This window comes from Sinomonas sp. B1-1 (assembly GCF_050474465.1).
Lineage (GTDB): Bacteria > Actinomycetota > Actinomycetes > Actinomycetales > Micrococcaceae > Sinomonas > Sinomonas flava.
Genome location: NZ_JBCHVF010000002.1, coordinates 1 through 112,341, shown reverse-complemented (window position 1 = coordinate 112,341; position 112,341 = coordinate 1). Strand labels below are relative to the sequence as shown.

At 72.2% G+C, this 112,341-nt stretch carries 103 protein-coding genes (1 of these 103 only partly in view); 77 read left to right on the top strand and 26 right to left on the bottom strand.

All coding sequences use genetic code 11. From position 1 onward, the window contains the following. The 6 genes from ACQ5BE_RS05195 to ACQ5BE_RS05170 form a co-directional block, all read left to right on the top strand. On the top strand, positions 1 to 29 hold the 3' end of the coding sequence (locus tag ACQ5BE_RS05195) for a helix-turn-helix transcriptional regulator (RefSeq protein WP_430295906.1). It extends 712 nt beyond the left edge of the window; the window shows 29 of its 741 coding nt (coding positions 713-741); the start codon falls outside the window, past its left edge; its stop codon occupies positions 27 to 29. Beyond that, positions 26 to 1,321 carry a hypothetical protein gene (locus ACQ5BE_RS05190; RefSeq protein ID WP_430295904.1) on the top strand — a complete coding sequence of 432 codons (1,296 nt, stop codon included), beginning with the start codon at positions 26 to 28 and terminating at the stop codon, positions 1,319 to 1,321. Before ACQ5BE_RS05195 ends, ACQ5BE_RS05190 begins: the two co-directional genes overlap by 4 nt. Further along, positions 1,318 to 3,972, top strand: coding sequence for a multicopper oxidase domain-containing protein (locus ACQ5BE_RS05185; RefSeq protein ID WP_430295902.1), 2,655 nt, complete (start codon positions 1,318 to 1,320; stop codon positions 3,970 to 3,972). The genes ACQ5BE_RS05190 and ACQ5BE_RS05185 overlap by 4 nt, the downstream gene beginning before the upstream one ends. A 346-nt stretch (positions 3,973 to 4,318) precedes the next feature. Then, positions 4,319 to 6,121 carry a proline--tRNA ligase gene (locus tag ACQ5BE_RS05180; protein ID WP_430295900.1) on the top strand — a complete coding sequence of 601 codons (1,803 nt, stop codon included), beginning with the start codon at positions 4,319 to 4,321 and terminating at the stop codon, positions 6,119 to 6,121. 12 nt (positions 6,122 to 6,133) lie between these two features. Beyond that, a complete protein-coding gene (locus ACQ5BE_RS05175) occupies positions 6,134 to 6,928 on the top strand; it encodes a sulfite exporter TauE/SafE family protein (protein ID WP_208712189.1) in 795 nt (264 codons plus the stop codon). A 43-nt stretch (positions 6,929 to 6,971) separates the two neighbouring features. After that, positions 6,972 to 8,369: a pyridoxal phosphate-dependent decarboxylase family protein gene (locus ACQ5BE_RS05170; RefSeq protein WP_430295898.1), complete on the top strand. Its 1,398-nt coding sequence runs from the start codon at positions 6,972 to 6,974 to the stop codon at positions 8,367 to 8,369. A gap of 42 nt (positions 8,370 to 8,411) precedes the next feature. Here the strand turns inward: ACQ5BE_RS05170 and ACQ5BE_RS05165 are convergent, their stop codons facing one another. Next, the gene (locus tag ACQ5BE_RS05165) at positions 8,412 to 9,137 is read right to left on the bottom strand and encodes a VIT1/CCC1 transporter family protein (protein ID WP_430295896.1); all 726 of its coding nucleotides are present in this window, start codon (positions 9,135 to 9,137) and stop codon (positions 8,412 to 8,414) included. Between the two features lie 53 nt (positions 9,138 to 9,190). Then, the gene (locus tag ACQ5BE_RS05160) at positions 9,191 to 10,318 is read right to left on the bottom strand and encodes a DUF4439 domain-containing protein (protein WP_430295894.1); all 1,128 of its coding nucleotides are present in this window, start codon (positions 10,316 to 10,318) and stop codon (positions 9,191 to 9,193) included. 98 nt (positions 10,319 to 10,416) lie between these two features. Between ACQ5BE_RS05160 and rimP the strand changes: the two genes are divergently transcribed. From rimP to rbfA, 5 genes are all read left to right on the top strand, one after another. Continuing rightward, entirely contained in the window at positions 10,417 to 11,046 is a 630-nt protein-coding gene (gene rimP / locus ACQ5BE_RS05155) for a ribosome maturation factor RimP (RefSeq protein ID WP_430295892.1), read from the top strand. After that, positions 11,046 to 12,014, top strand: a complete 969-nt coding sequence (nusA, locus tag ACQ5BE_RS05150) for a transcription termination factor NusA (RefSeq protein WP_430295890.1) — start codon at positions 11,046 to 11,048, stop codon at positions 12,012 to 12,014. The genes rimP and nusA overlap by 1 nt, the downstream gene beginning before the upstream one ends. Positions 12,015 to 12,166: 152 nt before the next feature. Next, entirely contained in the window at positions 12,167 to 12,514 is a 348-nt protein-coding gene (locus ACQ5BE_RS05145; protein WP_430295888.1) for a YlxR family protein, read from the top strand. 156 nt (positions 12,515 to 12,670) lie between these two features. Continuing rightward, entirely contained in the window at positions 12,671 to 15,568 is a 2,898-nt protein-coding gene (gene infB, locus ACQ5BE_RS05140) for a translation initiation factor IF-2 (RefSeq protein WP_430295886.1), read from the top strand. Between the two features lie 96 nt (positions 15,569 to 15,664). After that, on the top strand, positions 15,665 to 16,144 hold the full coding sequence (gene rbfA / locus ACQ5BE_RS05135; protein ID WP_430295884.1) for a 30S ribosome-binding factor RbfA: 480 nt from the start codon (positions 15,665 to 15,667) through the stop codon (positions 16,142 to 16,144). 71 nt (positions 16,145 to 16,215) lie between these two features. Here rbfA and ACQ5BE_RS05130 read toward each other — a convergent pair whose 3' ends face one another. Then, entirely contained in the window at positions 16,216 to 17,298 is a 1,083-nt protein-coding gene (locus ACQ5BE_RS05130) for a ScyD/ScyE family protein (protein WP_430295882.1), read from the bottom strand. Positions 17,299 to 17,614: 316 nt separating this feature from the next. On the opposite strand from ACQ5BE_RS05130, the gene ACQ5BE_RS05125 reads away from it, so the two are divergent. The 9 genes from ACQ5BE_RS05125 to ACQ5BE_RS05085 all read left to right on the top strand — a co-directional run bounded on the left by ACQ5BE_RS05125 (position 17,615) and on the right by ACQ5BE_RS05085 (position 25,906). Continuing rightward, positions 17,615 to 18,184 carry an ABC transporter substrate-binding protein gene (locus ACQ5BE_RS05125; protein WP_430295880.1) on the top strand — a complete coding sequence of 190 codons (570 nt, stop codon included), beginning with the start codon at positions 17,615 to 17,617 and terminating at the stop codon, positions 18,182 to 18,184. 96 nt (positions 18,185 to 18,280) lie between these two features. Then, entirely contained in the window at positions 18,281 to 18,787 is a 507-nt protein-coding gene (locus ACQ5BE_RS05120; RefSeq protein ID WP_430295878.1) for a nucleoside deaminase, read from the top strand. Between the two features lie 36 nt (positions 18,788 to 18,823). Beyond that, the gene (gene truB, locus ACQ5BE_RS05115) at positions 18,824 to 19,711 is read left to right on the top strand and encodes a tRNA pseudouridine(55) synthase TruB (RefSeq protein ID WP_430295876.1); all 888 of its coding nucleotides are present in this window, start codon (positions 18,824 to 18,826) and stop codon (positions 19,709 to 19,711) included. Beyond that, positions 19,708 to 20,082 carry a hypothetical protein gene (locus ACQ5BE_RS05110; protein WP_430295874.1) on the top strand — a complete coding sequence of 125 codons (375 nt, stop codon included), beginning with the start codon at positions 19,708 to 19,710 and terminating at the stop codon, positions 20,080 to 20,082. The genes truB and ACQ5BE_RS05110 overlap by 4 nt, the downstream gene beginning before the upstream one ends. Next, the gene (locus tag ACQ5BE_RS05105; RefSeq protein ID WP_430295872.1) at positions 20,079 to 20,564 is read left to right on the top strand and encodes a hypothetical protein; all 486 of its coding nucleotides are present in this window, start codon (positions 20,079 to 20,081) and stop codon (positions 20,562 to 20,564) included. Before ACQ5BE_RS05110 ends, ACQ5BE_RS05105 begins: the two co-directional genes overlap by 4 nt. A gap of 37 nt (positions 20,565 to 20,601) precedes the next feature. Next, positions 20,602 to 21,606: a bifunctional riboflavin kinase/FAD synthetase gene (locus ACQ5BE_RS05100; RefSeq protein WP_430295870.1), complete on the top strand. Its 1,005-nt coding sequence runs from the start codon at positions 20,602 to 20,604 to the stop codon at positions 21,604 to 21,606. Between the two features lie 191 nt (positions 21,607 to 21,797). Beyond that, a complete protein-coding gene (rpsO, locus tag ACQ5BE_RS05095; protein ID WP_066497233.1) occupies positions 21,798 to 22,067 on the top strand; it encodes a 30S ribosomal protein S15 in 270 nt (89 codons plus the stop codon). A gap of 220 nt (positions 22,068 to 22,287) precedes the next feature. Further along, the gene (locus ACQ5BE_RS05090; protein WP_430295868.1) at positions 22,288 to 24,540 is read left to right on the top strand and encodes a polyribonucleotide nucleotidyltransferase; all 2,253 of its coding nucleotides are present in this window, start codon (positions 22,288 to 22,290) and stop codon (positions 24,538 to 24,540) included. Between the two features lie 4 nt (positions 24,541 to 24,544). After that, positions 24,545 to 25,906, top strand: a complete 1,362-nt coding sequence (locus ACQ5BE_RS05085) for a M16 family metallopeptidase (protein ID WP_430295866.1) — start codon at positions 24,545 to 24,547, stop codon at positions 25,904 to 25,906. 82 nt (positions 25,907 to 25,988) lie between these two features. Here the strand turns inward: ACQ5BE_RS05085 and ACQ5BE_RS05080 are convergent, their stop codons facing one another. From ACQ5BE_RS05080 to moaA, 5 genes are all read right to left on the bottom strand, one after another. Beyond that, the gene (locus ACQ5BE_RS05080; protein WP_430295864.1) at positions 25,989 to 26,864 is read right to left on the bottom strand and encodes an ABC transporter permease; all 876 of its coding nucleotides are present in this window, start codon (positions 26,862 to 26,864) and stop codon (positions 25,989 to 25,991) included. After that, on the bottom strand, positions 26,851 to 27,849 hold the full coding sequence (locus ACQ5BE_RS05075) for an ABC transporter ATP-binding protein (RefSeq protein ID WP_430295862.1): 999 nt from the start codon (positions 27,847 to 27,849) through the stop codon (positions 26,851 to 26,853). Before ACQ5BE_RS05075 ends, ACQ5BE_RS05080 begins: the two co-directional genes overlap by 14 nt. Continuing rightward, positions 27,846 to 28,907: a LolA family protein gene (locus ACQ5BE_RS05070; RefSeq protein WP_430295860.1), complete on the bottom strand. Its 1,062-nt coding sequence runs from the start codon at positions 28,905 to 28,907 to the stop codon at positions 27,846 to 27,848. Before ACQ5BE_RS05070 ends, ACQ5BE_RS05075 begins: the two co-directional genes overlap by 4 nt. Positions 28,908 to 29,012: 105 nt before the next feature. Beyond that, positions 29,013 to 29,303: a MoaD/ThiS family protein gene (locus ACQ5BE_RS05065; protein ID WP_430296274.1), complete on the bottom strand. Its 291-nt coding sequence runs from the start codon at positions 29,301 to 29,303 to the stop codon at positions 29,013 to 29,015. Between the two features lie 75 nt (positions 29,304 to 29,378). Then, positions 29,379 to 30,515 (bottom strand): GTP 3',8-cyclase MoaA, encoded by a 1,137-nt coding sequence (gene moaA / locus ACQ5BE_RS05060; RefSeq protein ID WP_430295858.1) that lies wholly within the window; start codon positions 30,513 to 30,515, stop codon positions 29,379 to 29,381. 83 nt (positions 30,516 to 30,598) lie between these two features. Between moaA and ACQ5BE_RS05055 the strand changes: the two genes are divergently transcribed. The 7 genes from ACQ5BE_RS05055 to ACQ5BE_RS05025 all read left to right on the top strand — a co-directional run bounded on the left by ACQ5BE_RS05055 (position 30,599) and on the right by ACQ5BE_RS05025 (position 36,455). Continuing rightward, entirely contained in the window at positions 30,599 to 32,251 is a 1,653-nt protein-coding gene (locus ACQ5BE_RS05055; protein WP_430295856.1) for a molybdopterin-dependent oxidoreductase, read from the top strand. Continuing rightward, positions 32,248 to 33,615 carry a molybdopterin molybdotransferase MoeA gene (locus ACQ5BE_RS05050; RefSeq protein WP_430295854.1) on the top strand — a complete coding sequence of 456 codons (1,368 nt, stop codon included), beginning with the start codon at positions 32,248 to 32,250 and terminating at the stop codon, positions 33,613 to 33,615. The genes ACQ5BE_RS05055 and ACQ5BE_RS05050 overlap by 4 nt, the downstream gene beginning before the upstream one ends. Next, positions 33,603 to 34,166, top strand: coding sequence for a cyclic pyranopterin monophosphate synthase MoaC (gene moaC, locus ACQ5BE_RS05045; protein ID WP_430295852.1), 564 nt, complete (start codon positions 33,603 to 33,605; stop codon positions 34,164 to 34,166). Before ACQ5BE_RS05050 ends, moaC begins: the two co-directional genes overlap by 13 nt. Beyond that, on the top strand, positions 34,163 to 34,672 hold the full coding sequence (locus ACQ5BE_RS05040) for a MogA/MoaB family molybdenum cofactor biosynthesis protein (RefSeq protein WP_344301068.1): 510 nt from the start codon (positions 34,163 to 34,165) through the stop codon (positions 34,670 to 34,672). The genes moaC and ACQ5BE_RS05040 overlap by 4 nt, the downstream gene beginning before the upstream one ends. Beyond that, positions 34,662 to 35,135 (top strand): molybdenum cofactor biosynthesis protein MoaE, encoded by a 474-nt coding sequence (locus ACQ5BE_RS05035; RefSeq protein ID WP_430295850.1) that lies wholly within the window; start codon positions 34,662 to 34,664, stop codon positions 35,133 to 35,135. The genes ACQ5BE_RS05040 and ACQ5BE_RS05035 overlap by 11 nt, the downstream gene beginning before the upstream one ends. Positions 35,136 to 35,220: 85 nt before the next feature. Beyond that, positions 35,221 to 35,979 carry a 4-hydroxy-tetrahydrodipicolinate reductase gene (gene dapB / locus ACQ5BE_RS05030; protein ID WP_413250566.1) on the top strand — a complete coding sequence of 253 codons (759 nt, stop codon included), beginning with the start codon at positions 35,221 to 35,223 and terminating at the stop codon, positions 35,977 to 35,979. Further along, a complete protein-coding gene (locus ACQ5BE_RS05025; RefSeq protein WP_430295848.1) occupies positions 35,976 to 36,455 on the top strand; it encodes a tetratricopeptide repeat protein in 480 nt (159 codons plus the stop codon). The genes dapB and ACQ5BE_RS05025 overlap by 4 nt, the downstream gene beginning before the upstream one ends. On the opposite strand, the gene ACQ5BE_RS05020 is transcribed toward ACQ5BE_RS05025, so the two are convergent. Beyond that, positions 36,452 to 37,723 (bottom strand): heparan-alpha-glucosaminide N-acetyltransferase domain-containing protein, encoded by a 1,272-nt coding sequence (locus ACQ5BE_RS05020; RefSeq protein ID WP_430295846.1) that lies wholly within the window; start codon positions 37,721 to 37,723, stop codon positions 36,452 to 36,454. The genes ACQ5BE_RS05025 and ACQ5BE_RS05020 overlap by 4 nt on opposite strands. A gap of 259 nt (positions 37,724 to 37,982) precedes the next feature. Between ACQ5BE_RS05020 and ACQ5BE_RS05015 the strand changes: the two genes are divergently transcribed. From ACQ5BE_RS05015 to ACQ5BE_RS04985, 7 genes are all read left to right on the top strand, one after another. After that, a complete protein-coding gene (locus ACQ5BE_RS05015; RefSeq protein ID WP_430295844.1) occupies positions 37,983 to 38,738 on the top strand; it encodes a carbon-nitrogen hydrolase family protein in 756 nt (251 codons plus the stop codon). 48 nt (positions 38,739 to 38,786) lie between these two features. Beyond that, positions 38,787 to 39,695: a 4-hydroxy-tetrahydrodipicolinate synthase gene (gene dapA, locus ACQ5BE_RS05010; protein ID WP_430295842.1), complete on the top strand. Its 909-nt coding sequence runs from the start codon at positions 38,787 to 38,789 to the stop codon at positions 39,693 to 39,695. Between the two features lie 13 nt (positions 39,696 to 39,708). Then, positions 39,709 to 41,400 (top strand): ribonuclease J, encoded by a 1,692-nt coding sequence (locus ACQ5BE_RS05005; RefSeq protein ID WP_430295840.1) that lies wholly within the window; start codon positions 39,709 to 39,711, stop codon positions 41,398 to 41,400. A gap of 94 nt (positions 41,401 to 41,494) precedes the next feature. Continuing rightward, a complete protein-coding gene (locus ACQ5BE_RS05000) occupies positions 41,495 to 44,401 on the top strand; it encodes a DNA translocase FtsK (RefSeq protein ID WP_430295838.1) in 2,907 nt (968 codons plus the stop codon). 9 nt (positions 44,402 to 44,410) lie between these two features. Continuing rightward, positions 44,411 to 45,007: a CDP-diacylglycerol--glycerol-3-phosphate 3-phosphatidyltransferase gene (pgsA, locus tag ACQ5BE_RS04995; RefSeq protein ID WP_430295836.1), complete on the top strand. Its 597-nt coding sequence runs from the start codon at positions 44,411 to 44,413 to the stop codon at positions 45,005 to 45,007. Between the two features lie 17 nt (positions 45,008 to 45,024). Further along, positions 45,025 to 45,498: a CinA family protein gene (locus ACQ5BE_RS04990; RefSeq protein ID WP_430295834.1), complete on the top strand. Its 474-nt coding sequence runs from the start codon at positions 45,025 to 45,027 to the stop codon at positions 45,496 to 45,498. 183 nt (positions 45,499 to 45,681) lie between these two features. Further along, a complete protein-coding gene (locus tag ACQ5BE_RS04985) occupies positions 45,682 to 46,107 on the top strand; it encodes a helix-turn-helix domain-containing protein (RefSeq protein WP_208712223.1) in 426 nt (141 codons plus the stop codon). Between the two features lie 78 nt (positions 46,108 to 46,185). On the opposite strand, the gene ACQ5BE_RS04980 is transcribed toward ACQ5BE_RS04985, so the two are convergent. After that, complete coding sequence (locus ACQ5BE_RS04980) at positions 46,186 to 46,644, bottom strand: MarR family winged helix-turn-helix transcriptional regulator (protein ID WP_344301058.1); 459 nt, start codon at positions 46,642 to 46,644, stop codon at positions 46,186 to 46,188. Between the two features lie 57 nt (positions 46,645 to 46,701). On the opposite strand from ACQ5BE_RS04980, the gene ACQ5BE_RS04975 reads away from it, so the two are divergent. The 7 genes from ACQ5BE_RS04975 (at position 46,702) to dapF (ending at position 53,655) form a co-directional block, all read left to right on the top strand. Further along, on the top strand, positions 46,702 to 46,923 hold the full coding sequence (locus ACQ5BE_RS04975; RefSeq protein WP_344301057.1) for a DUF3046 domain-containing protein: 222 nt from the start codon (positions 46,702 to 46,704) through the stop codon (positions 46,921 to 46,923). A 237-nt stretch (positions 46,924 to 47,160) separates the two neighbouring features. Beyond that, on the top strand, positions 47,161 to 48,207 hold the full coding sequence (gene recA, locus ACQ5BE_RS04970) for a recombinase RecA (protein ID WP_344301055.1): 1,047 nt from the start codon (positions 47,161 to 47,163) through the stop codon (positions 48,205 to 48,207). Positions 48,208 to 48,256: 49 nt separating this feature from the next. Continuing rightward, entirely contained in the window at positions 48,257 to 48,733 is a 477-nt protein-coding gene (locus ACQ5BE_RS04965) for a regulatory protein RecX (RefSeq protein WP_430295832.1), read from the top strand. 144 nt (positions 48,734 to 48,877) lie between these two features. Further along, the gene (locus ACQ5BE_RS04960) at positions 48,878 to 50,134 is read left to right on the top strand and encodes a hypothetical protein (RefSeq protein WP_430295830.1); all 1,257 of its coding nucleotides are present in this window, start codon (positions 48,878 to 48,880) and stop codon (positions 50,132 to 50,134) included. 39 nt (positions 50,135 to 50,173) lie between these two features. Next, positions 50,174 to 51,709: a tRNA (N6-isopentenyl adenosine(37)-C2)-methylthiotransferase MiaB gene (gene miaB, locus ACQ5BE_RS04955; protein WP_430295828.1), complete on the top strand. Its 1,536-nt coding sequence runs from the start codon at positions 50,174 to 50,176 to the stop codon at positions 51,707 to 51,709. A gap of 3 nt (positions 51,710 to 51,712) precedes the next feature. Further along, complete coding sequence (gene miaA / locus ACQ5BE_RS04950) at positions 51,713 to 52,705, top strand: tRNA (adenosine(37)-N6)-dimethylallyltransferase MiaA (RefSeq protein ID WP_430295827.1); 993 nt, start codon at positions 51,713 to 51,715, stop codon at positions 52,703 to 52,705. Then, positions 52,702 to 53,655, top strand: coding sequence for a diaminopimelate epimerase (dapF, locus tag ACQ5BE_RS04945; protein ID WP_430295825.1), 954 nt, complete (start codon positions 52,702 to 52,704; stop codon positions 53,653 to 53,655). Before miaA ends, dapF begins: the two co-directional genes overlap by 4 nt. A 7-nt stretch (positions 53,656 to 53,662) precedes the next feature. On the opposite strand, the gene ACQ5BE_RS04940 is transcribed toward dapF, so the two are convergent. From ACQ5BE_RS04940 to ACQ5BE_RS04930, 3 genes are read right to left on the bottom strand one after another with little or no spacing between them, the layout of a single operon-like run. Next, positions 53,663 to 54,181, bottom strand: a complete 519-nt coding sequence (locus ACQ5BE_RS04940; protein ID WP_430295823.1) for a DUF488 family protein — start codon at positions 54,179 to 54,181, stop codon at positions 53,663 to 53,665. Positions 54,182 to 54,196: 15 nt separating this feature from the next. Beyond that, on the bottom strand, positions 54,197 to 54,538 hold the full coding sequence (locus tag ACQ5BE_RS04935) for a VOC family protein (RefSeq protein ID WP_208712232.1): 342 nt from the start codon (positions 54,536 to 54,538) through the stop codon (positions 54,197 to 54,199). 60 nt (positions 54,539 to 54,598) lie between these two features. Next, positions 54,599 to 55,210 (bottom strand): class I SAM-dependent methyltransferase, encoded by a 612-nt coding sequence (locus ACQ5BE_RS04930; RefSeq protein ID WP_430295822.1) that lies wholly within the window; start codon positions 55,208 to 55,210, stop codon positions 54,599 to 54,601. 302 nt (positions 55,211 to 55,512) lie between these two features. Between ACQ5BE_RS04930 and hflX the strand changes: the two genes are divergently transcribed. Both hflX and ACQ5BE_RS04920 read left to right on the top strand, forming a co-directional pair. After that, the gene (gene hflX, locus ACQ5BE_RS04925; protein WP_430295821.1) at positions 55,513 to 57,147 is read left to right on the top strand and encodes a GTPase HflX; all 1,635 of its coding nucleotides are present in this window, start codon (positions 55,513 to 55,515) and stop codon (positions 57,145 to 57,147) included. Beyond that, on the top strand, positions 57,140 to 59,197 hold the full coding sequence (locus ACQ5BE_RS04920; RefSeq protein ID WP_430295819.1) for an ATP-dependent DNA helicase: 2,058 nt from the start codon (positions 57,140 to 57,142) through the stop codon (positions 59,195 to 59,197). The genes hflX and ACQ5BE_RS04920 overlap by 8 nt, the downstream gene beginning before the upstream one ends. Before the next feature lie 25 nt (positions 59,198 to 59,222). On the opposite strand, the gene lexA is transcribed toward ACQ5BE_RS04920, so the two are convergent. Continuing rightward, positions 59,223 to 59,930 carry a transcriptional repressor LexA gene (lexA, locus tag ACQ5BE_RS04915; RefSeq protein WP_208712236.1) on the bottom strand — a complete coding sequence of 236 codons (708 nt, stop codon included), beginning with the start codon at positions 59,928 to 59,930 and terminating at the stop codon, positions 59,223 to 59,225. A gap of 333 nt (positions 59,931 to 60,263) precedes the next feature. Between lexA and ACQ5BE_RS04910 the strand changes: the two genes are divergently transcribed. The 8 genes from ACQ5BE_RS04910 to ACQ5BE_RS04875 all read left to right on the top strand — a co-directional run bounded on the left by ACQ5BE_RS04910 (position 60,264) and on the right by ACQ5BE_RS04875 (position 66,679). Continuing rightward, entirely contained in the window at positions 60,264 to 60,707 is a 444-nt protein-coding gene (locus ACQ5BE_RS04910) for a LysM peptidoglycan-binding domain-containing protein (RefSeq protein WP_430295818.1), read from the top strand. A gap of 110 nt (positions 60,708 to 60,817) precedes the next feature. Next, positions 60,818 to 61,918 carry a histidinol-phosphate transaminase gene (locus tag ACQ5BE_RS04905; RefSeq protein WP_430295817.1) on the top strand — a complete coding sequence of 367 codons (1,101 nt, stop codon included), beginning with the start codon at positions 60,818 to 60,820 and terminating at the stop codon, positions 61,916 to 61,918. 103 nt (positions 61,919 to 62,021) lie between these two features. Continuing rightward, complete coding sequence (gene hisB / locus ACQ5BE_RS04900) at positions 62,022 to 62,663, top strand: imidazoleglycerol-phosphate dehydratase HisB (protein WP_430295816.1); 642 nt, start codon at positions 62,022 to 62,024, stop codon at positions 62,661 to 62,663. Positions 62,664 to 62,725: 62 nt separating this feature from the next. Then, positions 62,726 to 63,436: an imidazole glycerol phosphate synthase subunit HisH gene (gene hisH, locus ACQ5BE_RS04895; protein WP_430296273.1), complete on the top strand. Its 711-nt coding sequence runs from the start codon at positions 62,726 to 62,728 to the stop codon at positions 63,434 to 63,436. Next, on the top strand, positions 63,437 to 63,595 hold the full coding sequence (locus tag ACQ5BE_RS04890; protein WP_430295815.1) for a hypothetical protein: 159 nt from the start codon (positions 63,437 to 63,439) through the stop codon (positions 63,593 to 63,595). Between the two features lie 43 nt (positions 63,596 to 63,638). Next, positions 63,639 to 64,379, top strand: coding sequence for a bifunctional 1-(5-phosphoribosyl)-5-((5-phosphoribosylamino)methylideneamino)imidazole-4-carboxamide isomerase/phosphoribosylanthranilate isomerase PriA (priA, locus tag ACQ5BE_RS04885; RefSeq protein WP_430295814.1), 741 nt, complete (start codon positions 63,639 to 63,641; stop codon positions 64,377 to 64,379). Continuing rightward, positions 64,379 to 65,296: an SseB family protein gene (locus ACQ5BE_RS04880; RefSeq protein ID WP_430295813.1), complete on the top strand. Its 918-nt coding sequence runs from the start codon at positions 64,379 to 64,381 to the stop codon at positions 65,294 to 65,296. The genes priA and ACQ5BE_RS04880 overlap by 1 nt, the downstream gene beginning before the upstream one ends. A gap of 33 nt (positions 65,297 to 65,329) precedes the next feature. Then, complete coding sequence (locus ACQ5BE_RS04875) at positions 65,330 to 66,679, top strand: MFS transporter (protein ID WP_430295812.1); 1,350 nt, start codon at positions 65,330 to 65,332, stop codon at positions 66,677 to 66,679. A gap of 103 nt (positions 66,680 to 66,782) precedes the next feature. On the opposite strand, the gene ACQ5BE_RS04870 is transcribed toward ACQ5BE_RS04875, so the two are convergent. After that, positions 66,783 to 67,217, bottom strand: coding sequence for a DUF1844 domain-containing protein (locus ACQ5BE_RS04870; RefSeq protein ID WP_430295810.1), 435 nt, complete (start codon positions 67,215 to 67,217; stop codon positions 66,783 to 66,785). Positions 67,218 to 67,549: 332 nt separating this feature from the next. On the opposite strand from ACQ5BE_RS04870, the gene infC reads away from it, so the two are divergent. The 5 genes from infC (at position 67,550) to ACQ5BE_RS04845 (ending at position 71,620) form a co-directional block, all read left to right on the top strand. Next, complete coding sequence (infC, locus tag ACQ5BE_RS04865; protein ID WP_430295807.1) at positions 67,550 to 68,740, top strand: translation initiation factor IF-3; 1,191 nt, start codon at positions 67,550 to 67,552, stop codon at positions 68,738 to 68,740. 163 nt (positions 68,741 to 68,903) lie between these two features. Continuing rightward, entirely contained in the window at positions 68,904 to 69,098 is a 195-nt protein-coding gene (gene rpmI / locus ACQ5BE_RS04860) for a 50S ribosomal protein L35 (protein WP_208712246.1), read from the top strand. Between the two features lie 93 nt (positions 69,099 to 69,191). After that, positions 69,192 to 69,575 (top strand): 50S ribosomal protein L20, encoded by a 384-nt coding sequence (gene rplT, locus ACQ5BE_RS04855; RefSeq protein ID WP_208712247.1) that lies wholly within the window; start codon positions 69,192 to 69,194, stop codon positions 69,573 to 69,575. Positions 69,576 to 69,698: 123 nt separating this feature from the next. Then, complete coding sequence (locus ACQ5BE_RS04850) at positions 69,699 to 70,562, top strand: TrmH family RNA methyltransferase (protein WP_430296272.1); 864 nt, start codon at positions 69,699 to 69,701, stop codon at positions 70,560 to 70,562. Between the two features lie 89 nt (positions 70,563 to 70,651). Next, entirely contained in the window at positions 70,652 to 71,620 is a 969-nt protein-coding gene (locus tag ACQ5BE_RS04845) for a cation diffusion facilitator family transporter (protein WP_430295805.1), read from the top strand. Between the two features lie 145 nt (positions 71,621 to 71,765). On the opposite strand, the gene ACQ5BE_RS04840 is transcribed toward ACQ5BE_RS04845, so the two are convergent. Further along, positions 71,766 to 72,938, bottom strand: a complete 1,173-nt coding sequence (locus ACQ5BE_RS04840) for an MFS transporter (protein ID WP_430296271.1) — start codon at positions 72,936 to 72,938, stop codon at positions 71,766 to 71,768. A 229-nt stretch (positions 72,939 to 73,167) separates the two neighbouring features. Between ACQ5BE_RS04840 and ACQ5BE_RS04835 the strand changes: the two genes are divergently transcribed. Next, on the top strand, positions 73,168 to 73,638 hold the full coding sequence (locus ACQ5BE_RS04835; protein ID WP_430295803.1) for a (deoxy)nucleoside triphosphate pyrophosphohydrolase: 471 nt from the start codon (positions 73,168 to 73,170) through the stop codon (positions 73,636 to 73,638). A gap of 49 nt (positions 73,639 to 73,687) precedes the next feature. Here ACQ5BE_RS04835 and ACQ5BE_RS04830 read toward each other — a convergent pair whose 3' ends face one another. From ACQ5BE_RS04830 to ACQ5BE_RS04820, 3 genes are read right to left on the bottom strand one after another with little or no spacing between them, the layout of a single operon-like run. Further along, positions 73,688 to 74,755 (bottom strand): Rv2578c family radical SAM protein, encoded by a 1,068-nt coding sequence (locus ACQ5BE_RS04830; protein ID WP_430295801.1) that lies wholly within the window; start codon positions 74,753 to 74,755, stop codon positions 73,688 to 73,690. Between the two features lie 57 nt (positions 74,756 to 74,812). Next, positions 74,813 to 75,448, bottom strand: coding sequence for an SIMPL domain-containing protein (locus ACQ5BE_RS04825; protein WP_430295799.1), 636 nt, complete (start codon positions 75,446 to 75,448; stop codon positions 74,813 to 74,815). After that, positions 75,445 to 75,870, bottom strand: a complete 426-nt coding sequence (locus ACQ5BE_RS04820) for a hypothetical protein (protein ID WP_430295798.1) — start codon at positions 75,868 to 75,870, stop codon at positions 75,445 to 75,447. The genes ACQ5BE_RS04825 and ACQ5BE_RS04820 overlap by 4 nt, the downstream gene beginning before the upstream one ends. A 75-nt stretch (positions 75,871 to 75,945) precedes the next feature. Here ACQ5BE_RS04820 and pheS point away from each other — a divergent pair, with 75 nt between their 5' ends. The 3 genes from pheS to ACQ5BE_RS04805 are packed head-to-tail and all read left to right on the top strand — an operon-like array spanning position 75,946 to position 80,404. Beyond that, entirely contained in the window at positions 75,946 to 76,995 is a 1,050-nt protein-coding gene (gene pheS / locus ACQ5BE_RS04815) for a phenylalanine--tRNA ligase subunit alpha (protein ID WP_208712929.1), read from the top strand. A 4-nt stretch (positions 76,996 to 76,999) separates the two neighbouring features. Continuing rightward, a complete protein-coding gene (pheT, locus tag ACQ5BE_RS04810; RefSeq protein ID WP_430295797.1) occupies positions 77,000 to 79,549 on the top strand; it encodes a phenylalanine--tRNA ligase subunit beta in 2,550 nt (849 codons plus the stop codon). 15 nt (positions 79,550 to 79,564) lie between these two features. Next, positions 79,565 to 80,404 (top strand): 4'-phosphopantetheinyl transferase superfamily protein, encoded by an 840-nt coding sequence (locus ACQ5BE_RS04805; RefSeq protein WP_430295796.1) that lies wholly within the window; start codon positions 79,565 to 79,567, stop codon positions 80,402 to 80,404. A gap of 192 nt (positions 80,405 to 80,596) precedes the next feature. On the opposite strand, the gene ACQ5BE_RS04800 is transcribed toward ACQ5BE_RS04805, so the two are convergent. From ACQ5BE_RS04800 to ACQ5BE_RS04790, 3 genes are all read right to left on the bottom strand, one after another. Beyond that, complete coding sequence (locus ACQ5BE_RS04800) at positions 80,597 to 81,970, bottom strand: M1 family metallopeptidase (RefSeq protein WP_430295795.1); 1,374 nt, start codon at positions 81,968 to 81,970, stop codon at positions 80,597 to 80,599. Continuing rightward, positions 81,967 to 85,929, bottom strand: a complete 3,963-nt coding sequence (locus ACQ5BE_RS04795) for a Pls/PosA family non-ribosomal peptide synthetase (RefSeq protein ID WP_430295794.1) — start codon at positions 85,927 to 85,929, stop codon at positions 81,967 to 81,969. The genes ACQ5BE_RS04800 and ACQ5BE_RS04795 overlap by 4 nt, the downstream gene beginning before the upstream one ends. A gap of 81 nt (positions 85,930 to 86,010) precedes the next feature. Further along, a complete protein-coding gene (locus tag ACQ5BE_RS04790; RefSeq protein WP_430295793.1) occupies positions 86,011 to 86,976 on the bottom strand; it encodes a quinone oxidoreductase family protein in 966 nt (321 codons plus the stop codon). Between the two features lie 112 nt (positions 86,977 to 87,088). Here ACQ5BE_RS04790 and argC point away from each other — a divergent pair, with 112 nt between their 5' ends. The 6 genes from argC (at position 87,089) to ACQ5BE_RS04760 (ending at position 93,177) form a co-directional block, all read left to right on the top strand. Next, positions 87,089 to 88,150 carry an N-acetyl-gamma-glutamyl-phosphate reductase gene (gene argC / locus ACQ5BE_RS04785; RefSeq protein ID WP_430295792.1) on the top strand — a complete coding sequence of 354 codons (1,062 nt, stop codon included), beginning with the start codon at positions 87,089 to 87,091 and terminating at the stop codon, positions 88,148 to 88,150. Continuing rightward, positions 88,147 to 89,313 carry a bifunctional glutamate N-acetyltransferase/amino-acid acetyltransferase ArgJ gene (gene argJ, locus ACQ5BE_RS04780; RefSeq protein ID WP_344301023.1) on the top strand — a complete coding sequence of 389 codons (1,167 nt, stop codon included), beginning with the start codon at positions 88,147 to 88,149 and terminating at the stop codon, positions 89,311 to 89,313. The genes argC and argJ overlap by 4 nt, the downstream gene beginning before the upstream one ends. A 63-nt stretch (positions 89,314 to 89,376) precedes the next feature. Further along, on the top strand, positions 89,377 to 90,294 hold the full coding sequence (gene argB, locus ACQ5BE_RS04775) for an acetylglutamate kinase (protein ID WP_430296269.1): 918 nt from the start codon (positions 89,377 to 89,379) through the stop codon (positions 90,292 to 90,294). Next, entirely contained in the window at positions 90,291 to 91,679 is a 1,389-nt protein-coding gene (locus ACQ5BE_RS04770; RefSeq protein ID WP_430295790.1) for an acetylornithine transaminase, read from the top strand. The genes argB and ACQ5BE_RS04770 overlap by 4 nt, the downstream gene beginning before the upstream one ends. Further along, positions 91,676 to 92,653 (top strand): ornithine carbamoyltransferase, encoded by a 978-nt coding sequence (gene argF / locus ACQ5BE_RS04765; RefSeq protein WP_430295789.1) that lies wholly within the window; start codon positions 91,676 to 91,678, stop codon positions 92,651 to 92,653. The genes ACQ5BE_RS04770 and argF overlap by 4 nt, the downstream gene beginning before the upstream one ends. 5 nt (positions 92,654 to 92,658) lie before the next feature. Further along, positions 92,659 to 93,177 (top strand): arginine repressor, encoded by a 519-nt coding sequence (locus ACQ5BE_RS04760; RefSeq protein WP_430295788.1) that lies wholly within the window; start codon positions 92,659 to 92,661, stop codon positions 93,175 to 93,177. 132 nt (positions 93,178 to 93,309) lie between these two features. Here ACQ5BE_RS04760 and ACQ5BE_RS04755 read toward each other — a convergent pair whose 3' ends face one another. Next, positions 93,310 to 93,834, bottom strand: coding sequence for an AAA family ATPase (locus tag ACQ5BE_RS04755; RefSeq protein WP_430295787.1), 525 nt, complete (start codon positions 93,832 to 93,834; stop codon positions 93,310 to 93,312). 123 nt (positions 93,835 to 93,957) lie between these two features. Here ACQ5BE_RS04755 and ACQ5BE_RS04750 point away from each other — a divergent pair, with 123 nt between their 5' ends. Genes ACQ5BE_RS04750 through ACQ5BE_RS04740 form a run of 3 tightly spaced genes read left to right on the top strand, consistent with a single transcriptional unit; the run spans position 93,958 to position 97,348 of the window. Then, positions 93,958 to 95,151: an NAD(P)/FAD-dependent oxidoreductase gene (locus ACQ5BE_RS04750; RefSeq protein ID WP_430295786.1), complete on the top strand. Its 1,194-nt coding sequence runs from the start codon at positions 93,958 to 93,960 to the stop codon at positions 95,149 to 95,151. Between the two features lie 33 nt (positions 95,152 to 95,184). Next, positions 95,185 to 96,414: an NAD(P)/FAD-dependent oxidoreductase gene (locus ACQ5BE_RS04745; RefSeq protein WP_430295785.1), complete on the top strand. Its 1,230-nt coding sequence runs from the start codon at positions 95,185 to 95,187 to the stop codon at positions 96,412 to 96,414. A 19-nt stretch (positions 96,415 to 96,433) separates the two neighbouring features. Continuing rightward, the gene (locus ACQ5BE_RS04740) at positions 96,434 to 97,348 is read left to right on the top strand and encodes an RNA polymerase sigma-70 factor (protein WP_430296268.1); all 915 of its coding nucleotides are present in this window, start codon (positions 96,434 to 96,436) and stop codon (positions 97,346 to 97,348) included. Positions 97,349 to 97,615: 267 nt separating this feature from the next. On the opposite strand, the gene ACQ5BE_RS04735 is transcribed toward ACQ5BE_RS04740, so the two are convergent. Further along, on the bottom strand, positions 97,616 to 98,992 hold the full coding sequence (locus tag ACQ5BE_RS04735; protein WP_430295784.1) for a M20/M25/M40 family metallo-hydrolase: 1,377 nt from the start codon (positions 98,990 to 98,992) through the stop codon (positions 97,616 to 97,618). 180 nt (positions 98,993 to 99,172) lie between these two features. Between ACQ5BE_RS04735 and ACQ5BE_RS04730 the strand changes: the two genes are divergently transcribed. Genes ACQ5BE_RS04730 through ACQ5BE_RS04720 form a run of 3 tightly spaced genes read left to right on the top strand, consistent with a single transcriptional unit; the run spans position 99,173 to position 102,652 of the window. Further along, positions 99,173 to 100,378, top strand: a complete 1,206-nt coding sequence (locus ACQ5BE_RS04730; protein ID WP_208712266.1) for an argininosuccinate synthase — start codon at positions 99,173 to 99,175, stop codon at positions 100,376 to 100,378. A 6-nt stretch (positions 100,379 to 100,384) separates the two neighbouring features. Further along, positions 100,385 to 101,824 carry an argininosuccinate lyase gene (gene argH, locus ACQ5BE_RS04725; RefSeq protein ID WP_430295783.1) on the top strand — a complete coding sequence of 480 codons (1,440 nt, stop codon included), beginning with the start codon at positions 100,385 to 100,387 and terminating at the stop codon, positions 101,822 to 101,824. A gap of 39 nt (positions 101,825 to 101,863) precedes the next feature. After that, the gene (locus ACQ5BE_RS04720) at positions 101,864 to 102,652 is read left to right on the top strand and encodes a PIG-L deacetylase family protein (RefSeq protein ID WP_430295782.1); all 789 of its coding nucleotides are present in this window, start codon (positions 101,864 to 101,866) and stop codon (positions 102,650 to 102,652) included. Here ACQ5BE_RS04720 and ACQ5BE_RS04715 read toward each other — a convergent pair. Beyond that, positions 102,649 to 105,366 carry a PEP/pyruvate-binding domain-containing protein gene (locus tag ACQ5BE_RS04715; protein WP_430296267.1) on the bottom strand — a complete coding sequence of 906 codons (2,718 nt, stop codon included), beginning with the start codon at positions 105,364 to 105,366 and terminating at the stop codon, positions 102,649 to 102,651. The two genes, ACQ5BE_RS04720 and ACQ5BE_RS04715, sit on opposite strands and share 4 nt — an antisense overlap. A gap of 123 nt (positions 105,367 to 105,489) precedes the next feature. On the opposite strand from ACQ5BE_RS04715, the gene ACQ5BE_RS04710 reads away from it, so the two are divergent. Both ACQ5BE_RS04710 and ACQ5BE_RS04705 read left to right on the top strand, forming a co-directional pair. Next, complete coding sequence (locus ACQ5BE_RS04710) at positions 105,490 to 106,251, top strand: maleylpyruvate isomerase family mycothiol-dependent enzyme (RefSeq protein WP_430295781.1); 762 nt, start codon at positions 105,490 to 105,492, stop codon at positions 106,249 to 106,251. Between the two features lie 3 nt (positions 106,252 to 106,254). Further along, positions 106,255 to 106,890 (top strand): DNA-3-methyladenine glycosylase, encoded by a 636-nt coding sequence (locus ACQ5BE_RS04705; RefSeq protein ID WP_430295780.1) that lies wholly within the window; start codon positions 106,255 to 106,257, stop codon positions 106,888 to 106,890. 36 nt (positions 106,891 to 106,926) lie between these two features. On the opposite strand, the gene ACQ5BE_RS04700 is transcribed toward ACQ5BE_RS04705, so the two are convergent. Beyond that, positions 106,927 to 107,553, bottom strand: a complete 627-nt coding sequence (locus ACQ5BE_RS04700) for a GNAT family N-acetyltransferase (protein ID WP_430295778.1) — start codon at positions 107,551 to 107,553, stop codon at positions 106,927 to 106,929. A gap of 165 nt (positions 107,554 to 107,718) precedes the next feature. Between ACQ5BE_RS04700 and ACQ5BE_RS04695 the strand changes: the two genes are divergently transcribed. The 3 genes from ACQ5BE_RS04695 (at position 107,719) to tyrS (ending at position 111,922) form a co-directional block, all read left to right on the top strand. Further along, positions 107,719 to 108,228 (top strand): adenine phosphoribosyltransferase, encoded by a 510-nt coding sequence (locus ACQ5BE_RS04695; RefSeq protein ID WP_430296266.1) that lies wholly within the window; start codon positions 107,719 to 107,721, stop codon positions 108,226 to 108,228. A gap of 85 nt (positions 108,229 to 108,313) precedes the next feature. Beyond that, on the top strand, positions 108,314 to 110,560 hold the full coding sequence (locus tag ACQ5BE_RS04690) for a HelD family protein (RefSeq protein WP_430295776.1): 2,247 nt from the start codon (positions 108,314 to 108,316) through the stop codon (positions 110,558 to 110,560). A 51-nt stretch (positions 110,561 to 110,611) separates the two neighbouring features. Then, positions 110,612 to 111,922, top strand: a complete 1,311-nt coding sequence (gene tyrS / locus ACQ5BE_RS04685) for a tyrosine--tRNA ligase (RefSeq protein WP_430295775.1) — start codon at positions 110,612 to 110,614, stop codon at positions 111,920 to 111,922. Positions 111,923 to 112,341 lie beyond the last annotated feature (419 nt).

Below are 112,341 nucleotides of genomic sequence, written 5' to 3'. Positions count from 1 at the left end.
CGTGCCTCCTCACGATCGGACGGCGGTGACTGCCCGGGCAGCGCGGGCGCTGCAGAGCACAGCGCGGGCGCTGCAGGGCGCGGCACGGGCGCTGCAGAGCACGGCGCGGGCGCTGCAGAGCACAGCGCCTCCGCCGCACCCCACCGACCGTCCGCGCACCCGCATCTGGCCGCGGGCGCTCCTCCTCGTCGCTGGCGGGGCATCGCTGGCCGCGGGCCTCGACGCGGCGCTCGTCCTGCTGGGGCTGCCCGCTCCCGTCGGGGGACCCGGGACCCCCGCCCTGCCCGCGTCCCACGGGGCCCTCATGGTGTTCGGGTTCGTAGGGACGCTCATCGCGCTGGAGCGGGCGGTCGCGCTGCGCCGCCCGTGGGGGTACGCGGCCCCGGCGCTCCTCGGTCTCGGGGCGCTCGCGCAGCTCGCCGCGCCTGAATGGGGCCTCCCGCAGGGGCTGCCGCGCGTCGTCGTGCTTGCGGGTGCGGTGCTGTTCGCCCTTGTCTACGTCCCGCTGTGGCGGCGCCAGCGCGACCCCGCTGTGCTCGTGCAGGCGTTGGGCGCCGTCGTTGCCGCGGGTGCGGCCGGTCTCCTGGCAGCGGGCGTCCCGGTCGCCGCCGTCGTGCCGTGGCTCGCCGCCTTCGTGCTCGCCACGATCGCGGGGGAGCGGCTCGAGCTGGCGCGCGTGAGGATCCGCGGCCGGTGGGCCGAGCCGCTCCTCGTCTTTGCGGCGTCGGCCCTCGTGGTGCTGTGCCCGGCAACGCTACTGTGGCCGGCGGCGGGCTACCCGCTCTTCGGCGCCGCCCTGCTCGGCCTCGCCGGCTGGCTCGTGGCGTACGACGTCGCCCGCGCCACCATCCGCTCGACCGGCCTGCCGCGCTTCGTGGCCGCCTGCCTCCTGGCCGGCTACGCGTGGCTCGCGGTGGCTGCGGCCGTGTGCCTCCTCGTGCCCGGTCCGCCGGCAGGGGCGGCCTACGACGCGTTCCTCCATGCCGTCTTCCTCGGCTTCGCGATGTCGATGATCATGGCCCACGCGCCGGTCATCCTCCCGGCGGTCCTGCGGCGGCCGCTCCCGTACCGTGCCGCTATGTGGGTCCCTGCCCTGCTCCTGCACGCGACCCTGGTCCTGCGCCTCGCCCTCGGGGACGCCCGCGGAGACGCGGTCGCGTGGCAGTGGGGCGGCGTCGGCAACATCGTGGCGGTGCTCGCGTTCGCCGGTGTCGCGGCATACTCCGCCGCAGCCCACGACGGCGGCAAGGCCGCCGCCCGCGGCGCGGGTCGGACGGTGCCCACGCGCCGTGGGATCCCTGTGGAGAGGATCGGCTCATGACGCCGTCGATCAGCGCAGCCCCCGACCGTCGTCCGGAGCGTCCGGGGACCGGGCGGGCAGGGTGGCACCGCTGGGCGAACGCTCCGACGCTCGGGTGGCTGCTCGCCGTCGCCCTCCTCGCCGGCGCCCATCGGAGCGTGCCGGACTCGGGATGGCTCCTGACGCACCTTGCGCTCCTGGGCGCCGCCACCAACGCGATCCTTGTCTACTCATGGCACTTCGCCGAGGCCCTCCTGCGCCTGCCTGTCCCGTCCCGCCGCGCACTCGCGGCCCGGCTCGTCCTCCTCAACGCCGGTGCGGCCGCCGCCATGGCCGGCGTGGTGCTCGCCCTCTGGCCGGCGGCCGTCGCGGGGGCGGCAGCCGTCGGCGCGGCAGCCGCCTGGCACGGCGCAGCGCTGCTGGTCCGCGTCCGGAAGGCCCTCCCCTCACGCTTCGCCTCCACGATCCGCTACTACCTCGCCGCGAGCGCGCTGCTGCCCTTCGGCGCGGCGGCTGGCGCCCTGCTCGCGCTGCCGGCCACCGAAGCGGCCGGCGACCTCCACGCACGGCTCCTCCTCGCGCACGAGTCCATCAACGTCCTCGGCTGGCTGGGCCTGAGCGTACTCGGAACCCTCGTCACGCTCCTGCCGACGATGCTGCGCACGCGCGCAGAGGACTCCGCCGAGCCCGTGTCCCGCCGCGCCCTCTGGATCCTCCTGGCCGGGGTCGCCGCCACCGCGATCGGGGCCCTCGAAGGGAACCGGATCGCCGCCGCGGCCGGCGTGCTCGTCTACCTGGCCGGGACCGTGGTGTCGCTGGTGCCGCTCGCACGCGCGGTGGTGCGCAAGCCGCCGGTGGCCTTCGCACCGCTGTCCGCGGTCGCGGCCCTCGTGTGGCTCGTGGCCGGCCTGTCCAGGCTCGCCTGGCTCTGCGCCACTGCCCGGGACTGGGATGCCCTCCATCTCGCGCTCGGCGGCCTCACCCCGGTCCTGGCCGCAGGCTTCGCCGCGCAGGTCCTTGTCGGGGCGCTGTCCTACCTCCTTCCGGTCGTCCTGGGCGGGGGCCCGGCCCTGGTCCGCCGCCGCACGGAGACGCTCGACGCCGGCGCCTGGCTCCGCGCCGTGCTCGCCAACGGCGCGCTGGCCCTCTACCTCCTTCCCGTGCCGAGCACCGTCCGGGTGGCAGCCGCGGTCGTCGGGCTCATCGCGCTCGCGGCGTTCGTGTGGCTCGCGCTCCGCGCCGTGCTGGCCCGCACTGCCGCGCCCGCGGCCCGTCCGGGCCCCTCCCTCCGGAGCCGGCTCGGCTCCGGAGCGGCCGGACTCGCCGTCCTCGTGGCGGCCGTCGTGGCGGGGGTCGCGGCCGACCCGTCCGCCCTGCCCGTCGCCGCCGGCGGAACGCCTGCCGCCACCGGAACGCCCGCTGCTGGGGGCGGCGCCGTCGTGCCCACCGGCCACACGACGACGGTGGACGTGCAGATGTCCGGCATGCGCTTCGTCCCGGACACGGTGACGGTGCCCGCAGGGGACCGGCTGGTCATCCGCCTCACGAACCGGGACGACACCGCCCACGACCTCGTCCTCGCGACGGGGCAGGATTCCTCGCGCGTCTACCCGGGCCAGAGCGGCGAGCTCGACGCCGGGGTCGTCACCCAGTCGGTCGACGGCTGGTGCTCGGTGGTGGGCCACAAGCAGATGGGCATGGTGTTCCGGGTCAACACGACGGGCGCCTCCGCATCGGGTGCGCCCCAGGCCGGCGCCGGGGACGTGCCCGGCATGCAGCACGCCCCGGCCGCGCCGCCCAGCGCCTCAGCCGCGCAGCACACCCCGTACCCCGCCGACCTCCCGCCGGTGCCCGCCGGCACCATCCATCAGGTGACCCTGACGGTGCGGGACACCGTCACGGAGGTCGCCCCCGGCGTCGAGCAGGCCCTGTGGACGTACAACGGGACCGCCCCGGGGCCGATCCTGCACGGCAGGGTGGGGGACAGGTTCGAGGTCACCCTCGTGAACGACGCCTCCACCGGGCACTCGATCGACTTCCACGCGGGAGCGCTCGCGCCGGACGGGCCGATGCGCACCATCGACCCGGGCCAGCAGCTGACGTACACGTTCACGGCCACCCAGCCGGGCATCTGGATGTACCACTGCAGCACGATGCCGATGTCCCTGCACATCGCCAACGGCATGTTCGGCGCCGTCGTGATCGATCCGCCCGACGCCCCGCCGGTGGACCGCCAGTTCGTGCTCGTGCAGAGCGAGCAGTACCGCGGTGCGCAGGGCGGCATCGCGGACTCGGCGAAGATCACCGCGGGCACACCCGACGCGGTCGTGTTCAACGGGTATCCGAACCAGTACGACGCCGCGCCGCTCGCCGTGCGCGCAGGGGAGCGGGTACGGGTATGGGTGCTCGACGCGGGACCGGACCGCGCGACGTCGTTCCACGTGGTCGGCGCTCAGTTCAGCTCCGTCTGGGCCGAAGGCGCCTACCGCCTAGCGCCCGGTGCGGGGGGCGCCCCGACGGCCGCGTCCCAGGCGATGGACCTCGCACCTGCCCAGGGCGGCTTCGTGGACCTCGCGTTCCCTGAGGCCGGCCACTACCCGTTCGTGAGCCACTACATGGTGGACGCTGACCGGGGCGCGCACGGCGTCTTCGCCGTCGCTGCCCCGAAGTGAGCCGCCGCTCCTCCGGGAGCCACCGAGGCCGCCCTCTGAAGGTCGCCTCCTGAAGGTCAGTTTCTGTGGTCGCCGCCGGTGCCGCAGGCGCACGACGGCGCGCGGCCGCCGTCGTGCGTCTGACCGCACCACCACTCTGGGCCACCATCCGCGGGACGTGACGCCGAGGTGACCCCCAGGAGGTGACCCCCAGGAGGTGACCCCCAGGAGGTGACCCCCAGAAGTGGGACGCCCGGCGGGGTGCTCACGGCGCCGGCGCTCCGCGAAGCCGCGAAGTGAGAGGGCCGCTGCTGGGCTACATTGGTAGCTGACCTTTTCCTGCCAGATTCGAGAACGGATGCCCCGCGTGGTCCTGCGACTCTCCACCCTGTTCCTGCGCACCCTGCGCGAGGATCCCGCCGACGCCGAGGTCGCGAGCCACAAGCTGCTCGTGCGCGCGGGGTACATCCGCCGGGCCGCCCCGGGCATCTACACGTGGCTCCCGCTGGGCCTGGCCGTGCTGCGCAGGGTGGAGCAGGTGATCCGCGAGGAGATGGCCGCGATCGGGTCCCAGGAGGTGCACTTCCCGGCGCTCCTGCCGAAGGAGCCCTACGAGGCCACGAACCGCTGGACCGAGTACGGCGACGGAATCTTCCGGCTCAAGGACCGCAAGGAGGCCGACTACCTGCTGGCCCCCACCCATGAGGAGATGTTCACCCTCCTGGTCAAGGACCTGTACTCCTCGTACAAGGACCTCCCGCTCGCGCTCTACCAGATCCAGAACAAGTACCGCGACGAGGCGCGTCCCCGCGCCGGCCTGCTGCGCGGCCGCGAGTTCATCATGAAGGACTCCTACTCGTTCGACGTCGACGACGCCGGCCTCGACGCCAGCTACGCCAGGCACCGCGAGGCGTACCTGAAGGTGTTCTCCCGGCTGGGCCTCGAGGTGATCCCGGTCAAGGCGACCGCGGGCGCGATGGGCGGCTCCAGGAGCGAGGAGTTCCTCCATCCCACCGAGATCGGCGAGGACACCTTCGTGCGCTCCGCGGGCGGGTATGCCGCGAACGTCGAGGCCGTCACGACCGTCGTGCCCGCCGAGATCGACTACACGGACGCCCCGGCGGCCCAGGTCCTCGACACCCCGGACACCCCCACGATCGACACCCTCGTCGAGGCCTCCCAGACCATCTTCCCGAACCCCGAGCGGCCCTGGACCGCCGCGGACACGCTCAAGAACGTCGTCCTGGCGGTCACGCTGCCCACCGGCGAGACCCAGCTCGTGGTCATCGGCGTGCCCGGCGACCGGGCCGTGGACCTCAAGCGCGTCGAGGCGAACATCGGCGCGTTCCTCCCCATCGCCGGGGAGATCGCCATCGAGGCGGCCAACGACGAGCAGCTCAAGGAGCAGCCGCTCATCGTCAAGGGCTACCTCGGCCCGGGACTCGACCGCGACGACGCCCTCCTCGGCCTCGAGGGCAAGGCCAAGCTGCTCTACCTCGTGGACCCCCGCGTCGTCTCCGGCACGGCGTGGATCACCGGCGCGAACGAGCACGGCAAGCACGTCTACGGGCTCGTGGCAGGCCGGGACTTCAGCTGGGACGGCGTCATCGAGTGCACCGAGGTCCGCGCCGGGGACGAGGCGCCCGACGGCTCGGGGCCGCTTGAGACCGCGCGGGGGATCGAGATGGGACACATCTTCCAGCTCGGCCGCAAGTACGCGGAGGCGCTGGACCTGAAGGTCCTGGACCAGAACGGCAAGCAGGTCGTGGTGACCATGGGCTCGTACGGCATCGGCGTCACGCGTGCCGTCGCTGCCCTCGCGGAGTCCAACCATGACGAGCGGGGCCTCATCTGGCCCCGGTCCGTGGCCCCGGCAGACGTCCATGTCGTCGCGGTCGGCCGCGGCGAGGAGATCTTCGCGGAGGCCGAGCGCGTCACGGCCGAGCTCGAGTCCCGCGGCCTGACGGTGATCCTCGACGACCGGCCCAAGGTATCCCCGGGCGTGAAGTTCGGCGACGCCGAGCTCATCGGCGTCCCGACCATCGTCGCCGTCGGCAAGGGACTCGCGTCGGGAACCCTCGAGGTCAAGGACCGCCGGTCCGGCGCCGCCGAGGACGTCCCCGTGGCCGAGGTCGTCGACCGGGTCGTCGCCGCCGTCCGCGGCGCCTAGGACGCGCGCGGGGTGGTCTCAGGCCTCGAGGCGGTCGAACCGCTCACCCTGCTCCTCGTCGTCGCCGCCGGGTTCGCTGCCGGGTGGGTCGACGCCGTCGTGGGCGGGGGCGGGCTCATCCAGCTGCCCGCCCTCCTCGCGGTCCCCGGGATCACCCCGGTCCAGGCGCTTGCGACGAACAAGATGGGGTCGATCTTCGGCACGACGACGAGCGCCCTCACCTACGCGCGGCGCGTGCGGCCTGACCTTGCCACCGCCATCCCCATGGCGCTCGTTGCGCTCGCCGGGGCCTTCGGCGGCGCCGCGCTCGCGACCGCGCTGCCGTCCCGGGTGTTCAAGCCGATCATCCTCGCGGCGATCGTCGCCGTCGCGCTGTTCACGGTGTTCAGGCCGCAGCTCGGCGAGTACACGAACCTGCGCCTCAAGGGCCGCCGGCACCTCGCCGCGGCATGCGGGTTAGGCGCAGCAATCGGCTTCTACGACGGGCTCATCGGCCCCGGGACGGGCTCGTTCCTCGTCATCGCGCTCGTCTCCGGCATGGGCTATGCGTTCCTCGAGGCGAGCGCGAAGGCCAAGATCGTGAACATGGCCACCAACCTCGGCGCGCTGATCCTGTTCGTGCCGCACGGCGCGGTCCTGTGGGGCCTCGGGCTGGCTCTGGGCGCCGCGAACATGCTCGGGGGCTACACGGGCGCGCGCATGGCGGTGGCCCGCGGCAACCGGTTCATCCGCTGGGTGTTCCTCGCGGTGGTCGCCGCGCTGGCCGTCAAGCTCGGCCTTGACGTCTGGAGCGAGAACTTCGCCTGAACCCACGCTGGGAGCGCTCCGGCCGCGGGCGTAGCATGCACCCATGCTGCGTCCCGACGACTACAGCGCCCCCCTTGAGCGCGCGGCGCACCACGCACGGAGCTGGCTCGCCGGCATCCCCCAACGGCACGTCGCACCGCGCACGACGGCGGATCGTCTCGCCGAGGCGTTCGGCGGCGGCCTGCCCGAGGAAGGCCTGGACGCAGCCGCCACCGTCGACCTACTGGCCGCCACCGCGGAGCCCGGGCTCACGGCGATGGCCTCGGGGAGGTTCTACGGCTTCGTGATCGGCGGGACCCTTCCGGCGGCGCTGGCCGCCGACTGGCTCGTGAGCGCCTGGGACCAGAACACCGGCCTGCGCTTCGCGACGCCCGCCGTCGCCGCGGCCGAGGAGGCCGCGGGACGATGGGTCCTGGACCTCCTCGGCCTCCCGTCCTCGTCCGACGTGGGCTTCACGACCGGGGCGAGCATGGCCAACTTCGCAGGCCTCGCGGCCGCCCGGTGGCGCGTCCTGCAGCAGGCGGGGTGGGACGTCAGCGTCCGCGGGCTCGCCGGCGCTCCCGCCGTCCGGGTCCTCGTCGGAGCCGAACGCCACGACACGGTGGACATGGCCCTGCGCTTCCTCGGGCTCGGAGCACCAATCCCCGTGGCGAGTGACCGGCAGGGCCGGATCGATCCCGAGGCCCTGCGCACGCGGCTCGCGGCGGGGGAGGGGCCGGCCATCGTGTGCCTCCAGGCGGGCAACCTCCACTCCGGGGCGTTCGACCCGTTCGCCGAGGCCATCGCCGCGGCACGGGAGCACGGGGCGTGGGTCCATGTCGACGGCGCGTTCGGGCTGTGGGCCGCGGCGTCGTCCGCGACGCGCGGTCTCACGGCGGGCGTGGCCGACGCCGACTCGTGGGGCACGGACGCGCACAAGAACCTCAACGTGCCGTACGACTGCGGCATCGTCGCGTGCCGCGACGTCGTCGCGCTGCGCTCCGCCCTGGGGATGCACGGCGACTACCTCATGCACGATCCGCACGGGGACCACGGGCCGGGGGACCCGCTGGAGAAGGTGCCGGAGCTCTCCCGGCGAGCGCGGGGCGTGACAGTGTGGGCGGTCCTGCGCTCGCTCGGCCGCGCGGGCGTCGATGCCCTCGTCACCGGGCTGGTCGCGCACGCCCAGGAGCTCGCGCGCCGCATCGGCGAACTCCCCGGCGCCGAGGTGCTCAATAACGTGGTCTTCAGCCAGGTCTCGCTCGCGTTCGGTTCGGATGCCCGGACCCGAGCGGTGGCCGACTGGCTGATCGAGGACGGCAGGGTGTGGATGACGGCGTCGCGCTGGCAGGGCCGCGCGGTGCTGCGGATCTCCGTGGCCAACTGGTCCACGGACAGTGCGGACGTCGAGGTCTCGGTCGCCGCGGTCCGCGATGCGCTCGCCGCGACCGAGGGGCTCTGAGGGCCCTCAGGCCGGGGCGAGGGGCGCCGAGCCGATCCGGTCCTAGGCCACGCCCGCGACGCCGAGCAGGCTGCCGAGCCCGAACGTCGCCGCGAGTGCGAGGGCGCCGCCGAGCACGACCCGGGTGGAGGCCCGGAGCCGGGACCCGCCGCCGATCCACGCGCCGACCCAGCCGGTGATCGCCAGGGCCACGAGCACGGTCACGAAGGTGAGGGGGACGCGGACGCCTTCGGGGAAGAAGAGGATCGAGAGCATGGGCAGGACCGCGCCGAGGAGGAATGCGACGGCGGAAGCGGCGGCCGCGTGCCAGGGGCTCACGATCTCGTCCGGGTCGATCCCGAGCTCGATGTCCAGATGGGCGCGGAGGGCGTCCTTCTCGGTGAGCTCGTGCGCGACTCTCGTGGCGGTCTCCTCGCTGAGCCCCTTGGCCCGGTAGAGCGACACGAGCTCGGCCAGTTCGGCCTCGGGCTGGTCGCGCAGCTCGTCCGTCTCCTTCTTGATGAGGTGCTTCTGGCTGTCGCTCTGGCTGCTCACCGAGACGTACTCCCCGAGGGCCATCGAGATCGCTCCGCCGACCACGGCCGCAGCGCCCGCGGTGAGAATCGGGCCGGTCTCGGCGGTCGCGCCGGCGACACCCACGACCACCGCCGCCACCGAGACGATGCCGTCATTGGCACCGAGGACCCCCGCGCGCAGCCAGTTGAGCTTTGCGGCAAGGTCCGTTCCCTGGGGCTCGGCGTGGAGGTGCGTGACAGATTCGCTGCTCATGGATCCCACTGTCGCACCGGCCGCCCCGCCGTGCCAGCGAAGCAAGCCTAGCCTCAGCCGCCGGGGGTGGCGGCCGGGGACGGCTGCGGCGCCCGCGACGCCGCACTGCGTGCCTCCGCATGGCCGGGGAAGGCCTCCTCCTCGGGTGTGATGCCGAGCGCGGCGAGCCGTCGGGCAGCCGCGGCCAGTCCGTCGGCAGCCGCCTCCCGCTGCTGGGGGGCAGCTGCGCCCACCAGCTGCGACCACGCCTGGGCAGCCGAGTCCTCGAGCGCGGCGAGCGATGCCGGGCTCGCGGCGTCGGGGGCGAGGGCGAAGCCGGGCGCATCGGCCGGCGGCCGGACGCAGGAGGCGTCGGCGATGGCCCGCGCTGCGTCTTCCTGCGAAGCGTGCGCGGCCGCTGAGGCCAGATGCCCGGCGCGCACGGCGCCCTCGGACCGCGCGGCCAGGACCGTGTACGTCCACACCGCAGCCTGCTCGGCCCGCACCGTCGTCGCGAGCTCGCTGCTGCCCTGCGCCGAACCGGCACTGGGTGCCCCCGCGGACGACGGTCCCGCCGAGGACGGGCCCCCCGCGCGGTTGCATGACGGGACGGACGACGGCGACGGTTCCGCCGAGGGCACGGCCGGCGGCTCCGTCGGGGGTGAGGCAGGCGGGGATGCTCCGCGGACGGCCGCGCGGAGGCGTTCGGCCTGGACCTGCAGGCCCGCGGCGAGCGATGCCAGCAGCCGGGCGGTCGGCCCGTCGACGCCGCCCAGATCCCGGCGCCTGGCCTGTGCGCTCGTGTCCAGGGCCTCCGCGAGGCCAGGTGCATCGGCTGGCGGCGTGGCGGCGGGCGCCGGCGTCGTCGGACTGGCCGGGCCCGGAGACCCCGCGAGGAGGCCGCGCTGCAGGTCCAGCACCCGCGCGGCCCGCGCTGCGGCCTTCTGCACGCCGTCGACCTGAGCCGCGGCGCCAGGCGCGGCCAGCCCTGCGGCGGCAGCGGCGAGGAGGGCGGCGTCCGCTTCGGCGCGCGCGAGCGCGGTCTCGCGCGCCGTCGGGCCCGGGGGGACGGCGCCCGGGGCCGCGAGGAGCGCCGTCCCGGACCCGACGGCGAGGGCCACACCGACCGCGGCGAGCCACATCCCAGTGCGCCTCCGTCGCCGCGCGTCGGGACGGGCGGGGCCAGGGGTGGTGGAATTCACGGTCTCGATGATGCCACGGCCCCGCGAAGCTGCCGCGCGCGGGCGGCGGGAACCGATAGTCTAGGAGGACAACTGAGTTATAAGGAGGCGGACCCCCCATGTCCGAGCCCGATCTGCCCTCGCCGGGCATCCCGACGCAGGCAGAGCCGGTGCCGCATGCGAGCGGAGAGGAATCCCGGCTCCGGGAACTGCTCGAGCCCTCCGTCCTCAGCCGCCGACTCGTCCTCGAGGGCGTGTCCGTCAAGACGGCCGGGAAGCGCCGGACCGTCCAGATCGTCGTCGATCTTCCGGATGACGAGACAGGGGGCGTCTCCCTCGACACGATTGCGGAGGTCTCCCGCGAGCTCTCCGAGCTCCTGGACGCCGACCCCGATTCGGACACCCGCCCCTACGACCTCGAGGTCTCCTCGCCCGGTGTGAGCCGGCCGCTGACGGAACCGCGCCACTGGCGGCGCGCCCGCGGCCGGCTCGTCAAGGTGAACGTGATCGGCGGGGAGAACGTCACCGGCAGGCTCACCGAGGTCGCGGACGACGGCGTCGTGGTGGTCCCCGACCTGCCGGCGAAGAAGGGCGTGAAGCCGAAGCCGGGAGAGCCGGTCAGGCTTCCCTTCGAGCAGATCCGCAGCGGCAAGGTGGAGATCGAGTTCTCGCACCTCGACGACGCCGCCGCGCCGGGCGCGGACGGCGCCGCAGACCACGCTGACACCGAGAACGCCGAGGAGGCCTAGTGGACATCGACATGAGCGCGCTGCGCCTGCTGGAGCGCGAGCGCGACATCCCCGTCGACAAGCTCATCCCCACGATCGAGCAGGCGCTCCTGCTCGCCTACCACAAGTCCCCCGGGGCGATCGACCGCGCGCGCGCCGAGGTGGACCGCCGCAGCGGCCACGTGACCATCTGGGCGACCGAGATCGACGACGAGGGCAACCCGGTCGGCGAATTCGACGACACCCCCGAGGGGTTCGGCCGCATCGCCGCCATGACCGCCAAGCAGGTCATCCTGCAGCGCCTGCGCGATGTGGAGGACGACAACGTCCTCGGCGAGTTCAAGGGCCGCGAGGGCGAGCTCATCGCGGGCCTCATCCAGCAGGGCCACAACCCGAACATGGTGCAGGTGAACCTCGGCGCCGTCGAGGCAGTCCTGCCGCCGCCCGAGCAGGTCCCCGGCGAGAAGTACCTCCACGGGTCCCGCATCCGCGCCTACGTCGTGGACGTCCACCGCGGCCTCAAGGGCCCCTCGATCACGCTCTCGCGCTCGCACCCGGGCCTCGTCAAGAAGCTCTTCGAGCTCGAGGTCCCCGAGATCGCCGAGCGCAGCGTCGAAATCGTCGCGATCGCCCGCGAGGCCGGCCACCGGACCAAGATCGCCGTCCGCGCCAACATTCCGGGCGTCAACGCCAAGGGGGCGTGCATCGGCGAGATGGGCTCCCGTGTCCGCGCCGTCATGACCGAGCTGAACGACGAGAAGATCGACATCGTCGACTACAGCGACGACCCGGCGACGTTCATCGCCAACGCGCTCTCGCCGTCGAAGGTCACCAACGTGACCATCGTGGACGAGGCCACCAGGTCTGCGCGCGTGCTCGTTCCCGACTACCAGCTCTCGCTCGCCATCGGCAAGGAAGGGCAGAACGCCCGCCTGGCCGCGAAGCTCACGGGCTGGCGCATCGACATCGGCTCCGACACCCAGTCCTGACCGTCCGAGGTCAGGTCCCCGGCCCGGGAGCCCGCCATTCGGCGGTTCCCGGGGGGGAGGGTCTAGAATAGACGAGTCCGGGTCTGCGCCCGGCGGCATTGCGGGACGAGAGTCCCCGCCGGGCACTGCCCGGCCGAGGTGGGAGAGCAGGGATGAGGGCCAGTACTGACGCGCCGGCCGCGACCCATCCCCAGCGCACCTGCATCGGCTGCCGCCAGACCGCAGCCCGGTCGGAACTGCTCCGGCTGGTGAAGGACCTCGACGACGCCGCGCGCGTGGTCGTGGATCCGCGCCGCCGACTGCCCGGCCGCGGTGCGTGGCTGCACCCCGACTGGGCCTGCCTGAAGCAAGCCCTGCGACGGCGGGCGTTCCAGCGTGCCTTCCGGGGCGCGGTGGACCACCGCCCCGTCGAAGACTACTTCGGCACCTCCGTCCCGGCACCCGCCGGGGCGGACGATGACCTCCCTGAGGTCCACGTTGAAAGCGGGTCAGAAATCTGATGGACACCCGATGAGTCCCCGTCCCATGAGTGCGTAGCAATGATCACTCTGTTGCGCACCGCAAAGGGCTCTGAGGCGCACCCCCGCGCCGAGGGAGCCTGCAGCAAGCAGTAGACGGTCCGAGCCTGGCTCGGCGCGGACCGAGACAGGAGAAATGTGGCCAAGGTCCGCGTACACGAGCTCGCCAAGGAGCTCGGTATCACCTCTAAGGACGCCGTCGCCAAGCTCGCGGAGCTCGGCGAATTCGTGCGTTCTGCGTCCTCGACGATCGAGGCGCCCGTCGTGAAGAAGCTTCGCGACGCCTACCCCGCCGGTGGCGACAAGGCGACCCGCCCGTCGTCGTCCGCGCGTCCCGCATCGCCTGCGCGCCCTGCGCCGGCGCCCGGCCCGGCCCGCCCGGCCGCCCCCGCGCCGTCGCCCGCCCCTGCGCAGCGCGCCGCCGAGGCGGCCCGCCCCGCCGAGACCCCGCGCCCGGCCCCTGCCGAGGCCTCGCGCCCCGCGCCGTCCGCGCCGCGGCCCGCTCCCGCGCCTTCCGACCCCCGCCCGGGTTCAGATGGCCCGCGTCCCGGCGGCCGCTCGGGCGCTCCCGCCCGCCCCGGCACGAGTGGCCGCAGCGGTGAGGGCGCGCCGTCGTCGCGTCCGAAGGCGACCCCGGGTCCCCGCCCCAGCGGTCCCCGTCCGGGCAACAACCCGTTCTCGTCGTCCCAGGGCATGCAGCGCCAGGGGCGCGACGGCGATCGCGCCCCCCGTCCGGGCAACAACCCGTTCGCATCGTCCCAGGGCATGCCCCGTCCCGGCGGCGGCCGCGACGGCGACCGCCCGGGTGGTCCCCGCCCGGCGGCACCGCGCCCCGGCGGCACCTCCGGCATCCCGCGCCCCGGCGCTCCCCGTCCCGGCGCTCCGCGGCCGGGTGCTCCCCGTCCGGGCGCCCCGCGTCCCGGCGGCGCCGGTGGTCCCCGTCCTAACCCGGGCATGATGCCCCCGCGCACCGACCGGCCTCAGCCGGGCGCCCGGCCCGCCGGCACCGGCGGACGCGGCCCGGGCCGTCCCGGCGGTGGCCCCGGTGGCGGCGGTCCCGCTGGCGGCGGCTTCGGCAAGGGCGGCCGCGGACGCGGCGGTACCCAGGGTGCCTTCGGCAAGGGTGGCGCCGGTCGCGGCAAGCAGCGCAAGTCGAAGCGCGCGAAGCGCCAGGAACTGGAGCAGATGAGCGCACCGTCGCTCGGCGGCGTCTCGGTGCCCCGTGGCGACGGCAGCACCATCGTGCGCCTGCGCCGCGGCGCGTCCATCACGGACTTCGCCGAGAAGATCGATGCCAACCCGGCGTCGCTCGTCACGGTGCTGTTCCACCTCGGTGAGATGGCAACCGCCACGCAGTCCCTCGACGAGGAGACGTTCTCGGTCCTGGGCGAGGAGCTCGGCTACAAGATCCAGGTCGTGTCGCCGGAGGACGAGGAACGCGAGCTGCTCGAGTCCTTCGACATCGACCTCGAGGCTGAGCTCGAGGCGGAGACCGACGAGGACCTCGAGAAGCGTCCGGCCGTCGTGACCGTCATGGGCCACGTCGACCACGGTAAGACACGCCTCCTCGACGCCATCCGCAACACCAACGTGGTGGCCGGCGAGCACGGCGGCATCACGCAGCACATCGGCGCGTACCAGATCGCCTTCGACCACGATGACCGGCAGCGCAAGCTGACGTTCATCGACACCCCGGGCCACGAGGCGTTCACCGCTATGCGTGCCCGTGGTGCGCAGGTCACGGACATCGCGGTGCTCGTGGTGGCCGCGGATGACGGCGTCATGCCGCAGACCGTCGAGGCGCTCAACCACGCCCAGGCCGCGAACGTGCCGATCGTGGTGGCGGTGAACAAGATCGACAAGGAGGGCGCGAACCCGGACAAGATCCGCGGCCAGCTCACGGAGTACGGCCTCGTTCCCGAGGAGTACGGCGGCGACACCATGTTCGTCGACGTCTCGGCCCGCCAGAACCTGCACATCGACGACCTGCTCTCGGCGATCCTCCTCACGGCAGACGCCGCGCTGGACCTCCGTGCGAACCCGAACAAGGACGCGCGCGGCGTCGCCATCGAGGCGAACCTGGACAAGGGCCGCGGCGCCGTCGCGACCGTGCTCGTCCAGTCCGGCACGCTCCACGTCGGCGACACGATCGTCGCGGGCACGGCCCACGGCCGCGTCCGTGCGATGTTCGACGAGGACGGCGAGGCCGTCGAGGCCGCGACGCCGTCGCGTCCGGTCCAGGTCCTGGGCCTGTCCTCGGTGCCGCGCGCCGGTGACACGTTCCTCGTGACCGAGGACGAGCGCACTGCACGCCAGATCGCCGAGAAGCGTGAGGCTGCCGAGCGCAACGCCCAGCTGGCCAAGCGCCGCAAGCGGATCAGCCTCGAGGACTTCGACCAGGCTGTGGCCGAGGGCAAGATCGACACCCTCAACCTCATCCTCAAAGGCGACGTGTCCGGTGCCGTCGAGGCGCTCGAGGACTCGCTGCTCAAGATCGATGTGGGCGAGGACGTCCAGCTGCGGGTCATCCACCGCGGCGTGGGCGCGATCACCCAGAACGATGTCAACCTCGCGACGGTCGACAACGCGATCATCATCGGCTTCAACGTCAAGCCGGCTGAGCGCGTCGCCGAGCTGGCCGACCGCGAAGGCGTCGACATGCGCTTCTACTCGGTCATCTACGCGGCGATCGACGACATCGAGCTGGCCCTCAAGGGCATGCTCAAGCCGGAGTACGAGGAGGTGCAGCTCGGTACCGCCGAGGTGCGCGAGATCTTCAAGTCCTCCAAGTTCGGCAACATCGCCGGTTCGATTGTCCGCAGCGGCCTGATCCGCCGCAACGCCAAGGCGCGTGTGCTGCGCAACGGCGTCGTGGTGGGCGACAAGCTGACCATCGAGTCGCTCAAGCGGTTCAAGGACGACGCGACCGAGGTCCGCGAGGGCTTCGAGTGCGGTATCGGCCTCGGGTCGTTCAACGACCTCCAGCTCGAGGACATCATCGAGACGTTCGAGATGCGCGAGAAGCCGCGCTCCTAGTCGCCTCGAGGAGAAGGGGGTCCCGCACGGGGCCCCCTTTTCCCGGTGCCCCCGGGAGATGTCCCGGACCGACCCGACCACACGAAGGAGAACCACATGGCCGATCCAGCACGCGCCGCCCGGCTCGCGCAGCGCATCAAGGTGGTCGTGGCCGAGGCCCTGCGCAAGGCTGTCAAGGACGAGCGCGCCGAGGCCATCACCGTCACCGACGCCCGTGTCACCAACGACCTCCAGCACGCGACCGTGTACTACACCGTCCTCGGTGACACCGCCGCGGCCCAGGGCGCGCGCGACCTCCTCGAGGCGAAGAAGGGCGTGCTCCGCCGCGAGGTGGGGCGCAACCTGACGATCAGGCTGACCCCGACCCTTGAGTTCGTCGCCGACGAGATCCCCGTCAACGCCTCGCACCTCGAGGACCTCCTGCGCGAGGCCAAGGCCCGCGACGCCGAGGTGGCAAAGCTCGCCTCGGGCGCGCAGCCGGCCGGCGACGCCGACCCGTACCGCAAGGACGAGCCGGAGGACGACGACTACGAGGACGAGGGCGAGTTCGACGGCGTCGAGGAGCCCCAGGACTAAGCCTCACCTGAGGACGCGAGAAGCGGGCGGTGCCATCCGGCGCCGCCCGCTTCTGCTTGCCGCCTTGAGCGTCAGGGTGTCAGCTTCTGCGAGATGAGAGTCCCGTCTCCGAAGACGTCGGTTGTCGCGTAGAGCATGTTCCCCTGGACCGTCACGTCGGCGGTGAATGGCTTGTCGAGGAACGGCTGCGCAGTCTGCGTCCCAGCCGCTGCCTTGAGAACGCCACTGCCGAAGAGCGAAGCGATGTACAGGTTGCCCGAGCCGTCGAAGGCCAGACCGGTCGGGGACATGATGCCCTGGATCCACGGCTGGACGGTGCCCGTTGACGGGCTGACCCGGAACACGGCACCACGCGCGCCGAGGCTTGCATCCTCGGGACCACCTGGGAGCGAGGTGACGTAGAGCCATCCGTCCGAGCCGATCGCCACGTCGGTAGGCACAGGTTCGAAGTTGTAGGTCTGGCCGATACACGCCGGAAGTCCGTACTGCTCGGCGAAAGCCTGCGTGATGGTTGCGGGTCGGGGAGGCAGCACCGCCACTGTCTGAATGGCACCGGTGGTCAGATTGACGGCCAGCACATCATTGCCTCCCGCGTCCGCCACGTAGGCGGTGTTCCCCTGTACCGCCAAGGCGTACGGGTGGGAATCGGTCTCTCCCGTGTAGGAAGCCGGGAAGCCGAGACTGGTCAACTGGCTGGAACACTCCGCGGGGGCGTTCGGTCCCAGTCCGTAGTGCACGTCCCCGTCAGGATTGTGGGTGGTTTCGTAGGCACCAATCTGGTCTGTGATCGTCGTGGCCTTCCCCTTGGCGTCGACGGCCACAAGGTGCCCAGCGAGGGGGCGCGGGTCTTCCGGTCCGGCGCCTTGGCTCTCGACGACATACGTGCTGCTGCCCTGAGTAGCGGTCCCAGCGACGTCCCACTGCTCGTCTGCAGGGGGTGCGTACAGGACGGTCTTCGTTCCCCCCTCGATGCGCGTGAGCCTGCCGGCGAACTCTTCGGAGACGATGACGCTGTTGCCGGTCCCGGCAGACACGTGGAGTGGGCCTACCAGACCGTCGACAGGAGGCGGCGGGGATGGCGGCGCAGCCGTGGCTGGCCCGGCGGGAAGCACGATGAGTGCTCCAGCCGCGAGCAGTGCGAGCGACTTCTTCATTGAACTGACTCCTCACGTGGGATAACCCCGAGACTGCTGGCCAGTTCCCCCGGCAGAGAGCTTATCGGTGGCTTCAGCGCCCCGCTATGGGCGGGACGATCTGGGCGGCATCCATCGCTTCTTCTGCGTCGCCGAACCGTTCGCCAGCGGCCATAGCTCACAGAAAAATGTTTGTTCAAAAGAGCCATAGGGAAAGAGGAGGCGTGTCCGGGACCACACCGGCCGGACCTTCAGAGGGACAACAAAGACCGATCGCGGGCGCGGGCGACGAGGGCTCCATCCTCATCGGTACCGCCCGTCGAAGGAGAGAACACCCATGAAAGCCAAGATCATCGCCCCTGTGCTTGCCGCGACTCTTTCCGGAGCCGCGCTGATGGGAGCCGCCGTCCCCGCGTCGGCAGCCCCGGCACCAGCTGCGCAGCAGGCCGCGTCCACTCCGCGAGCCACAGCGCCGACCACCGTGCCGATCACAGGCACGGGTACCACGCTGGATGGAGCGTTGGCGACGTTCACCGGATCGTTCAACCTGACGCAGTTCGCCAATCAGAACGGCCAGTTGGTGGCTGTGGGTACGCTTACCGGTACCTTGACCGATGCGGCGGGTAACGTGCTCGGCACCGTGACCAACCTGCCCGTCTCACTTCCGGTTGGCGGTAATGCAACCACGGCGGGCACCTGTGACATCCTGCACCTCGACCTCGGCCCGCTGGACCTCAACCTCCTTGGCCTCAAGGTGCACCTGAACGAGGTCGTGCTCGACATCACCGCCCAGTCCGGCCCGGGCAACCTCCTCGGCAACCTGCTCTGTAGTGTCGCAGGCCTGCTCGACAAAGGGACGGGGCTGAACGGTCTTGCCAACCTGCTCAACCATCTGCTCGGCCTCTGAGCGACTCAGGCTGACGCCAACTAGGCAATAGCGGGTTCCGGAGCGGGCCCGGCCGAATCGGCCGGGCCCGCTCCGCATGTTCCGTACGATGGCCCCATGGCCGAGCCTCACACGAACGCGCAGTCCGCCGACGCCCAGACCTACCTCGAGCGGGCGATCGACGTGGCCGTCGCGAACGTGGCCGCTGGCGGCGGTCCGTTCGGCGCCGTCGTGGTCCTGCCCGACGGGCGCGTGTTCGAGGGGGAGAACCGGGTCACGCGGGACAACGACCCCACCGCGCACGCCGAGGTCGTCGCGATCCGGCGCGCCGCCGCCGTCGCGGGCTTCGACCTGAGCGGCGCGGCGCTGTACGCGAGCTGCGAGCCGTGCCCCCTGTGCCTCGCCGCGGCCCTCTGGGCGCGCGTCGCCTCGGTGCGATTCGCCGCGGACAGGCAGGACGCTGCCGCCGTCGGATTCGACGACGCGCTCTTCTACGAGTACTTCGACGCCGGCGAGGACGCTCACGGTGAGGGCTCGCTGATGCCGGTGGCCCGCTCCGCCGTGGCCGGCCGTGAACGTCCGTTCGAGGCGTGGAACGCGTTCGAGGGCCGCACCGAGTACTGAACGGCGGAGGCTCCGCGGCTCCATATACTGGAAGGCGTGCTTTCTGGACTGGTGATCGTGGACAAGCCGCGTGGGTGGACAAGCCACGACGTGGTGGGGAAGATCCGCAGGCTCGCGGGCACGCGCAAGGTGGGCCATGCCGGCACCCTCGATCCGATGGCGACCGGCGTCCTCGTCGTCGGCATCAACAAGGCCACCCGTCTGCTCTCGTACATCGTGGGCACGGAGAAGACGTACACCGCGACCATCCGGCTCGGCCAGAGCACGGTGACCGACGACGCCGAGGGCGAGGTCGTCGCCGAACGCATCGCCGCGGCGGTGACCGAGGAGCAGATCCACGACGCCGCCGCCCGCCTGACGGGCGAGATCCTGCAGGTGCCGAGCAGCGTCAGCGCGATCAAGGTGGCCGGGCAGCGCTCGTACGCGCGCGTCCGTGCGGGGGAGGAGGTCGCCCTCGAGGCGCGCCCCGTCACGATCCACTCGTTCGAGGTCCACGAGGTGCGCCGCCTCCGCGGCGGGAAGCTCCAGGACGTCGACGTGACGGTCCGCTGCTCCTCCGGCACCTACATCCGCGCCCTCGCGCGGGACCTCGGCGTCGATCTGGGCGTCGGCGGGCACCTCACGGCGCTGCGCCGAACCCAGGTGGGGCCCTACGGCATCGAGAAGGCCGCCACGCTCGAGGAGCTCGCCGAGGACCTCCGCGTCCTCGACCTCTCCGCGGCGGCCCGGTCGCTGCTGCCGGTGCGCGAGCTGAGCGCCGACGAGGCCGTCGAGCTCTCCTTCGGGCGCCGCATCCCGGCGACGGGGACCTCCGGGCTCACCGCGGCCTTCGCCCCCGAAGGCCCGCTCGTGGCGCTCGTGAAGGATGTGGGAGGGCAGGCCAAACCGGAGCTCGTGTTCGCCGCCCACGGTGACGACGCATGACCCCGGACCCCTTCTTCTTCGTCGGCGCCGCCATCTGCGCGCTGTCGCTGGTGATCTGCATCGTCGCCGCGGCGACCAAGACGTACCCGGGCGACGCCGCGATCGTGTCCGTGGCCGCCGTCGAGCTGTTCCTCGTCGCCTACGGCATTGGGGCTGCCATCCGCCAGGCCGGCGGAGAGGCGCTGCGCGGCGAGCCGTGGGAGTTCTGGGGGTACCTCGCGACGGCGCTGATCCTGCCCGTCGTTGCGTTCTGGTGGGCCGTCCTGGACAAGACCCGCTGGAGCAACGCCGTGCTCGCCGCGGTGCCACTGACCATTTTCGTGATGCTGTTCCGGATGGAGCAGATCTGGGACGGAGCCCCCCTGTCATGACCGATGACCCCTCGGGACCCAAGCCCTCCACCGGGACCACGGAGCACTCGCCCCGGACCCGCAGCGTCGGGCTGGGCAGGATCATCGTCGCCGTCTACGGCGTGTTCGCCCTGTCCTCGACGGCGCGCGCCGGCTACCAGATCGCGACCAAGTTCTCCGAGGCGCCGGTCGCGTACCTCCTGAGCGCTGCCGCCGCCGCCGTGTACATCGTCGCGACCGTCGCGATGGCCAAGCGCGGGGTGAGGAGCTGGTACGTGACGCTCGCGGCCATTGTCGTCGAGCTCATCGGGGTCCTCGCGGTCGGGACCGCGAGCGTCGTCGACGCCGAGGCGTTCCCGCACGACACCGTCTGGAGCGGGTTCGGGCGGGGCTACGGCTACGTCCCGCTCGTGCTGCCCCTCGTGGGGCTCGTCTGGCTGTTCGTGAACCGTCCGCGCACTCCTGCCGCCGGGCGCGGCGGGGCCCCTTCCGCGAGCCGGTAGGCTAGGGACGCGACATGCAGGCGACGAGGCGAGGACGATGGGCTTGATCTGGCACGGTGTGGACGAGGTTCCCGGTGACTTCGGCCCGACAGCCGTCACCATCGGCAACTTCGACGGCGTCCACCGCGGCCACCAGCAGGTCCTCGCTCGGCTCAAGGCCGCCGCCGCAGCCTCCGGCAGCCGGGCCGTCGCCGTGACCTTCGACCCGCACCCCGCCCGGGTCCACCGCCCGGACACGGCGCCGCACCTCATCATGGGCATCGAGGACCGGCTCGCCGCCCTGGCGGCCTACGGCCTCGACGCAATCCTCGTCATCCACTACACGCTCGAGTTCGCCCAGCAGACGCCCGAGGAGTTCGTGCGCGGCGTCTTCGTCGACGGGCTCAAGGCGAGCCACGTCGTCGTGGGCCACGACGTGCGCTTCGGCCGCGGCAACGCCGGCGACCTGGCGACGATGCAGGAGCTGGGGGAGCGGTTCGGCTTCGAGGTCGTGGTGGTCGAGGACTTCACCGAGCCCGCCGCGCCGGTCGAGCGCGGCCACGCGGACGACGCCGAGGAGCGCCGCTGCTCCTCGACGTGGGTCCGGGAGGCGCTCGACGCCGGCGACGTCCGCACCGCGGCAGAGATCCTCGGGCGCCCGCACGCCATGCACGGCGAGGTCGTGCACGGTGCGGCCCGCGGCAGGGCCCTCGGGTTCCCCACCGCCAACCTGGACCACGACTCCGCTGGCCACATCCCCGCCGACGGGATCTACGCCGGCTGGCTCGTCGACGAGAAGGGCACCCGCTGGCCCGCCGCGATCTCGGTCGGGTCCAACCCGACGTTCGCCGGCGTGGCGCGCCAGGTGGAGGCGCACGTGATCGACCGCCCCGACGAGGCACCCGAGGACTTCGACCTCTACGGCCAGCGCGTCGTCGTCGAGTTCGTCGAGCGGCTGCGCGGCATGGTCGCCTACCGCGGGCCCGAGGCCCTCATCGACCAGATGAAGCTCGACGTCGAGCAGGCCCACGCGATCCTCTCCGCCGCCGGGCGCTCGGTCTAGCCTCACCCCCGCCGAACCACGTTTCGACAGGGCGCGGCGCGGAGCGATAGAATCCTCTGTGGCCCTCGCTGCAGTCCGTGGCGGCCTGGGCCGCGCCGGATCCGCCGCCCACCAGCGAAAAGACCCGGCGTTCCCCGAGGACGCAGCGTTCTGCGGGCCGCACGGCACGACACGAGAGGTACCGAAACCACATGGCTTTGGATCCCGCCGTCAAGCAGGAGATCATCAAGGAATACGCGACCAAGGAAGGCGACACGGGCTCCCCGGAGGTCCAGATCGCCGTCCTGACGAAGCGCATCAAGGACTTGACTGAGCACATGAAGCAGCACAAGCACGACTTCCACACCCAGCGCGGCCTGCTCGCGCTGGTGGGTCGCCGCAAGCGCATGCTCGCCTACCTGCACGACACCGACATCGCGCGCTACCGCTCCCTCATCGAGCGGCTCGGCCTCCGCCGGTAGTCTGTGAGCGGCCCGTCTCTTTCTTCCAAGGGAAGCGGCGGGCCGCATCACCATCTAGCAAGCGTTCTCGTACCGACTAAGACAATCCATCGTGAGGCGCCGGCAATCTGCGGTCCTCGGTAGTGGCCTTTGCGGGCGTCCTCACGGGCCGCGCGAAGGGCCTCGATCGAAGACCGGGTTCCGCCGCCTCCGAGCAACATGAAACGGAGGTGGCTCTCCCATGGAGGGTCCCGAGATCCAGTTCTCAGAGGCCGTGATCGACAACGGCCGCTTCGGCCAGCGCGTTGTGCGCTTCGAGACCGGTCGCCTCGCCAAGCAGGCCGCCGGCGCCGCCATGGCGTACATCGACGACGACACCGCCCTGCTCTCCGCCACGACCGCGGGCAAGTCCCCGCGTGAGGGCTTCGACTTCTTCCCGCTCACGGTGGACGTCGAAGAGCGCATGTACGCCGCGGGCCGCATCCCCGGCTCGTTCTTCCGCCGCGAGGGCCGCCCTTCGACCGAGGCCATCCTCGCGTGCCGCCTCATGGACCGTCCGCTGCGCCCCGCGTTCGTCAAGGGCCTGCGCAACGAGGTCCAGGTCGTCGTGACCGTCCTCGCGATCAACCCCGACGAGCTCTACGACGTCGTCGCCATCAACGCGGCCTCGATGTCCACGCAGCTCGCGGGCCTGCCCTTCTCGGGCCCGATCGGCGGCGTCCGCGTCGCGCTCGTGCACGACGAGCACGGCGCCCAGTGGGTGGCGTTCCCGAAGCACTCGCAGCTGCAGCGCGCGACGTTCGACATGGTCGTCGCCGGAAGGATCGCTGGCGACGACGTCGCCATCATGATGGTCGAGGCCGAGGCCACCGACCACTCGTGGAGCCTCATCAAGGACGAGGGCGCCACCGCCCCGACCGAGGAGGTCGTGGCCGAGGGCCTCGAGGCCGCCAAGCCGTTCATCCGCGCCCTCTGCGAGGCCCAGCAGGACCTCGCAGACCGCTCCGCCAAGCCCACCGCCGAGTTCCCGGTCTTCCTCGACTACGAGCAGGACGCATACGACGCCGTCGAGGCGGCTGCCGCGGACAAGCTCGCCGAGGTCTTCCAGATCGCGGACAAGCAGAACCGCGAGAACGCTTCCGACCAGCTCAAGGCCGAGGTCCTCGCCCAGCTCGCCGGGCAGTTCGAAGGGCGCGAGAAGGAGCTCTCCGCGGCCTTCCGCTCGGTCACCAAGAAGGTCGTGCGCCAGCGCATCCTCAAGGACCAGGTCCGCATCGACGGCCGCGGCCTGACGGACATCCGCCAGCTCACGGCCGAGGTCGAGGTGCTCCCGCGCGTCCACGGGTCCGCGATCTTCGAGCGGGGCGAGACCCAGATCCTGGGCGTCACCACGCTGAACATGCTCAAGATGGAGCAGCAGATCGACTCGCTCTCCCCGGAGACGCACAAGCGGTACATGCACAACTACAACTTCCCGCCGTACTCCACCGGTGAGACGGGCCGCGTCGGCTCTCCGAAGCGCCGCGAGATCGGCCACGGCGCCCTGGCCGAGCGCGCCCTCGTGCCCGTGCTGCCGAGCCGCGAAGAGTTCCCGTACGCGATCCGCCAGGTGTCCGAGGCCCTCAGCTCCAACGGCTCGACGTCGATGGGCTCCGTGTGCGCCTCGACCCTGTCGCTGCTCAACGCCGGCGTGCCGCTCAAGGCGCCCGTCGCGGGCATCGCCATGGGCCTCGTGTCCGATGAGGTGGACGGTCAGACCCGCTACGCGGCGCTGACGGACATCCTCGGCGCCGAGGACGCGTTCGGTGACATGGACTTCAAGGTCGCCGGCACGTCCGAGTTCGTCACCGCGATCCAGCTCGACACGAAGCTCGACGGCATCCCCGCCTCGGTCCTCGCCGCCGCGCTCAAGCAGGCCCGCGAGGCCCGCCTGCACATCCTGTCCGTGATCAACGCCGCGATCGAAGGCCCGGACGAGCTCTCCGAGTTCGCCCCGCGCATCATCGCGATCAAGATCCCGGTGGACAAGATCGGCGAGGTCATCGGCCCCAAGGGCAAGATGATCAACCAGATCCAGGAGGACACGGGCGCCGACATCTCCATCGAGGACGACGGCACCGTGCTCATCGGCGCGACCGATGGCTCCTCGGCCGAGGCGGCCCGGGCAGCGGTCAACGCGATCGCGAACCCGCAGCTGCCCGAGGTCGGCGAGCGCTACCTCGGTACGGTCGTCAAGACCACCACGTTCGGCGCGTTCGTCTCGCTCACCCCGGGCAAGGACGGCCTGCTGCACATCTCCGAGCTGCGCAAGCTCGCGGGCGGAAAGCGCGTGGACAACGTCGAGGACGTCGTCTCGATCGGGCAGAAGGTCCAGGTCGAGATCACCAAGATCGACGACCGCGGCAAGCTCTCCCTCGCGCCCGTCGTGGCCGAGGACGGGGCTGCGGCCGAGGCGCCGGCCGAGCAGGCCGACGCTGCAGCGGCCGACGCGTAACCGGATGGCCACTGTCGAACTGCCGCTGACCGCTGGCCGGCTCGTGGACGGCGCGCCCGCGTCGACCACCGTCTTCGGGAAGGAGGGCGGCGCCGTCGTGCGCCGTTCCGTCCTCCCGGGCGGCGTGCGCGTCCTCACGGAGGCGACGCCGGGCCAGCGGTCGGCGGCGATCGGCTTCTGGGTGGGGGTGGGATCCCGTGACGAGGCAGCCGGCCAGCACGGATCCACCCACTTCCTCGAGCACCTGCTGTTCAAGGGCACCCAGCGGCGCACCGCGCTCGAGATCGCCTCGGCGTTCGACGAGGTGGGCGGAGAGTCGAACGCCGCGACCGCGAAGGAGAGCACGTGCTACTACGCGCGCGTGCTCGACACCGACCTGCCGATGGCGATCGACGTCATCGCGGACATGATCACCTCCGCCGTCCTGGACCCCGATGAGCTCGAGCAGGAGCGCGACGTCATCCTCGAGGAGATCGCCATGGACGGCGACGACCCGACCGACGTGGCGCACGAGCACTTCGTGGCCTCCGTCCTCGGAGAGCACCCGCTGGGACGGCCGATCGGCGGCACGCCCGAGGCGATCCGCGCCGTCGCCCGTGACTCGGTGTGGGAGCACTACCGCCGCTACTACCGCCCGAACGAGCTCGTGGTCACCGCTGCGGGCGGCCTCGAGCACGACGTCGTGTGCCGGCTCGTGCTCGACGCCCTCCACGGCGCGGGCTGGGGCCTGACGGAAGGCGCGCCGCCCGTCGGAAGGCGCTCGACCGTCGCCGCGGAGATCAGCGGGAGGCCCGGCCTCTCCGTGATCACGCGGCAGGTCGAGCAGGCCAACGTCATCATGGGCTGCCCGTCGATCACCGCGACCGACGACCGCCGGTACGTCATGAGCGTGCTCAATGCCGTCCTGGGCGGGGGCATGTCCTCGCGCCTGTTCCAGGAGATCCGCGAGAAGCGCGGCCTCGTCTACTCGACGTACTCGTTCGCCTCGGCCTACGCCGACGCCGGGTACTTCGGGATCTACGGCGGCTGCGCCCCCGCCAAGGTCCCCCAGGTCCTGGCCCTCATGGGCGCCGAACTCGAGAAGCTCGCTGAGCACGGCATCACTGAGGAGGAGCTCCGCAAGGCCGTCGGGCAGCTTTCGGGCGGGATTGTGCTTGCCCTCGAGGACACGGGCTCGCGCATGTCCCGGCTCGGACGGGCCGAGCTCGTCTCGGGCGAGTTCCAGGACATCGAGGAGACCCTCGCCCAGATCTCCGCGGTCACCGCGGACGAGGTCCAGGACCTCGCCCGCCTCCTCGCGAACGCGCCGCGCACCGTCACGGTGGTGGGACCGTTCGAGCAGACGGAGACCTTCGGCCTCGCCTGAGAGGTGCCTCCTTCACGACAGGGACATGACCCCTCAATCGCCATCCGGTTGAGGGGTCATGTCCCTGATGGGGGTCGTGTCCCTAGGCGAGGATGTCCTTTGTCGCGAAGCGGCCGTAGGCGAGAGCACCGAACAGGGCGACGTACCCGGCCTGGAGCCACGCATTCTGCCCGAACGAGTCCCAGGAGATCGGCTCCCGCAGGAGGTCTGCGAGGCCCAGCCACTGGTCCGTGAAGAGCCACGGGTGCAGCCACTCGAGCTGGTCGAGCGCACCGAGGATCTGGGAGACGACGGCGAGCACCGCGGTCGCGGCCATGGCCCCGACGGGGACGGATGTGAGCGTCGAGGCGAACAGGCCGATCGCGGCCAGCCCGAGCAGCGAGACGGTCACGTAGGCCGCCATCAGGAGCAGCCGCCCGAACGCCTCCGCCGCCCCCACCTGCGCCCCGGACAGGAGCGTGGCCTGCCCGAGCGGGAACAGCAGCGCCCCGATCAGGGCGCCGCCGAGCACGACGGCGAGCGCGGCCGCCGCGCAGAACACCGCGGCGCTGAGGTACTTCACCACGAGCAGCCGCACCCGCCCCACGGGGGCCACGAGCAGGTACCGCAACGTCCCGAGGCTCGCCTCTCCGGCGACTGCGTCCCCGGAGACGACGCTCACGGTGAGCGGCAGGAACAGCGGCGTGCACACCACGAGCCCCACCACGCCGGCGAAGAGCCCGTTGTCGGTGATCTGGTCGAGGAACGCCGGGCCGCGGCCGCTCGGGGGCCGGCCCGGCGCGAACTTGACGGCCAGGCCGATGAGCACGGGCACGGCCGCGAGCGCCGCGAGCATCGTCCAGGTCCGCCAGCGCCCGAACAGGACCCGCAGCTCCGAGCCGAGCAGGCGCGCGGTGTGCGCGGCGGGGCTGGCTGCCGCGCCCGGGGAAGCCGGGGGCGCCGCCTCAGCCCGCGACATCGAATCCCTCGCCGGTCAGCTCGACGAACCGCTCCTCCAGGCTCGCCGTCTCTGCCGTGAAACCCCGCACCCGCACGCCGGCCTCCACGAGGGCCGCGACGACCGCCTCGGGTGCGGGCGCGCCGTCGTGCGTCCCTGCCGCGGAGCCGCCCCCCGCGCCGGCGCCGTCCGGGGCGGCGGCGGCGACCACCCCCGGGCCCGCGGCATCGACGGCGAGCCCGAGCCGGCGCAGCACCTCGGCGGCGTCGGCCGTGTCCGGGGTGCGCACCTCGATCCGGGCCCTGGCGGACCCCCGCAGCTCGTCGAGCGGGCCCTGCGCGACCAGCTTCCCGGCGCGCAGGACGGCGGCATGGCTGCAGATCTGCTCGACCTCGGCCAGGAGGTGGCTCGAGATGAACACGGTGGTGCCGTCCTCGGCGAGGGAGCGGATGAGCCCGCGGACTTCGCGGGTCCCCTGGGGGTCGAGCCCGTTGGTGGGCTCATCGAGCACGAGCAGGTCGCGGGGGGCGAGCAGGGCCGCTGCGAGGCCCAGTCGCTGCTTCATGCCCAGCGAGTAGGCGTGGACCCGCTTGCGGGCCGCGTGCGAGAGGCCGACCCGGTCGAGCGCCTCCCCGATCCGCGCCGCGCGCGTCCGGGGCAGCGACCGGGGATCGGCGACGTCGAGCCGGGCGAGGTTCGCCGCGCCGCTCAGGAACGGATAGAACGCCGGCCCCTCTACGAGCGCCCCGACACGGGGCAGGACGGCGCGGGACCCCTGGGGCATGTCCTCGCCGAGCACCTCCGCACGGCCGCCGGTGGGGGAGACGAGGCCCAGCAGCATGCGGATGGTCGTCGTCTTGCCCGAGCCGTTGGGCCCCAGGAAGCCGAACACCGCGCCACGGGGCACCTCGAGGTCGAGGCGGTCCACGGCGGTGTGGTGGCCGAAGCGCTTCGTGAGCCCGCGGGCGCGGATCGCCGGCTGCTGGGCGTCCCCGGCCTCGGTCACCTCGCCGCCGCGGCCTCGAGGGTCGACGCCGGCACCGCGCCGGCGAGGACGCGCCCGTCGTCGGCGAGGAAGACCGTGAAGAGCGACGACGTGAGCACCCGGCCGCCCGCCGCCGGCGCCGCGAGCTGCTTGACGAGCGGCGAGTCGGCGAATCCGGCGGGCACACGGTCGGCGGGGATCACGGCGACCGAGTCCCACCCGGGCGCCTGTGTGGCTGGCGGGGCGCCCTGCGCGTGGTCCTTGGCGGGGGCAGTCCGCGCCGGCACCTGCTTCTCGGTCACGGTCGCCCCGGGGGGCGGCGTGAAGGCGAAGACGGAGGCGTCCGGGGCCGTGAGGGACAGCTGCGTGAAGGCGGCGTGCAGCGCGGCTGGCTCCTGGCCCTTCGCGTACACATCCACCGCCAGCGGAAGCCCGGTGGTCGCCTCGACGGCGATCCTCACCGAGGCGACGAGGGTTCCCGCGGCCTTGGGGGTGAGGACGAGGGTGTACGCGCTGTGGCCTGCCACGCTGGCCGCGTCGCCGAGCCTCACGTCCGTGCTGGGCCCTGCGGCGGCGAGGAAGCGCTGGGCGAGCTGGTCAGGGGTCAGGGCGGACGCGGCATCAGGGGAGGCGTGGCCGGCTCCCGCGGGGAGTACCGCATGGGTCACGGTGTTCGCCTTCGAGTCGTAGGTCCACGCGTCCGGGCCGTTGCGGACCGCGTCCCGCTCGGCGAGCTGGTCCAGCACCTGCACGCGCAGCCGCTGAGGGCCGTCGGCGTAGACCTTGGCCGTGTGGGCGCTCGTGAGGAACTCGAGCGCGGCGGCCTCCGAACCGAGAGTCGAGCTCTTCGTCGCGGGCCCGAGCGCCTGGGCCGGGATCGCCGGGAGCCCGAGATCGGCGCGCTGCTCCACCTGGCCTGAGAAGGCACGGGCCTGATGGCCGGCGGCGAGTGCGAGGACCTGCTCCGGGGTCGCGGGCGGGGGAGGGGACTCGGCTGTCGCGCCGGTGGCGAGCACGCCCACGGCGATGACCGCCGGGACGGCGGCTGCCGGAATCCAACGGAGCCATCGGCGCTGCATGGCGACCTCCTCACGAGTCTGGTTCAACGCTACGCCGCCGTCGTGCCGGTGTCGTCATCCCTCGGGAGTATCTCGAGTCGGCGGCCGCTCCGCTGGCCCGGGCCCTCAGCCGCCGGCGAAGGGCGGGAGGACGTCCACGACGTCCCCGTCGGCGAGCGGCCGGGAGCGGTCCTTCGCCGCGACCTCGTTGACCAGGAATGAGCACCGCCGCAGCACCTCGGCGAGCGCCGGGGCGTCCCGGCGCGAGCTCGCCGCGTCGCCGCTGACGGGCGCGGTGCGGTCGACGGCGAGGGCTGCCTCGAGCGCTTGGGCGAGGCTCGCGCCGTCGGGCGCGGTGAGCGGCTCCTCGGCGACGCCCGCGGCGGCCTGGGCCGCGGCGTAGTACCGCAGGGTGATCTGCACTGTTTCCTCCAGCTCGTGGTGGCCGACGGCGCGGCGGGTCGAAGGGTCGTGGCGGGCCGGGGGAGGCTCTCAGCCGCCGATGGCGGACATCGAGCGGTCCGGCTGGACGAAGTCCCCGGCCCCCAGCCCCGTGTGGTCCATGCCGTGCGCCCTGGGCTTGAGCCACATCGCGTCCTGCCAGCGCGCTGCGACGTCCTCGTCGGAGGCGTCGGAGCGCAGCAGCTGGCGGAGGTCGACCTCCTCGTGCGAGAAGAGGCAGCTCATGACCTTGCCCTCGGCCGTGATCCGCGTTCTCTTGCAGTCCGCGCAGAACGGCTCCGTCACGGAGGCGATGATGCCCACGGTGCCGAGGAGGCGGGCGGAGCCGTCGTGCGTGCCGCCCGTGCGGGGACGGACCTCGAAGCGCTCGGCGGGGGCGCCGTCGCGCTCGCGGGGGTCGGGGGAGAGGGCGAACCGCTGCGACAGGAGGGTGCGGATCTCGGCAGCCGTGACCATGCCGTCGCGGGTCCAGCCGTGGTCGGCGTCGAGCGGCATCTGCTCGATGAAGCGCAGCTCGTACCCGCGCTCGAGGCACCAGGCGAGCAGGTCCGCGGCGCCGGCGTCGTTGATGCCCCGCATGAGGACGGAGTTGACCTTGATCGGGCCGAGGCCGGCGGCGTCTGCCGCCTCGATCCCGGCGAGGACCCGGTCGAAGAACGGCCGCCGGGTGAGCTGCGCGAAGGTCTCGGGATGGAGCGTGTCGAGGGAGATGTTGATGCGTGTGAGCCCGGCCGAGGCGAGGGCGGCCGCCTTCGCATCGAGTCCCACGGCGTTGGTCGTGAGGGCGATCGGCAGGCCGGGGTGCGCGGCGCGAAGCGCGGCGACGATGTCGACCAGGTCGGCCCGCACGAGCGGCTCGCCTCCCGTGAGCCGCAGCTCCCGCACGCCGAGGAGGCGCACGCCGATGCCCACGATCCGCACGACCTCCTCGGCGGTGAGCACCGAGTCCTTCGTGAGCCAGGGGAGGCCCTCGGCGGGCATGCAGTACGAGCAGCGCAGGTTGCACTTGTCCGTCAGGGACAGGCGCATGTCCGTGGCGACGCGGCCGTACCGGTCCCGCAGGCCCTCGAACACGGGCCGGTCGGCGCCCGTGGCCCCCGACGGCCCGGCCGTTCCCGACGCCGGGGCTGCCCCCCTCACCGTGGGGATGCCGAGCTGGACTGTCATGCCTTCTACCGTACGCCAGTGCGGGCGGTCACGTCCGAGGGTGAGGTGCGCCATGGGCTCGACGCCGGAACTATTCTGGACGCATGGGAGCGCCTGAACCGCGCGCCGGCGTGCCCGGTCCGCGCCGCGGGCACGGTGTCGGTGCTGCGAACGTCCGGTGGTGGGCAGCACTGTCCGGCGTCCTCGCCGCGCTCGCGGGCGTCCTGGCGGGCGAGTTCGCGGCCGGTCTCGTGAGTCCGTCGCTCAGCCCCCTCTCGGCCGTGGGAGCAGCAGTCGTCGACTTCGCCCCGGGCGCGGCCAAGGACTGGGCCATCCAGACCTTCGGCACCGGGGACAAGGCCTTTCTCGTGGTCTCCGTCACCCTCGCCGTGGTCGTGCTGGGCGCCGTGTCCGGGATCCTCGAACTGCGCCGGCCCGGCCTCGGTGTGGGTCTGGCGGCACTTGTGGGCGCCGCGGGAGCGCTCGCGGTCGTGACCCGCTCCCTCGCGTCCCCGGGCGCCGTCGCCTGCGCCCTCGCCGCCGGGATCGTGGCGATGTCGCTCGTGCGCTGGCTCGTGGGACGGCTCCGCCGCGACGCCGTGCCCGCCGGCCAGCCGCTCGGATCCCGCACGCACGACGCCGGCCCCCCACCCGCCGCCGCAGCCCCGCCTCACAGGCCGGGCCGCCTCGCCCGGCGCGGCTTCCTCCGGGCGCTCGCGGGCACGGCCGCCGCCGTCGCGCTGGGAGGCGCGCTGACCGCCGTCGTGCGCGGAGCCTCGCTCGCTGCCGCGGCCGCTCGCGACGCCCTGCGGCTCCCGGCCCCGGCGTCCCCGGCCGAGCCGGTCCCGCCAGCGGCGGACCTGTCGGTTCCGGGCGCTGCCCCGCTCGTGACCCCCAACCGGGACTTCTACCGGATCGACACCGCGCTCGTCGTGCCGTCGGTCGACCCCGGCGGGTGGCGGCTCGACGTGACCGGCAGGGTCGCCGGGCCCGTCACGCTCACGTGGGCGGAACTGCTGGCGCAGCCGCTCGTTGAGCGCCACCTGACGCTGGCCTGCGTGTCCAACCCGGTGGGCGGCGACCTCGTCGGCAACGCGCTCTGGCTCGGGTGGCCGGTGCGCGAGCTGCTCGCCCGCGCGCGGCCCCTGCCCGGCGCGGACATGGTGCTCTCCCGCAGCGTCGACGGCTTCACTGCCGGGACCCCGCTCGAGGCCCTGACCGATCCCGGGCGCGATGCCCTGCTCGCCGTCGGCATGAACGGCGAGCCGCTCCCGCCTGAGCACGGCTTCCCGGTCCGCCTGGTGGTGCCGGGCCTCTACGGCTACGTGTCCGCGACGAAATGGGTTACCCAGCTCAAGGTCACCTCGTTCGCCGCGGACACCGCATACTGGAGCACCCGCGGCTGGAGCGAGCGCGGGCCCATCAAGACCGCCTCCCGCATCGACGTCCCCCGCGGCGGCGCCCGCGTCCCGGCCGGGGAGGTCACGGTGGCCGGCGTCGCCTGGGCGCAGCACCGCGGGATCACAGCGGTGGAGGTGCAGGCGGACGACGGCGCGTGGCAGCCCGCGCAGCTCGGAACCGGGATCTCCCGCGACACGTGGTACCAGTGGATGGCCCGCATCGCCCTCCCCTCCGGATCGCACCGGCTCGCCGTGCGCGCGACGGACGGGAACGGCGAGGTGCAGACCGCCTCCGTCGCCCCGCCGGCTCCGGACGGTGCCACGGGATACCACACCATCACGATCGAGGTGACATGACAGGACACACCGAGCCGCACGCCCTCGGCCGAGGAGGAGTGCACGGCCACCGGACCGTGCAGGAGCACCGGGCCCGGCTCGCCGAGCTCCTCGCGCCCCTCGCCCAGCGCCCCGCCCAGGAGCGGCCGCTGGGTGCCGCGCTCGGCGCAGCGCTCGCGGCGGACCTCGTCGCGCCCGTGAGCCTCCCGCCGTTCGACAACTCCCAGATGGACGGCTTCGCCGTGCGTTCGGCGGATTTCAGGGGTGACGTCGGCGGCACACGGGGTGACGTCGGCGGCACACGGGGTGACGTCGGCGGCACACGGGGTGACGTCGGCTTCAGAGGGGGTGACCTCGGCGGCACAGGGGGTGACCCCGGGCGGGAGTTCACGGTCGTCGCCGCGATCGCCGCCGGGGAGGTGCCAGCGCCTCTCCAACCCGGGCAGGCGGCGCCCATCATGACCGGAGCCCTCCTTCCCGAGGGTGCGGACGCCGTCGTCCCCGTCGAGCGGGCCGTCCCGTCCCGGTTCCCCGAGGCCGGGGCGACCGTGGCGCTGCCGGCGGTCGAGCCGGGCACCTATGTGCGGCGAGCCGGGAGCGACGTGGCCGCGGGCGCCGTCGTGCTTCCCGCAGGCACTCCTATCGGCGCACGGCAGATCGGCCTCGCCGCGGCGCTCGGCTTCACGACGCTGCCGGTGCGGGCCCCGCTGCGTGTTCTGGTGATCAGCACCGGCGCCGAGCTGGCCCCCGACGGCAAGCCGCTTGGGCCGGGCCAGATCTACGACGCGAACGGCTGGCTCCTGTCCTCGGCCCTGCGTGAGGACGGCCTCGAGGCCGAGAACGCCGTCTCCCGCTCGGACGACCCGGCCTCCCTCCGGCGCGAGCTCGCGGAGGCCGTCCGCGCGGCCGACGAGGGCCGCCTCGACCTCGTCATCACCACGGGCGGCGTCTCGAAGGGGGCGTTCGAGGCCACGAAGCTCGCGCTCGACGGGCACGACGTCGAGTTCGCGCACCTCGCGATGCAGCCCGGCGGCCCGCAGGGGCTCGGCTCCTTCGAGGGGCTCCCCGTTGTCGCCTTCCCCGGCAACCCCGTGAGCTGCTGGATCTCGTGGGAGGTGCTCCTGAGGCCGGTGCTCGCCGAGCTGGTCGGCGCGCCGCGGTGCCGGCGGCGCCTCACGGCGCCGCTCGCCGCGCCGCTCGAGTCCCCTCACGGCAAGCTCCAGGTGCGCCGGGCGAGCCTCCGCCAGGACGGGTCCGTCGCGCTCGTGGGCGGTCCGGGCTCCCACCTGCTCGGAGCGCTCGCGGTGTCCGATGCCCTCGTGCTCGTGCCCGAGGACGTCACGGACCTGGCCGCCGGAGCCGACGTGGAAGTATGGCTCACGTGACAGACATCCCACAGAGCGACCCGGAGCCGGGCATCCCCTCCGGGCTCACCCACGTCCGCGCCGACGGCAGCGCCCACATGGTCGACGTCAGCGCCAAGCCCGAGACCGCGCGCGAGGCGACGGCCCAGGCGGTCCTGACGACCACTCCACAGGTCATCGAGCTCCTGGCCGAGGGCGGGCTTCCCAAGGGCGATGCGCTCGCCGTCGCGCGAGTGGCCGGCATCATGGCCGCGAAGAAGACCCCCGAGCTCATTCCGCTCTGCCACCCCCTCCCGATCTCCAAGGTCACGGTCGACTTCGAACTGGGCACCGGGTCAGTGCGGGTCGTCGCCAGCGTCAGGACCCGCGGTGTGACCGGGGTCGAGATGGAGGCCCTCACGGCCGCCTCCGTCGCCGCGCTCGGGGTGTACGACATGGTCAAGGCGGTCGACAGGCACGCGGTCATCTCCGACATCAGGGTCCTCGCGAAGTCCGGCGGCAAGAGCGGCGACTGGACCCTCGAGGAGGGCAGCCAAGGGGTGCCGCATGACGGGGGAGCGGAGCCGCGATGAGGCGAGCAGGCATCGTCATCGCCTCGACCCGCGCCGCCACCGGGGTCTACGAGGACCGGTCGGGGCCGGTGATCGCCGACTGGCTCGCCGACCACGGCTTCGAAGTGATCCCGGCCGCCGTGGTCCCCGACGGGCCGAGCGTGGGGGCTGCGCTCCGCGCGCTCCTGGCGTTGGCGCCCGCGGTCATCGTCACGAGCGGGGGCACCGGCCTCAGCCCCGACGATCTCACCCCCGAGGAGACCCTCCCCCTGCTGGAGCGCGAGGTGCCCGGCATCATGGAGGCGATCCGCCGGGCCGGCGCCGCCAAGACGCCGCTCGCACCCCTGAGCCGGGGCCACGCAGGAACCGCCGGGCGCACGTTCATCGTCAACCTGCCGGGATCCCCCTCCGGGGTCATGGACGGGCTCACCGTCCTCGACCCCCTGATCGGGCACATCTGCGACCAGGCGGAAGGCGCCAAGGACGGCGCCGAGCACAACCACGGAGGCACCGGCCATGGCCACTGACCAGCACGCATACCCCGTCGACGTCGTCCACGCGGCTGTCGGCGCCGAACCGCTCGACGAGGCCACGGCGCGCGGCGCGGTCGACGCCCCGGACGTCGGCGCCGTCGTCCTCTTCTCCGGCGTGGTCCGCGACCACGACGGCGGCCGCGGGGTGAGCCGGCTGTCCTACACGGCCCACCCCACGGCCCAGAACACACTGCGCACGGTCGTGGAGACCGTCATCGCCGAGCACCGCGCCTCGGAGCCGGCCTCCGAGCGTGCGATGCGCGTGTGGATCGCGCACCGGGTCGGCGACCTCAAGGTCGGGGACGCGGCGTTCGTGTGCGCGGTCTCAGCCGCCCACCGCGGGGAGGCGTTCCGCCTCTGCTCCGACCTCGTGGACCGGGTCAAGGCCGAGGTGCCGATCTGGAAGGAGCAGTTCTTCGACGACGGCGGCACCGAGTGGGTCGCGGCACTCGGCTGACATCAAGGCCGGCGGGGCCGGCCCCGCACAGGGCCGCGCATCCCCCGATTCTGAGGGGGCGCCCAGCCGCCGGTACTCTGGCGGAATGGCAGAACGACTTCCCGTGGCAGTGCTGGGCGCGAACGGGCGCATGGGCTCCGAGGCCGTCAAGGCCGTCGGCGCGGCGCCCGACATGGAGCTCGTGGCGGCGCTCGGCCGCGGCGACTCCCTCGAGGCCGTGCTCGACGCCGGCGCGCGCTACGTGGTGGACCTCACCGTTCCGGACTCCACCGAGGAGAACGTCCGCTTCGCCGTCGAGCACGGCCTCCACGCCGTGGTAGGCACCACCGGGTGGACCGCCGAGAGGCTCGCCTCCCTCGAGGCCCTCCTCGCCCAGCACGCCGGCACGGGGGTCCTCATTGCCCCGAACTTCGCCCTCGGGTCCGTCCTCGCCTCCGCCTTCGCCGCGAAGGCCTCCCGCTACTTCGAGTCCGTGGAGATCGTCGAGCTCCACCACCCGGACAAGGTCGACGCGCCGTCCGGCACCGCCGTCCGCACGGCCCAGCTGATCGCCGCCGCCCGCTCCGAGGCCGGCGTCGGCCCGTCGCCGGACGCCACCGTGAAGCAGCTCGACGGTGCCCGGGGCGCCGATGTCGAGGGCGTGCGGGTCCACGCGGTGCGCCTGCGCGGCCTCGTCGCGCACCAGGAGGTGCTCCTTGGCGGCCCGGGCGAGCAGCTGACGCTCCGGCACGACTCGTTCGACCGCGCCTCCTTCATGCCGGGGGTCCTCCTGGGCCTGCGGGAGGTCGCCGCGCATCCCGGCCTGACAGTCGGCCTCGACGGCTACCTGGATCTGGGCCTGTGACCCCGTCAGGGCTCGCGGACTGGTTCCGTGCGAACCGTGCGAAGGTCGGCGTCGCCGCCGTCACGCTCCTGCTCGTCTTCTACCTGGCCGTCACCTTCGACCGGGCCAGGCTCCTGCTCGCGGATCCGGAGCCGGTCGCGAAGGCGATCGGTGCGGCCTACCTCGTGCTCCCCGTCGTCGGGGCCTGGGCGCTCGCCCGCGAGCTGATGTTCGGGGCCCGCCTCGAGCGGCTCGGGCGCCAGCTCGATGCCGAGGGCGGGCTGCCCGAGGACACCCTCCCGCGCACCCCGGGCGGCCGGATCGTGCGCTCGGCGGCCGACGCCGAGTTCGGCCGCTACCGCGCCGAGACCGAGGCAGCGCCCGAGGACTGGCGCGCGTGGTACCGCCTCGGACTGGCCTACGACGCCTCGGGCGACCGGAAGCAGGCGCGTGCAGCCATGCGCCAGGCGATCGCGCTGCACCGCAAGGCCGACTAGCCCGAGCGACCGGGTGGCGTCCCGCGTGGGCGGCCGCGCGCCGTCGTGCGCCCGGCGGCCAGTCCCAGGCGCGCGGCCCGGTGGGCGAGCGCCTCGAGCGGTCCGCGCCACCCGTTGGCCTGGACGAGCAGGCCCAGCGCGAGCGCCGCAGCGACGTGCACCGCCAGCAGGGGCTCCCGCTCCAGGCCGGCGTCCTGCACGGCGGGCCACGAGAGGGCCCAGACGTGCAGCGAGTACAGAGTGAGCGTCATGGCGCCCGCCCCGGCGAGCGGGGCCAGGAACCCGGTGCGCATGAGCGGTGCCACACGGGCCACGAGCAGGAACGCCCCGACAGCCGCCGCCGAGGTCCCCGAGGTGTGCAGGAGGTCCAGGGGTGTCCCGGAGTGCGGTGCCGCCGTCGTGAGCCACCACCACGTGCCCACCTGGTCGACGCCGCTCAGGTTCGCCTCCAGCATCGCCCGCAGGGGCCAGATTGCGGCCTGGTCTGTCGTCATGAGGGCGTTGATCCCCCCGAGGGGCACGAGGAAGGACCACGCGGCGGTCTTCGCCGCCACCGCCACCGCCGCGCCGCCCACGAGCAGCCCGACCTGTGTGGACGCGCGGGTCAGGGGAGCGCGGCCGATCCACAGGCCCACGAGCAGGTAGGCGAACCATTGGAAGACCGGGTAGTACCCCGTCACCATGAGGTCCGCGAGGAGCCGGCCCGGGTCCCCGAGGTCCTCCCAGGTCGGGTTGTGCGCGAGGTGCGGGGAGGGCCCGGGACTCAGGAGCACCGGCCGGACGAGGAATGCGACGACCGGCGAGAGGAGGATCCACGCTCCCGCAAGCAGCCCGAGCGCGCGGCGCCCCAGCCCGACCACCGGGAGCGCGCACCAGAAAAGGAGCGCGTAGTGCACCAGGATCACAGCGACGTTCACCTCGACGAGGCCGAGCGTGAGTCCGACGACGGCGATCACCCCAGCGCGCAGCGCGAGTCCGAGGCGGTTGCGAGCGGCCGGGACGCGGCCGAGCGTGAGCGAGACCCCCGCAAGGACTGCGAACAGGGCGGCGGCGCGCCCGGACAGGGAGGTGCCGACCCACGTCGCGGACCACAGCAGCGTCGTGGGGTCCTGCTGGAAGGTGGGCAGGATGTGCGTCGTCATCATCGCGATGAGCGCCGTGCCCCTGGCCATGTCGAGCCCGACCAAGCGGTGGGTGCCTGTGGCGCCCGCGGCAGGTCCGCGCCTGCCCGGGAGCGGCGCGCGTGCGCCCGTGCCCCTTCCACCCATGCAGGGATCGTCTCATGAGCGCATGTGCGCATGTGCGAGGGCTGCACGTCTTCGCCGCATACCCTTGATATTCGTATATATGTTCGATTAGGCTGCGGTGCATGGCCGTCCCGGATGCCGCGCCGGGACGGCCAGAGTCCCGTCCGCCGCCCCGGTCCTGTCCCCCGGGGCGGCGGACGACCGCCTCGCGCCCGCGCAGGGCGGCAGCCGGGGAAGGAGGTCCGGGGGCTGCCCGGCAGCGTGTCCTAGGATGGGCCCTATGTCCGCCGAGCTCGCCGTGGCCGCAGTGCAGTCCGTCCCCCTGCCGGGAGGGATCGCCGCGAACATCGACGAGCACATCCGTCTCCTCGAGGACGCGGACGACCACGGCGCCCGGCTCGCCGTCTTCCCCGAGCTCTCGCTCACCGGCTACGACCTGTCCCTCCTCTCGGACGAGGCGAACTGGCTCACGAGCCCCTCCGCCCAGCTCGCCCAGCTGCAGGCAGCCTGCGAGGACATGGGCATCATCGCCGTCGTGGGCGCCGCGGTCCGCGAGCCCGACGGCACGCCGCGCCTTGCGTCGGTACTCGTCCGGCCCGGCGCCGCCCCGCTGATCGCCGGAAAGGTGCACCTCCACGGCGCCGAGGCAGAGCTCTTCGAACCCGCAGACCAGCCGACGCTCGTCGACGTCGACGGCTGGTCCCTCGCCCTCGCGGTGTGCTTCGATGTCGCCCAGCCCAGCCACGCGGCCGAGGCGGCCGCCGCGGGTGCCGACCTGTACGCGGCGTCGGCGGTCTACGTCGTCGGCGAGGAGCGGCGGCTCGACCTCCACTTCGGCGCGCGCGCGATGGACAGCCGGTTCTTCGCGCTCCTCGCCAACGCCGGCGGCGAGAGCGCCCTCGGCCGCTCCTGCGGCCTGAGCGGGGTCTGGGGGCCGGACGGGCACCGGATCTCGCGCGCTTCGGGGACGGGAACGGAAGTCGTCTCGGCGCTCCTGTTCCGCTCGGCGCTCGAGCACCAGCGCCGCTCCGCCTGAACCGCCCGCGTTGCCCAAAGCGGCGCCGCACAGGGTAACGTTCTTTGCATGGCTGACACGGACATTCGCACGCGCATTTTCGGGACCCTCCTCACCGCGATGGTCACCCCGTTCACTGCAGACGGCGATGTCGACTACGATGCAGCGGGCAAGCTGGCCGCCAAGCTTGTCGACGACGGCTGCGACGGCCTGGTCGTCACCGGCACCACCGGGGAGACCTCGACCCTGACCGACGAGGAGAACCTCGGCATGTTCAAGGCCGTCCTCGACGCCGTCGGCGGCCGCGCAAAGGTCATCGCAGGCACCGGGACGAACGACACCCGCCACTCGGTGAGCCTGTCCCGCCGGGCGGCGGAGATCGGCGTCGACGGACTCCTGCTCGTCACCCCGTACTACAACAAGCCCAGCCAGGCCGGCGTCCAGGCGCACTTCGAGACGATCGCCTCGGCGACGGACCTCCCGGTCATGCTCTACGACATTCCCGGCCGCTCGGGCATCCCGATCGCCACCGAGACGGTGCTCCGCCTCGCGGAGCACCCCAACATCGTCGGCCTCAAGGACGCGAAGGCCGACTTCGGCGCCGTCTCGGTTGTCCTGGCCAAGACGGACCTTGCCGTCTATTCCGGCGACGACGGTCTCACGCTGCCGTGGATGGCCGCCGGCGCGCTCGGCGTCGTCTCCGTCACGGCGCACGTCGCGACCCAGCAGTTCCGCGCGCTCGTGGACGCGGGGCTCGCCGGGGACTTCGCGGCGGCGCGCAAGGTCCACTTCGAGCTCGAGCCCGCGATCCGCGGCATCATGACACGCGTCCAGGGTGCTGTCGCAGCCAAGCAGGTTCTCAAGTGGCAGGGTGTCCTGCCCAACTCCGTCGTCCGGCTCCCGCTCGTGGAGCCCGGTGAGGCGGAGCTCGCCCTTATCCGCAACGATCTGGCCGAAGCCGGAATGGACTTCGCCTAGGAAGAAGCACAGCATGACCCAACGCGCCCTGCCCGTCCTCACCACACCGCCCCCGCTGCCCGCGGGGTCACTGCGGGTCGTCCCGCTGGGAGGGCTGGGCGAAGTCGGACGGAACATGGCCGTCTTCGAATTCGGCGGCAAGCTCCTGATCGTGGACTGCGGCGTCCTGTTCCCAGAGGAGACCCAGCCCGGCGTCGACCTCATCCTGCCCGACTTCTCGTACATCGAGGACCGGCTGGGAGACGTCGTCGCTGTGGTCCTCACCCACGGCCACGAAGACCACATCGGCGCCGTGCCCTACCTCCTGAGGCACCGGCGTGACATCCCGCTCGTCGGCTCGCAGCTGACCCTCGCGCTCGTCGAGGCCAAGCTCGCGGAGCACCGCATCACCCCGCGGCTGCGCGTCGTCGAGGAGGGGCAGGTGCTGGACTTCGGTCCGTTCCAGACCGAGTTCGTCGCCGTCAACCACTCGATCCCGGACGCCCTCGCCGTGTTCATCCGCACCGCGGGCGGCACGGTGCTGCACACGGGCGACTTCAAGATGGACCAGCTCCCGCTGGACGGCCGCATCACCGACCTGCGCCACTTCGCCCGCCTCGGCGAGGAGGGCGTGGACCTCTTCATGGCGGACTCGACCAACGCCGACGTCCCGGGGTTCACGACCGCGGAGAAGGAGATCGGCCCCACCCTCGACCGGCTCTTCGGCCAGGCCCGGAAGCGGATCATCGTGGCGAGCTTCTCCTCCCACGTCCACCGCGTGCAGCAGGTGCTCGACGCCGCCCACCACCATGGCCGCAAGGTCGCCTTCGTGGGACGCTCCATGGTGCGCAACATGGGCATCGCCGCCAAGCTCGGGTACTTGGACATCCCGCCGGGCATCCTCGTGGACATCAAGGCGATCGACGACATCCCCGACCACCGCCTCGTCCTCATGTCGACCGGCTCCCAGGGCGAGCCCATGGCGGCGCTGTCCCGCATGGCCAACGGCGACCACCGCGTGCAGGTGGGGGAGGACGACATGGTCATCCTCGCGTCGTCACTGATCCCGGGCAACGAGAACGCCGTGTTCCGGGTCATCAACGGGCTCCTCAAGCTCGGCGCGAAGGTGATCCACAAGGGCACGGCGAAGGTCCACGTCTCGGGCCACGCCGCTGCCGGCGAGCTGCTCTACTGCTACAACATCATCGAGCCGCTCAACGCCATGCCCGTGCACGGCGAGACCCGGCACCTCATCGCCAACGGGAACCTCGCGCTCGAGACGGGCATGGAGCCCGGGAGCGTGATCCTCGCGGACAACGGCACCGTGGTCGACCTGGCCGGGGGTGTCGCGAAGATCGTCGGACAGGTCGAGGTCGGCTTCGTCTACGTGGATGGATCGAGTGTGGGCGAGATCACCGACGTCGACCTCAAGGACCGCCGCATCCTGGGCGAGGAGGGCTTCATCTCGGTCATCACGGTCGTCAACCGCTCCACCGGCAAGGTGGTGACCGGCCCCGAGATCCACGCCCGCGGCGTGGCCGAGGACGACGCGGTGTTCGATGACATCATTCCCAAGATCAACGCCGCGCTCGAGGAGGCGATCCTCGCCAAGGCCGACCACAATGCCTACCAGCTGCAGCAGGTCGTCCGCCGCGTCATCGGGACGTGGGTGAGCCGCAAGCTGCGCCGCCGCCCCATGATCATCCCGGTGGTGCTCGAAGCGTGACGCGTACGGCGCCCCAGGGCGCCTGAGGCCGGAAGGGCCGCCGATTCCGTGGTGATCCGCGGAATCGGCGGCCTTTCGCGGTACGGTGGCGAGTATGGCGACTCGCACCTCCTCCACGCCTAAAGCCAGCACCTCTAGAGCCAGCGCGTCCAAGACGGGTTCGTCCCGTGCGGGCGGCTCCGGGTCCTCCCGTGCTGCCTCGGGCAGGGGACGCGGCACGGCCAAGGGAGGCACGACTGCGCGCGGCCGGGTCACGAGCACCGACGCCGGCCAGCCGTGGCTCTCCCGCGTGATCGGGGGCGCCTGGCTCGCCCTCGCACACGCGGTGGGCGGCGGCGTGCGCCGCATCGGCACGGACGTGAGCGACCTCGAGCCCGAGGACCGCCGCGACGGAGCCGCACTGTTCAACCTGGTGCTGGCCGTCTTCATCGCGACCTTCGCGTGGTGGGGCTGGCAGGGGTGGTTCCCGGACGCCGTCTACGCGGTGGTGAACGGCACGTTCGGCTGGGTCTCCCTCCTGCTGCCGCTCATGCTCGGGGTGTGCGCCTTCCGCCTGTTCCGGAAGCCGGCGGACCACCGCGGCAACAACCGCGTGGGGATCGGCTTCCTCGTCATGGCCTTCTCGGCCACGGGACTCGCGCATGTCCTCGGAGGACTGCCGTCGGCCTCTGCCGGGTTCGAAGGGCTCCGCAGGGCCGGCGGGATGCTGGGATTCCTCGCGTCCTCGCTGCTCGCCGTCGTCCACCCGGCGGTGCCCGTCGTCGTGTACTCGGTGCTGGCGTTCGTCTCGGTGCTGATCGTCACCGCCACCCCCTTCGCGGCGATTCCGCGCCGCATCCGCGAGGGCTGGGAACACCTCATGGGGGTCGACCTTCCGCGCGACGAGCAGGGCGACGGGCACGACCGCAGCTACCTCTACGACTCCGACCGCCGGGCCGAGGCGGCGTCGAAGGCCGGGCGCCCCAAGAAGAAGCGCAGGCTATTCGGGAGGGATGAGGAGCAGCCCACCGAGGCGCTTGACGGATTCGCGGGCGACGAGCCGTACGAGCGCGCCGTCGTGGACGAGGAGGACCGCGACGCCGCGGCTGCGATGCCTGCCCCCGCCGCGGGTCGGTCCCAGGCGGAGGCCGCAATCGAGAAGATCCGGGCCGCGCAGGGCCGGCCGGGGCAGCCGGAGAAGGGGCCCGAGGGAGCGACCGAGGCAATTCCCACAGTCGGGCTCCCGACGCCGAACCCGGGCGCAGCGCCCAAGGTCCCGTCGACCCCGGTGGCGCCCACGCCGCCGCCCACCCCGATCCCGCAGCGCACCGAGCAGCTCCAGCTCTCCGGCGACGTGGCCTACACGCTGCCGACCTCGGACTTCCTTGTCCAGGGGAGCGCCCCGAAGGAGCGCACCGAGGCGAACGACGCCGTCGTGGCCGCGCTGACGGACACCCTGACGCAGTTCAACGTCGACGCCGAGGTCACCGGCTTCTCCCGTGGCCCCACGGTCACCCGGTACGAGATCGAGCTCGCGCCGGGGACGAAGGTCGAGAAGGTCACCGCCCTGAGCAAGAACATCGCCTACGCGGTGGCGAGCTCCGACGTGCGCATCCTCAGCCCCATCCCGGGGAAGAGCGCGATCGGCATCGAGATCCCCAACACCGACCGCGAGACGGTCTCGCTCGGCGACGTGCTGCGCAGCCAGAACGCGCGCCGCACCGACCACCCGATGGTGATGGGGGTGGGCAAGGACGTCGAGGGAGGCTTCGTCGTGGCGAACCTCGCCAAGATGCCGCACCTGCTCGTCGCAGGCGCGACCGGAGCGGGCAAGTCCTCGTTCGTGAACTCGATGATCACCTCGATCCTCATGCGGGCCACCCCGGACGAGGTCCGCATGGTCATGGTGGACCCCAAGCGCGTCGAACTGACCGCGTACGAGGGCGTGCCGCACCTCATCACACCGATCATCACGAATCCGAAGAAGGCCGCCGAGGCCCTCCAATGGGTGGTCCGCGAGATGGACGCGCGCTACGACGACCTTGCCAACTATGGCTTCAAGCACATCGACGACTTCAACAAGGCGGTGCGCGCCGGCAAGGTCATTCCGCCGCCCGGGTCTGAGCGCAAGGTCAGGCCCTACCCCTACCTGCTCATCATCGTGGACGAGCTCGCCGACCTCATGATGGTCGCCCCGCGCGACGTCGAGGACTCCATCGTGCGCATCACCCAGCTCGCCCGCGCCGCAGGCATCCACCTCGTGCTCGCGACCCAGCGTCCTTCCGTCGACGTCGTCACGGGCCTGATCAAGGCGAACGTGCCCTCGCGCATGGCGTTCGCGACATCGTCCGTCACCGACTCCAGGGTCGTCCTCGACCAGCCGGGCGCAGAGAAGCTCATCGGACAGGGCGACGCGCTCTTCCTCCCGATGGGTGCCTCGAAGCCCATGCGCGTCCAGGGCGCCTGGGTCTCCGAATCGGAGATCCACAAGGTGGTCGAACACGTCAAGGGACAGCTGCAGGTCACCTACCGCGACGACGTCGCCGCCGAGCCCGAGAAGAAGCAGATCGACGAGGAGATCGGCGACGACCTCGAGGTCCTCATCCAGGCCACGGAACTCGTCGTCACCACCCAGTTCGGTTCGACGTCGATGCTCCAGCGCAAGCTGCGCGTCGGCTTCGCCAAGGCGGGACGCCTCATGGACCTCCTCGAATCCCGCGGCGTGGTGGGCCCCTCAGAGGGTTCCAAGGCGCGCGACGTCCTCGTCAAGCCCGACGACCTGCCCGCCGTGCTCGCCGCGCTCCGCGGCGACGACGCGCCGTCGTCCGCCTCGAACCCGACCGATGCCGCGCTGGCCGACAACGCCAGCGCCAACCACCGCACGGGCGAGTACGAGAACGACTCGCCGTACGCCGAGGACCTTGTGGCCCGGGACCTCGACGGCCGCCCGCAGGCCGTGGACTACCACGACGGCGAGGACGACGGCGGCGGCGAGGACGCGTGGCAGCTCACCGGACGCTAGGCTGAGTCCGTGACAACCCCGCCGGCGGCTGCGCCTTCGCAGCTGTGGAACCTCCCGAACATCCTCACGATGGTCCGCATCGTCCTCGTGCCGTTCTTCGTGTGGTTCCTCCTGGCCGACGATTCCGCGTACGGAGTCCTGCGCTGGCTCGCGTTCGCCGTCTTCGCCGTCGCGATCTACACCGACCAGCTCGACGGCGCGATCGCGCGCAAGCGCAACCTGATCACCGACTTCGGCAAGATCGCGGACCCGATCGCCGACAAGCTGCTGACCGGCGCGGCGTTCGTCCTGCTGTCAGCGCTCGGCGAGCTGCCCTGGTGGATCACCGCCGTCGTCCTCGGGCGCGAATGGGGGATCACTGCCCTGCGGTTCGTGGTCATCCGCTACGGGGTCATGCCTGCCTCACGCGGCGGAAAGCTCAAGACCATCCTGCAGACGGTGGCGCTCCTGCTCTACCTGTTCCCGCTCACGCCCGGCAATCCTGTGCTCACCGCCATCGCGTTCGTGGTGATGCTGCTCGCGCTCGCCGTGACGGTCGTGACCGGCGTCGACTACGTGGTCAAGGCCATCCGCCTCCGCGCGGCGGCGCTCGGGGCAGGGGCGTGAACGCGGCGGAGACGGCTGTGGCGCCGCAGGAGGTCGTGGCAGCATTCCTCGACCGCGGGGCGACGGCCGCCACCGCAGAGTCCCTTACCGCAGGCCTGGTCGCCGCGGCGCTGGCCGAGGTGCCGGGGGCGTCGGGAATGCTGCGGGGCGGCGTGGTGAGCTATGCCAGCGAGGTCAAGGCCGCACTGCTCGGGGTCTCCCCGGAACTGCTCGCAGAGGCCGGCTCCGTGGACGCCGAGGTCGCCCGCCAGATGGCCCAGGGAGCCCGAGCGGCGTGCGGCGCCGACTACGCCGTCGCCACCACCGGCGCGGCCGGTCCCGAGCCGCACGACGGGAAGCCGGTGGGAACGGTCTTCGTGGCCGTCGCCGGGCCGCATTCGACCAGCGTCCGGGAGCATCTCTTCCGCGGAGGCCGCGCTGACATCCGATCCGCCGCGACGCAGGCCGCGCTGGCTGCCCTCCGCAGCGCTGTGGTTGCCGACACGCCCTGAGGCGGCAGAGCCCGAAGCTGGGAGCGGCCTGTGAATCCGCGTAGGGTCGTTACTGGGTGGGAACAAACCACCTGTACAGCGAGTTGTGGATAGTGTCGTCATCCAACGGCGGCACAACTAAGATGAGTCAGACCGGAGCCCCGGGGAGCCGGGGAACCCCAGTTGAGGAGCGAGTCGATACAGATGGTTAAGCAGCCCGTGTCCGTCAATGGCGTGGTCCGCTGGCGCGATGTGGGCTTGGCCGGAATCGCGAAGCCAGATCAGAAGGAGCGCAAGATGGTTGTTCTGCGTCATGAGATCGGAGACGTCCTCCGTGACGTCCGCCAGCGCCAGGGCCGCACGCTCCGCGAGGTTTCGCACAACGCCCGGGTGTCGCTCGGATATCTGAGCGAAGTGGAGCGCGGACAGAAGGAGGCCTCCTCGGAGCTGCTCTCCTCGATCTGCGGCGCGCTCGATGTGCCGCTGTCCGTCATGCTGCGTGAAGTGAGCGACCGGGTGGCCGTGGCCGAGGGCATCACCATCCCGGACACCGTCCCGCAGGAGTTCGCCCAGCGCTACGGCCGGGACATCAACGCCGACTTCGATGCCGAGCTGAGCAAGGTCAGCTGAGGCATCTTCGACCTGAGGGGGTCGGGCTTCATGCCCGGCCCCCTTTCGTGTGCCGCTGCGGCCTCGCTCCCGGAGGCGTCACTGGCGGGGTGACATGGCTTCGTTGAGCCGTCCGAGGTAGGACGCGAGGGCGTGGACGTCGTCGGGGGTCCAGTCGGCGAGCCGGTCGCGGAAGAACTCGTGCCGGTGGACGCGCAGGGACGCGACATGTTCGGTCCCCGAGTCCGTGAGCGTGACATTGTGGGCGCGGCCGTCGTGGGGGTCGGCCTCCTTGCGGACGAGCCCGAGGTCCGTGAGGAGCGCAATCTGCCGGCTCACGGTGGGCTTGCCCACCCCTACGGTTGCGGCGAGGTCGGTGACGCGGAGAGGCCCTTCGCGGTCCAGAATGGACAGGAGGCCGTATGCGGCTGAGTCGAGGTCCGGGTGGAGCGTCCTCGAGAGCGCCTGTGACGCTGCGCGTCCGCGGCGCCACAGGAGGGCGATCTGCTGCTCGACGTCGAGCAGGGCGGCATCGAAGTCGCTGTGCGAGGGGGGCATGGGCCCATCATAGGCGCGAGGGCGAACTGTCCGGCGCCCCTACAGGAGAATGGATCAGTGCGGAACAGCGATTTCTGGCGCCTCATGGAGGACGAGTTCGGCAGTGGCTACGCCTACCATCTGGCGTCGTCCGCGGTCCTGGCTGCGGTGGGCGGCCGCACGGCGGAAGAGGCGCTCCGGGCGGGCGTTGACCCGCGGGACGTGTGGTCAGCGGTGTGCGACCTCCAGGACGTGCCCCACGAGCGACGGCTCGGCCGGGACAGGCCGATCCGGGAGTAGGCGTGCGCACCGGGGGCCAGCTCGTCTGCGACACGCCGCGGAACGTTCGAAGATGTGTTCGGGGGAGGGGTATTCTCCTCCACAGGAGAGAATTCAGCCTTTCTGCCTGAGTTGTCCACATACGCCCGCGCGCTGCGTGAAGTGTCGGTGGGCCTCGGTAGCGTAGCGACTGGATCTAACGGCGCACCTCGTCACCAGGGGACGCCAGAGCCCGTACCAATCGACCGGAGGTGCACCATGGCGGCAACGCCAGACCGCGAGAAGGCGCTCGAAGCGGCTCTCGCCCAGATCGACAAGCAGTTCGGCAAGGGATCGATCATGCGCTTGGGTGACGACACCCGTGCACCGATCGAGGTCATCCCCACCGGTTCGATCGCCCTCGATGTGGCTCTCGGCATCGGCGGCCTGCCGCGGGGCCGTGTCGTGGAGATCTACGGCCCGGAATCCTCGGGTAAGACGACCGTGGCCCTGCACGCCGTCGCGAATGCGCAGCGCAATGGCGGGATCGCGGCGTTCATTGACGCCGAGCACGCCCTGGACCCGGAGTACGCGGCCAAGCTAGGTGTCGACACCGACGCGCTCCTGGTGTCGCAGCCGGACACCGGTGAGCAGGCACTCGAGATCATGGACATGCTCGTGGGCTCCGGCTCCCTCGACATCATCGTCATCGACTCGGTGGCCGCGCTCGTCCCCCGCGCGGAGATCGAGGGCGAGATGGGCGACAGCCACGTGGGCCTCCAGGCCCGGCTCATGAGCCAGGCCCTCCGCAAGGTCACAGGCCGGCTCAACCAGACGAAGACGACGGCGATCTTCATCAACCAGCTCCGCGAGAAGATCGGCGTGTTCTTCGGCTCGCCCGAGACCACCACAGGTGGCAAGGCGCTCAAGTTCTACGCCTCGGTGCGCATCGATGTCCGCCGTATCCAGACCCTCAAAGAGGGTGCCGATTCGGTCGGAAACCGGACCAAGGCGAAGATCGTCAAGAACAAGATGGCACCGCCCTTCAAGCAGGCCGAGTTCGACATCATCTACGGCCAGGGCATCTCCCGCGAGGGCGGCATCATCGACATGGGCGTGGAACACGGCATCATCAAGAAGTCTGGCTCGTGGTTCACCTACGACGGCGACCAGCTCGGCCAGGGCATGGAGAACTCCCGCCGCTTCCTCCGCGACAACCCTGAGCTCGCCGAGGAGCTCGAGCGCCTGATCAAGGAGAAGCTGGGCGTGGGCGTGAAGGCCGCCACAGAAGAGCAGCCGCGCCTGAAGGCCGTTGACGGCGAGTAGCCGCCCGAGTCCGCCTCCGGAGGAGGATCCGGAGGCGGACCCGGAGTCGGTGGCGCGCGCCATCCTCCTGCGGCAGCTCACCTTCGGTCCACGGACGCGGCTCCAGCTCGAGCGGAAGCTGCGCGAGCGCAATGTCCCCGAAGAGACTGCTGATGCAGTGCTCGCACGCTTCGAGGACGTGGGGCTCATCAACGATGCGGAGTTCGCCCGCACGTGGGTTCGCAGCCGCGGGGAGTCCAAATCGCTGGGCCGTGCGGCGCTGCGGCGGGAGCTCGGTGAGAAGGGGATCCGGGGGGACATCGCCGAGGATGCGCTCGCCGCCGTCAGCGACGAAGACGAGGAGGCGGCCGCGAGGCGCCTGCTTGAACGCCGCGTGCGCGCCGTGGACCGTTCCGACCCTGCGGCGCGTGACCGGGAACTGCGGCGCCTCGTCGGGATGCTCGCCCGCAAGGGGCACGCACCGGGCGCCGCGTTCCGGATTGCCGCAGAGGTCCTCGACGCCGACGGCAGCGCACCGCCCCAGTGACGCGGCCGCCAGGCCACACGGGACGGACCAGGCGGCACGGGAAGAACACCGTCTCCCGGGTTGGGCGGCGCTGACGGCGTGGATCCCAGGGTCCGGCGCTGGTGGTAGACGGGGATGCGGTCCATCCCCGATACTCCCGGCAGGATGGCACGAATCCGAGCCCCACGATCACCCGGCGGGGACCCGTCCGGCGGGGCAATGGTCTGCGTGGCCCTCGGGGCCATGGTCCTCCGCGTGGCGGCCGTCCGCGTGGTGGCCGCGCTCGTCACCGCTGTCCTTGCCCTCGCGCTCTCCGGCTCCATGGCGGTCGCCGCGGATGACGCCCCGCCGTCGGGCTTCCCCACGTGGGCAGACGTGGAGGCCGCCAAGGCGAATGCGGAGGCCGCACGGATCCAGGCCGATCGCATCTCGGCGCTGCTGGCCCAGGTCAAGGCCACCGCGGCTGACGCGTCTGCCGCGGCCGTCACAGCAGGGGCCGCGGCCGCCAGGGCCCAGCAGGACGTGCGCTCCCAGGAGCGAGTGGTCGAGCGGCTCGAATCCGAGGCCGACCGCCAGGCGACCGACCGCGACGCCGCCCAGGACGCAGCCGGGCAGCTCGCAGCTGCCGCCTACATGGGTGGGCCCGGCATCGGTCCCTTCGAGACGTTCAGCCTGCTCAGTCGCCCCGATTCGATCGATGAGCTCCAGGCGCTCCAGATCCTGAACGAGCAGGCCGCGCAGTCCTTGGCCGACTACCGCGTGGCCGCGAATGCTGCCTCGGCAGCCCATCAGGCCGCCCAGGCCGCACGAGACGAACTCGCGCAGCTCGCAGCGAAGGCCGAACGCGACCTCCAGGCCGCCCAGTCCGCCCAGCGGGCCGCGCAGCGGGCGGTGGCCGAGGCCCAGGACAAGGAGACCACGCTGCTCGCCCAGCTCGCCGACCTCAAGGGCACATCGGCAGATGTCGAGCGGAAGTACCGCGAGGGGCTCGAGGCGCGGGCAGCCTATGAGGCGGCGCAGAAGGCGAAGAGCCTCGCGGCGCAGGCGCAGGGAGCGCTTTCAGGCGCCGCGCTGCTCGCCACCAACCCCGTCAGCTCAGGCGCGGGCGTCGTGAACGACCCAGCCGGGGCGCAGGCCTTCGCCTCGTCCCTCATGGGCAGCCGCGGATGGGACCAGACGGAATTCGGATGCCTCGTCCAGCTGTGGACGCGCGAGTCGAACTGGCTCACGGATGCGACGAACCCGTCCAGTGGGGCGTACGGGATCGCCCAGGCGCTGCCGGCATCGAAGTATGCCTCGGCGGGCAGCGACTGGCTCACGAACTACCGCACCCAGGTGTCCTGGGGCGTCGGCTACATCGCTGACCGGTACGGGACTCCCTGCCGCGCATGGGATCATTCGAACGCCGTGGGCTGGTACTGACGAGGGCGAGCACACGCCGGATCCCGGTACCCTTGATGGGTGAGTTCCACCCTGCCCGCCGCGACCGCCTCGTCCCCTGCCACCGCCGCTCCCCGCACCTATGAGGTGCGCACGTTCGGCTGCCAGATGAACGTGCACGATTCGGAGCGCATGTCAGGCCTGCTCGAGACCGCCGGCTACGTCAAGGCCACGGACGGAAGCGAGCCGGACGTCGTCGTGTTCAACACCTGCGCGGTGCGCGAGAACGCCGACAACCGGCTCTACGGGCATCTGGGCCAGCTCCGCCCGGTCAAGGAGAAGCATCCCGGCATGCAGATCGCGGTCGGCGGCTGCCTCGCGCAGAAGGACCGGGACACGATCCTCGCGAAGGCGCCCTGGGTGGACGCCGTGTTCGGGACCCACAACGTGGGGGCCCTTCCTGCCCTCCTCGAGCGTGCGCGCCACAACGAGGAAGCGCAGCTCGAGATCCTCGAGTCGCTCGAGGTCTTCCCCTCGACCCTGCCCACCAAGCGCGACTCCGTCTACAGCGGCTGGGTGTCGATCTCGGTCGGCTGCAACAACACGTGCACGTTCTGCATCGTCCCGAGTCTGAGGGGCAAGGAGCGCGACCGCCGCCCTGGGGAGATCCTCGCCGAGGTGCAGGCGCTCGTGGACGACGGCGCCATCGAGGTCACCCTGCTCGGCCAGAACGTCAACTCCTACGGCGTGGAGTTCGGCGACCGGCTCGCGTTCGGCAAGCTCCTGCGGGCGTGCGGGGAGATCGAGGGCCTCGAGAGGGTGCGCTTCACGAGCCCGCATCCCGCGGCGTTCACTGACGACGTCATCGAGGCCATGGCCGAGACGCCCAACGTCATGCCCCAGCTGCACATGCCGCTCCAGTCCGGTTCGGACCGGATCCTGCGCGAGATGCGGCGCTCCTACCGAAGCGCGAAGTTCCTCGGCATCCTCGACAAGGTCCGGGTCCGCATCCCGCACGCCGCCATCACTACGGACATCATCGTAGGCTTCCCCGGCGAGACCGAGGAGGACTTCCAGGCGACCCTCGACGTGGTCGAGCGGTCCCGCTTCTCGAACGCCTTCACCTTCCAGTACTCGCAGAGGCCGGGCACGCCTGCGGCGTCGCTGCCGGCCCAGCTGCCCAAGGCGGTGGTCCAGGAGCGGTACGAGCGGCTCATCGCCCTCCAGGACCGCATCGCCGCCGAGGAGAACGCGCAGCAGGTCGGCCGGACCATCGAGGTCATGGCGACCGCGCAGGCCGGCCGCAAAGCGGGCGAGACGCACCGGCTGTCCGGCCGGGCCCGGGACAACCGGCTCGTCCACTTCTCGGTCCCCGCCGGCGCCGAGCCGCCCCGGCCCGGGGACCTCGTGACCGTCACCGTGACCGAGGCCGCACCCTTCCACCTGATCGCCGACACGGCAACGGCCTCCGACTACGCGCTCCGCCGCTCCCGGGCCGGTGACGCCTGGGATCGCGCGCAGGCGGACTCGTGCGGCGCCCCGGGCCCCGCGGCGGCCCGTCCAGGCGCGGGCTCTGTGAGCCTGGGCATGCCCTCGCTTCCGGTCCGCACCGCCTAACCCGTGGCGCTGCCCATCGTCGCCGTCGTGGGGCCGACCGGCTCGGGCAAGACCGACCTCGCCGTCGAGCTCGCGCTCGCCCTCGACGGCGAGGTGGTCAACGCCGACGCGCTGCAGTTCTACCGCGGAATGGACATCGGCACTGCCAAGGCCACGCCTCAGGAACGCCGGGGCGTCCCGCACCACCTGCTCGACGTCCTCGACGTCACCGAGGAGGCCTCGGTCTCGACATTCCAGACCTGGGCGCGCGCAGCGATCGCGGACATCCAGGCCCGCGGCAGGCGAGCCATCCTTGCCGGGGGCTCGGGCCTGTACGTGCGGGCGGCGCTCGACGTCCTCGAGTTTCCCGGTACCGACCCCGCAGTGCGTGCGCGCCTCGAGGCCGAGGCCGAGCGGGACGGCATCGCGGCGCTCCGGGCCCGCCTGGAGTCGGTCGACCCCGTGTCCGCAGGCCGTCTCGGGGACCTGCGGCGGATCGTCCGCGCGCTCGAGGTCCACGAACTCACCGGCCGGCCGTTCAGCTCCTTCATGCCCGAGCGGCAGTACGCGGCACCGGCCGTCCAGATCGGGCTCGACCTGGACCGCGCCGTCCTCCACGAACGTCTCGCGGCGCGGGTCCGCCGCATGGTCGACGCCGGCCTCCCCGCCGAGGTGGCCAGGCTCGCCGAGGCTGGGCTGCGCGAGGGTAGGACGGCGTCGCGGGCGCTGGGCTACGGGCAGTTCCTGCGCGTCCTCGACGGGGCGTCGACCCGCGAACAGGCCGCAGAGGAGACGATCGTCGCGACGCGGCAGTTCGCCCGCCGCCAGCTGACCTGGTTCCGCGCAGACCCCCGCGTGCACTGGCTCGACGCCCTCTCGCCGCACCTCGCGGAGGAGGCGCTCGCCGTCGTGCGCGAGGCCGACCACGCCGCCGCGCAGGGCGAAGGCCCCGACCAGCCGGCCACCCCGGTGCAGGCGCCGCTGCGGGGAGGGCCGGCCGGTAGGCTGGGACCATGACTCCACCCGCCGCCACGGCTGCCGCCGACGCCATCGCTGCCCTCGAACGCCTCGCCGGGCTGCCGTTCGCCAAGGGCCACGGGACCGGCAACGACTTCGTGCTCGTGGCGGACCCCGACGGCGGACGCGTGCTGGGGGAGGCCGAGGCCGCGGCCCTGTGCAACCGCCACCTCGGCATCGGCGCCGACGGGCTCATCCGCGCCATCCGCTCGAGCGCACTGCCCGAAGGCCGCGCTGTCCTCGCCGAGGATCCGGCCGCCGAGTGGTTCATGGACTACCGCAATGCGGACGGGTCCCTGTCCGAGATGTGCGGCAACGGAGTCCGCGTCTTCGTCGCCTTCCTCCTCGACCAGGGGCTCGTGCACCTCGCACCCGGGGAAGTGCTTCCCATCGGGACGCGGGCCGGAGTGAAGCGGGTGGAGCGGCGCGGCCAGGGCTTCGCCGTGGACATGGGGCCGTGGGAGTTCATCTTCCCCGCCCAGGCCCAGACGGAGGCCGCGGACTCGACGGTCGAGGCGGTCGGGCTCGACGTCGCGCGCCCCGCACTGAGCGTGAGCATGGGCAACCCGCACACCGTCGTCGCGCTCGCCGAGGCTGCTGAGCTCGTCGGGCTCGGCCTCCACACGGCGCCGGCGGTCGAGCCCACGCCTCCGCACGGAACCAACGTCGAGTTCGTTGTCCCTGCGGAGCCGCTCGTGGCCGACGGCGCCGGCACCATCACGATGCGCGTCCACGAGCGGGGCGTGGGGGAGACGCAGTCCTGCGGGACGGGCGCGTGTGCCGCAGCCGTCGCAATCCGCCACTGGGCCGGCGCGGGGGCGCCGGACCGATGGCACGTGAATGTCCCCGGCGGCAGGGTCGAGGTTGCCTTCGTGCCCGGTCCCGAGGGCCGCGAGCACGTCGAGCTTGCGGGACCCGCTGTGGTCGTCGCCCACGGCACCCTCGGGTAGGCACCCGTCACGCCGGAGGGTAGGTGATCCCGCCGTCGGCCACCCTGGCGAAGGGCGTGAGCTCCGCCTGTGCCGCCGAGGTGGCGGAGATGAGGTGCGTGACCTCGATCCCGGCGACGATCAGGGCGTCCGTGATGAGCCTCCGGTGGCACCGCCAGGGCACCGCCTCGCTGCACATGATGGCCGGGACGGCCTCCTGCGCCAGTTCCGCCAGCTCCGCGAGCCCGGCGGCGAACTGCGGCGTCGCCATGTAGTCGGCGTAGTCGCGGAAGCCCTTCACACGCCACCCGCCGTTCGGGCTCGGGACGCCGGCGGGGGTGTGCCGCCGCCCGCCGAGCGCACGGATCCACCGGTACTCGAGACCGGGCGGGAGGGCCTCGACGATCGCGTCCTGATTCCACTGCGGATGCTTGCGCGACGCCGGGAACGAGCGCACGTCGACCAGGTGCGTGATCCCGTGGGGGCGCAGCAGGGAGAGCAGCTCGTCGAACTCGCGCGTCGAATGGCCGACCGTGAAGACCCTCACCGGTACCCGGCGGGTTCAGCCCTGGACGAGGCCGATGAGGTTCCCGTCGCCGTCCTTGAGCACCGCGACGAGGGCGCCGCCGCCCACGTCCTTCGGGCTGTCGAGCACCTCGGCGCCGGCGGCCGTGAGGGTGGCCACCTCGGCCGCGATGTCCGAAGTCTTCCAGAACGCGATCGGGCCGGCGTGGCCGTGCGCGTGGCCGTTGGGGTCGAGCCCGATCTGCACGCCCTCCGCCATATAGCCGACGTAGTACGGGGAATCCGCGAACGGCTCCGCGCCGAGCAGCGCGGTGTAAAGCTTCTTCGCCGCGTCGAGGTCTGTCACGGGGATCGCGATGTTGTTGAGCTCCTTGGCCATGGCCGCGCCTTCCTCCCGGGTTGCGGTGCACTGCGTCACAACCCTACGACGACGAGGCGGTCAGCGCATGCGCGTGACCCGCAGCAGCCTGAAGCCCTTCGAGGTCGCCTCCCTTGCGACCTCGAACGCGTCGCCGAGCTCCTCCGCGAGCCAGCGCTGGAGGGAGTCGGCGCCGAGGTTCTTCTGGACGACGAGCCAGGCGTCGCCGCCGACCGCGAGGCGGGGGAGCCAGGTCAGAAGGAGCTCGTGGAGGGCCTGCTTGCCGATCCGGATCGGCGGGTTGGACCAGATCGTGGCGAAGCGGAGCTCGGGGTCCACCTCGCCGGGCAGCCCAGCCACCACATTGGACAGGCCCAGAGCGCTCGCGTTGTCCCGCGTGAGCGCGACGCTGCGGGTGTTCACGTCGACGGCGTGGACCGTGGCCTCCGGCGAACGCAGCGCCATCGTGAGGGCGATCGGCCCCCATCCGCACCCGATGTCAAGCAGGTGGCCCTGCCCGGCCGGGTCGGGGGCCTCGCCCAGGAGTACCGCCGTGCCCTTGTCGATGCCGTCGGGGCTGAAGATCCCGGACGAGGTCGTGAGCTTCACCGGGCGCCCGTCGAGCACGACGTCGAGCGGCTTGCGCGCATCGGGGACGTCGGGCTCGGCATTGAAGTAGTGGGCAGGCTCCATAGCCCTCCAGCCTAGTGCCCGGGCGCGAGGAGGCGCGTGCGCGTCCGGTATACTGGAGGGCATGTTCCTGTTCAAGTGATGCCTCCGCCGCGCGCAGCCAGTGTCAGATGACACGCTCAGGCGCGCCCGCGGACGCAGCGAGCCGAGCCGATGTGCCCTTCCGGCCGGACCGAACAGACATTCCCAGGAGAATCCTCGTGACACCCGAGCACCCCGCGGGGTCTTTTCCACAGACCCCTCCCTCTGACACTGCCGGCGACCGGAGCCAGCACTATTCTGGAATTGCATCTTCGAAGGAGACCATGACCGACAATCAGCCGAATCAGCCCTCTGACCGCGGCGCCGGCGCGGCCCCGCAGGACCTGAGCCCAGCCGACATCCAGGCCGTCATCGACCGGATCCTCGCGAAGGAGGAGGCAGCCGCAGCGAAGGGTGCCCGACGGGACGGGAGCGCTGACGGCCGTGCCGAGGGCGCAGGCGAGGGTGAGACGCGGACCCGCCGGGGGCTCGGCGACCGCAAGGCGCTGGCGCTCTCGGACCTCCAGTCCGAGCACGGCGACTACGACGGCGAGCAGCAGGACCTCGAGGAGCGCCGCGCGCTCCGCCGCGTTGCCGGCCTGTCGACCGAACTCGAGGACGTCACCGAGGTTGAGTACCGGCAGCTGCGCCTCGAGCGTGTCGTGCTCGCGGGACTCTGGACCGAGGGGACGCTCGAGGACGCGGAGAACTCCCTGCGCGAGCTCGGCGCGCTCGCGGAGACAGCCGGGTCGGAGGTGCTCGACGGCGTCGTGCAGCGCCGGATGAAGCCCGACGCCGGGACGTTCCTCGGCTCGGGCAAGGCGCTCGAGCTGCGCGACATCGTCGCCGCGACCGGGGCGGACACCGTGGTGGTCGACTCGGAGCTCTCGCCTTCACAGCGGCGCGGACTCGAGGACATCGTCAAGGTCAAGGTCATCGACCGCACCGCCCTGATCCTGGACATCTTCGCCCAGCACGCGAAGAGCCGCGAGGGCAAGGCCCAGGTCGAGCTCGCCCAGCTCGAGTACCTCCTCCCGCGCCTGCGCGGCTGGGGCGAGTCGATGTCCCGGCAGGCCGGTGGCCGTGTCGGTGCCGCCGGCGGCGGCATCGGCTCGCGTGGCCCCGGCGAGACCAAGATCGAGCTGGACCGGCGCCGCATCCGCACCCGCATGGCCAAGCTGCGGCGGGAGATCGCCGGGATGAAGCCGGCCCGCGAGACGAAACGCGCGAACCGCAAGCGCAACGAGATTCCCTCGGTGGCGATCGCGGGCTACACCAACGCGGGCAAGTCGTCCCTGCTCAACAGGCTCACCGACGCCGGGGTGCTGGTGGAGAACGCCCTCTTCGCCACCCTTGACCCGACCGTGCGCCGGGCCGAGACGCCGGACGGGCTTCCCTACACGCTCGCGGACACCGTCGGGTTCGTGCGGTCGCTGCCGACCCAGCTGGTCGAGGCGTTCCGGTCCACGCTCGAGGAGGTGGCAGACGCCGACCTCATCCTCCACGTCGTCGATGCCTCGCACCCCGACCCCGAGGGCCAGATCGCAGCGGTCCGCCAGGTCCTCGCGGAGGTCGACGCGCGCAAGGTCCCCGAGATCATCGTCCTGAACAAGGCGGACGCCGCTGACCCGTTCGTCCTCGAACGGCTCCGGCAGCGCGAGCCGCGCCACGTCGTCGTGTCCGCCCGGACCGGCGCGGGCATCGCCGAGCTCAAGGAGGCGATCAGCGACGCCATCCCGCGTCCGAGCGTGACGCTGACCATCCTCGTCCCGTACAGCCGCGGTGACCTCCTCAACCGCCTGCACACCTCGAGCTCGGAGATCCGCTCCCTCGAGCACGTGGAGGAGGGCACCCGGGCCGAGGTCGTGGTCCGCGAGGAGCTCGCGGCGGAGCTCGCGCCCTTCGTGGTCCATGACTGAGTCGGCCGTAGCGCACGGCAGCGCGAGACGGGGCAGCGCCGGGGCCGCGGAGACGGCGCTCTCCCTCCTCGACGCGGCCGTCGCGTCGATGGGCGGCCAGCAGCGCGACGGGCAGCACGAGATGGCCCGACAGGTTGCCACTGCCATCGAGGAGCAGAAGCACCTGCTCGTGCAGGCGGGGACCGGGACGGGGAAGTCTCTGGCCTACCTGGTTCCGCTGATCGCGCACGCCCAGCACAGCGACCGGCCCGCGGTCGTCGCGACGGCGACGCTCGCGCTCCAGGCGCAGATCGTGGGGCGCGACATCCCGCGCCTGCTTGCGGCCATCACGCCCAAGCTCGACCGGCCTGTCGACGTCGCGCTCGTCAAGGGCCGGTCCAACTACCTGTGCCGGCACAAGCTCGAGGGTGGGTTCCCGACCGACGAGGCCGCGGAGGGGCAGCTGTTCAGCCTGGGCGAGGACGCCGCCGTCGGGCATCCCGGAGCCGGCCCGACGACCCAGCTCGGACGGGAGGTGGCGCGCCTGCGCCAGTGGGCCGAGGAGACGGAGACGGGGGACCGCGACGACCTCGTGCCCGGGGTCACCGACCGGGCGTGGCGGCAGGTCTCCGTCACGGCGCTCGAGTGCCTCGGGGCGCAGAAGTGCCCCTTCGCGGCCGAGTGCTTCAGCGAGCTCGCGCGGCAGCGTGGCGCCGAGGCCGACATCGTCGTGACGAACCATGCGCTCCTCGCGATCAACGCGTTCGAGGGCCTCAACGTGCTCCCGGAGTACGACGTCGTGGTGGTCGACGAGGCGCACGAGCTCGCCGACCGCGTCACGGGCGCGGTGAGCGGCCAGCTCTCGGCCCAGATGATCCAGGCCGCGGCATCGAGCGCGCGCCGCCACTGCGGGATCACTGTCGATTCCCTGCAGGCCGCCGCGACCGCCCTCGAGCTCTCGCTCACCTCTGCGCCGACGGGCCTGCTCGCGCGCGGGCTGAACGAGGAGCAGGCCCAGGATGTCGCCCTCGTGCGGGACGCGTGCCGTGTGGCGCTGTCGGACTCGAAGCCCGGGGACGGGCAGTCGGCGGACGGCGGGCGCCAGATCGCCCGGTCGCGCCTCCTCGCCGTCCTCGAGGTCTGCGAGCGGCTCCTCGAGGCGGAGGCCAACCGGGAGGTCATGTGGGTGACCCGCACGGGCGCGCCGGACCCCGTGACGGGCTACGCAGCGGCCGACGACGACGCCCCCGCCATGCTGCACATCGCACCGCTCGGCGTGGGCGGCCGGCTCCGCGAGGGGCTCTTCGACGGGCACACGGTCGTCCTGACGAGCGCGACCCTCGCGATCGGGTCGGCGTTCGAACCGACCGCGGGCGGACTGGGGCTGCTGGGCGCAGGGGCGCCCTCGTGGACGGGAGTCGACGTCGGATCACCCTTCGACTACCCCAGGCAGGGCATGCTCTATGTCGCCAAGCACCTCCCGCGACCGGGACGCGGACTCTCCCCGGAGGCGGTCGACGACCTCGAGGCACTCCTGCGGGCCTCCTCGGGCGGGGCGCTGTGCCTGTTCTCCTCCCGGCGGGCCGCCGAGGAGGCCGCAGACGAGCTGCGCCTCCGGCTCGACGTCGAGATCCTCTGCCAGGGTGAGTCATCGATGAGTGCCCTCGTGAAGCAGTTCGCCGCAGAACCCGACACCTGCCTGTTCGGGACGATGTCGCTGTGGCAGGGCGTGGATGTCCCAGGCCCTTCGTGCCGTCTGGTCGTCATCGACCGGATACCGTTCCCGCGGCCGGACGATCCGCTCACGACGGCGCGCTCCCGCGCCGTCGCCCAGGCCGGCGGGAATGGCTTCATGGCCGTCTCGGCGACACATGCGGCCGTGCGCCTCGCGCAGGGCGCAGGGCGGCTGATCCGCTCGACCGAGGACCGCGGCGTCGTGGCCGTCCTCGACTCGAGGCTTGCGACCGAGCGCTACGGGGCGTTCCTGCGCGGAGCGCTCCCGCCGCTGTGGGGGACCGCCGACCGGAACGTCGTGACCGACGCGCTCAGGCGTCTCGCCGCCGCCGGCTGAACGGGCCGCCGGCCCAACGGCGGGCTCACACCGACCGCAGGACCGAGACGACCTTGCCCATGATGGTGGCGTGGTCGCCGAGGATCGGCTCGTAGCGGGTGTTCTGCGGCAGGAGCCAGGTGTGCCCGTCGCGCTGGCGGAAGGTCTTGACCGTCGCCTCGTCGTCGAGCAGCGCGGCCACGATGTCGCCGTTCTCCGCCGCGTTCTGCCGGCGCACGACCACCCAGTCCCCGTCGCAGATGGCGGCGTCGATCATGGAGTCGCCCTTGACCTTGAGCATGAACAGCTCGCCGTAGCCCACCAGCTGCCGGGGGAGCGGCATGACGTCCTCGACCGCCTGGTCCGCAAGGATGGGGCCACCAGCGGCGATGCGCCCGACCAGCGGAACGAGCGCCGTGTCGGCAGCGCTGGCCATGTCCCCGAGCGGGACCCCGGTCGCGCCGCGCAGGGCGGCGGCCTCCTCGGCCGGAACGCTCAGTTCGCCTTCGTCCAGCGTCAGCGGCATCAGGACCTCCATGGCGCGGGGGCGCTTGGGATCGCGGCGCAGGTAGCCCAGCTTCTCGAGCTGCATCAGCTGGTGCGTGACGCTTGAGAGGCTTGCGAGGCCCACCGTGTCCCCGATCTCGCGCATGGACGGCGGGTAGCCCTTGAGCTGCACGGAGCGCTGGATCGTCTCGAGGATCCTCTTCTGGCGCGCCGTCAGTCCTTTGGCTGCTCTGGTCCGTGATGCCATGCCGTCCTGCCTCTCCACCGGGGGCGCCACGCGCTCCGGGATCCCGTCCGTCGATGCCCCGGGGCCTCCCTGCGAGAACTGTCGTACCCCCTCGGCAGGATGTCGTCATGGTCGACGGGGGCGGGCAGCTCGGCGTGGAACCCGGTGCTATCCCCACCGTAGGCCAGTCGGACAGGCCTTTCAAACATGTGTTCGACCGTGTCTGGACATGCATCGTGGACAGGTGCTAAGAAAGAGTCATCACTTCGAACGTTTCTTCGAAACACTGCGCAGAGTGCCGCCGATGTGTTCGCACTCGACCTCGTTCGGCGACTGCGCAGGGGAAGGCGCATCATGGCACTCGCGATCCTCGCCGGAAATGGGCACGGGGCTCCCCTCCCGGCCAAGCAGGAGGCACGCCGCCGGCTGAAGGTGGTCCACTGCGGCCCGGCGTCGCCGGGCAGGGACTTCCGGTCCGCGCCTGCTCAGGCCCCGCTGCGCCTGACGCGCAGGGGAAGGCTCGTCCTCGTCGTCCTGCCGGTGTTCGCTGCGGCGCTGGCGGTGCTCGTCGCGTGGTCTGCGCTCATGGCGCCGGCGAAGGCGGCCGGGGAGGCGGTCGGCCCCGGCGCTGTCGAAACGGTGACCGTGCAGCCCGGCCAGTCGCTGTGGAGCATTGCCGAGGGCCGTGTGCCCGACCAGGACCCGCGCGTGACGATCAGCCAGATCCGCCAGCTCAATGACTTGGAGAGCACCAGAGTGCTCCCCGGCGAGCAGATCGTCGTTCCGCTCGCCCGCTGAACCTCTCCGCCCGCTGAACCTCTCCGGGGCGAGCCGCATGGTGCCGTTTCCGGGGTCTTCGGCTGGCCCCCGGAATGTGGGCGCCGGTGCCGCTGGCGTAGGCTGGACCGGTGGACGACCAGCTCGAACGACTCAACAGCCTCCCCCTCCGCGACGATCTCCGCGGACAGCACCCCTACGGTGCGCCGCAGCTTGACGTCCCCATCCAGCTCAACGTCAACGAGAACACGTATGGGGTCCCCGCGGACGTGCAGGAGGCCATCGTGGAGGCCGTCCGCGCGGTGGCCGGCGGTCTCAACCGCTACCCCGACAGGGAGTTCACCGAGCTGCGCGAGGCCCTCGCCGAGTACCTCGGCCACGGGCTGTCGGCGGAGCAGCTCTGGGCCGCGAACGGCTCCAACGAGGTCCTGCAGCAGCTCCTGCAGGCCTTCGGCGGACCCGGCCGAGCGGTCCTGAGCTTCCCGCCCACGTACTCCATGTACCCCCTGCTCGCGAGCGGCACCGGGACGGCGTACCTCCGGGGCGAGCGGTCGGCAGACTTCGGCCTGAGCCCCGAGTCCGCAGCCGCCCAGGTGCGTGAGCACGCGCCGAACATCGTCATCCTCTGCTCGCCGAACAACCCGACCGGGACGGCACTCGGCCTCGACGTCGTCGAGGCCGTCTACGAGGCGGGGGAGGCGAGCCAGAGCATCGTCATCGTCGACGAGGCGTACGCCGAGTTCGCCCAGGCGGGGACGTCCACGGCGCTCACGCTCCTTCCCGGGCGTCCCCGGCTCGTCGTCACGCGGACCATGAGCAAGGCCTTCGCCCTCGCCGGTGCCCGGCTCGGCTACCTCGCGGCGGCGCCCGAGGTGATCGACGCCCTCCGCCTCGTGCGGCTTCCCTACCACCTCTCCGCCGTCACCCAGGCCACCGCGCTCGCGGCGCTCCGGCACCGCGACTCCCTGATGGCAGAGGTCGAGGCCATCAAGGGCCAGCGCGACAGGATCGTCCGCGAGCTGACCCGGCTCGGGCTCACCCCCGCCGCCTCGGACTCCAACTTCGTGTTCGTCACCGGCTTCGAGGACCCGCAGGCCGTGTGGCGCGGACTTCTCGAGGTCGGTGTGCTGGTGCGCGACGTCGGAATCCCCGGGAGCCTGCGGGTGACCGCCGGGACCGAGGCGGAGACCACCGCGTTCCTCACGCGGCTCGAGGAGCTGCTCGCGCACTGAGCGAGGCGGTCCCCGACCGCGCGCCGCCCCGCGCCCCCGGCACGGGGCGTGCTGCGAGGCGAATAGAATAGAGACCACACCCCCTCACCCGAAGGACACATCCATGAGCACCGAGCTGCAGACCGCCGACCTCCAGGAGCGGACTGGGCGACGCGCGCGGATGGAGCGCACGACGAGCGAGTCGTCGGTCCTCGTCGAGATCGACCTGGACGGCACCGGCCGCTCGGACATCTCCAGCAGCGTCCCGTTCTACGACCACATGCTCACGGCCCTGGCCAAGCACTCGCTCATCGATCTGACCGTCAAGGCGACGGGGGACACCCACATCGACGTCCACCACACGGTGGAGGACATCGCGATCACCCTCGGCGAGGTCCTCAAGCAGGCGCTGGGCACCAAGGCGGGCATCCGCCGCTTCGGCGAGGCGAGCGTGCCGCTGGACGAGGCGCTCGCGCACGCGGTCGTCGACGTCTCCGGGCGCCCCTACCTCGTGCACGGCGGCGAGCCTGCCGGGCAGGAGTACCACCTGATCGGCGGCCACTTCACGGGCTCGCTCACGCGGCACGTTTTCGAGGCGATCACGCTGCATGCCGGCATCTGCCTGCACATGAGCGTCCTCGCCGGCCGGGACCCCCACCACATTGTCGAGGCCCAGTTCAAGGCCTTCGCCCGTGCCCTCCGCGCCGCGGTCGAGCCCGACCCGCGCATCGGGGACGCCATCCCGTCGACAAAGGGAGCCCTGTGAGCACCGTACCCGGAGCGGACTCCCTGCCCGAGGCGCCGGCGGATGCCCCGGGGGGCGTCGCCGTGGACCCGCGGAACGCGGGCGGACCTGCGACGGATCCCGAGGGGCGGCCCACCGTCGTCGTGCTCGACTACGGCTCGGGCAATGTCCGTTCGGCCGTGCGCGCCCTCGAACGGGCTGGAGCCGCTGTCACGCTGAGCGCTAAGGCGGAGGATGCGCTCAACGCCGACGGCCTCGTGGTGCCCGGCGTCGGCGCGTTCGCGACCGTCATGGAGGAGCTCAAGGCCGTGGACGGCCTGCGCATCATCGGCCGCCGCGTCGCCGGGGGGCGCCCGGTCCTGGCGATCTGCGTCGGGCTCCAGATCATGTTCGAGCGCGGGATCGAGCACGGCGTGGAAGCCGAGGGCCTCGGAGAATGGCCCGGCACTGTCGAACTGCTGCCCGCCGACGTCGTCCCGCACATGGGCTGGAACACCGTCACGGTCCCCGAGGGGTCGAAGCTCTTCGCCGGCGTCGAGGACGAGCGCTTCTACTTCGTGCACTCCTACGGTGTCCAGAAGTGGGAGTTCGAAGTCGCCCAGCCGCGCATGGCCCCGCCGTTGGTGACATGGAGCGAGCACGGCGCCCCGTTCATCGCGGCAGTCGAGAACGGTCCCCTCTGCGCGACCCAGTTCCACCCCGAGAAGTCGGGAGACGCGGGCGCGCGGCTCCTGCGCAACTGGGTCCAGTCGCTGCGCCGGGGGACTCCCTCCGGCGCCGAGGACGCCGCCTGAATGTGGTCCGTTCTGCTGTTCGGCCTGGCCGGGCTGCTCGTCGGAGGCGCGATCTCGTTCCGCAAGCAGGGCCTTCCCAACTGGACGTGGATCGCCTTCGGCGCGCTGGCCGTGGCCGCCCTGGTGGCGGCCTACGTGCTGACCCTTCCGGTCGCATGACCTCCGAAATGTTCCCATCCCTTCCCTCCAGGAGAGACACCACATGAGCGCTGGGGATCCGATCCTCGAACTCCTGCCCGCCGTCGACATCGTGGACGGCCAGGCCGTCCGCCTCGTGCAGGGGGAGGCGGGCAGTGAGACCAGCTACGGCTCGCCGCTCGACGCGGCGCTGGCGTGGCAGCAGGCCGGCGCGGAATGGGTGCACCTCGTGGACCTCGACGCGGCCTTCGGACGGGGCGACAACCGTGCCCTGATCGCGGACGTGGTCAGCAGCCTGTCGCTCAAGGTCGAGCTGTCCGGCGGCCTCCGCGACGACGCGAGCCTGGACGCGGCCCTCGCGCTGGGGGTCGCGCGCGTCAACCTCGGCACCGCCGCGATCGAGAACCCCGACTGGACGGCCAAGGCCATCGAGCGCCACGGCGACCGCATCGCCGTCGGGCTCGACGTGCGCGGCACCACGCTCGCCGGACGTGGCTGGACCAAGGAGGGCGGCGACCTCTGGGAGGTGCTCGCACGCCTCGAGGACGCCGGCTGCGCCCGCTACGTCGTCACCGACGTGACCAAGGACGGCACCCTCCAGGGGCCCAACCTCGGCCTCCTTCGCGAGATGTGCCAGCGCACCGACAGGCCGGTCGTCGCCTCGGGCGGGATCTCCGGCCTCGATGACCTCCGCGCGCTGCGCGAGCTCGTCCCGCTCGGGGTCGAGGGCGCGATCGTCGGCAAGGCGCTCTACTCCGGCCAGTTCACGCTCCCCGAAGCGCTGGACGTGGCCGGGCGCCGCTGATGACGCACGACGGCGACCGCGGCCATGCGCACGGCGCACACCACGCCCACGGCGCAGGTGGGCCGCAGCGGCATCTGCCCGGCCACATCGCCGCCGCGCTGGCCCGAGCCGGGAGCGCCGCCGACTCGGCGGGGCAGCCGTGGGCCGGCCGTGACCTGAGCGGCGACGGCAACCCCCTCCACACCTTCGACGGCGACGGCGGCGCGGCCGACGCCGGCGTCGCGGCTGCGCTCGCCGCCCTCGCCACGGGCGCCGGGGACGAGACGGCAGTCCACCGTGCGCTCGCCACGGCCCGCGTCTTCGTCGCCGTCGTCGCGGAGCTCGCCGAAGGCGGCCTCGGTGAGCACGGCTTCGCCGAGGACAAGGAGGCGGACATGGCCCTCGTGACCGTCGCGGCACCCGACGGCCGCAAGGCGCTGCCCGTCTTCACGACCGTCGAGCGACTCGCCGCGTGGCACCCCGAGGCCCGCCCTGTGGCCGTGTTCGCCCCGCGCGCGGCGCTCTCGGCCGTCTCCGAGGGCGCCGAGCTCCTCGTCCTCGACCCCGGGGCGGACGTGACGTTCGTGCTCCGCCGGCCCGGGGTATGGGCGCTCGCTCAGCAGCGCGAGTGGACGCCGTCGTACGCGGACGCGGACCTGGTCGGCGAGGTCGGCCGGGCGTCGGAGGGCATCGACGCGGTGCGGGGCATCGAGATCGGCCCCGGTGCAGGCGTCGCCTCGCGCGACGCGTCCGGACGTGTGCTCGCGGGCGGCGGCCCCGGGCCCGAGCTCCGCCTGACCGTGGCCCTCGCGCCCGGATTGCCAGCAGAGGCAGTGCGTGAGACCGTGTCAGAGCTGCACGGCCGGCTGGCCGGCAGCGCGCGCTTCGCGGAGTCGGTCGACTCGATCGAGATCAAGGTCCGCCCGGCGACCAGCTGAGCCCGAACCGCGCACCGCCCGGGGGAGGGGACCATGGACTTCGCGCACTACGGCCAGCTGTGGCGTACGCCGATGGTGCGCCGGCTGCTCCTGGTCGCCATGGTTGCGCGGCTCCCGCACTCCGCCGCCGGAGTCCTGCTGACGCTGCACGTCGTCCAGACCCTGGGCCTCGGGTACGCGGCCGCGGGCGCCGTCGCCGCGGTGCTGACCGTCGGCATCGCTGTGGGGGCGCCCTGGCGCGGTCGGCGGGTGGATACGGCAGGTCTGCGCGTCGCCCTCGTTCCCTCGATCCTCGCCGAGGCACTTGTGTGGGGCGTGGCGCCCCACCTCGAGTACCCCTGGCTCCTGGCGGCGGTGTTCGTGGGCGGGATCTTCGCCCTGCCGATCTTCTCCGTGGTGCGGCAGTCGCTCGGCGTCATGACGAACGCTGCCCAGCGCCGCACGGCCTTCGCCCTCGACTCGATCTGCACCGAGGTGACCTTCATGGTGGGGCCCGCCCTCGCCGCCGTCGCCGCCGTGCAGGCCTCCACCATCTGGGGGATCACGGCCGTCGGCGCGTCCGCGGCCGCTGCTGGGCTGGCGCTGATGTGGTTCAACCCGCCGACGCGCACGGCCCAGCCCGGCGCCCTCTCCAGGGACAGCGCCGGGCTCGGCATGGGCGGGTCCCCGGAGGACCTGCCCTCCGGGCTCGAGTCCGCCGCCCGGCCTGCCCCTACGGAGGTCGCGGCGGGCCAGGCGGACGGGGCCTCCGGGCTCCGCCGCCTGCTGACCCGCGTGCGTGGGGCGGACTCGAGGCCGCGGGGGAGGTGGCGGGTGGGCGTCGCCGTCGTCGTGGTCATGGCCGTCGCCGCCGGCGCCGGCATGGTGCTGTCCGGCACCGACGTCGGGATCGTCGCGATCCTGCGCAGCCACGGGGAGGCGGCACAGCTCGGGATCGTCTTCTTCTTCTGGTGCGCGGCGTCCCTGGTCGGGGGGATCGTCTACGGCGCCATGCACAGGCCGGTCTCCCCGCTGGTGCTCCTGCTCGTGATGAGCGTGCTCACGATGCCGCTGGGCTTCGCGCACGACACCGGCACCCTCAGCGTGCTGTCCATCCTGCCGGGGCTCCTGTGCGCGCCGACCCTGTCGGCAGCCTCCGAACGCGTGGCGGAGCTCGTGCCCGAGGAACGGCGAGGCGAGGCGATGGGGTGGTACGGCTCCGCCCTCACGGCGGGCACGGCCCTGGGCTCTCCTCTGACCGGCACGCTCATCGACGCGGTCGGACCGTGGGCGGGCTTCGCCGGGATCGGGGCGGCCGGAGTGCTGCTGTGCTCGGCCGGCCTCGCGGCACAGGGCGCACGACGGCGCCGACGGGCGCCCGCCCCCGGCTCACCCGCCGCCTAGCGTCTGGAGGTCACCTCCTGGGGGTCACACGATGTGACCGCCAGGAGGTGACCTCCAGAAGGTGACCCTTAAAGGGTGCGTACCGCCCGTGTGCGGGCGGGTGTCAGTTGACCGGGCCGGTGTACTTCTCGCCCGGGCCCTTGCCCGGCGCGTCCTGGATGGCGGACGCCTCGCGGAACGCGAGCTGGAGCGAACGCAGGCCGTCGCGCAACGGGCCGGCGTGCTGCGAGCCGATTTCGGGGGCGGCGGCCGTGACCAGCCCGGCAAGGGCGGTGATGAGCTTGCGCGCCTCGTCCAGGTCCTTGAGCCCTTCGGCGTCCGGGCCCTCGGCGAGCCCGCACTTCACCGCGGCAGCGCTCATGAGGTGCACCGCCGTCGTCGTGATCACCTCGACAGCCGCGACCTCCGCAATGTCCCGCACCTGCGCGCTCACGTCCGGCGCGGCGTCGGCGGAGTCGCCGAAACTGTGGCGGTGGGCATCGTGCGTGGTGGACGGCGCGTCGGAGGACGCGGCGGGGTTCGGGGTGCTGCTGCTCATGCTGATAAGCTTGTCACAGACCGACTGGATGTCGTTATTCCAGTGGCGGGCGCCTCACCGACAACGCACCGGTTCCCCGGGACCGTGCCGTTGCACGGTTGTCTGCGTCAACCCTGTATAATTGACAGATAGTTTGCAAGCGGAGATCTCTCCCACCTGTCGGCGTCCGGGCCTTACGGCCGGAAAGCTGCCGGGTACTCAGGTTGGCCGGACGGCGCGCGCCGTCGCTCCGGGCAGGCGCTCCAGCGGGGCGTGTCCATCCGAGGCCTCCGATTGCACCGGCAATCGGGGGCCTTCCTTGTTGCCGGGCACGTCCGCACATGTACAGGAGCTTGAACATTAGCGATCCACGCATCAATGAGCGAATCCGCGTCCCCGAGGTGCGCCTCGTCGGGCCCGCCGGAGAGCAGGTCGGCATCGTCCGCATCGAGGATGCCTTGCGCCTGGCCGCTGAGGCCGACCTCGATCTCGTTGAGGTAGCACCGCAGGCCAAGCCGCCGGTGTGCAAGCTGATGGACTTCGGCAAGTACAAGTACGAGGCCGCGGTCAAGGCGCGTGAGGCGCGCAAGAACCAGACCAACACGGTCCTGAAGGAAATCCGCTTCCGCCTCAAGATCGACAAGCACGACTACGAGACGAAGACCGGCCATGCCCTCCGCTTCCTCGGTGCGGGCGACAAGGTCAAGGCCATGATCCAGTTCCGCGGCCGTGAGCAGCAGCGTCCGGAGATGGGCATCCGCCTGCTCCAGAGGTTCGCCGAGGACGTCGCCGAGGTGGGTGCTGTCGAGTCCGCCCCGCGGATCGACGGACGCAACATGGTCATGGTGATCGGCCCGCTCAAGAACAAGGCGGAGGCCAAGGCGGAGGCCCGTCGCGCAGCCCAGCGCGCCACGGACAAGGCCAAGGCGGAGGCGGCGAAGGCGGGGAATGTCACCGCCGACGGCGCCCCCCTGACGCAGTCGCTTGCGGACTCCATCCCTGCGGAGCTGCTCCAGGCAGCCACGGCCCGCGAGGCCGAGGCGCCCGAGGCTGAGGCACGCGAGGCTGAGGCACCCGAGGTCGAGGAGACGCCCACTGCGGCGCCTTCAGCTCCTGAGGAGGCCCCCGCGGCCGAGGAGGCCCAGGGCTCCGAGGAGGCTCCGGCCGCCGAAGCGGCTCCGGCCCCCGAGGAGGCTCCCGCCGCCGAGGCGGACAAGCCGCAGGCCGAGCCCGTGGCGCCCCAGCCTTCCCAGGCCAAGGCGCAGCCCGCTGAGCCGAAGGCTCCCCGCGAGACCGCCGCACCGAAGCCCGCCCGCGAGACCGCCGCGCCGAAGCCCGCCGCCTCGGCTGCGTCCAAGCCGGCGGCTCCGGCTGCGCCCAAGCCGGTCCCGTCGCCGTCGTCCGCGCGCCCTTCGGCGCCCAAGCCGGCGGCGCCGAAGCCCAGCGTTCCCAAGCCCGGTGTGCCGCGCCCGTCCGCGGCCACGCCGAAGCCCTCCGCCCCGAAGCCGACGGCACCCCGGCCGTCCGGCCGGCGGGGCAACTAGCCAGACCCGGCAGACGGACTGGCGCCTGAGAGGGCGCCGGTCCGCCCAGCCAGTCCACCGCCGCCGGCCTGCCGGCGGGCGGAGAAACCAGTCGGTCCGCGCAAGCTGACCGCCAGAGAAAGCCGCGGCCTCGCGCCGCGGGTACGTAAGGAGATCGGTTCCCATGCCGAAGATGAAGACCCACAGTGGCGCCAAGAAGCGCTTCAAGCTGACCGGCTCGGGCAAGCTCAAGCGCCAGCAGGCCAACCGCCGCCACTACCTCGAGCACAAGCCCACGACGCTCACGCGCCGCCTCGCCGGCGACAAGATCGTCTCCCCGGGCGACGCCAAGGTCATCAAGCGGATGCTGGGCGTCTGATTTCTTCCACCCACCGGCCCCTCCGGGGCCACTAGCCATCCCGGCCGGGCGCATTGCCCGGGTGTCTGGGAGAGATTCAAAAGGAGTACGCACGTGGCACGTGTGAAGCGGGCGGTCAACGCCCACAAGAAGCGCCGGACCATCCTCGATCGGGCCTCCGGCTACCGCGGCCAGCGCTCGCGCCTGTACCGCAAGGCCAAGGAACAGCTGCTGCACTCGTTCGTGTACAGCTACCAGGACCGCCACAAGCGCAAGGGCGACTTCCGTCGCCTCTGGATCCAGCGCATCAACGCGGCCTCCCGCGCGAACGGGCTGACCTACAACCGCCTCATCCAGGGCCTCAAGGCCGCCGAGGTCGAGGTCGACCGCCGCATGCTCGCCGAGCTGGCCGTCTCCGACGCGACCGCGTTTGCCGCCCTCGTCGAGGTCGCCAAGAACGCCCTCCCGGCCGACGTCAACGCCCCCGTCGCCAAGTAGCGAGCGGACGTCGCGGCCCCGCGACCCCCTTCGACAGCGCCCGTGCAGCCCTGCTGCGCGGGCGCTGCCGCGTCCCGGGCCGCTCGGCGTCGCTAGAGTTGGTCCGTGACACCGACCGAGACCATGGCCAATCCCCGCGCAGACCGTGTGCGTGACGTCGCCAAGCTGGCGACGCGCGCGGCGAGGAACCGGCGTCGCTGCTTCCTCGCCGAAGGTCCCCAGGCGGTGCGTGAGGCGCTGCGCCTCGACGCCGAGCGGCGCGCCGGCGGGCGAGACGCCGTCGTCGCCGAGGTGTACGCGAGCGAGGCCTGCCTGGACCGCTACCCCGAGATCGCCGGGCCGGCCGCGGCAACCGGCCAGCTGCGCCTCGCGACCGACGACGTGCTGGCCGCCATGGCGGACACCGTCAACCCGCAGGGCGTCGTCGCCGTGTGCTCGATGCTCGACGTCGCGCTCGAGGACGTCCTCGCCCGCCGCCCGCGGCTTCTGGCCGTCATGTGCCGGGTCCAGGATCCCGGCAACGCAGGCACCATCCTCCGCGCCGCTGACTCGGCCGGTGCCGACGCGGTCGTGCTCACGGCCGGCAGCGTGGACATCTACAACCCGAAGGCGGTCCGCAGCACCGCCGGGTCGCTCTTCCACGTCCCTGTGGTGCTGGGTGCCGAACCGCAGGACCTCGCTGCCGCGGCCCGCGCCGCCGGGCTCGGCATCCTCGCAGCCGACGGCGAGGGCCCGGTCGATCTCGACCGGCTCCAGGACGAGTCGGCGGCGAGGCGCATGGGCACCGCTGCCGCTCCCGGGGAGTATCGGCTCGAGGCGCCCACCGCGTGGCTGTTCGGGAACGAGGCGCAGGGCCTCAGCGAGGAGGAGAAGGCCCTGGCCGACCACCGCGTGGCCGTCCCGCTCTACGGCGCGGCCGAGAGCCTCAATGTCGGCACCGCCGCCACCGTCTGCCTGTACGCGAGCGCCCGCAGCCAGAGGCGCTGAGCCGGCGCCGGGGCCGGTTCCCGGCATGCCCGAACGGGTAGGTTGGTACCGATCGCACTTCGGGACTCGAGGAGAAAGCAGGCACCATCATGGCTTCTGGCGGTGGGACCAAGGCCGTCGTCGCGGCGCTGTCCGCGAATCTGGCCATCGCGGTGATGAAGTTCGTCGCGTTCCTGCTCACGGCGTCGTCGTCGATGCTCGCGGAGGCCATCCACTCGGTGGCCGATTCGGGGAACCAGGTCCTCCTGCTTGTCGGCGGGAAGCGGGCCGGGAAGCAGGCGAGCCCCGAGCACCCCTTCGGCTACGGCCGGGCGAGGTACATCTATGCCTTCATCGTCTCGATCGTCCTCTTCACCGTGGGCGGCCTCTTCGCGCTGTTCGAAGCGTGGGAGAAGTTCCACGACCCGCACGGGATCGAGGGTTCGTGGTGGTGGGTTCCCCTGGCCGTCCTCGTCGGGGCCATCATCGCCGAGGGGCTGTCCTTCCGCACGGCGATCCACGAGTCCAACCAGATCCGCGGGAAGCAGTCCTGGGTCTCGTTCGTCCGCAGCGCCAAGCAGCCCGAGCTGCCGGTGATCCTGCTCGAGGACTTCGGTGCCCTCCTCGGCCTGCTGTTCGCACTCTTCGGTGTCTCGCTCACGCTCATCACCGGCAACGGGGTCTGGGACGCCCTCGGCACCGCCATGATCGGCATCCTCCTTGTCATCATTGCCGGGGTCCTCGCCGTCGAGACGAGCTCGCTCCTGCTCGGCGAAGCCGCCACGAGGACCGACGTGGCGAAGATCGAGGGGGCCATCCAGTCCGACGGGACGCGCATCATCCACCTGCGCACCATGCATTTGGGCCCGGATGAGCTCCTCGTCGGCGTGAAGATCAGCGTCGCGCCGGGGGCATCGGGGGCCGAGATCGCCCAGGCCATCGACGCCACCGAGGTGCGCATCCGCGACGCCGTTCCCGCAGCCCGCGTGATCTACATCGAACCGGACATCCAGCGGGACCGGCCCGCCCAGGGAACCCCCGCTGTCGAGCCGGAAGTGCCCCGCACGGGCTCCCACTGAGAATCGGCGGCGAACTCCAGCCTCCTACGGAGGCGGATGGATCGGTGACCCCGCCTGGATCCGTGACCCGCCGCCCGCGGTGGGATTTAAGCACGACGGCGGCAGCCCACGTTGGGCTGTTGCCGTCGCGCTCGCTCGGGTCGCGCTAGGAGACGGGGTGGCGGCGTTCGAGGCGGCCGCTGAGGAGCGCGATCGCGAGGCCGAGCACCGCGAGCACCGCTCCGACGTAGGCGGGGGCGGTGAATCCCCAGCCGGCCGCGATGACGACCCCACCGAGGAATGCTCCGAGGGCGTTGGCGACGTTCAGGGCGGAGTGGCTGAGCGACGTTGCGAGCGTCGCTGCGCCTGGGGCCGAGTCCAGCAGCCGCGACTGGAGCGCGGGGATGAGGATGGACCCGGAGCCGCCCACCACGAACACCATGAGGAGCGCGGTGGGCCACCACGACGCCGCCAGGCCGTACACCACCATCACGGCCGCGACGGCGGCGAGCGCCCAATAGATGGTGCCCATGACCGAGCGGTCGGCGAGCCGCCCGCCGACCACGTTGCCCACGACCATGCCGAGCCCGTACAGAGCCACGACGAGCGGGATCAGGGACTCCGGGAGCCCCGCGACGGCGGTCATGGTGTGCGCGATGTAGGTGTAGGTCGCGAAGAACCCGCCGAAGCCCACCACGCCCACGGCGAGTGCGAGCCAGAGCTGCACCCGGCGCAGAGCCGACAGCTCGCGGCGGACGCTGGCCTCCGGGTGCGCGGGCTCGAACGGGACGAAGCGGGCCACGAGGGCGACACACGCGAGCGCGATCATCGCTGTTGCCACGAAGAGGAGCCGCCACCCGAACGCCTGGCCCAGCCACGTCGCCGCCGGAACCCCGAGCACGTTCGCGATGGTCAGCCCGGACATGACGGTCGCGATCGCCCAGCCGCGCTTGGTCGGGGCCACGAGCGAGGCCGCGATGACTGCTGCGGTGCCGAAGTAGGCCCCGTGGGGGAGGCCCGCGGCGAAGCGGGACAGCATCATCGTGCCGTAGTCCGCGGCAGCGAAGGAGGAGAGGTTGGCGAGCGCGTAAAACGCCATGAGCCCGAGCGCGAGGGCCTTGCGCGGCAGGCGTGCCCCGACGGCTGCGAGCACGGGCGCGCCGACGACGACGCCGAGCGCATACGCCGAGATCAGCTGGCCGGCTTCCGGCGTGCTGATGGAGAGGCCGCGTTCGACCTCCTTCAGCAGCCCCATCGTCGCGAACTCGACGGTGCCGATGGCGAAGCCGCCGATGCCGAGGGCGAGCATGGCCCAGAAGAGGGGGCGGGGGGCGAGCATGGTGGACCGGGGGTGCCGCGCGGCCGCGGTGGTCTGGGAAGCGTGCGCCGCGGACGCGGCGGCCTGGGCCTCGGCGGCGGCCGTCGGCGGGGCAAGGGCGGGATCGGGCTGGGGCACGGTGGGGTGTCCTTGGGATAGGTCAGGGCGTGGGGCGGTGAGGAACGCCGTCGGCCCTCGATCTGCCCTCAACACTACGGGACGCCGCTCCATTCCCTCCTAGACTGGCCGGATGCATGAGGAGAGGCAGGAGACCCCGAACGGCGCGGCCGCCGCGACGCTCGTCCAGGTGGTCGGAGGCGCCATCGTCGACTCGCTCGAGCGGCCCGCCCGACTGCTGGCCGCACGCAGGACGGCCCCGCCCGCGCTGGCCGGCCTGTGGGAGTTCCCGGGCGGCAAGGTCGAGCCCGGGGAGGCCCCCGAGGACGGGCTGCGGCGCGAGCTCGCCGAGGAACTCGGCGTCGACGTCGTGCTGGGGGACGAGGTCCCCGGACCACTCGCCCAGGGGTGGCCCCTCAACGAGCGTGCCGCGATGCGCGTGTGGCTGGCCGAGGTCGCGGCCGGCGTCCCCGAGCCGCTCGAGGACCACGACGAGCTCCTCTGGGTCTCCCTCGAGGGACGCGCCCTCCAGGACCTCCCGTGGATCCCGGCTGACTTTCCCATCGTGGACGCTGTGCGGAGCCAGGCGACCGCGGGTCGATGAGTGCTCAGAGGCCGAGTGCTCAGAACCTGGGTGCTCGGAACCTGAGTTCTCAGAAGAGGGTCTGCTGGCCGGAGTCCTGACGTGTCGCGGCCGCCTCCGCCGGCTGCCCGGCGTCCCGCACCCCTGCGTCACGATGCCCGAACCCTTCGGTGCGGCCGAAGCCGTGGCGCTTCTTCGCCGCGGAGACGCGCCGGGCGAGCCATGTCCGGTACTCGGCCGGGGCGTAGGCGCCCTTCGAGTAGAGCCTGCGGTACCGGCCCACGAGCTGCGGGTGCCTCCGGGCGAGCCAGCCGATGAACCACTCGCGTGTCCCGGGGCGCAGGTGGAGGGCGCCCGCCGTCACGCCGGTCGCACCCGCGGCGGCCAGCGCCCCCATGAGGGCGTCGAGGTGCTCTTCCGAGTCGGTCAGCCACGGCAGGATCGGCATGGCCATCACGCCGCAGGGCAGCCCGGCCTCGCGGAGGCGGGAGATGAGCCTCAGCCGCGCCGAGGGCGAGGGCGTGCCCGGCTCGAGCGCCGACTGCAGGTCGGGGTCGAGGACGGCGAGGGAGATGCTGGTCCCGATTGGGACGTGGGTGCTGGCGGCCTTCAGCAGCGGGATGTCCCGGGCGAGCAGCGTTCCCTTGGTGAGGATCGAGAACGGTGTGCCCGAGTCGGCGAGCGCCCGGATGATGCCGGGCATGAGGGCGTAGCGCCCTTCAGCGCGCTGGTACGGGTCGGTGTTGGTCCCCAGCGCCACGTGCTCCCGACCCCAGGAGGGCTTCGACACCTCGGCCCGGAGCACCTCGCCCACGTTGACCTTGACCACGAGCTGGCGGTCGAAGTCGAGCCCGGCGTCGAGGTCCAGATACGTGTGGGTGTTGCGGGCGAAGCAGTACACGCATGCGTGGCTGCAGCCGCGGTAGGGGTTGACTGTCCAGCGGAAGGGCATGGAGGACGCCGGCGGCACCTTGTTGAGCGCCGATTTCGCGGCGACCTCGTGGAAGGTGATCCCGTGGAACTCCGGCGTCCTGACCGTGCGCAGCGCCCCTGCCAGGGGAAGGAGGGGCGGCTGGGCCGGTTCGTCGGCGGTCCCCTGGAGGGGGAGTTCGGAGACCGCCTGCGTGTTCCATCGCATGCCGTCAATTCGAAACTATGTTCGATAGTATGTCAAGGAGGCGTCCGGCGCGTCGGATCAGTCCAGCGTCCAGGTCACCGTCACGCTCGCCGCGACCTCGGCCTGTCCCGCTTCCAGCCCGTGGCCGGCCTCGGCGGCCAGCGCGACGCGGCGCAGGGGCACTGGCTGGCCCTCGGGCGTGCCGGCCCCGGCGTCGATCCTCACCACGGGCCCGAGGTGGCGCTGCGCAAGCGAGGCGAGCCGGTCGGCGGACGACCGGGCGTCCTCGAACGCGGCCTCCTGCGCCCGGGTCCTCGCGGGGGAGGGGTCCGAGATGACGAGGGACACCCCGTGGATCCTCGCCGCGTCCCCGCCGGCGGCGACGACGGCGTCGAGCAGGTCTCCGGCGGCCGCCAGGTCCCGGACCGCCAGCGTGAGCCCGCGGGTGGCGGCGTAGCCGAGCAGCTGCTGGCCGCGTCCCTCCTGCCACGCCGTCTCGCTCGTGACAGAGAGGGCGCTGGACGTGATGTCCTCCCGGTGGACCCCTCCGGCGAGCGCTGCCGAGACCATCGCTTCCGCCGCACTCGTGGCCGCGGCGAACGCCTCGGCGAGCCGGGCGGAGCGGCATTCCGCGGCAAAGCGCAGCACCGCCGTGTCCGGCGCCACCCGCACCAAGCCGGTGCCGGTGACGGTGATCGACTCCCCGGTCTTCATGGACGTCCTCTCTCGTGACGGCGCTCGGCGACGTACCCGCCGTCGGCGAGCCCGGCCAGCCTCTCGAAGGGGTTCAGGGCCGCAGGGTCTCCGCTCCGCGCCCACGACCAGAGCGCTGAGGCGAAGTACAGCGGCAGGAAGGGAAGGCCCAGGCAGAAGGCGTACTGGGTCGCGTGCCGGGACTCGTGCGCCAGGAGCGCGGGCCGGGCCACAAGCGCACGGGCGCTGCCTCTGGTGAAGACGACGTTTCCCACCACGAACGCCGCCGCGACGGGCAGCCTGGGCCGGTAGCCCTCTGCGATGAAGAGTCCGTCGGGGCCGCGGCGCAGCGGCGTTCGCGTGACCGCCGCGAGCGCCAGGCCCAGCGGCGTCGAGAGGTTCAGGGTGTTGAGCACCGCCCGTGCCCGGCTCCCAAGGCGCACAGGGGCATGGTAGCCGTGAACTAGACTTGGCGGGTGCCCGAGACTACACCGCAACCTGCCGATACCGAGGTTCCCGTGACCGAGACGAGTGTCCCCGATCCTGTCGACGAGGCCGCTGTGAGCGCCGCGGTCGAGGACGCCCTGGCCGCTGTCGCGGCTGCCGAGGACCTCGATGCGCTCAAGGCTGCGCGCATTGCCCACACCGGCGAGAAGTCTCCGCTGGCCCTCGCGAACCGCGCCATCGGGTCGCTCCCGAAGGAGTCGAAGGCGGCCGCCGGGAAGATCGTCGGCGGCGCCCGAGGACGGGTGAACAAGGCCATCGCCGAACGCCAGGCCGTGCTCGAGGCCGAGAACGATGCGCGCATCCTCGTGGAGGAGACCGTCGATGTCACGGCGGCTCCGCGCCGCCGTCGTGCCGGGGCCCGTCACCCGCTCTCGACGCTCCAGGACCGCGTGAGCGACATCTTCGTCGGGATGGGCTGGGAGATCGCCGAGGGTCCGGAGGTCGAGTCCGAGTGGTTCAACTTCGACGCGCTCAACTTCAAGCCCGACCACCCCGCGCGGGAGATGCAGGACACCTTCTTCGTCGACCCTCCCGAGGCCCACCTGCTGCTGCGCACGCACACGTCGCCGGTGCAGGTCCGCTCGATGCTCGAGCGAGAGGTCCCGATCTACGTCCTGTGCCCAGGCAAGGTCTTCCGCACCGACGAGCTCGACGCGACGCACACGCCCGTGTTCCACCAGTTCGAGGGCCTGGCCATCGACAAGGGCCTGTCCATGGCCGACCTGCGCGGCACCCTCGAGCACTTCGCCCGGCAGATGTTCGGAGCCGAGGCGCAGATCCGCCTGCGCCCGAACTACTTCCCGTTCACGGAGCCGAGTGCGGAGCTGGACATCTGGCATCCGGGGGCCAAGGGCGGCCCGCAGTGGATCGAATGGGGAGGATGCGGCATGGTCAACCCGAACGTGCTGCGCGCGGCGGGCATCGACCCCGAGGAGTACTCGGGCTTCGCCTTCGGCATGGGCATCGAGCGCACGCTCATGTTCCGCAACGAGGTCGCCGACATGCACGACATGATCGAGGGCGACGTCCGCTTCAGCCAGCACTTCGGGATGGAGATCTAGTTCAATGCGAATCCCCCTTTCATGGCTGCGCGAGTACACGCAGCTCCCTGCAGACGCGACCGCAGAGGACCTCATGGCGGACCTCGTGAAGGTCGGCCTCGAGGAGGAGGACGTCCACCGTCCGTCCGACTCGATCCGGGGCCCCATCGTCGTGGGGCAGGTGCTCAGCGCAGTCAAGGAGCCGCAGAGCAACGGCAAGACGATCAACTGGTGCCAGGTGCGCGTGGTCCCAGAGGGCCAGGAGCAGACGCTCACTGGCAAGGGCATCGACCCCTCCGGCGTCCAGGGCATCGTGTGCGGTGCGCACAACTTCGCGCCCGGCGACAAGGTCGTGGTGACCCTCCCCGGAGCGACGCTGCCCGGCGACTTCCACATCGCCGCCCGCAAGACGTACGGACACGTCTCGGCGGGCATGATCGCCTCCGTGCGCGAGCTCGGCATCGGCGACGACCACGACGGCATCCTCGTGCTCTCGCGCATCGGGCTCGACCCGGAGGTCGGCACCGATGCGCTGGAGCTCCTCGGCCTGACCGACGAGGCGGCGGAGATCAACGTGACCCCTGACCGGGCCTACTGCTTCTCGATCCGCGGCATCGCCCGCGAGTACTCCCACGCCACGGGCACCGAGTTCACGGACCCGGCCGAACTCGTCAAGGCGCCTGAGGCGCTCGAGGGGGGCTACGGCGTCGTGCTCGACGACCAGGCGCCCATCTACGGCGTGCCCGGCTGCGACCGCTTCGTCGCCCGGACGGTGCGCGGCATCGACCCGACCCGTCCGACTCCGCAGTGGATGGTCTCGCGGCTGCGCCTCGCCGGCGTCCGCTCGATCTCCCTGCCCGTGGACATCTCGAACTACGTCATGTTCGAACTCGGCCAGCCGATCCACAACTACGACCTCGACAAGCTGACCGGCCCCATCACGGTGCGCCGCGCCGCGCCGGGGGAGAAGCTCGAGACCCTCGACGGCAAGGTCCGGGAGCTCGACCCCGAGGACCTCCTCATCACCGACGAGTCGGGGCCGATCGGCATCGCCGGCGTCATGGGCGGTGCGTCCACCGAGTGCAGCGACGAGACCGTGAACATCCTCGTCGAGGCGGCCCACTTCGACACGGTGAGCATCGCCCGCTCGCGCCGGCGCCACAAGCTGCCCTCGGAGGCGTCCAAGCGCTTCGAGCGGGGCGTGGACTGGAACGTCGCGCACGTGGCGGCCCAGCGCGTCGTCGACCTACTCGTCGAGCTCGGCGGCGGCGTCGCGGACGAGGCGGGCACCGACGTCGGGGCGGCGCCCGAGCCGATCCGCATCCCGCTGCCGGCGGACTTCGCCTCCGAGCGGATCGGAATGGAGTTCAGCGAGGAGCTGATCACCCGCACGCTGGGGGACCTCGGCGCGCGCATCGAGCGGTCCGGGTCCGACTTCCTCGTGACGCCGCCCAGCTGGCGCAATGACCTGGAGACGAAGGAGGACCTCTCCGAGGAGGTCGCGCGTCTGGTCGGCTACGACAAGATCCCCGCGACCCTGCCAGTGGCCCCTCCCGGGCGCGGCTACACCCGCACCCAGCAGCAGCGCCGTCGGCTCGTGCAGGCGTTCGCCGACGCAGGCCTGACCGAGGTCCTCTCGTACCCGTTCGCCTCCAGGAGGCAGAACGAGACGTTCGGCGTCGCCGAGGCCGGGGCCGCGCGCCCCGCCGTGAAGCTCGCCAACCCGCTGAGCGAGGAGCACGGATGGCTCCGCACCTCCCTGCTGCCGGGCCTCATCGACACCGCGAAGCGGAACCATGGCCGCGGCTTCCGCGACCTCGCGGTCTTCGAGGCCGGGCTGGTCTTCCTGCCCGAAGACGGTGCCCTCGGAACGCCGGAGATTCCCCCGCTCGGCGTCCGTCCCGCCGATGAGGTCCTCGACGCGCTCTACGACGGGCTTCCGGACCAGCCCCTGCACGTCGCGGCGGTCCTGACCGGGAAGGACTCGCCCGAGGCGCCGGGCACCGAGCCTCGTGCCTGGGACTGGGCCGACGCGCTCGACGTCGCGCGCCTCGCCGGCGACGTGCTCGGCGTGGAGCTCGTGGTCAGCCAGGGATCGCACCAGGCGTTCCACCCGGGGCGGGCGGCGCAGCTTGCCCTGCGCTCGGGCGACGTCGTCGGGTTCGCCGGCGAGCTGCACCCGAAGCTGCTCGCGGAGCTGGACATGCCGGCGCGCTCGGTGGCTGTGGAGCTGGACGCCGACGCGCTGTTCGAGGCGGCGGCCGACGTCGTCGTGGCCAAGCACCTCTCCACGTTCCCGGTCGCGACCCAGGACGTCGCCCTCATCGTCGACGCCGCGCTGCCGGCGGGCGAGGTGCTCGGTGCGCTCCGCGAGGGGGCCGGTGAGCTCCTCGAGGACGTCCACCTGTTCGACGTGTACACGGGCAAGGGCATCGACGAAGGCAAGAAGTCCCTCGCCTTCGGCTTGCGCTTCCGCGCCGACGACCGCACCCTGACCGCCGACGAGGCCTCCGAGGCCCGCGCGGCCGCCGTGGCGCTCGCCGCCGAGCGGTACGGCGCGGTCCAGCGCGGCTAGCCCCCTCCCGCCGCCGTGCTCCTGCGGGCAGTGCCGCTCGGGTCGCCCGGGTCGGTGCTGCCCGCTGGCGTCTGCACGCCCGGGGAGCTCGAGCGGGCGGCCGCGATCCTCGAGCCCGTCCGGAGCCACGAGTTCCTCGCCGGGCGGCTCGCGCTCAGGGCACTCGTGGCCGAGGCCGCTGGGACCGATCCCCGGCTCGTGCTCCCGGCGTACACCTGCCCCGACTGCGGGCGGGGGGAGCATGGCGCGCCCGGGTTCGTGCTCGCTGCCTCCGCGCACGACGGCGGCGCCCGCCTGCCGCTTCCCGGTCCCGGGCGGCTCCTCCCGGTCGCGGCGAGCATGTCCCGCGCCGGGGGCTGGGCCCTCCTCGCCGCCGAGGTCACCCCGTGTGGCGCCGAGGTCGCCCCGTGTGGCGCCGAGGTCGCCCCGTGTGGCGCCGAGGTCGCCCCGTGTGGCGCCGAGGTCGCCCCGTGTGGCGCCGAGGTCGCCCCGTGTGGCGCCGAGGTCGCCCCGTGTGGCGCCGAGGTCACCCCGTGTGGCGCCGAGGTCGCCGGCTTTGTGCAGGGTCTCGGCGTCGACGTGGCCGCCGTCGCTGACTTTCGCACCGCAATCCCGGACGCTCTCTTCTCAGCGGCCGAGCGCCGTCGTGCGGCGAAGGCGGCAGAGCCTGCACGGGAAGCGGCGAGGATCTGGGCGCGCAAAGAAGCCCTTCTGAAGGCCCTCGGCAGCGGGCTGCGCGGGGACCCCCAGTCGATCGAGACGCTCGAGGACCCGCGGGTGCGCGACATCAACCCGGCTGCTCTCGGCCTGCCGCCGGGATTCGTCGCAGCCGTCGCCCAGACGCGCCGCAGCTGACCCCCAGAAGGTGACCCACAGGAGCTGACCTCCAGAAAATGAGCCGCAGGAGGTGACCCGCAGGAGGTGACCCCCAGGAGGTGGCCCTCAGGAGGTGACCCGCAGGTGGTGACCCTCAGGAGGTGACCCACAGGAGGTGACCCCAGAGGGAAGGGGGCGGGGCGGGGTGGGGCGCCGGGGTTGCTGCGGAGGCTACCGGGGGAGCGGCGGGAGCGCGCGCTCGAACAGCCAGGGCCCCAGCAGGTCCTCTGCGCGGAAGCCGCGTGCGCCGGCGCCGACGCGTCCGAGCAGCTCGGTGAAGTCCGCCGTGGTCGCATTGCCGTGCCGCCGCTCGGAGCCGAAGGCCGCGAGCGCCCGGAAGAACCGGTCGTCCCCGACGGCGCGCCGCACCGCATGCAGCGCCAGCGCGCCCCGCTTGTAGACCCGGTCGTCGAACATGAGCTCCGGGCCGGGCGCCCCCACGAGGATGTCCTCCTTCTGCGCCGAGAGCAGCCTCCAGGCGTCGGCCGCCCGCTCGGCGGCGGTTCCCTGCCCGGAGTGCTCACTCCACAGCCATTCTGCGTAGCAGGCGAATCCCTCGTGGAGCCAGATGTCCTCCCAGCGGCGTGCCGTGACCGAGTTGCCGAACCACTGGTGGGCCAGCTCGTGCGCGAGGAGCCGTTGGGATTCCCACGACCGCGTGATGTGGTTGCGCCCCACAATGGAGAGCGTCTGGGCCTCGAGCGGGATCTCGAGGGGGTCGTCGGTGACGACGACGGTGTAGTCGCGGAACGGGTACGGCCCGAAGAGCTCGGCGAACAGCTCGATCATGCGCACCTGGTCGCGGAGGCCCGTCAGCGCCGCGCCACGCAGCGCCGGCGGCACGGCGGCGAACACGCCGACGGCGGGGGAGCCGTGCGCCCGCACCCGCCCGAGCTCGAGGAACTGGTAGCGCCCGATGACCAGGGTGGCGAGATAGGGCGCCATGGGCTCGTGGACCTCGTAGGCCCAGGTCTCCCGGCTGGCCTTGCGCCGGTGGCCCACGAGGAGGCCGTTCGAGACGACCCGGTAGCCAGCGTCCGCCGTCGCCGTGATGCGGAAGGTCGACTTCTGGCTCGGGTGGTCGTTGCACGGGAACCAGGTGGGGGCGCCCACAGGCTGGCCGGAGACGAGCACGCCGTCGGACAGTTCCTCCCAGCCGACCTCGCCCCAGAGCCCGTCCATCGGTTCCGGGTTGCCCTCGTAGCGGATCTCGAGGTGGAAGTCCTGGCCCTTCGCAATGGGGGCTGACGGCGTGATGCGCAGCTCGTCGGCGCGCTGGGACGTCTTGGCGGGCTTGGCGCCGTTGACCTGGACCTTGGTCGCCCGTAGGCCAGCGAGGCTGAGGACGATGGTCTCGAGCCGGTCCCGCGCAGTGGACCGAAGGCGCGCACGCCCGGACAGGCGGTTGCTCGCGAGGCGGATGTCGAGCTCGAGGTCGTAGTGCGCCACGACGTAGCCCGCCTGTCCGTGGCCGGGCGTGTAGGGGTCCGGGAGGGCCTCGTCCTTCGACTTCCTCCCGGGTCGGGTGCGGGTCGTCTGGCTCACCGGGTGGGTGCCTCCGGTTCCTTCCAGGGCGCCACGGGGTTGCCGCGCCAGTAGCTGGCCGCCGGGACGTGCTCGCCCCGCATCACGAGCGACGCCGGTCCAACCGTCGCGCCGTCGGCGATCTCCGCCCCGGGGAGGATCACGCCGTGCGGGCCGAGGGTCGCGCCCTCGCCGAGCACCACGGCGTCGATCGCCATGATGCGGTCGTGGAAAAGGTGCGTCTGCACAACGCAGCCGCGGTTCACGGTGGAGCTCGGGCCGAGCGAGACGAGGTCCGCCTCGGGCAGCCAGTAGCTCTCGCACCACGTGCCCGAGCCGATCTTCGCCCCGAGGGACCGCAGCCACCACACGAGCGCCGGCGTGCCGGACGCCGCACGCGCGAACCACGGTGCCGCGACCATCTCCACGAACGTGTCCTGGACCTCGTTGCGCCACACGAACGAGCTCCACAAGGGGTGCTCGCCGGCCTTGATGCGCCCCACGAAGAGCCACTTCGCGACCGTCGCGGACACCGCGGCGACCGCACCGGCGGCGAGCATGACGACGCCACCCAGCAGCGACGCGGGCAGGTACCCCCACGCCGAGGCGACCCAGTCGAGGGCAACGAGCACGACGACGGCGATCGCCACCGTGAGCACGACCGGCACCGCGCGGCACAGCTCCCACAGGGCCCGGGCCACCTTGAGGCGCGGGACCGGGCTGAAGGTCCGCTCGGTGTCCGACGAGATGGCGGTGCGGCGGAGGCGAACGGGAGGACTGCCCAGCCAGGACGACCCCGACTTTGCCTTCTTGGGTGTCGCCGAGAGTACCGCGACGAGTCCGTCCTTGGGCACGGCGCGGCCGGCCGCCGTCATGCCTGAGTTGCCCAGGAACGCGCGCTTGCCGACCTTGGCCGGGGCGATCTTCACCCAGCCGCCTCCGAGCTCGTAGCTGGCAATCATCGTGTCGTCGGCGAGGAACGCGCCGTCGGCCACCGTGGTCATCTTCGGCAGCAGGAGGACCGTGGACGCCTCGACGTGCTTGCCGACCTTCGCCCCCAGGATCCGCAGCCACACTGGGGTGAAGAGGCTCGCGTAGACGGGGAACAGGACGTCGCGGGCCAGATCGAGCACACGCTCGGTGGCCCAGACCTGCCAGCCCGTCCGGGAGCGGATGCGGTGGTACCCCTCGGTCAGCCCGAGCCCGAGAAGGCGCGTCACGCCAGCGACGAGCGCCAGGTTGAGCACGAACCAGGCGGCCGCCGCGAGGGGCGTCGCCGCGAGCAGCGGGCCGATGGCGCCGTGGAGCGATTCGTGCCCCCGCGCCGCCCAGACGAGCACAACCGCGGCGGCCGCGGCCGAGACGAACGGGATGAGGGCCAGCAGGGTCGACGCCGCCGCGAACGCGGCGATCCACGCACCCTCGCGCACGCTGGACCGGCGCACGGGAGCCTCCGGCCAGCCCGGCTTCGCCTTCCCCACCCGCGTGGCCGGCGAGCCAGCCACGCGCAGGCCGGCCTTGACCTTGCCCGACACGGCCGAGCCGGGGTCCACGACCGCCCCTGCGCCGATGCGTGCCCCCGGCAGGAGCGTGCTGCGCGCGCCCACGGCCGCGCCGGCGCCGATGCTGATGCCGCCGATGTGCACCCAGTCCCCGTCGATCCACCAGCCGGAAAGGTCCACCTCGGGCTCCACCGACGCGCCCGGGCCAACAGACAGCATGCCCGTGACCGGGGGCACGGAGTGCAGCACGGCGTCCCGGCCGATCTTCGCGCCCAGGGCCCGCGCGTAGTAGGGGACCCACGGCGCGCTCGCGAGGCTCACGGCCTGGGCGAGGTCGGAGATCTGCTCAGCAAGCCACAGGCGCAGGTGGACGCTGCCCGAGCGTGGGTACCGGCCGGGCTCCACCCCGCGCAGCAGGATCCGGGCGGCCGCGACAGAGATGGCCATCCTGCCCCACGGGCTCACGAACACGAGCCACATGGCGGCGACCCACCACCACGAGAGTGTGGGCGCCGCGGACCGCCCGCCGATCGCGGCGAGCACGTTGTTGCCCGCGGCGAGGTACGTGAGCCACCTCATGCCCACGAGGATGAAGAGCGGTATGCCCATGAGGGTCTGGACCACCTGGGTCCGGCGCGAGGTGGGCCGCACGGCCCGCTCCCGCGGCTCAGCCGCTGCCCCGCCCGTCCCGAGGACGGCCTCGACGAGCGCGCCGACCCGCGGGTGCGCGTACACGTCCGCGACGGTCACCGTCGGATACCTCCGGCGCAGCGCCGAGACGAGCTGCGCGGCGGAGAGCGAGCCGCCGCCGTGGGCGAAGAAGTCCGCGTCGAGGCCGGGGGCCCGCGTGCCGAGCACGGCGCCCCACTGCTCGACGATCCACGCCGCATCCTCCGGCAGCTCGAGGTCCGGCCCCTCGTCATCGTCCTGGCCCGGCAGCGGCCATGGGAGCGCGTTGCGGTCCACCTTGCCGCTCGTCTTGGTCGGGAGGGAGCCGACGACGGCGAGCACCGGCACGAGCGCGGACGGCAGCTCCCGCGCGAGGCGCCTCCGGGACGCGGCGAGGTCCGGCGTCACGCCGTCGGAGGGCGCCAGGTACCCGACGAGGATCTGGTTCCCGGCCGCCGTCGTGCGCACGGCCGCGGCCGCGCCGGCAATGCCGGGGAGTGACTGGAGGGCGGCGTCGACCTCGCCGAGCTCGATGCGGCGGCCGCCAAGCTTGACCTGCTCGTCGGCCCGGCCCTGGAAGAGGAGGCCTTCGGGCTCGAACCTGACGAGGTCTCCCGAACGGTAGGCCCGCTCCCACCCGAGGCTCGGCATGGGGGCATACTTCTCGGCGTCCTTGGCAGGGTCGAGGTAGCGGGCCAGGCCGACGCCGCCGATGATCAGCTCGCCCACGCCGCCTTCGGGCACCGGTGTGCCGTGCGCGTCGACGATCGCGAGGTCCCAGCCGTCGAGCGGGAGACCGATCCGGACGGGCCCGACGCCGTCCATCTGCGCGGCGCACGCGACCACGGTGGCCTCGGTGGGCCCGTACGTGTTCCAGACCTCGCGGCCCTCGACCGCGAGGCGGGCGGCGAGCTCGGGCGGGCACGCCTCGCCGCCGAAGATCAGCAGGCGCACGTTCTCGAGCGCCTCGGCAGGCCACAGCGCCGCGAGCGTGGGGACGGTGGAGACGACCGTGATGGCGCGCTGCACGAGCCACGGCCCGAGGTCCATCCCCGTGCGCACCAGCGCCCGCGGGGCGGGGACCAGACATGCCCCATGCCGCCAGGCGAGCCACATCTCCTCGCACGAGGCGTCGAACGCGACGGAGAGCCCGGCCAGGACCCTGTCCTCCGGGCCGACCGGCTCGTGCCGGAGGAAGAGGCGGGCCTCGGCGTCGACGAACGCGGCCGCGGAGCGGTGGGACACCGCGACGCCCTTCGGCGTGCCCGTCGAGCCGGAGGTGAAGATGATCCAGCAGTCGTCCTCAGGACGGGGCATGCGGGGGGCGGGGAACGGCTTGGGCCGCTTCCTGTCCACCACGAGGGACCCGCCGCCGCGGAGGATCCCCGCGACCCCTGCCTCGCCGAAGACGAGCTTCGCGCGCTCGTCCGGGTCGTCGGCGTCCACGGGGACGTATGCGGCGCCTACGAGCAGCACGCCCAGGATCGCGATGTACAGCTCCGCGGTGCCCGACGGGATCCGCACGCCGATGCGGTCACCGGCGCCGAGTCCTGCCGCGTGGAGCGTCCGGCCGGTGGCACGGACCTCCTCGAGCAGTTCGGCGTAGGAGAGGGACCGGACGCCGTCGTCGATCGCCGGGGCGTCGGGGAAGGCCTCCGCGCTCGCGGTCAGGATGTCGATGAGGGTCCTCGCCGGCGGCGTCCGGTCCGAGCCGGGCAGCTGGGGAGCGTGGGGCCGCGGCGCGGCCTCTGCAACGTGTTCTGGGGCATCTGTCACTGCCGGGCCTTCGGGCTCGCTCGGGGCTGTCATCTCCCGGCCCATTGTTGCAGAGCGAGGCGCCGCCGACCGGGAACGGGGGGCCGGTTCCCGTCGGCGGCGGCCGTCACAGCATCAGGGGACGAGCAGCACCTTGCCGGTCGTGCTCCGCCCCTCGAGGGCGCGGTGGGCGTCGGCCGCCTCCCACAGCGGGAACTGGGCCCCGACGCGCACGGTGAGCGAGCCGTCGGCCGCGGCGCCGAACACCTCGGAGGAGCGCCACCGCCGCTCGTTGGCATTGAGCAGGTGGTGCGCGAGGGTCGGGCGGGTGAGGAAGAGCGAGCCGCCGGTGTTGAGGCGCTGGGGGTCGACCGGGGGCACCGGGCCCGACGCCGCCCCGAAGAGCACGAGCATTCCGCGGACGCGGAGGCTCGCGAGCGAGCCGTCGAACGTGTCCCGCCCGACGCCGTCGTACACCACATCGACGCCCGTGCCGTCCGTCAGCTCGCGCACCTGGTCGGGGAACTCGTGGTAGCGGATCACGTGGTCCGCGCCCGCGCCGTCGGCGAGCTCGGCCTTGGCATCGGTGGAGACCGTCGTGATGACCCGCGCTCCCCGGGCCTTGAGCATCTGGATGAGGAGGAGCCCGACGCCGCCCGCTCCCGCGTGCACGAGGGCCGTCTGGCCGGACTCGACGCGGAAGGTCGAGGTCACGAGGTAGTGCGCCGTCATGCCCTGCAGCGGGAGGGCCGCCGCAGTGAGGAGGTCCAGGCCCTCGGGGATCGGGAGCGCCTTGTCCGCGTCGACCAGCGCGTACTCGGCGTAGGTCCTGACGCCCTCGGCCGTCGCGACCCGGTCGCCGTGGGCGAATCCCTCGACGCCCTCGCCCACCTCGGCCACGACGCCGGAGGCCTCGGCGCCGGGAGTGAAGGGGAACGGGATCTTGTAGATGCCCTGGCGCTGGTAGGTCTCGATGAAGTTGATGCCCGCCGCGGCGACCCGGATGAGGAGCTGGCCGGAACCGGGATGCGGCATCTCCACCTCTGCAGGCGCGAGGACCTCGGGCCCCCCGGGCGCGGCGGCGACGATGGCGTTGATCATGGCTCTCCTTCTGGTGGCGTGCGTCTAGGCTCGGGATCCATCCTACGGACGCCGACAATCTGCCAATGCATAAATATTGACTGCCATGCATAAACTTGCCTAGAGTGGCCGGGTGACTATTACCGCAGCAGTGTCCGGAGCCAGCGGCTACGCCGGAGGAGAGGTCCTCCGCCTGCTGGCCAACCACCCCGACGTCGAGATCGGCGCCATCACGGCCCACTCGAGCGCCGGCAGCCGCCTCGGCGAGCTCCAGCCGCACCTGCTCTCGCTCGCGGACCGGGTGATCGTCGAGACGACCGCGGAGAACCTGGCGGGGCACGACGTCGTGTTCCTCGCCCTCCCGCACGGGGCATCGGCAGAGGTGGCCGCGGCGCTGCCCGAGGGCACCCTGGTGATCGACGCCGGGGCGGACCACCGCCTCGAGGACCCCGAGGCCTGGTTCCGCTTCTACCGCTCCGAGCACGCCGGCACGTGGCCGTACGGACTGCCCGAGCTGCCCACGGGCGGGCAGGTGGGCGGACGAGTTGCGAAGCAGCGGGACAAGCTCGTCGGCGCACGCCGCGTCGCGGTCCCGGGCTGCTACCCGACCTCGGCGCTGCTCGCCCTCACCCCCGGCTTCGCCGCGGGCCTCCTCGAGCCGGAGGACGTCGTGATCGTCTCTGCCTCCGGCACGTCCGGCGCCGGCAAGTCCGTCAAGCCGCACCTGCTCGGCTCCGAGGTGATGGGCTCGATGAGCCCGTACGGAGTCGGCGGGGGCCACCGCCACACCCCTGAGATCGAGCAGGGCCTCTCCAATGCCGCGGGCGCCCCCGTCTCCGTCTCCTTCACGCCGACCCTCGCGCCCATGAGCCGCGGCATCCTCACGACGGCGACCGCCCGGGTCAAGCCCGGCGTCGGCGCCGCACAGCTGCGGGCCGCGTGGGACGAGGCCTACGCCGGCGAGAGCTTCATCCACGTCCTGCCGGAGGGCCAGTGGCCCGCGACCCAGATGGTCATCGGCTCGAACCACGCCGCAATCCAGCTCGCGTTCGACGAGCACGCAGGCCGCGTGATCGTGAGCTCCGTGATCGACAACCTCACGAAGGGCACCGCCGGCGGGGCGGTGCAGTCCATGAACATCGCGCTGGGCCTTCCCGAGGGCGCCGGCCTCGCACAGCTGGGAGTCGCACCGTGACCGTCACCTCACCCCAGGGCTTCCGGGCCGCCGGGATCACCGCGGGTCTCAAGGCCTCCGGCAAGCCGGACATGGCCCTCGTCGTCAACGACGGACCCGACAGGAACGCCGCGGCCGTCTTCACCTCCAACCGCGTCGCAGCGGCCCCCGTGCGCTGGTCGAAGCAGGTGGTCACGGACGGGCGCGTGGACGCCGTCGTGCTGAACTCCGGCGGCGCGAACGCGTGCACCGGCCCGAAGGGGTTCCAGAACACCCACACCACGGCGGAGAAGACGGCCGACGCCCTCGGCATCTCGGCCGGCGACGTCGTGGTGTGCTCGACCGGCCTCATCGGCGAGCAGCTCCCGATGGACAAGATCATCCCGGGCATCGACTCGCTCGCCTCAGCCCTCTCCGAGGACGGCGGCCACGACGCCGCGGTGGCGATCATGACGACGGACACCGTGCCCAAGGAGGCCGTGTTCACCGGCGCCGACACGCAGGGCGTGGAGTTCACGATCGGCGGGATCGCGAAGGGCGCCGGAATGCTCGCCCCGGGCCTCGCCACGATGCTCGTCGTGCTCACGACCGACGCCGAGGTCCACCCCGAGGTGCTCGACGCCGCCCTGCGCGACGCGACCCGCGTGACGTTCGACCGCGCCGACTCCGACGGCTGCATGTCCACCAACGACACCGTGGTGCTCATGGCCTCCGGCGCCTCGGGGGCGGTGCCGGACACGGCTGCCCTCACCGCCGGGCTCACCCAGGTCTGCGCCGAGCTGGCCCGCAAGCTCATCGGCGACGCCGAGGGAGCCGCGCACGATATCGCGATCCGCACGTTCAACGCGGCCAGCGAGCGCGACGCCGAGACCGTCTCGCGGGCGGTGGCCCGGTCCAACCTGTTCAAGACGGCCATCTTCGGCAAGGACCCGAACTGGGGCCGCGTGCTCTCCGCCGTCGGCACCACCGACGCCGCCTTCGAGCCGGATTCGCTCAACGTCTCGATCAACGGAGTCCAGATCTGCCAGAACGGCGGCATCGGCCAGGACCGCTCGCTCGTGGACCTCGAGCCGCGGGAGGTCCTCGTGGAGATCGACCTGGCCGCCGGGGACGCCGAGGCTACCATCTGGACCAATGACCTCACGCACGACTACGTGCACGAGAACTCGGCCTACTCGAGCTGAAAGGGGACGCGCGTGGCTGAGACCACCAGCAGCGGCACGACGAGCCCGAACATCCGCCTCGCCATGGACAAGGCCGAGACCCTCATCGAGGCCCTGCCCTGGATCCAGCGCTTCGCCGGCACCACCATGGTGGTCAAGTACGGCGGCAACGCGATGGTCAACGACGAGCTGAGGCGCGCCTTCGCCGAGGACATCGTCTTCCTGCACCACGTGGGCATCCACCCCGTGGTCGTGCACGGCGGCGGCCCGCAGATCAACGCGATGCTCGCCCGCGTGGGGATCGAGAGCGAGTTCAAGGGCGGCCTCCGCGTGACCACGCCGGAGGCCATGGATGTAGTCCGCATGGTCCTCACGGGCCAGGTGGGCCGCGAGCTCGTCGGCCTCATCAACTCCCATGGCCCCTACGCCGTGGGCATGTCGGGTGAGGACGCCGGCCTCCTCCGGGCGGTCCGCACCGGCACCGAGGTCGACGGCGAGGAGGTGGACCTCGGGCTCGTGGGCGAGGTCGTCGGCGTCAACCCCGGCGCCATCCTCGACATCCTCGGCGCGGGCCGCATCCCCGTCGTCTCCACCGTCGCCCCGGAGGTCACCGCGGAGACCGGGCCCGACGGCGTCGAACGCTTCCAGCCGACCGGCCAGGTCCTCAACGTCAACGCCGACACCGCCGCGGCCGCGGTCGCCGTCGCGCTCAACGCCTCGCGCCTCGTGGTCCTCACGGATGTCGAGGGCCTCTACAGCAACTGGCCGGACAGGGACTCGCTCGTCTCCCAGATCTCGGCCTCCGAGCTGCGCGAGATGCTCCCCTCCCTCGAGTCCGGCATGATCCCCAAGATGGGCGCCTGCCTCAAGGCGGTCTCGGAGGGCGTGGACCGCGCCGCGATCGTCGACGGCCGCAGCCCCCACACGATGCTCCTCGAGATCTTCACGAACGCCGGCGTCGGCACCCAGGTGGTGCCCGACGGGGAAGGACAGCACGCATGAGCGACAGCATTGGGTCGACCTCGCCTTCGCTCGGTGAGGGGGCGGGCCTCCCGCCCAAGAATGCCCACCGATCCCCGGAGGCCCGCCCCCTCACCGAGCTGGTGGAGGGCTCGCCGTCCGGCGCGGCCTGGCTCGCCCGCTACTCGGACTCGCTCATGGGCGTCTTCGGCACTCCGCAGCGCGTCCTGGTCCGAGGGCAGGGCTGCTACGTGTGGGACGCCGACGGCAAGCAGTACCTCGACCTGCTCGGCGGCATCGCCGTCAACGCCCTCGGCCACGCGCACCCGTTCGTCACGAGCGTGATCTCGTCCCAGCTCTCCACGCTCGGCCACGTCTCGAACTTCTTCACGAGCCCCACCCAGGTGGCGCTGGCGGAGAAGCTGCTGGAGATCACTGGCGCGCCGGCTGGGTCCAAGGTGTTCTTCGCGAACTCGGGCACCGAGGCGAACGAGGCCGCGTTCAAGCTCGCGCGCCGGAACAGCACCAACGCGGGCGGCGGGCCGCGCACCAAGGTCGTCGCCCTCGAGGGCGCGTTCCACGGCCGCACCATGGGCGCCCTCGCGCTGACGGCCAAGAAGGCGTACCGCGAGCCGTTCGAGCCGCTGCCCGGCGGGGTCGTGCACATCCCGTTCGGCGATGTCGAGGCGCTCCGCGCCGCCGTCGACGAGACGACCCAGGCCGTGTTCCTCGAGCCGATCCAGGGCGAGGCCGGCGTGATCCCGCTCCCGAAGGGATACCTCGCCGAGGCGCGGAAGATCACGCACGACGCCGGCGCCCTCCTGATCGTCGACGAGGTCCAGACCGGGATCGGCCGCACGGGCAGCTGGCTCGCGATCGAGGGCTCGGGCGTGGTGCCCGACGCCGTCACGCTCGCGAAGGGCCTCGGCGGCGGGTTCCCGATCGGCGCCCTCGTGACGTTCGGCGCCGAGGTGAGCGCGCTCCTGAGCGCGGGCCAGCACGGCACCACGTTCGGTGGCAATCCGGTCGCGACGGCCGCCGCGCTGGCCACGGTCCACGCGCTCGAATCGCAGGGCGTCCTCGCGAACGTCCGCGCCGTGGGGGAGCGGCTCCGCACCGCCCTCGCCGCGCTGCCCGAGGTCGCCGAGGTCCGCGGCCGCGGCCTGCTGATCGGCATCGACCTGACGGTCCCTCCGGGGGACACGGCACCGCTGCCCGACGGCGCGAACCTCGCCGCCGCCGTCGTGAACCAGGCACTCGAGGCGGGCTTCATCATCAACGCGCCGGGCCCGCGGACCCTCCGCCTCGCGCCGCCGCTCATCCTCACGGCCGAGCAGGCCGACACGTTCGTCGCGGCGCTGCCGGGTCTGGTGGCGTCAGCCACAGAACGCCTCGCCGCCGCGCAGACACCGAAGGAGGCGAAGTGACCAGCACCCGGCACTTCCTCAAGGACACCGACCTCAGCCCCGCCGAGCAGGCGGAGGTCCTCGACCTCGCCGTGCGCATGAAGGCCGCCCCCTACTCGGTTCAGCCGCTCGCGGCCGAGGGCTCGGCCCGCAGGACGGTCGCCGTCATCTTCGACAAGACCTCGACCCGCACGCGGGTCTCCTTCGCCACCGGCGTGTCCGATATGGGCGGCACCCCGCTCATCATCAACCCGGGCGAGGCACAGATCGGGCACAAGGAGTCCGTCGAGGACACCGCCAAGGTCCTCGAGCGGATGGTCGCCGCCATCGTGTGGCGCACGGGCGCGCACCAGGGGCTCGTGGACATGGCCGCCAACTCGCGCGTGCCCGTGGTCAACGCCCTGTGCGACGACTACCATCCGTGCCAGCTCCTCGCGGACCTGCTCACGGTCAAGGAGCACAAGGGGAACCTCGCCGGCCTGAGCATGGCCTACCTCGGCGACGCCGCGAACAACATGGCCAACTCGTACCTCCTCGCGGGCGTGACCGCCGGCATGCACGTGCGCATCGCCGGACCGGAGGGCTACTTGCCCGCGCCGGAGATCGTGGCGGAGGCCGAGGACGTCGCGGCACAGACCGGCGGCTCGGTGCTCGTGACCGTGGACGCGGCCGCAGCGCTCGAGGGTGCCGACGTCGTCACGACCGACACGTGGGTCTCGATGGGCCAGGAAGCCGAGAAGGCCGAGCGGATGCAGCTGTTCCGCGACTACTCCGTGGACGCCGCGGCGATGGCCAAGGCCGCCCCCGACGCCGTGTTCCTCCACTGCCTCCCGGCCTACCGCGGCTACGAGGTCGCCGCCGAGGTCATCGACGGCCCGCAGTCGGTGGTCTGGGACGAGGCCGAGAACCGCCTGCACGCCCAGAAGGCCCTCCTCGCGTGGGTCCTGCACCACTCGGGCCAGGCCGTCGTCGAGGGCCTCCCGGCGGTCTCCTGAGCGACATGAGCGCCGTACCCGGCTCCGCGCCGCAGACCAAGGCCGCCCGCCAGGCGCGCATCCGCGCGCTCCTGGCGGGGACCTCGGTGCGCTCGCAGGCGGAGCTCGCCACCCTCCTGGCGGACGACGGCGTGCAGGTCACACAGGCGACCCTCTCGCGTGACCTCGTGGAGATCGGGGCCGTGCGCGTGCGCGGTGCCGACGGCGGCCTGGTCTACGCCGTCCGCGGCGAGGGAGGGGACCGGAGCCCACGCATGGGCCAGGCCCCCGAAGTCCTCGACGCGCGCCTCGCGAAGCTGTGCGCCGATCTGCTGGTGACCGCCGAGTCGTCGGCGAACATCGTGGTCCTGCGGACGCCGCCGGGTGCGGCGAACTTCCTGGCCCTCGCGATCGACCACTCCGTGATCCCCTCGATCCTCGGAACCATCGCCGGCGACGACACGATCATGGTCATCTCGCGCGATCCCGACGGGGGAGAGGCCCTCGCGGCGCGTTTCCTCGAGCTGGCGTCTCAGGGCGGCTGAGCGCGGGCTTTGGTGCAGAGCCGTGTTGCGTCTAGGGCGATCCTGGCCGGGACACGCCCGGGCTCCCCGCGGGATTGAGCGGCTACGGGCTGTCGTGAGGCGCGACTGCGGCGTGCGGGACGTTCCGCGTTCTCACCGACCAAGCACCGATTTCGCGACCTGCTGCGCGGCTTGGTCCGCCGTGATGTATGTGGTGTCGATGATCTCTGCTTCATCGTGCAGCCAAACGCGAGCTGCCTCGGCATATGGCTCCAAGTATGCCAAGCGGAACGTTGAGGGGCCGAGGACTTTGTCGTTCTGTATGCGTTCACGGAGCGTGGCCTGGTCTGCGTGGAGCACGAAGTGCTGGATCGGTATGCCGTGCTCGGCAAGACCATCGCTGATCTCCCGCCAGTAGCTCTCGACCAAGACAGTCATCGGCATCACGAGTGTGCCTCCTGTGTACTCGAGCACGCGCCGAGCGGTCTCTACAACAAGCGGTCGCCACGGCTCCCAGTGCTGGAAGTTGTCCGTTGCGGGAAGTCCCGGCGTGATGTCCATGAGGACCTCACCGACCTTCTCGGCATCGAGGACGCGCGCATCGGGCAACAAGTGCTGAACGAGCGCGCTCGTCGTCGTCTTTCCCGCCCCGTGGGTGCCGTTGAGCCAAACGATCATGGAGCGGACTCTAGTGCCAAGGTGTCGATGAGGGCATTCTGCCCGGAGTGTCACACGGACGCACCAGCTGGTGTCTTGTGGTCGGGACCCCGAAGAGCGGGGCCCGAGAACCGAGGAGACACAGTGGCCCAGAACACCAGCGCTGCGCACACCGACGTCGTCGTCATCGGAGGCGGGTACGCCGGCACCATGGCTGCCAACCGGCTCACCCGGCGGGACGACGTGACCATAACGCTCATCAACCCCCGCCCCCAGTTCGTCGAGCGGGTCCGCCTCCACCAGCTTGTTGGCGGGACGCACGACGCCGTCCACGACCTCGCTGCTGTCCTCTCGCCGCGCGTCCGGCTCGTCGTGGACACCGCGGTGCGGATCGATGCTGCCGCCCGAAGCGTCGAGCTCGCATCCGGCAGGATGGTGCACTACGACTACCTTGTCTACGCCGCCGGCAGCTCCGGCGCCCAGCCGAGCGTGCCGGGCGCGGCCGAGCTCGCCTATCCGCTCTCGACGCTCGAGGACGCCCAGCGGGCCCGTGCGGCGGTCGACGCCCTGCCGGCAGCGGCAGCCGTGACCGTGGTCGGTGCCGGCCCCACCGGCATCGAGACCGCCGCGGAGCTCGCCGAGCAGGGCCGCCACGTCACGCTCGTGTGCGGTGGCCAACTCGGCCCGTATCTGGAAGCGCCCGCCCGCAGGGCGGTCCGGGACAGGCTGCGGTCGCTGGGGGCGGCGGTGCTCGACGGCGCCGGCACCCGTGCGGCCGCGGTGGGCGCCGCCGTCGTGCGTCTGGAGGATGGCCGCGAGGTCGCGAGCGACGCGACGCTCTGGACCGCGGGGTTCGCCGTGCCGGACCTCGCGGCACGCAGCGGCCTGAGCACAGACGCGGCAGGCCGCCTCCTCACCGACGAGACGCTCACGAGCGTGGACGATCCGCGGATCGTCGCCGCCGGAGACTGCGCCTCGCCGTCCGGCGCGCCCTACCGGATGAGCTGCCAGGTTGCTGTCCCGCTCGGCACCCTCGCGGCGGACGCGGTGTCGGCGCGCATCGCCGGTCGGGCTCCGAAGGCCACGGCCCCGGGGTTCGTCGGCCAGTGTCTGGGCCTCGGGCGCCATCTCGCCGTGTACCAGTTCGCGTCGAGAGACGACCGTGCGACGACGGCGTATGTCGCTGGAAGGGCAGCGGCCATCCTCAAGGAGTCGGGGTCAGGGTTCGCCTACTGGTCATTGGTCTTCGAGGGCAAGCGACCCGGGCTGATGAACTGGGTCCCGTTCAAGGACGGCCGGAGGCAGGTCCTGCTCGAGTCAGCGCGGGTCAGCGCGTAATCACTGGATCGACCATCAGGAGGAGGAACCGTCATGGAGAGCATCACCTCAGCTGCTTCAGCAAGCACCCGGCGCACCCGTGTCGCGGTGATCGGCGGCGGATATGCCGGCACGATGGCAGCCAACCGCCTGACCCAACGACCGGACGTGGACGTGACCCTCGTCAACCCGCGCCACGAGTTCGTCGAGCGGATCCGCCTGCACCAGCTCGTCGCCGGGACGCACGACGCCGTCCGCGACTTCGCCGCCGTCCTCTCGCCGCGCGTCCTGCTCGTCGTGGACACGGCCGCGCGCATCGACGCGGTGAACCGCACCGTCGAGCTCGCTTCGGGCTCGAAGATCGCGTACGACTATCTCGTCTACGCTGCGGGAAGCGCGGAGGCACCTCCGCTGATCCCCGGTGCGTCGGAATTCGCCCACCCGGTGTCCACGCTCGAACAGGCGCAGCGGCTCCGCGCGATCGTGGCCGCGACGCCGCCGAGGGCGCCCATCACCGTGGTCGGCGGCGGTCCGCTCGGCATCGAAGTGGCGTCGGAGCTCGCCGAACAGGGCCGAGCAGTCACGCTTCTCTGCGGTGGCACGCTCGGCCCCTACCTGCACACGAGGGGCCGCAGTTCGGTGGCCGCCGGATTGGCGAGGCTCGGCGTCACCGTGCTCGAAGGCCCCGCATCCCGGGCTGCCGAGATGACCCGAGACGCGGTCCTCCTTGCCGATGGCCAGGAGCTTGCCAGCGCTGTCTCCGTGTGGGCCGCAGGGTTCGCTGCCTCGGCGCTTGCGCTCCACAGCGGGCTCAGTGTCGACGCCGCGGGTCGGCTCCTGACCGACGAGACGCTGACCAGCATCGACGACGACCGCATCGTCGCGACAGGCGACGCGGCATCACCGTCGGGCATGCCCCTGAGGATGAGCTGCCAAGCGGCCCTTCCGCTCGGCTCGCATGCGGCGGACACGGTGCTGCAGCGGATCTCAGGCCGGGCCCCGCAGGACTTCACCCGCGGGATCGCCGCGATGTGCGTGAGCCTGGGTCGGCGTGACGGCGTCTTCCAGTTCGCTCGCTCCGATGACACAGCCGTCTGGCTGAGTGTTCCCGGACGCGCCGGCGCGCTGCTGAAGGAAGCGGCGTGCACCAGCCCGATCGACCAGCTGGCCAAGGAGGCACGCAGACCAGGCTCGCATGCGTGGATCGTCAGGGACCGCGGGCGCACCGCCCGGATCGCGGCCCGTGGCTTGGCGGGACTGGTGCCCGCTCACAGGGAAGGCTAGGTTGGCGGCAATGTCACCTATGGAGGAAGGTCCGCCACGGCATGGGCATGCTGTGGCTGTGGCGACAGAGGTGTTCGTGGCCCACCGCAACCTCCTGTTCACTGTCGCGTACGAGATGCTCGGTTCTGCTGCCGACGCCGAGGACGTCCTCCAGGAGTCGTGGCTGCGATGGGCCGAGGTGGACTTGGAGACGGTCCGGGACGGTCGCTCCTACCTGATCAGGGTCGTGACCCGTCAGGCTCTCAACCGCCTGCGGACGATGGCGCGCCGCAAGGAAGCCTACGTGGGCCCGTGGCTCCCTGAGCCGCTGCTCACCTCCCCGGATGTCGCCGAGGACGTCGAGCTCGCCGAGAGCCTGTCCATGGCGCTCATGGTGGTGCTCGAAACCCTCACACCCACCGAGCGCGCGGTGTTCGTCCTGCGAGAGGTCTTCGACGTCGGCTACGACGAGATCGCCCGATCAGTGGACAAGAGCGAGGCTGCGGTCCGACAGATAGCCCACCGGGCGCGGAAGCACGTCGAAGCCCGGCAGCCGCGCCAGCCGGCGTCAGCGGCGCAGGCCCGCACAGCGCTGGCATCGCTGCAGCGCGCACTCGAGACGGGCGACCGGCAGGCATTCCTCGACGTTCTCGCGCCGGATGTGGTGTACATCGGTGACGGCGGTGGAATCCGGCAGGCCGCATTGCGGCCCGTCGTGGGCGCTGACCGGATCGTCCGCATGGTGATGGGGGGTCTGGCGAAATCGGGGGTGATCCCGACCGCGGAGCCCTCGCTCGTCAACGGCATGCCAGCCCTCGTGTTCCGATTGGACGGGGAGCTCGACGGCGTCCTTGCCGCGCGCGTCGGGAGCACGGGGATCACCGGGCTCTACTACGTGCGCAATCCGGAGAAGCTCACGCGCCTCGGGGCGGACACGGTGGTGGTCCGCTCCTGAGGCGCCGGGGCAGCTCACCGAGCCGCGCGAACGGCGCGGGGTAGCGGAAGGTGCCCCGCGCGCCGTCGTGCGCGGGCAGCACGCGGACCTGGAAGTAGTCGCCCCACGCCGGATCGGGCGCGGCGATGCCGTACCGTGACGCTGGCATCCAGCCGTGCCGGGCGTAGCAGGCGACGCGGCATGCTTCGCGCCACTGAAGGCTGCCGCTGTCACGGCCCGCACAGCGGGGAAGTCCTCCGGCCGTTCGGGACGCACGACGACGGACACTCACACCTCCTGCTCCAATGACGCCAGGAGCAGCGCCTCGGCGAAGATGGCACGGCGGTAGTCGGCCAGGTCAATGGACTCGTCGGCGCCGTGGGCGCGCGAATCGGGGTCCTCGGCCCCGTTGATGAGCACCTGCGCGTGAGGGAACGACGCCGCGAGCTCCGCGGCCGCCGGGATCGAGCCGCCCACGCCCATGAGCACCGGGGCCACGCCCCACGCCTCTTCCATGGCACGGCGCATGGTGCGGGCCGCCGGCGATCCGCCGTCGCCGGCGAAGGACTTGGTCGCGCTCCCGGGCACGAGCGAGACGTGCGCGCCCAGGGGCGTGTGGGCCTCCAGATGGGCCCGCACGGCCTCCAGCGCCCGCAGCGGCTCGTCCCCGGGGGCAAGCCGCAGGCTGATCTTCGCCCGGGCGGCGGGCACGATGGCGTCGGAGGAGACGTCCACGCCCGGGGCATCGATGCCGACCACGGACAGCGCCGGCTTCGTCCAGAGCCGGGAGGCGATGCTTCCGGAGCCGGCCAGCCGCACGCCCGGGAGGACGCCCGCGTCCGCCCGGTAGTCGTCCTCGCTCAGGTCCACCTGGCTCGAGTCCCACCCGCCCAGCCCGGCGACGGCGACGCTCCCGTCGGGTCCGTACAGGCTCGCGACCAGCTGGGACGTGACAGCGAGCGCGTCGAGGACGGGGCCGCCGAACGTGCCGGAATGGAGGGCGTGGTCGAGCACGCGGACCTCGATGACCGCTGTCGCGATGCCGCGCAGGCTCGTGGTCAGCGCGGGCACCCCCGCGCGCCAGTTGCCGGAGTCGGCGACCACCACGACGTCGGCGCGCAGGAGGTCCCCGCGGGAGCGCAGCAGCTGCGGCAGCGACGGCGAGCCGATCTCCTCCTCTCCGTCGATGAACACGACGACGCCGAGCCCGTTCTCGGCCCCCACCGCCCGGGCGAAGGCACGGTACGCGGCCAGATGGAGGACCACCCCGCCCTTGTTGTCGGCGACGCCGCGGCCGTACAGCCGTCCGTCCCGTCGGGTCGCCTCGAAGGGAGGGGTGTGCCAGGCGTGGGGGTCGCCGGCCGGCTGGACGTCGTGGTGCGCGTAGAGGAGCACGGTCGGGCGCCCGGGCGCCGCCGGCCTCCTGGCGAGGACCGACGGGGCGCCGGGCGCGCCGTCGGGCCGCGCTTCGCGCACGATGCCGACCTCCGGGAAGCCAGCCCCCTCGAACAGCTCCGCCACGAGCTGCGCGCTGCGCTCGAGCGGGGCCGGATCGAGCGCGGCCCACGCCGAGCCCGGGATGGCCACCAGCTGTCCCAGGTCCGCGATGGCGGCGTCGAAGCCTGCTTCCGTCTCTGCGCGCAGTGCAGCGGTGAAAGGCATCATGCGCCCACCCTCCCAGAGGGGCTCGGCCGAGCCAAGCACTGTACGCCCGACGCCGCGGGGCGGAGAATGCCTGAGTGCCGTCTCCCCTGCGGATTGCGCGCCATGCATATCTATGTAGACTGATGCATAACAATTCGTGCTTGCCCTGCATCCAGGGAACCTGTGCCTAAGGAGAACACCGTGAAGGATCGCATCGTCCTCGCCTACTCGGGCGGTCTGGACACCTCCGTCGCGATCGGCTGGATCGCCGACGCGACGGGCGCCGAGGTCGTCGCCGTCGCCGTCGACGTCGGGCAGGGCGGCGAGAACATGGAGACGATCCGCCAGCGCGCCCTGGGCTGCGGCGCCGTCGAGGCCTACGTCGCCGACGCGCGCGACGAGTTCGCGGACGAGTACTGCATGCCGACCCTGAAGGCCAACGGCCTGTACCAGGGCCACTACCCGCTGGTCTCCGCGATCTCCCGCCCGGTCATCGTCAAGCACCTGGTCAAGGCCGCCCGCGAGTTCGGCGCGTCCACCGTCGCGCACGGCTGCACCGGCAAGGGCAACGACCAGGTCCGCTTCGAGGTCGGCATCCAGACCCTCGGCCCGGACCTGAAGTGCATCGCCCCGGTCCGCGACCTTGCCCTGACCCGCGACAAGGCCATCGCGTACGCGGAGGAGAAGCACCTCCCGATCATCACGACCAAGAAGAACCCCTACTCGATCGACCAGAACGTCTGGGGCCGCGCCGTCGAGACGGGCTACCTCGAGGACATCTGGAACGCCCCGACCAAGGACATCTACGACTACACCCAGACGCCGGAGTTCCCGCCGGCCCCGGACGAGGTCACGATCACCTTCGTGAAGGGCACCCCCACCGCGCTCGACGGCGTCGCGATGTCCCCGCTGCAGATCATCCAGGAGCTCAACCGCCGCGCCGGCGCCCAGGGCGTGGGCCGCATCGACGTCGTCGAGGACCGCCTCGTCGGCATCAAGAGCCGCGAGATCTACGAAGCCCCCGGCGCGATGGCGCTCATCACGGCGCACAAGCACCTCGAGGACATCACGATCGAGCGCGAGCACGCCCGCTTCAAGGCCGGCGTGGACCGCCGCTGGAGCGAGCTCGTCTACGACGGCCAGTGGTTCTCCCCGCTCAAGCGTGCCCTCGACACCTTCATCGAGGACTCCCAGCAGTACGTCTCCGGCGACATCCGCATGGTCCTCCACGGCGGCACCGCCGTGGTCAACGGACGCCGCTCGGACACGTCGCTGTACGACTTCAACCTCGCCACCTACGACACGGGCGACACGTTCGACCAGTCCAACGCGAAGGGCTTCATCGACATCTGGGGCATGTCCTCGAAGGTGGCCTCGAGCCGCGACCAGCGCGTCGCGGGGGAGTGAGCGCCGGTGATTGAGCGCAGCGAGGCCGGCGGGCGCTCGGGGACGAACGAGGGCGCGCTGTGGGGCGGGCGCTTCGCCGGGGGACCGGCGGACGCGCTCGCCGCGCTGAGCAAGTCGACGCACTTCGACTGGCGCCTGGCCCGCTACGACATCGCGGGCTCCAAGGCCCACGCACGGGTCCTGCACCGGGCCGGCCTGCTCGACGACGCCGAGCTCGCGGGGATGCTCGACGCGCTCGACGGGCTCGACGCCGACGTCGCCTCGGGTGCCTACGTCGCCGCGGAGTCCGACGAGGACGTGCACGGATCGCTCGAGCGCGGCCTCATCGAGCGCGCTGGCGCCCACCTCGGCGGCAAGCTCCGCGCCGGGCGGTCGCGCAACGACCAGATCGCGACCCTCGGGCGCATGTTCCTGCGGGACCACGCGCGGCTCATCGCCCGCGGGGTCCTCGCGACGGTCGACGCGCTCGTGGCCCAGGCGGAGGCGCACCCGGAGGCGGCCATGCCCGGTCGCACGCACCTCCAGCACGCCCAGCCCGTCCTGCTCAGCCACCACCTGCTCGCCCACGCCTGGGCGCTGCTCCGCGACGTCCAGCGACTGCAGGACTGGGACAGGCGCGCCGCGGTCTCGCCGTACGGATCCGGCGCGCTCGCGGGCTCCTCGCTCGGACTCGACCCCGAGGCCGTCGCCGCGGACCTCGGCTTCGACTCGGCCGTGCACAACTCGATCGACGGCACCGCCTCGCGGGACGTCTTCGCCGAGTTCGCGTGGGTCGCAGCGATGATCGGGGTGGACCTCTCGCGGATCTCCGAGGAGGTCATCCTGTGGGCCACGAAGGAGTTCTCCTTCGTCACGCTCGACGACGCCTACTCCACGGGGTCGAGCATCATGCCGCAGAAGAAGAACCCGGACGTGGCCGAGCTCGCGCGCGGCAAGGCGGGGCGCCTCATCGGCGACCTCACTGGCCTGCTCGCGACCCTCAAGGGGCTTCCGCTCGCCTACAACCGGGACCTGCAGGAGGACAAGGAGCCCGTCTTCGACGCGGCGGACACCCTCGAGCTCCTGCTCCCGGCGGTCTCGGGCATGGTCGCCACGCTCGTCTTCAACACCGAGCGCATGGCCTCGCTCGCCCCGCAGGGCTTCGCGCTCGCGACCGACATCGCCGAGTGGCTCGTCCGCAAGGGCGTGCCGTTCCGCGAGGCGCACGAGCTCTCCGGCGCCGCCGTGAAGCAGGCCGAGTCGCGCGGCGTCGAGCTCTGGGACCTGACGGACGAGGAGTACGCGGCGATCAGCCCGGCGCTCACCCCCGAGGTGCGCACGGTGCTCTCGACCGAGGGCTCGCTCGCGAGCCGGAACGCGCAGGGCGGCACGGCGCCGTCCGCCGTCGCCCGCCAGATCACGGCGCTCAAGGACCAGCTCGCGGACGCGCGGGAGTTCGCGGGCTGACCCTTCCCGGCGCCCACCCGCCGGGCGCATCATCATTGCGTGCAGTCGCGCACGCTTATGGTCGTCGTGGCCCATCCCGATGACGACGCCTACGGTATCGCCGGCTCGATCGCCCTCCACGCGGACGAGCCGGCGTTCCGCTTCGTGCTGGTCCACGCGACCGACGGCGCCGCCGGCCAGATCGCACCCGGCGTCGACGCGACGCCCGAGACCCTCGGCTTCGTGCGGCGCGAGGAGGACCGCCGGGCCTGGCTCGCCCACGGGCGCGAACCGGACCGCCACGAGTGGCTCGAGTACGACGACGGGCGCGTCGCCGAGGAGGACCCCTCCGACCTCGCGCTGCGCATCCGGGCGATCATGGCCGAGGAGCGGCCCGATGTGGTCTACACGTTCGGGCCGGACGGCATCACGGGACACCCTGACCACATCGCGGTCGGCCAGGCCGCCGACGCCGCTTTCCTGGGACTTGCCTCGGACGGCGGCCCCGGCTTCCGCCGGCTCCTGCACTGGGCCGTGAAGCACTCCTCGTGGCTCACGATGAACCGGGCCCGGCTGCGGCTCGGCCTTCCGCCGTGGGACCCGAAGGAGGTCTACCACTTCCGCGGCGTCCCGGACGACCTCATCGACATGCGGGTCGACACCCGCACCGTCGCCGGGCGCGTTGTCGCCGGAGTCGTGGAGCACCGCAGCCAGCAGCTCTCCCTCATGGCCCCGCCGGCGGGCCTCGATGCGTGGCACTCGATCGCTGCGCGGGAGTACTTCGTCCAGGCGTGGCCCCCTCGCGAGCGCGGGATGCCCCTGCTCAGGGACATCTTCGAAGGGCTCTAGGGCAGCCGCACCGTCCCGGCGCCGCCGTCCACCTCGATCCGGTCGCCGGTGGCGATCCGCTCGGTGGCGCCCGGCACCCCGACGACGGCCGGGATGCCGTACTCCCGCGCCACCACGGCCCCGTGCGAGTTCGGGCCGCCCATCTCCATGACGAGCGCCCCGGCGGTCAGGAAGAGCGGCGTCCACCCCGGATCGGTGGACGGCGCGACGAGCACCTCCCCGGGCAGCAGCGACGCGTTCCCCGGATCGAGGACCACGCGCGCCGCCGCGGCGACCGTTCCGGCGGACGCGGGAACGCCCCTCAGGATCCGCGGTTCCTGCGGCCCTCCCGCCGTCCCCGCTCCGAGGGCCGCCTCGGGCTCCGTCCCGTCCGAGAGCAGGACACGTGGGATGTGACGGCGGCGCATCTCGCGCGCATAGTCGGCCCGGCGGCGGGCGACGACGGCGCGCAGCCGCCGCGCGCCGTCGTCCGCGGTCCCGCTGTGCGTACGGGAGGGCTGCGCGAGTGCGAGCGCCGAGCGGGCTTCTGCGAACGTGAGGAAGAAGACGGCGTCCCGGTCGGGGAGGACGCCCGCGTCCGCAAGGTGCCGCCCGACCGCCAACAGCTCGGTGCGGACGGCGTCGAAGACGCGCACGAGGAGGAACTTCGGCTCCTCCCGCAGCCCGGCCAGGGCCCGCGCCCGGTTCAGGAACGCTGCGGCCGCGGCTCCGCGGAGCCGGCTGCGGTCCTTCGCGCGGGCAGACAGCATGCGGACCGCCTCCTCGCCGGCGCGGGCCGCAGCGGCAAGGGCGCCGGCGCCCGGGTCACGCCGGAGCAGCGCGGCGACCATCGACAGCACGGGTGCGGGATCCTCCCGCCAGCGCGGGACGCCGACGTCGATCTCGGCCGCGGCCCGCTGCCCGTACCGCCGGAGGAACCCGGCGATGCCGTCCGCGAGGACCTCCGGGAGCGTCCCCGCGGCGAGCCGCTCGGCGAGGTCCTCTCCGGTGCGCCCGGCAAGGTCCCGGGCGGCGTCGGGAGCCTCGCGGCGGACGCGCTCGGCGAGCACGCGGAGCTCCTCGTCCATGAGCGTGGTGGGATTGCCCGGGAGGCCGCGCAGGACCTCCTGGACCTCGCCGGGCCGGGCGATGCCCCGCAGCAGTGCCGCGGCGAGCCCGAGGCTCACGAACCCGGCCGCCGCAACCGGCAGGGTCGCCGGCACGATCGGGAAGGCCTCGCCAGCCATGAGCTCCGCCGCGCGAGCCAGTCGCGCGGCGGGGTCAGCGGGCGTCGGGACGCGCAGGCGCGCCTCGAGGCCGGCGCCGAAGCGCCGGACCGCGGCTCGGCCGGAGCCAGGACGGAGGACGGCGCCGAGCAGGGTCTCGGGCACGCGGTTCCTCAGGGCCATCGGCCCGATCCGGCGCACGAGCCCGAGGGTCGAGCGGGCGGCGAGCGGGAAGCGCGGATCGGACGCGAGGCTCCGCAGCACTGCAGCGGAGCGGGTCTCCATGACGTCCAGCACGCGGGGTGCGAGCTGCCGGCCCGCACGGCTGCGCAGCACGGCCGTCGCATCGACGAAGAGCCGGCCACCGGCCTCGGCGACCACGGCTGGGCCGTCCTCACGGTCGATGGCGCGGAATCCCGCCTGCAGGGCCACCGAGGAGGCCAGCAGGCGGATGCACGCATGGCCCATCGGCGTGAGCGGCCGCGTCAGGCCTTGGGCGAGGGAGAAGCAGAACCACGCCCGCATGCCACCCGTCTGGTCCCTGCGCGTGGGGATGGGATGCAGGGTCGTGATGGGACGGGTCTGGGTGAGCCAGACCTTTCCGTCCGCTGCGATCGCCCATTCCGCGTCCTGCGGTCCACCGAAGTGCTCCTCGAGGCGACGCCCCAGCGCGACGAGGGCGCGGACGTCGCGCGCGCCCAGGCACAGCCGCGGATCAGCTCCCGCGAGCACGAGCCGCTCGGTGCCGCCGCCCGGGGTGGGCCTGACGGCCAGCGCCTTCGCGCCCACCCGGCTCGCGATGATGCTGCCGGTGGCCGCGTCCGCTACGAAGTGGTCGGGGTCCACCGCCCCGGAGACCACCGCCTCCCCGAGTCCCGGGCTCGCGTCGATGGCCATCCTCGTCCGGGTCCCGGCCACCGGGTCCGCCGTGAACAGGACGCCGGCCACGGCCGCGTCCACGAGCGGCTGGACGACGACGGCCAGTGCCGCCTCCGCTCCCTGGAATCCCGTGCTGCGGCGGTAGGCCACCGCGCGGTCTGTCCAGAGCGAGGCCCAGCAGCGGCGGACGGCGTCCAGCACGGCGTCCCCGCCGACCACGTTGAGGAACGTCTCCTGCTGGCCCGCGAAGCTGGCCCCGGGCAGGTCCTCGGTCGTGGCCGAGGAGCGGACGGCGACCGGGACGCCCGGGCCATTGGCGGACGAGCCCCGGTCTGGGGCACCGGGGGACGGGGCGCCGGCGGGCACGAGGGCCGCGTAGGCCTCCAGGACCGCGGCAGCGGTGGTGGGGGACAGGTCCGCGGCGGCGAGCAGGCCGCGCAGGCGGGCGCAGAGCGCGAGTCGCCGCTCGTCGTCGTCCGCCGCGTCGACCTCTTCGGCGAGGCTCCGGCCGGCCGCCCCGAGCGCTTCCCGGTAGGCGGCGGCCAGGACGCAGAACCCGGCCGGCACGTCCAAGCCCGCGGACAGCATCTCGCCGAGGTTGGCGGCCTTCCCGCCGGCCTCGGCGGCCATGGTCGCCCGCAGCGCCTCCAGTGGCAGGACCACGGGCAGCGCGGGCGATGCGCCGCTGCCGAGCACGGCCTCAGGATAGACCCGGCTCGCTCGCGTGTCGTGGGCCGGCGGTACGCTGGCCCCATGGACACCGCTGCTGCCCCCAACCCGCCGGCCGGCCTCGGCGACGAGCGCCTCCTCGCGGGCATCGAGAGCGCCGCCGAGGGCATCCGCAATGAGCTCGCGCACCTCACGGACACCTCGGTCTCAGAGGACTCCCTGCTGCCCGGCTGGACTCGCGGGCACGTCCTCGCGCACGTGGCCGGGGTGTGCCGCGGGATGGCGCGCCAGCTTGAGTACGCGGAGCGGGGCGAGCTCATCGAGCTGTACGACGGCGGCCAGGAGGGGCGCACCAAGGAGATCGAGGAGGGCGCGGCGTCGAGCGCCGACGAGCACCGCAAGCGGACGGGCGCCGCGCTGGACCGCGCCCTCGAGGCGTTCCGCGGCCTCAGCCCCGAGGGGTGGGAGCGGCCCATCACATACCGCAACGGGGTGGTCCGCGACGGTGGCCTCGCCCTCTGGCGCGAGCTCGTCATCCACCGCACCGACCTCGGCACCGGTGCGAGCCAGCACGGCTGGGACGAGGCCTTCTGCGGCCATCTCCTCGGCTTCCTCGCCGCACGCGTGCCGGAGCGCATGTCCTTCGCGCTGCATCCGCAGGGCCGCCCGGACCTGCTCATCGGCCACGGCCCCGACACCGTGGACGTCCACGGGCGTCTGGCGGACATCCTCGCGTGGCTCGCCGGCCGGCCGGTCGACCATGCCTCGGTGCGCGCGGAGCACGCGGGCGAGGCCGTGCCGCTGCCGCAGATCGGCCCGTGGCCGGCGGCGTCGTCGGCGAAGTAGGGCATGCCCGACGACCTCGCCGCGTGGCTGCTCCGGGACCCCGTCCTCGTGGCCCCGGACCTCCTCGGCGCCGTCCTGACCCACACGTCTCCGGAAGGCGCCGTCTCCGTCCGGCTCACCGAGGTCGAGGCGTACCGCGGGCACCGCGACTCCGAGCACCCCGACCCCGGCTCCCACTCCTACAACGGGCGCACGCCCCGCAACGAGGTCATGTGGGGACCGCCCGGCCACCTCTACGTCTACTTCACGTACGGCATGCACTCCTGCGCGAACGTCGTGTGCGGCCCTGCCGGCAGCTCCTCCGGCTGCCTCCTGCGGGCCGGGGAGGTTGTCGAGGGCATCGACCTCGCCCGCTCCCGACGTCCGGCCGCGAAGCGCGATGCGGATCTGGCCCGGGGCCCTGCCCGGCTCGCCCAGGCGCTCGCGATCGGCCGGGGGGACAACGGCGCCGCGCTCGACGGCGGGCGGTTCCGGCTCGAGCCGCCATCCCACCGTGCCGCCGGGGTGCTCTCCGGTCCGCGGGTCGGGGTTGCCGGCCCCGGAGGGTCGGCGGACTACCCGTGGCGGTTCTGGCTCCCCGGCGAGCCCAGTGTCTCCGCCTACCGCCCGGCGAAGCCCCGCCCACGGCCCCATGCCTGACACCCACGGCTGTCTGACACCCCGGCCGTCTGAGGGCTAGGCCGCGTCGACCGGAGCTGCCTCGCCCACGCGGTCCGCGCCCGTGGGGTCGCGGCGCTCGAGCCGGGCCAGGAGCCTGGCGCGCACGAGCGGCCACTCGGCTCCGAGGACCGAGAACACCGCCGTGTCCACCCTCGCGCCGTCGTGCCCTGGCCGATATGCGCGCAGGGTTCCCTCGTGCACCGCTCCGAGCTTGAGCAGGGCGTTCGCGCTGCGCCCGTTGCGCGTGTCCACCCGGAACGCGACCCGGCTCAGGCCCAGATCGTCGAAGGCATGGCCCAGCAGGAGCAGCTTCGTTGCCGGATTCATGCCGGAGCCCCAGTGCGCTCGGGCGAAGAACGTCCCGCCCACCTCGGCACGGCCCAGCCGCACGTCGAGATCGTAGAGCCCGGTCGTCCCGGCCACGGCCCCGGTGACGGGATCGCAGGCGGCGAAGGGCAGAGCCGAAGGGTCCTCGAGCCGCGAGGAGAAGATCTCTGCCAGGTCCTCGACGCACTGGGGTCGGCGCGCGGCCATCCCGGACCACGTCGGGACGTCGACGTGGCGGAAGAGGTGCTCCGCGTGCAGGGGCGCAAGCGGCACCAGCCGGACGCCGTGCCCGGCGAGCGTGAGCGCGTGATGCATGCCGACATTGAAGCACCCGGGAAACCCGTCCGGTACGCCGCGGCGGCGGATGTGGATATGAACTTTGGGTAACGTGGGGGCGTGACTGAACCCCACCGCGGCATCACGCCCCAGACCGACGACGAGGCCCGCCCCGCTGCCCCGGCGGAGCACCCTGTGGAGGACATTCTCGACCGCCTGTGCGCCACGGTCCCCGACTATCCCGCGCCGGGGGTCTCGTTCAAGGACCTGACCCCGGTGTTCGCGGATGCGGAGGGACTGAGAGCCGTCGTCGACGCCATCGTCGAGCCCTTCCTCGGCCACTTCGACCTCATCGCGGGCATCGAGGCCCGCGGCTTCCTCCTCGCCGCGGCCGCGGCCTACGCGACGGGCACCGGAGTGCTCACGATCCGCAAGGCCGGCAAGCTGCCCCGGGAGACCTACGCCGAGGAGTACGCGCTCGAGTACGGGGCCGCGACCCTCGAGATCCACACGACAGACCTCGCCGCCGGCGCCCGCGTCCTGATCCTCGACGACGTGCTCGCGACAGGCGGCACGGTGGGGGCTGCCGCGCGGCTCGTCGAGCGGTGCGGGGCGCGCGTGGTGGGGATCGGCGTCGTCCTCGAACTGCCGGCACTCGGCGGCCGCGCCGCGCTCGAAGGCCGCCCGGTGCACTCGCTCCAGCGGGTCGACTGACCGCTGGAGGCCAGGTTTCGCCGTCGTTCACCCGAATCGCTGTAGAATGGACGGTCCAGCTTTTCAGTATGAGGGGAACGCACAGATGCTCGACGCCGACCTGTCCCACGAACGGGAATACGTCCGGGGCCTCTACGCGCGGCTCGACGAGCTGCGCGAGGAGAAGAGGGGACAGCTCGACGCCGTCCGCAAGGCCGGGGCGATCGGGTCGATGCAGAATGTTTCCGAACGTGACGCGTTCGCCGCGATGTACGAGGACCGCCTCGCCCAGCTCGACGCGGTCGAGAACCGGCTCGTGTTCGGCCGGCTGGACTTCGACGGCGGCGAGCAGCAGTACATCGGCCGCATCGGCCTGAGCACCGACGACCTCCGCCGGCTCATGGTCGACTGGCGTGCACCCGAGGCCAGCCACTTCTACCAGGCCACGGCCTTCGACCGGCAGGGTGTCCGCCGCCGCCGGCACCTCATCCTCCAGGGGCGCGAGGTCAAGGCGATCGAGGACGACGTGCTCGACGCCGAGATGCTCGACGGCTCGACCAGCCACCAGGGCGAGGGCGCGCTCCTGGCGGCCCTGAACTCCAAGCGCACCGGCCGCATGGCCGACATCGTGAGCACCATCCAGGCCGAGCAGGACCGGATCATCCGCGCTCCCATGCCCGGGGCGCTCGTGGTGCAGGGCGGGCCGGGCACCGGCAAGACGGCGGTTGCGCTCCACCGTGCCGCGTACCTCCTCTACTCCCACCGGGAGCGCCTCAAGAGCGCCGGCGTGCTCCTGGTCGGCCCATCGTCGTCGTTCATGAAGTACATCGAGAGGGTGCTTCCGTCGCTCGGTGAGACCGGCGTCGTCATGTCCAGCGTCGGAAGGCTCATGCCGGGCATCACGGCCGTCCCCGAGGCGGATGCCCGCGTCGCCGCGCTCAAGGGCAGCAAGCGCATGGTCGACCTCGTCGCGGCCGCGGTCGCGAACCGCCAGCGTGTGCCGGCGGGGGACAGGGTCCTCGAGGTCGAGGGCTACAAGCTCCTCCTCACCCCGCGGCAGGTGCGCCGGGCCCGGGACAAGGCCCGGGCCACGGGCAAGCCGTACAACGAGGCCCGCAACACCTTCGTCAAGATCCTCCTGCGTGAGCTCACGGAGCAGCTGCAGTCCAAGGTCGAGGCGAGCAACGCGGGCAACACCGCGGACCGCTCCTACCTGGCCGAGGACGTCCGGCAGTCGCGCGACGTCCGCGTCGCCGTCAACCTGTGCTGGATGCCCATGACGCCGGAGCAGCTGGTCTCGGAGCTCTTCAGCAGGCGCAGCATCCTCGACGCGGTCGGCTCGGTCCTCACGGAGGAGGAGCGCGACCTCCTGCGCCGCCCCGCGGACTCACCGTGGACCGAGGCCGACGTTCCCCTCCTGGACGAGGCGGCAGAGCTCCTCGGGGAGCTCGACGCGACCACGGGCCACGAGGCGGCCCGGCGCGAGGCCGAGCGCCGCCGCGACCTCGAGAACGCGCAGCAGGCCCTGAAGAACGTGGACGCCGCGCTCCGCGAGGTCGGGCTGAACGGAGTGATCGAAGCGGAGGACCTCGCTGACTACCAGCAGGGCCCCGAAGCGCGGATGACGGCGGCTGAGCGCGCTGTGGGAGACCGCACCTGGGCCTACGGCCACATCATCGTGGACGAGGCGCAGGAGCTCTCCTACATGCAGTGGCGCCTGCTCGTGCGCCGCTGCCCGCTCAAGTCCTTCACCATCGTGGGCGACATCGCCCAGACGTCGTCGGCCGCCGGCGCGTCCTCCTGGAGCCGGGCGCTCACGCCGTTCTTCGGCGACCGCTGGACGCTCGAGGAGCTCACCGTCAACTACCGCACGCCTGCCCAGATCGCGGAGGCCGCCGCCCGGATGGCGGCCGCGGCCGGCCTCGTTGTCTCCGCGCCCAAGGCCGTGCGAGAGGGCCGCTGGGAGCCGATCGTCGACCGCGTGGGCCCGGGTGGCGTCGTCGACCGTCTCCTCGCCGTCCTGCCGGAGGAAATCGAGGCGGCCGACGGCGGTCTGGTCGCCGTGATCGCGGAGGGGAACCTCGCCGGCACCGCGCGGGAAGCCCTGCGCGGCGCCTACGGGGCCCGGGTCGGCAGCGGCGCGGGCAGCTTCGAGCAGGACATCGTGGTGATCGACCCACGGGAGGCGAAGGGCCTCGAGTTCGACGTCGTCGTGGTGCTAGAGCCCGCGGCGCTGCTGGACCACGAGCACGGCAAGGTCGGCGACCTGTACGTCGCCATGACGCGGCCCACCCAGCGCCTCCGGCTCATCGCAGAGGGACCCATCCCTGCCGGCATCGAGCAGGGCCGCTGAAGCAGGGCAGGGATGCGCTGGGCGACCACGGGCGCTGATACCGTAGAAGCCGTGCCGCAGACAGCAATTCTCGACTCCCAGAAGAACGATCCGAGCTTCCCGAACATCTGGCAGGAGCTCAAGTGGAGGGGACTCGTCCACGTCTCCACAGATGAGGCCGAGCTCGAGAAGCTCCTCGCCGGTGAGCCGATCACGTACTACTGCGGCTTCGACCCCACCGCTCCGAGCCTTCACCTGGGCAACCTCGTGCAGCTGCTCGTGCTGCGCAGGCTCCAGCTCGCGGGCCACAAGCCGCTCGGCCTCGTGGGAGGCTCCACCGGGCTCATCGGCGATCCGCGTCCGACGGCGGAGCGCACCCTCAACACCAAGGACACCGTGGCGGAGTGGGTGGGCTACCTCAAGGCGCAGGTGAGCCGCTTCCTCTCCTTCGAGGGGGACAACGCGGCGCGGATCGTCAACAACCTGGACTGGACGGCGCCGCTCTCGGCGATCGATTTCCTGCGTGAGGTTGGCAAGCACTTCCGTGTCGGGACGATGCTGCGCAAGGACGCGGTGGCATCGAGGCTCTCCTCGGACGAGGGCATCTCCTACACCGAGTTCAGCTACCAGATCCTCCAGGGCATGGACTACCTGGAGCTGTTCCGCCAGTACGACTGCCTCCTGGAAACCGGTGGCTCGGACCAATGGGGCAACCTGACGAGCGGGACGGAGCTCATCCGCAAGGTCGAGGGCAAAACCGTGCACGCCTTGGGCACGCCCCTCATCACGAATTCGGACGGGACGAAGTTCGGCAAGAGCGAAGGCAACGCCATCTGGCTTGACCCGGCGATGTGCTCGCCGTACACCTTCTACCAGTTCTGGCTCAACACGCAGGACGCCGATGTCGTGGACCGGCTCAAGGTGTTCACCTTCCTCACGCGTGCACAGATCGATGAGCTCGCGGCCTCGGTTGCGGAGCGGCCGTTCGCCCGAGAAGCCCAGCGCCGGCTCGCCTACGAGGTCACCTCGTTGGTTCACGGCGTCGAGGCCACCGAGAAGGTCATCGCGGCCTCGGCCGCGCTGTTCGGCAACGGCGATCTGGGTGTCCTCGACGAGGGCACGCTCTCCGCCGCGACAGCCGAGCTCTCGACGGCGGCCGTGACGCCCGAGCAGCTCGGCATCGTCGAGCTCCTGGTCGCCACGGGCTTGGCCGAGAGCAAGTCCGCGGCGCGGCGCACCGTCGGCGAAGGCGGAGCGTACGTGAACAACGCCAAGGTCACCGATCCGGAGGCCGTGATCCCAGCCGAGGACGCTCTGCACGGCAGGTACTTCCTCGTCCGCCGGGGAAAGAAGCACCTGGCCACGGCTGTCCTCGAGGACTGACGGTCGCGCTGGCGGGCCGTGCCGCCGGCCGACACGCCCGGGCGGCCCGCCCGACTTGCGAGGGCAGCGGTCGGGGGGTAATGTATTCCGAGTCGCCAACGCAGAGCGGAGGCGAAAAACCCCAGAACTCAACCGGGAAATGCTCGGACTGCCGGAATTTCGGCCTTCCTGCAGCGCCTCGGATCAGGTTTTCGAAGAAAACGCGGATTTGATTCCGCGGATGGAAACCGGTAGAGTTATGGATCGTGCTTCGGGGAGGCGCAAGGCCGAACGGCTGAGCGCGTTACCCGATGGGCCTGTTGTTTGAGAACTCAATAGTGTGCCAAGTTCGTTGATGCCATTTTTTTGATGGTGTTGATTGCCTGGTTGCGTGCACCCCCGTGTGCGTGGCCGGGTTTTTATGCCAGTTTTGGATTGTG

Excerpts from the sequence above, each read along its gene's own strand:
- ACQ5BE_RS05185 (WP_430295902.1), top strand. The coding sequence starts at position 1,318 with ATGACGCCGTCGATCAGCGCAGCCCCCGACCGTCGTCCGGAGCGTCCG.
- ACQ5BE_RS05170 (WP_430295898.1), top strand. The coding sequence starts at position 6,972 with ATGCTGCGTCCCGACGACTACAGCGCCCCCCTTGAGCGCGCGGCGCAC.
- ACQ5BE_RS05165 (WP_430295896.1), bottom strand. The coding sequence starts at position 9,137 with ATGAGCAGCGAATCTGTCACGCACCTCCACGCCGAGCCCCAGGGAACG.
- rimP (WP_430295892.1), top strand. The coding sequence starts at position 10,417 with ATGTCCGAGCCCGATCTGCCCTCGCCGGGCATCCCGACGCAGGCAGAG.
- ACQ5BE_RS05145 (WP_430295888.1), top strand. The coding sequence starts at position 12,167 with ATGAGGGCCAGTACTGACGCGCCGGCCGCGACCCATCCCCAGCGCACC.
- rbfA (WP_430295884.1), top strand. The coding sequence starts at position 15,665 with ATGGCCGATCCAGCACGCGCCGCCCGGCTCGCGCAGCGCATCAAGGTG.
- ACQ5BE_RS05130 (WP_430295882.1), bottom strand. The coding sequence starts at position 17,298 with ATGAAGAAGTCGCTCGCACTGCTCGCGGCTGGAGCACTCATCGTGCTT.
- ACQ5BE_RS05125 (WP_430295880.1), top strand. The coding sequence starts at position 17,615 with ATGAAAGCCAAGATCATCGCCCCTGTGCTTGCCGCGACTCTTTCCGGA.
- ACQ5BE_RS05120 (WP_430295878.1), top strand. The coding sequence starts at position 18,281 with ATGGCCGAGCCTCACACGAACGCGCAGTCCGCCGACGCCCAGACCTAC.
- ACQ5BE_RS05110 (WP_430295874.1), top strand. The coding sequence starts at position 19,708 with ATGACCCCGGACCCCTTCTTCTTCGTCGGCGCCGCCATCTGCGCGCTG.
- ACQ5BE_RS05105 (WP_430295872.1), top strand. The coding sequence starts at position 20,079 with ATGACCGATGACCCCTCGGGACCCAAGCCCTCCACCGGGACCACGGAG.
- ACQ5BE_RS05100 (WP_430295870.1), top strand. The coding sequence starts at position 20,602 with ATGGGCTTGATCTGGCACGGTGTGGACGAGGTTCCCGGTGACTTCGGC.
- rpsO (WP_066497233.1), top strand. The coding sequence starts at position 21,798 with ATGGCTTTGGATCCCGCCGTCAAGCAGGAGATCATCAAGGAATACGCG.
- ACQ5BE_RS05090 (WP_430295868.1), top strand. The coding sequence starts at position 22,288 with ATGGAGGGTCCCGAGATCCAGTTCTCAGAGGCCGTGATCGACAACGGC.
- ACQ5BE_RS05085 (WP_430295866.1), top strand. The coding sequence starts at position 24,545 with ATGGCCACTGTCGAACTGCCGCTGACCGCTGGCCGGCTCGTGGACGGC.
- ACQ5BE_RS05080 (WP_430295864.1), bottom strand. The coding sequence starts at position 26,864 with ATGTCGCGGGCTGAGGCGGCGCCCCCGGCTTCCCCGGGCGCGGCAGCC.
- ACQ5BE_RS05070 (WP_430295860.1), bottom strand. The coding sequence starts at position 28,907 with ATGCAGCGCCGATGGCTCCGTTGGATTCCGGCAGCCGCCGTCCCGGCG.
- moaA (WP_430295858.1), bottom strand. The coding sequence starts at position 30,515 with ATGACAGTCCAGCTCGGCATCCCCACGGTGAGGGGGGCAGCCCCGGCG.
- ACQ5BE_RS05055 (WP_430295856.1), top strand. The coding sequence starts at position 30,599 with ATGGGAGCGCCTGAACCGCGCGCCGGCGTGCCCGGTCCGCGCCGCGGG.
- ACQ5BE_RS05050 (WP_430295854.1), top strand. The coding sequence starts at position 32,248 with ATGACAGGACACACCGAGCCGCACGCCCTCGGCCGAGGAGGAGTGCAC.
- moaC (WP_430295852.1), top strand. The coding sequence starts at position 33,603 with ATGGCTCACGTGACAGACATCCCACAGAGCGACCCGGAGCCGGGCATC.
- ACQ5BE_RS05040 (WP_344301068.1), top strand. The coding sequence starts at position 34,163 with ATGAGGCGAGCAGGCATCGTCATCGCCTCGACCCGCGCCGCCACCGGG.
- ACQ5BE_RS05035 (WP_430295850.1), top strand. The coding sequence starts at position 34,662 with ATGGCCACTGACCAGCACGCATACCCCGTCGACGTCGTCCACGCGGCT.
- dapB (WP_413250566.1), top strand. The coding sequence starts at position 35,221 with ATGGCAGAACGACTTCCCGTGGCAGTGCTGGGCGCGAACGGGCGCATG.
- ACQ5BE_RS05020 (WP_430295846.1), bottom strand. The coding sequence starts at position 37,723 with ATGGGTGGAAGGGGCACGGGCGCACGCGCGCCGCTCCCGGGCAGGCGC.
- ACQ5BE_RS05015 (WP_430295844.1), top strand. The coding sequence starts at position 37,983 with ATGTCCGCCGAGCTCGCCGTGGCCGCAGTGCAGTCCGTCCCCCTGCCG.
- dapA (WP_430295842.1), top strand. The coding sequence starts at position 38,787 with ATGGCTGACACGGACATTCGCACGCGCATTTTCGGGACCCTCCTCACC.
- ACQ5BE_RS05005 (WP_430295840.1), top strand. The coding sequence starts at position 39,709 with ATGACCCAACGCGCCCTGCCCGTCCTCACCACACCGCCCCCGCTGCCC.
- ACQ5BE_RS05000 (WP_430295838.1), top strand. The coding sequence starts at position 41,495 with ATGGCGACTCGCACCTCCTCCACGCCTAAAGCCAGCACCTCTAGAGCC.
- ACQ5BE_RS04985 (WP_208712223.1), top strand. The coding sequence starts at position 45,682 with ATGGTTAAGCAGCCCGTGTCCGTCAATGGCGTGGTCCGCTGGCGCGAT.
- ACQ5BE_RS04980 (WP_344301058.1), bottom strand. The coding sequence starts at position 46,644 with ATGCCCCCCTCGCACAGCGACTTCGATGCCGCCCTGCTCGACGTCGAG.
- recA (WP_344301055.1), top strand. The coding sequence starts at position 47,161 with ATGGCGGCAACGCCAGACCGCGAGAAGGCGCTCGAAGCGGCTCTCGCC.
- ACQ5BE_RS04960 (WP_430295830.1), top strand. The coding sequence starts at position 48,878 with ATGGCACGAATCCGAGCCCCACGATCACCCGGCGGGGACCCGTCCGGC.
- dapF (WP_430295825.1), top strand. The coding sequence starts at position 52,702 with ATGACTCCACCCGCCGCCACGGCTGCCGCCGACGCCATCGCTGCCCTC.
- ACQ5BE_RS04935 (WP_208712232.1), bottom strand. The coding sequence starts at position 54,538 with ATGGCCAAGGAGCTCAACAACATCGCGATCCCCGTGACAGACCTCGAC.
- ACQ5BE_RS04930 (WP_430295822.1), bottom strand. The coding sequence starts at position 55,210 with ATGGAGCCTGCCCACTACTTCAATGCCGAGCCCGACGTCCCCGATGCG.
- hflX (WP_430295821.1), top strand. The coding sequence starts at position 55,513 with ATGACCGACAATCAGCCGAATCAGCCCTCTGACCGCGGCGCCGGCGCG.
- ACQ5BE_RS04920 (WP_430295819.1), top strand. The coding sequence starts at position 57,140 with ATGACTGAGTCGGCCGTAGCGCACGGCAGCGCGAGACGGGGCAGCGCC.
- lexA (WP_208712236.1), bottom strand. The coding sequence starts at position 59,930 with ATGGCATCACGGACCAGAGCAGCCAAAGGACTGACGGCGCGCCAGAAG.
- ACQ5BE_RS04910 (WP_430295818.1), top strand. The coding sequence starts at position 60,264 with ATGGCACTCGCGATCCTCGCCGGAAATGGGCACGGGGCTCCCCTCCCG.
- hisB (WP_430295816.1), top strand. The coding sequence starts at position 62,022 with ATGAGCACCGAGCTGCAGACCGCCGACCTCCAGGAGCGGACTGGGCGA.
- ACQ5BE_RS04890 (WP_430295815.1), top strand. The coding sequence starts at position 63,437 with ATGTGGTCCGTTCTGCTGTTCGGCCTGGCCGGGCTGCTCGTCGGAGGC.
- priA (WP_430295814.1), top strand. The coding sequence starts at position 63,639 with ATGAGCGCTGGGGATCCGATCCTCGAACTCCTGCCCGCCGTCGACATC.
- ACQ5BE_RS04880 (WP_430295813.1), top strand. The coding sequence starts at position 64,379 with ATGACGCACGACGGCGACCGCGGCCATGCGCACGGCGCACACCACGCC.
- ACQ5BE_RS04875 (WP_430295812.1), top strand. The coding sequence starts at position 65,330 with ATGGACTTCGCGCACTACGGCCAGCTGTGGCGTACGCCGATGGTGCGC.
- ACQ5BE_RS04870 (WP_430295810.1), bottom strand. The coding sequence starts at position 67,217 with ATGAGCAGCAGCACCCCGAACCCCGCCGCGTCCTCCGACGCGCCGTCC.
- rpmI (WP_208712246.1), top strand. The coding sequence starts at position 68,904 with ATGCCGAAGATGAAGACCCACAGTGGCGCCAAGAAGCGCTTCAAGCTG.
- ACQ5BE_RS04850 (WP_430296272.1), top strand. The coding sequence starts at position 69,699 with ATGGCCAATCCCCGCGCAGACCGTGTGCGTGACGTCGCCAAGCTGGCG.
- ACQ5BE_RS04845 (WP_430295805.1), top strand. The coding sequence starts at position 70,652 with ATGGCTTCTGGCGGTGGGACCAAGGCCGTCGTCGCGGCGCTGTCCGCG.
- ACQ5BE_RS04840 (WP_430296271.1), bottom strand. The coding sequence starts at position 72,938 with ATGCTCGCCCCCCGCCCCCTCTTCTGGGCCATGCTCGCCCTCGGCATC.
- ACQ5BE_RS04835 (WP_430295803.1), top strand. The coding sequence starts at position 73,168 with ATGCATGAGGAGAGGCAGGAGACCCCGAACGGCGCGGCCGCCGCGACG.
- ACQ5BE_RS04830 (WP_430295801.1), bottom strand. The coding sequence starts at position 74,755 with ATGCGATGGAACACGCAGGCGGTCTCCGAACTCCCCCTCCAGGGGACC.
- ACQ5BE_RS04825 (WP_430295799.1), bottom strand. The coding sequence starts at position 75,448 with ATGAAGACCGGGGAGTCGATCACCGTCACCGGCACCGGCTTGGTGCGG.
- pheT (WP_430295797.1), top strand. The coding sequence starts at position 77,000 with ATGCGAATCCCCCTTTCATGGCTGCGCGAGTACACGCAGCTCCCTGCA.
- ACQ5BE_RS04795 (WP_430295794.1), bottom strand. The coding sequence starts at position 85,929 with ATGACAGCCCCGAGCGAGCCCGAAGGCCCGGCAGTGACAGATGCCCCA.
- ACQ5BE_RS04790 (WP_430295793.1), bottom strand. The coding sequence starts at position 86,976 with ATGATCAACGCCATCGTCGCCGCCGCGCCCGGGGGGCCCGAGGTCCTC.
- argB (WP_430296269.1), top strand. The coding sequence starts at position 89,377 with ATGGACAAGGCCGAGACCCTCATCGAGGCCCTGCCCTGGATCCAGCGC.
- ACQ5BE_RS04770 (WP_430295790.1), top strand. The coding sequence starts at position 90,291 with ATGAGCGACAGCATTGGGTCGACCTCGCCTTCGCTCGGTGAGGGGGCG.
- ACQ5BE_RS04760 (WP_430295788.1), top strand. The coding sequence starts at position 92,659 with ATGAGCGCCGTACCCGGCTCCGCGCCGCAGACCAAGGCCGCCCGCCAG.
- ACQ5BE_RS04755 (WP_430295787.1), bottom strand. The coding sequence starts at position 93,834 with ATGATCGTTTGGCTCAACGGCACCCACGGGGCGGGAAAGACGACGACG.
- ACQ5BE_RS04745 (WP_430295785.1), top strand. The coding sequence starts at position 95,185 with ATGGAGAGCATCACCTCAGCTGCTTCAGCAAGCACCCGGCGCACCCGT.
- ACQ5BE_RS04740 (WP_430296268.1), top strand. The coding sequence starts at position 96,434 with ATGGAGGAAGGTCCGCCACGGCATGGGCATGCTGTGGCTGTGGCGACA.
- ACQ5BE_RS04735 (WP_430295784.1), bottom strand. The coding sequence starts at position 98,992 with ATGATGCCTTTCACCGCTGCACTGCGCGCAGAGACGGAAGCAGGCTTC.
- ACQ5BE_RS04715 (WP_430296267.1), bottom strand. The coding sequence starts at position 105,366 with ATGGCCGCCGAGGCCGGCGGGAAGGCCGCCAACCTCGGCGAGATGCTG.
- ACQ5BE_RS04710 (WP_430295781.1), top strand. The coding sequence starts at position 105,490 with ATGGACACCGCTGCTGCCCCCAACCCGCCGGCCGGCCTCGGCGACGAG.
- ACQ5BE_RS04705 (WP_430295780.1), top strand. The coding sequence starts at position 106,255 with ATGCCCGACGACCTCGCCGCGTGGCTGCTCCGGGACCCCGTCCTCGTG.
- ACQ5BE_RS04700 (WP_430295778.1), bottom strand. The coding sequence starts at position 107,553 with ATGCATCACGCGCTCACGCTCGCCGGGCACGGCGTCCGGCTGGTGCCG.
- ACQ5BE_RS04690 (WP_430295776.1), top strand. The coding sequence starts at position 108,314 with ATGCTCGACGCCGACCTGTCCCACGAACGGGAATACGTCCGGGGCCTC.